The 114,287-nt window shown below is 64.8% G+C and carries 105 protein-coding genes and 1 tRNA gene (1 of these 106 running past the window's edge); 58 read left to right on the forward strand and 48 right to left on the reverse strand.

Annotated elements, in window-relative coordinates; all coding sequences use genetic code 11:
• On the reverse strand, positions 1–184 hold a 184-nt coding region (locus J7E80_RS04925), incomplete at its 3' end, for a phage holin family protein (RefSeq protein WP_215049747.1).
• Positions 181–1,092 carry a hypothetical protein gene (locus tag J7E80_RS04930; protein ID WP_215050373.1) on the reverse strand — a complete coding sequence of 304 codons (912 nt, stop codon included), beginning with the start codon at positions 1,090–1,092 and terminating at the stop codon, positions 181–183. The genes J7E80_RS04930 and J7E80_RS04925, both read right to left, overlap by 4 nt.
• Before the next feature lie 421 nt (positions 1,093–1,513).
• On the opposite strand from J7E80_RS04930, the gene J7E80_RS04935 reads away from it, so the two are divergent.
• Both J7E80_RS04935 and J7E80_RS04940 read left to right on the forward strand, forming a co-directional pair.
• Positions 1,514–2,380, forward strand: coding sequence for a PRC and DUF2382 domain-containing protein (locus J7E80_RS04935; protein ID WP_215050374.1), 867 nt, complete (start codon positions 1,514–1,516; stop codon positions 2,378–2,380).
• Between the two features lie 96 nt (positions 2,381–2,476).
• Positions 2,477–3,208 (forward strand): MarR family winged helix-turn-helix transcriptional regulator, encoded by a 732-nt coding sequence (locus J7E80_RS04940; protein ID WP_215050375.1) that lies wholly within the window; start codon positions 2,477–2,479, stop codon positions 3,206–3,208.
• A gap of 91 nt (positions 3,209–3,299) precedes the next feature.
• Here the strand turns inward: J7E80_RS04940 and J7E80_RS04945 are convergent, their stop codons facing one another.
• Both J7E80_RS04945 and J7E80_RS04950 read right to left on the reverse strand, forming a co-directional pair.
• A complete protein-coding gene (locus J7E80_RS04945; RefSeq protein WP_215050376.1) occupies positions 3,300–3,458 on the reverse strand; it encodes a hypothetical protein in 159 nt (52 codons plus the stop codon).
• 88 nt (positions 3,459–3,546) lie between these two features.
• A complete protein-coding gene (locus tag J7E80_RS04950) occupies positions 3,547–4,245 on the reverse strand; it encodes a hypothetical protein (protein WP_215050377.1) in 699 nt (232 codons plus the stop codon).
• A 471-nt stretch (positions 4,246–4,716) separates the two neighbouring features.
• Here J7E80_RS04950 and J7E80_RS04955 point away from each other — a divergent pair, with 471 nt between their 5' ends.
• Positions 4,717–4,896, forward strand: coding sequence for a hypothetical protein (locus tag J7E80_RS04955; protein WP_215050378.1), 180 nt, complete (start codon positions 4,717–4,719; stop codon positions 4,894–4,896).
• 276 nt (positions 4,897–5,172) lie between these two features.
• Here the strand turns inward: J7E80_RS04955 and J7E80_RS04960 are convergent, their stop codons facing one another.
• Positions 5,173–5,568, reverse strand: coding sequence for a DUF4383 domain-containing protein (locus tag J7E80_RS04960; protein WP_251036477.1), 396 nt, complete (start codon positions 5,566–5,568; stop codon positions 5,173–5,175).
• Between the two features lie 241 nt (positions 5,569–5,809).
• On the opposite strand from J7E80_RS04960, the gene J7E80_RS04965 reads away from it, so the two are divergent.
• Positions 5,810–7,129: a DUF6350 family protein gene (locus tag J7E80_RS04965; RefSeq protein ID WP_215050700.1), complete on the forward strand. Its 1,320-nt coding sequence runs from the start codon at positions 5,810–5,812 to the stop codon at positions 7,127–7,129.
• 21 nt (positions 7,130–7,150) lie between these two features.
• Here J7E80_RS04965 and J7E80_RS04970 read toward each other — a convergent pair whose 3' ends face one another.
• Positions 7,151–7,588, reverse strand: coding sequence for a hypothetical protein (locus J7E80_RS04970; RefSeq protein WP_215050380.1), 438 nt, complete (start codon positions 7,586–7,588; stop codon positions 7,151–7,153).
• Between the two features lie 39 nt (positions 7,589–7,627).
• On the opposite strand from J7E80_RS04970, the gene purN reads away from it, so the two are divergent.
• On the forward strand, positions 7,628–8,203 hold the full coding sequence (gene purN, locus J7E80_RS04975; protein ID WP_215050381.1) for a phosphoribosylglycinamide formyltransferase: 576 nt from the start codon (positions 7,628–7,630) through the stop codon (positions 8,201–8,203).
• A gap of 217 nt (positions 8,204–8,420) precedes the next feature.
• Here the strand turns inward: purN and J7E80_RS04980 are convergent, their stop codons facing one another.
• Positions 8,421–9,773, reverse strand: coding sequence for an MFS transporter (locus J7E80_RS04980; RefSeq protein WP_215050382.1), 1,353 nt, complete (start codon positions 9,771–9,773; stop codon positions 8,421–8,423).
• A gap of 154 nt (positions 9,774–9,927) precedes the next feature.
• Between J7E80_RS04980 and purH the strand changes: the two genes are divergently transcribed.
• Positions 9,928–11,598: a bifunctional phosphoribosylaminoimidazolecarboxamide formyltransferase/IMP cyclohydrolase gene (purH, locus tag J7E80_RS04985; protein ID WP_215050383.1), complete on the forward strand. Its 1,671-nt coding sequence runs from the start codon at positions 9,928–9,930 to the stop codon at positions 11,596–11,598.
• A 107-nt stretch (positions 11,599–11,705) separates the two neighbouring features.
• Here purH and J7E80_RS04990 read toward each other — a convergent pair whose 3' ends face one another.
• On the reverse strand, positions 11,706–11,879 hold the full coding sequence (locus J7E80_RS04990) for a hypothetical protein (RefSeq protein WP_311380764.1): 174 nt from the start codon (positions 11,877–11,879) through the stop codon (positions 11,706–11,708).
• Between the two features lie 10 nt (positions 11,880–11,889).
• A complete protein-coding gene (locus J7E80_RS04995; RefSeq protein WP_215050385.1) occupies positions 11,890–12,888 on the reverse strand; it encodes a serine protease in 999 nt (332 codons plus the stop codon).
• Between the two features lie 372 nt (positions 12,889–13,260).
• Between J7E80_RS04995 and J7E80_RS05000 the strand changes: the two genes are divergently transcribed.
• Positions 13,261–15,480, forward strand: a complete 2,220-nt coding sequence (locus J7E80_RS05000) for an NADP-dependent isocitrate dehydrogenase (RefSeq protein WP_215050386.1) — start codon at positions 13,261–13,263, stop codon at positions 15,478–15,480.
• A gap of 119 nt (positions 15,481–15,599) precedes the next feature.
• Here J7E80_RS05000 and J7E80_RS05005 read toward each other — a convergent pair whose 3' ends face one another.
• The 9 genes from J7E80_RS05005 to J7E80_RS05045 form a co-directional block, all read right to left on the reverse strand.
• Complete coding sequence (locus tag J7E80_RS05005) at positions 15,600–16,463, reverse strand: SRPBCC family protein (protein ID WP_215050387.1); 864 nt, start codon at positions 16,461–16,463, stop codon at positions 15,600–15,602.
• A 215-nt stretch (positions 16,464–16,678) separates the two neighbouring features.
• Complete coding sequence (locus tag J7E80_RS05010) at positions 16,679–17,173, reverse strand: mucin-associated surface protein (RefSeq protein ID WP_251036478.1); 495 nt, start codon at positions 17,171–17,173, stop codon at positions 16,679–16,681.
• A gap of 14 nt (positions 17,174–17,187) precedes the next feature.
• Positions 17,188–18,417, reverse strand: a complete 1,230-nt coding sequence (locus tag J7E80_RS05015; protein WP_215050388.1) for a serine/threonine-protein kinase — start codon at positions 18,415–18,417, stop codon at positions 17,188–17,190.
• Positions 18,418–18,626: 209 nt separating this feature from the next.
• Positions 18,627–20,579 (reverse strand): hypothetical protein, encoded by a 1,953-nt coding sequence (locus J7E80_RS05020; protein WP_215050389.1) that lies wholly within the window; start codon positions 20,577–20,579, stop codon positions 18,627–18,629.
• A 1,323-nt stretch (positions 20,580–21,902) separates the two neighbouring features.
• Complete coding sequence (locus tag J7E80_RS05025) at positions 21,903–22,973, reverse strand: Gfo/Idh/MocA family protein (RefSeq protein ID WP_215050390.1); 1,071 nt, start codon at positions 22,971–22,973, stop codon at positions 21,903–21,905.
• Positions 22,974–23,150: 177 nt separating this feature from the next.
• Entirely contained in the window at positions 23,151–24,251 is a 1,101-nt protein-coding gene (locus tag J7E80_RS05030; protein ID WP_215050391.1) for a sugar-binding protein, read from the reverse strand.
• Between the two features lie 54 nt (positions 24,252–24,305).
• On the reverse strand, positions 24,306–25,583 hold the full coding sequence (mmsB, locus tag J7E80_RS05035) for a multiple monosaccharide ABC transporter permease (protein ID WP_215050392.1): 1,278 nt from the start codon (positions 25,581–25,583) through the stop codon (positions 24,306–24,308).
• Between the two features lie 44 nt (positions 25,584–25,627).
• Entirely contained in the window at positions 25,628–27,187 is a 1,560-nt protein-coding gene (gene mmsA, locus J7E80_RS05040; RefSeq protein ID WP_215050393.1) for a multiple monosaccharide ABC transporter ATP-binding protein, read from the reverse strand.
• Between the two features lie 129 nt (positions 27,188–27,316).
• On the reverse strand, positions 27,317–28,507 hold the full coding sequence (locus J7E80_RS05045) for an ROK family transcriptional regulator (RefSeq protein WP_215050394.1): 1,191 nt from the start codon (positions 28,505–28,507) through the stop codon (positions 27,317–27,319).
• A gap of 207 nt (positions 28,508–28,714) precedes the next feature.
• Between J7E80_RS05045 and J7E80_RS05050 the strand changes: the two genes are divergently transcribed.
• Positions 28,715–29,527 carry a nitrilase-related carbon-nitrogen hydrolase gene (locus J7E80_RS05050; RefSeq protein ID WP_215050702.1) on the forward strand — a complete coding sequence of 271 codons (813 nt, stop codon included), beginning with the start codon at positions 28,715–28,717 and terminating at the stop codon, positions 29,525–29,527.
• A 20-nt stretch (positions 29,528–29,547) separates the two neighbouring features.
• Here J7E80_RS05050 and J7E80_RS05055 read toward each other — a convergent pair whose 3' ends face one another.
• Both J7E80_RS05055 and alr read right to left on the reverse strand, forming a co-directional pair.
• Positions 29,548–31,188, reverse strand: coding sequence for a PucR family transcriptional regulator (locus tag J7E80_RS05055; protein ID WP_215050395.1), 1,641 nt, complete (start codon positions 31,186–31,188; stop codon positions 29,548–29,550).
• The gene (alr, locus tag J7E80_RS05060; RefSeq protein ID WP_215050396.1) at positions 31,178–32,410 is read right to left on the reverse strand and encodes an alanine racemase; all 1,233 of its coding nucleotides are present in this window, start codon (positions 32,408–32,410) and stop codon (positions 31,178–31,180) included. Before alr ends, J7E80_RS05055 begins: the two co-directional genes overlap by 11 nt.
• Before the next feature lie 101 nt (positions 32,411–32,511).
• On the opposite strand from alr, the gene J7E80_RS05065 reads away from it, so the two are divergent.
• Positions 32,512–34,071, forward strand: a complete 1,560-nt coding sequence (locus tag J7E80_RS05065) for an amino acid permease (RefSeq protein ID WP_215050703.1) — start codon at positions 32,512–32,514, stop codon at positions 34,069–34,071.
• Positions 34,068–35,810: an NAD(P)/FAD-dependent oxidoreductase gene (locus J7E80_RS05070; protein WP_215050397.1), complete on the forward strand. Its 1,743-nt coding sequence runs from the start codon at positions 34,068–34,070 to the stop codon at positions 35,808–35,810. The genes J7E80_RS05065 and J7E80_RS05070 overlap by 4 nt, the downstream gene beginning before the upstream one ends.
• Before the next feature lie 3 nt (positions 35,811–35,813).
• Here J7E80_RS05070 and J7E80_RS05075 read toward each other — a convergent pair whose 3' ends face one another.
• The 3 genes from J7E80_RS05075 to purU form a co-directional block, all read right to left on the reverse strand.
• A complete protein-coding gene (locus J7E80_RS05075) occupies positions 35,814–36,341 on the reverse strand; it encodes a gamma carbonic anhydrase family protein (protein ID WP_215050398.1) in 528 nt (175 codons plus the stop codon).
• A gap of 58 nt (positions 36,342–36,399) precedes the next feature.
• A complete protein-coding gene (locus J7E80_RS05080; protein ID WP_215050399.1) occupies positions 36,400–36,759 on the reverse strand; it encodes a class I SAM-dependent methyltransferase in 360 nt (119 codons plus the stop codon).
• 122 nt (positions 36,760–36,881) lie between these two features.
• Complete coding sequence (gene purU, locus J7E80_RS05085; RefSeq protein WP_215050400.1) at positions 36,882–37,742, reverse strand: formyltetrahydrofolate deformylase; 861 nt, start codon at positions 37,740–37,742, stop codon at positions 36,882–36,884.
• Positions 37,743–38,065: 323 nt separating this feature from the next.
• Between purU and glyA the strand changes: the two genes are divergently transcribed.
• The 13 genes from glyA to J7E80_RS05150 all read left to right on the forward strand — a co-directional run bounded on the left by glyA (position 38,066) and on the right by J7E80_RS05150 (position 49,886).
• Positions 38,066–39,373 carry a serine hydroxymethyltransferase gene (glyA, locus tag J7E80_RS05090; protein ID WP_215050401.1) on the forward strand — a complete coding sequence of 436 codons (1,308 nt, stop codon included), beginning with the start codon at positions 38,066–38,068 and terminating at the stop codon, positions 39,371–39,373.
• A gap of 3 nt (positions 39,374–39,376) precedes the next feature.
• Positions 39,377–40,279, forward strand: coding sequence for a bifunctional methylenetetrahydrofolate dehydrogenase/methenyltetrahydrofolate cyclohydrolase (locus J7E80_RS05095; protein WP_215050402.1), 903 nt, complete (start codon positions 39,377–39,379; stop codon positions 40,277–40,279).
• A 117-nt stretch (positions 40,280–40,396) separates the two neighbouring features.
• On the forward strand, positions 40,397–41,578 hold the full coding sequence (locus J7E80_RS05100) for a sensor histidine kinase (protein WP_215050403.1): 1,182 nt from the start codon (positions 40,397–40,399) through the stop codon (positions 41,576–41,578).
• The gene (locus J7E80_RS05105; RefSeq protein WP_215050404.1) at positions 41,575–42,240 is read left to right on the forward strand and encodes a response regulator transcription factor; all 666 of its coding nucleotides are present in this window, start codon (positions 41,575–41,577) and stop codon (positions 42,238–42,240) included. The genes J7E80_RS05100 and J7E80_RS05105 overlap by 4 nt, the downstream gene beginning before the upstream one ends.
• A 139-nt stretch (positions 42,241–42,379) precedes the next feature.
• A complete protein-coding gene (locus J7E80_RS05110) occupies positions 42,380–42,691 on the forward strand; it encodes an SHOCT domain-containing protein (RefSeq protein WP_215050405.1) in 312 nt (103 codons plus the stop codon).
• 228 nt (positions 42,692–42,919) lie between these two features.
• A complete protein-coding gene (locus J7E80_RS05115) occupies positions 42,920–43,855 on the forward strand; it encodes an ABC transporter ATP-binding protein (RefSeq protein ID WP_215050704.1) in 936 nt (311 codons plus the stop codon).
• Entirely contained in the window at positions 43,848–44,723 is an 876-nt protein-coding gene (locus tag J7E80_RS05120) for an ABC transporter permease (RefSeq protein WP_215050406.1), read from the forward strand. Before J7E80_RS05115 ends, J7E80_RS05120 begins: the two co-directional genes overlap by 8 nt.
• The gene (locus tag J7E80_RS05125) at positions 44,720–45,553 is read left to right on the forward strand and encodes an ABC transporter permease (protein ID WP_215050407.1); all 834 of its coding nucleotides are present in this window, start codon (positions 44,720–44,722) and stop codon (positions 45,551–45,553) included. The genes J7E80_RS05120 and J7E80_RS05125 overlap by 4 nt, the downstream gene beginning before the upstream one ends.
• Before the next feature lie 94 nt (positions 45,554–45,647).
• Positions 45,648–46,211: a hypothetical protein gene (locus tag J7E80_RS05130; protein ID WP_215050408.1), complete on the forward strand. Its 564-nt coding sequence runs from the start codon at positions 45,648–45,650 to the stop codon at positions 46,209–46,211.
• Between the two features lie 10 nt (positions 46,212–46,221).
• Positions 46,222–47,055 carry an exodeoxyribonuclease III gene (locus tag J7E80_RS05135; RefSeq protein ID WP_215050409.1) on the forward strand — a complete coding sequence of 278 codons (834 nt, stop codon included), beginning with the start codon at positions 46,222–46,224 and terminating at the stop codon, positions 47,053–47,055.
• A gap of 18 nt (positions 47,056–47,073) precedes the next feature.
• A complete protein-coding gene (trpS, locus tag J7E80_RS05140; protein WP_215050410.1) occupies positions 47,074–48,183 on the forward strand; it encodes a tryptophan--tRNA ligase in 1,110 nt (369 codons plus the stop codon).
• Positions 48,167–48,784, forward strand: coding sequence for a 2'-5' RNA ligase family protein (locus J7E80_RS05145; RefSeq protein ID WP_251036479.1), 618 nt, complete (start codon positions 48,167–48,169; stop codon positions 48,782–48,784). The genes trpS and J7E80_RS05145 overlap by 17 nt, the downstream gene beginning before the upstream one ends.
• Positions 48,785–48,821: 37 nt before the next feature.
• On the forward strand, positions 48,822–49,886 hold the full coding sequence (locus J7E80_RS05150; protein WP_311380769.1) for a YihY/virulence factor BrkB family protein: 1,065 nt from the start codon (positions 48,822–48,824) through the stop codon (positions 49,884–49,886).
• Here the strand turns inward: J7E80_RS05150 and J7E80_RS05155 are convergent.
• The 5 genes from J7E80_RS05155 to sdhC all read right to left on the reverse strand — a co-directional run bounded on the left by J7E80_RS05155 (position 49,843) and on the right by sdhC (position 54,269).
• Positions 49,843–50,613 carry a S9 family peptidase gene (locus tag J7E80_RS05155; protein WP_215050413.1) on the reverse strand — a complete coding sequence of 257 codons (771 nt, stop codon included), beginning with the start codon at positions 50,611–50,613 and terminating at the stop codon, positions 49,843–49,845. The genes J7E80_RS05150 and J7E80_RS05155 overlap by 44 nt on opposite strands.
• A 109-nt stretch (positions 50,614–50,722) precedes the next feature.
• Positions 50,723–51,505, reverse strand: coding sequence for a succinate dehydrogenase iron-sulfur subunit (locus J7E80_RS05160; protein ID WP_215050414.1), 783 nt, complete (start codon positions 51,503–51,505; stop codon positions 50,723–50,725).
• Between the two features lies 1 nt (position 51,506).
• Entirely contained in the window at positions 51,507–53,306 is a 1,800-nt protein-coding gene (gene sdhA / locus J7E80_RS05165; RefSeq protein WP_215050415.1) for a succinate dehydrogenase flavoprotein subunit, read from the reverse strand.
• Between the two features lie 102 nt (positions 53,307–53,408).
• Positions 53,409–53,885, reverse strand: coding sequence for a succinate dehydrogenase hydrophobic membrane anchor subunit (locus J7E80_RS05170; RefSeq protein ID WP_215050416.1), 477 nt, complete (start codon positions 53,883–53,885; stop codon positions 53,409–53,411).
• 3 nt (positions 53,886–53,888) lie between these two features.
• Positions 53,889–54,269 (reverse strand): succinate dehydrogenase, cytochrome b556 subunit, encoded by a 381-nt coding sequence (sdhC, locus tag J7E80_RS05175; protein WP_215050417.1) that lies wholly within the window; start codon positions 54,267–54,269, stop codon positions 53,889–53,891.
• A 259-nt stretch (positions 54,270–54,528) separates the two neighbouring features.
• Between sdhC and J7E80_RS05180 the strand changes: the two genes are divergently transcribed.
• The 20 genes from J7E80_RS05180 (at position 54,529) to J7E80_RS05275 (ending at position 76,214) form a co-directional block, all read left to right on the forward strand.
• Positions 54,529–55,662, forward strand: coding sequence for a mannose-1-phosphate guanylyltransferase (locus tag J7E80_RS05180; protein ID WP_215050418.1), 1,134 nt, complete (start codon positions 54,529–54,531; stop codon positions 55,660–55,662).
• Between the two features lie 60 nt (positions 55,663–55,722).
• Complete coding sequence (locus J7E80_RS05185; protein ID WP_215050419.1) at positions 55,723–56,928, forward strand: amidohydrolase; 1,206 nt, start codon at positions 55,723–55,725, stop codon at positions 56,926–56,928.
• Between the two features lie 480 nt (positions 56,929–57,408).
• Positions 57,409–58,515, forward strand: coding sequence for a BMP family protein (locus tag J7E80_RS05190; RefSeq protein ID WP_251036481.1), 1,107 nt, complete (start codon positions 57,409–57,411; stop codon positions 58,513–58,515).
• A 164-nt stretch (positions 58,516–58,679) separates the two neighbouring features.
• Positions 58,680–60,260 carry an ABC transporter ATP-binding protein gene (locus J7E80_RS05195; protein WP_215050421.1) on the forward strand — a complete coding sequence of 527 codons (1,581 nt, stop codon included), beginning with the start codon at positions 58,680–58,682 and terminating at the stop codon, positions 60,258–60,260.
• The gene (locus tag J7E80_RS05200; RefSeq protein WP_251036482.1) at positions 60,253–61,683 is read left to right on the forward strand and encodes an ABC transporter permease; all 1,431 of its coding nucleotides are present in this window, start codon (positions 60,253–60,255) and stop codon (positions 61,681–61,683) included. Before J7E80_RS05195 ends, J7E80_RS05200 begins: the two co-directional genes overlap by 8 nt.
• Positions 61,680–63,008: an ABC transporter permease gene (locus J7E80_RS05205; protein ID WP_215050422.1), complete on the forward strand. Its 1,329-nt coding sequence runs from the start codon at positions 61,680–61,682 to the stop codon at positions 63,006–63,008. Before J7E80_RS05200 ends, J7E80_RS05205 begins: the two co-directional genes overlap by 4 nt.
• On the forward strand, positions 63,008–63,448 hold the full coding sequence (locus J7E80_RS05210) for a cytidine deaminase (RefSeq protein WP_215050423.1): 441 nt from the start codon (positions 63,008–63,010) through the stop codon (positions 63,446–63,448). The genes J7E80_RS05205 and J7E80_RS05210 overlap by 1 nt, the downstream gene beginning before the upstream one ends.
• Complete coding sequence (locus tag J7E80_RS05215; protein WP_215050424.1) at positions 63,445–64,758, forward strand: thymidine phosphorylase; 1,314 nt, start codon at positions 63,445–63,447, stop codon at positions 64,756–64,758. The genes J7E80_RS05210 and J7E80_RS05215 overlap by 4 nt, the downstream gene beginning before the upstream one ends.
• A 4-nt stretch (positions 64,759–64,762) precedes the next feature.
• The gene (locus J7E80_RS05220; protein ID WP_215050425.1) at positions 64,763–65,380 is read left to right on the forward strand and encodes a DedA family protein; all 618 of its coding nucleotides are present in this window, start codon (positions 64,763–64,765) and stop codon (positions 65,378–65,380) included.
• Between the two features lie 102 nt (positions 65,381–65,482).
• Positions 65,483–66,208, forward strand: a complete 726-nt coding sequence (locus J7E80_RS05225) for a DedA family protein (RefSeq protein ID WP_311380765.1) — start codon at positions 65,483–65,485, stop codon at positions 66,206–66,208.
• 98 nt (positions 66,209–66,306) lie between these two features.
• Positions 66,307–67,455, forward strand: coding sequence for an adenosine deaminase (locus J7E80_RS05230; protein ID WP_215050426.1), 1,149 nt, complete (start codon positions 66,307–66,309; stop codon positions 67,453–67,455).
• A 67-nt stretch (positions 67,456–67,522) separates the two neighbouring features.
• Positions 67,523–68,146 carry a MazG nucleotide pyrophosphohydrolase domain-containing protein gene (locus tag J7E80_RS05235; RefSeq protein WP_251036484.1) on the forward strand — a complete coding sequence of 208 codons (624 nt, stop codon included), beginning with the start codon at positions 67,523–67,525 and terminating at the stop codon, positions 68,144–68,146.
• 122 nt (positions 68,147–68,268) lie between these two features.
• Complete coding sequence (eno, locus tag J7E80_RS05240; RefSeq protein ID WP_215050428.1) at positions 68,269–69,549, forward strand: phosphopyruvate hydratase; 1,281 nt, start codon at positions 68,269–68,271, stop codon at positions 69,547–69,549.
• A 143-nt stretch (positions 69,550–69,692) separates the two neighbouring features.
• Positions 69,693–70,385 (forward strand): septum formation initiator family protein, encoded by a 693-nt coding sequence (locus J7E80_RS05245; protein WP_215050429.1) that lies wholly within the window; start codon positions 69,693–69,695, stop codon positions 70,383–70,385.
• Between the two features lie 70 nt (positions 70,386–70,455).
• A complete protein-coding gene (locus tag J7E80_RS05250) occupies positions 70,456–71,121 on the forward strand; it encodes a DUF501 domain-containing protein (protein WP_215050430.1) in 666 nt (221 codons plus the stop codon).
• The gene (locus tag J7E80_RS05255; protein WP_215050431.1) at positions 71,118–72,065 is read left to right on the forward strand and encodes a Ppx/GppA phosphatase family protein; all 948 of its coding nucleotides are present in this window, start codon (positions 71,118–71,120) and stop codon (positions 72,063–72,065) included. The genes J7E80_RS05250 and J7E80_RS05255 overlap by 4 nt, the downstream gene beginning before the upstream one ends.
• A gap of 33 nt (positions 72,066–72,098) precedes the next feature.
• Positions 72,099–73,493 (forward strand): S8 family serine peptidase, encoded by a 1,395-nt coding sequence (locus J7E80_RS05260; RefSeq protein ID WP_215050432.1) that lies wholly within the window; start codon positions 72,099–72,101, stop codon positions 73,491–73,493.
• Between the two features lie 34 nt (positions 73,494–73,527).
• On the forward strand, positions 73,528–75,021 hold the full coding sequence (locus tag J7E80_RS05265) for an NAD(P)/FAD-dependent oxidoreductase (protein WP_215050433.1): 1,494 nt from the start codon (positions 73,528–73,530) through the stop codon (positions 75,019–75,021).
• A gap of 129 nt (positions 75,022–75,150) precedes the next feature.
• Entirely contained in the window at positions 75,151–76,128 is a 978-nt protein-coding gene (locus J7E80_RS05270) for an N-acetyltransferase (RefSeq protein WP_215050434.1), read from the forward strand.
• A 12-nt stretch (positions 76,129–76,140) separates the two neighbouring features.
• Positions 76,141–76,214: transfer RNA gene (locus J7E80_RS05275), tRNA-Leu, on the forward strand.
• 23 nt (positions 76,215–76,237) lie between these two features.
• On the opposite strand, the gene J7E80_RS05280 is transcribed toward J7E80_RS05275, so the two are convergent.
• A complete protein-coding gene (locus tag J7E80_RS05280) occupies positions 76,238–76,765 on the reverse strand; it encodes an SDR family NAD(P)-dependent oxidoreductase (RefSeq protein WP_215050435.1) in 528 nt (175 codons plus the stop codon).
• A gap of 319 nt (positions 76,766–77,084) precedes the next feature.
• Between J7E80_RS05280 and J7E80_RS05285 the strand changes: the two genes are divergently transcribed.
• Positions 77,085–78,431, forward strand: a complete 1,347-nt coding sequence (locus tag J7E80_RS05285) for an ABC transporter substrate-binding protein (protein ID WP_215050436.1) — start codon at positions 77,085–77,087, stop codon at positions 78,429–78,431.
• Between the two features lie 148 nt (positions 78,432–78,579).
• Here J7E80_RS05285 and J7E80_RS05290 read toward each other — a convergent pair whose 3' ends face one another.
• The 4 genes from J7E80_RS05290 to J7E80_RS05305 all read right to left on the reverse strand — a co-directional run bounded on the left by J7E80_RS05290 (position 78,580) and on the right by J7E80_RS05305 (position 82,774).
• Complete coding sequence (locus J7E80_RS05290; RefSeq protein WP_215050437.1) at positions 78,580–79,350, reverse strand: ABC transporter ATP-binding protein; 771 nt, start codon at positions 79,348–79,350, stop codon at positions 78,580–78,582.
• Entirely contained in the window at positions 79,347–80,411 is a 1,065-nt protein-coding gene (locus J7E80_RS05295) for an ABC transporter ATP-binding protein (RefSeq protein WP_251036520.1), read from the reverse strand. Before J7E80_RS05295 ends, J7E80_RS05290 begins: the two co-directional genes overlap by 4 nt.
• A 101-nt stretch (positions 80,412–80,512) precedes the next feature.
• The gene (locus tag J7E80_RS05300) at positions 80,513–81,481 is read right to left on the reverse strand and encodes a branched-chain amino acid ABC transporter permease (protein WP_215050438.1); all 969 of its coding nucleotides are present in this window, start codon (positions 81,479–81,481) and stop codon (positions 80,513–80,515) included.
• A 9-nt stretch (positions 81,482–81,490) separates the two neighbouring features.
• Positions 81,491–82,774, reverse strand: coding sequence for a branched-chain amino acid ABC transporter permease (locus tag J7E80_RS05305; RefSeq protein ID WP_215050706.1), 1,284 nt, complete (start codon positions 82,772–82,774; stop codon positions 81,491–81,493).
• Positions 82,775–83,280: 506 nt separating this feature from the next.
• Here J7E80_RS05305 and J7E80_RS05310 point away from each other — a divergent pair.
• Complete coding sequence (locus J7E80_RS05310; protein WP_215050439.1) at positions 83,281–84,186, forward strand: Bax inhibitor-1/YccA family protein; 906 nt, start codon at positions 83,281–83,283, stop codon at positions 84,184–84,186.
• Positions 84,187–84,455: 269 nt separating this feature from the next.
• Here the strand turns inward: J7E80_RS05310 and J7E80_RS05315 are convergent, their stop codons facing one another.
• The 5 genes from J7E80_RS05315 to J7E80_RS05335 form a co-directional block, all read right to left on the reverse strand.
• Positions 84,456–86,441, reverse strand: a complete 1,986-nt coding sequence (locus tag J7E80_RS05315; RefSeq protein ID WP_215050440.1) for an HNH endonuclease signature motif containing protein — start codon at positions 86,439–86,441, stop codon at positions 84,456–84,458.
• Between the two features lie 153 nt (positions 86,442–86,594).
• Entirely contained in the window at positions 86,595–87,833 is a 1,239-nt protein-coding gene (locus J7E80_RS05320; RefSeq protein WP_215050441.1) for an acetyl-CoA C-acetyltransferase, read from the reverse strand.
• A gap of 21 nt (positions 87,834–87,854) precedes the next feature.
• A complete protein-coding gene (gene galK, locus J7E80_RS05325; RefSeq protein ID WP_215050442.1) occupies positions 87,855–89,015 on the reverse strand; it encodes a galactokinase in 1,161 nt (386 codons plus the stop codon).
• On the reverse strand, positions 89,012–90,175 hold the full coding sequence (gene galT, locus J7E80_RS05330; protein WP_215050443.1) for a galactose-1-phosphate uridylyltransferase: 1,164 nt from the start codon (positions 90,173–90,175) through the stop codon (positions 89,012–89,014). Before galT ends, galK begins: the two co-directional genes overlap by 4 nt.
• Positions 90,172–91,113 carry a DeoR/GlpR family DNA-binding transcription regulator gene (locus J7E80_RS05335; protein WP_215050444.1) on the reverse strand — a complete coding sequence of 314 codons (942 nt, stop codon included), beginning with the start codon at positions 91,111–91,113 and terminating at the stop codon, positions 90,172–90,174. The genes galT and J7E80_RS05335 overlap by 4 nt, the downstream gene beginning before the upstream one ends.
• Positions 91,114–91,292: 179 nt before the next feature.
• Here J7E80_RS05335 and J7E80_RS05340 point away from each other — a divergent pair, with 179 nt between their 5' ends.
• The 4 genes from J7E80_RS05340 to J7E80_RS05355 all read left to right on the forward strand — a co-directional run bounded on the left by J7E80_RS05340 (position 91,293) and on the right by J7E80_RS05355 (position 95,557).
• Positions 91,293–92,270 carry an aldose 1-epimerase family protein gene (locus J7E80_RS05340; RefSeq protein ID WP_215050445.1) on the forward strand — a complete coding sequence of 326 codons (978 nt, stop codon included), beginning with the start codon at positions 91,293–91,295 and terminating at the stop codon, positions 92,268–92,270.
• A 102-nt stretch (positions 92,271–92,372) separates the two neighbouring features.
• Positions 92,373–93,701, forward strand: a complete 1,329-nt coding sequence (locus J7E80_RS05345; protein WP_215050446.1) for an AI-2E family transporter — start codon at positions 92,373–92,375, stop codon at positions 93,699–93,701.
• The gene (gene ilvA / locus J7E80_RS05350; protein ID WP_215050447.1) at positions 93,698–94,936 is read left to right on the forward strand and encodes a threonine ammonia-lyase; all 1,239 of its coding nucleotides are present in this window, start codon (positions 93,698–93,700) and stop codon (positions 94,934–94,936) included. Before J7E80_RS05345 ends, ilvA begins: the two co-directional genes overlap by 4 nt.
• Positions 94,937–94,945: 9 nt before the next feature.
• Positions 94,946–95,557: a rhomboid family intramembrane serine protease gene (locus J7E80_RS05355; RefSeq protein WP_215050448.1), complete on the forward strand. Its 612-nt coding sequence runs from the start codon at positions 94,946–94,948 to the stop codon at positions 95,555–95,557.
• 138 nt (positions 95,558–95,695) lie between these two features.
• Here the strand turns inward: J7E80_RS05355 and greA are convergent, their stop codons facing one another.
• Together greA and J7E80_RS05365 are read right to left on the reverse strand one after the other, a co-directional pair.
• Positions 95,696–96,190, reverse strand: a complete 495-nt coding sequence (greA, locus tag J7E80_RS05360) for a transcription elongation factor GreA (protein ID WP_215050449.1) — start codon at positions 96,188–96,190, stop codon at positions 95,696–95,698.
• A 164-nt stretch (positions 96,191–96,354) separates the two neighbouring features.
• A complete protein-coding gene (locus J7E80_RS05365; protein ID WP_215050450.1) occupies positions 96,355–96,825 on the reverse strand; it encodes a DUF4307 domain-containing protein in 471 nt (156 codons plus the stop codon).
• A gap of 83 nt (positions 96,826–96,908) precedes the next feature.
• Here J7E80_RS05365 and mca point away from each other — a divergent pair, with 83 nt between their 5' ends.
• From mca to J7E80_RS05380, 3 genes are all read left to right on the forward strand, one after another.
• Positions 96,909–97,814, forward strand: a complete 906-nt coding sequence (gene mca, locus J7E80_RS05370) for a mycothiol conjugate amidase Mca (protein WP_215050451.1) — start codon at positions 96,909–96,911, stop codon at positions 97,812–97,814.
• 145 nt (positions 97,815–97,959) lie between these two features.
• Positions 97,960–98,238, forward strand: coding sequence for a hypothetical protein (locus J7E80_RS05375; protein WP_215050452.1), 279 nt, complete (start codon positions 97,960–97,962; stop codon positions 98,236–98,238).
• Complete coding sequence (locus J7E80_RS05380) at positions 98,216–100,429, forward strand: thioredoxin domain-containing protein (RefSeq protein ID WP_215050707.1); 2,214 nt, start codon at positions 98,216–98,218, stop codon at positions 100,427–100,429. Before J7E80_RS05375 ends, J7E80_RS05380 begins: the two co-directional genes overlap by 23 nt.
• Positions 100,430–100,500: 71 nt before the next feature.
• On the opposite strand, the gene J7E80_RS05385 is transcribed toward J7E80_RS05380, so the two are convergent.
• Positions 100,501–101,163 (reverse strand): hemolysin III family protein, encoded by a 663-nt coding sequence (locus J7E80_RS05385; protein ID WP_215050708.1) that lies wholly within the window; start codon positions 101,161–101,163, stop codon positions 100,501–100,503.
• Between the two features lie 232 nt (positions 101,164–101,395).
• Between J7E80_RS05385 and J7E80_RS05390 the strand changes: the two genes are divergently transcribed.
• Both J7E80_RS05390 and J7E80_RS05395 read left to right on the forward strand, forming a co-directional pair.
• A complete protein-coding gene (locus J7E80_RS05390; RefSeq protein WP_215050453.1) occupies positions 101,396–102,157 on the forward strand; it encodes an isoprenyl transferase in 762 nt (253 codons plus the stop codon).
• Positions 102,158–102,401: 244 nt separating this feature from the next.
• A complete protein-coding gene (locus tag J7E80_RS05395; RefSeq protein WP_215050454.1) occupies positions 102,402–103,844 on the forward strand; it encodes a PhoH family protein in 1,443 nt (480 codons plus the stop codon).
• 80 nt (positions 103,845–103,924) lie between these two features.
• Here the strand turns inward: J7E80_RS05395 and J7E80_RS05400 are convergent, their stop codons facing one another.
• Together J7E80_RS05400 and J7E80_RS05405 are read right to left on the reverse strand one after the other, a co-directional pair.
• Complete coding sequence (locus J7E80_RS05400; RefSeq protein WP_215050455.1) at positions 103,925–104,575, reverse strand: GNAT family N-acetyltransferase; 651 nt, start codon at positions 104,573–104,575, stop codon at positions 103,925–103,927.
• Positions 104,576–104,635: 60 nt separating this feature from the next.
• Positions 104,636–105,427 carry a hypothetical protein gene (locus tag J7E80_RS05405; RefSeq protein ID WP_215050456.1) on the reverse strand — a complete coding sequence of 264 codons (792 nt, stop codon included), beginning with the start codon at positions 105,425–105,427 and terminating at the stop codon, positions 104,636–104,638.
• A 58-nt stretch (positions 105,428–105,485) separates the two neighbouring features.
• Here J7E80_RS05405 and J7E80_RS05410 point away from each other — a divergent pair, with 58 nt between their 5' ends.
• Both J7E80_RS05410 and J7E80_RS05415 read left to right on the forward strand, forming a co-directional pair.
• The gene (locus J7E80_RS05410) at positions 105,486–106,043 is read left to right on the forward strand and encodes an A24 family peptidase (protein WP_215050457.1); all 558 of its coding nucleotides are present in this window, start codon (positions 105,486–105,488) and stop codon (positions 106,041–106,043) included.
• A 126-nt stretch (positions 106,044–106,169) separates the two neighbouring features.
• Entirely contained in the window at positions 106,170–106,853 is a 684-nt protein-coding gene (locus tag J7E80_RS05415) for a vWA domain-containing protein (RefSeq protein ID WP_215050458.1), read from the forward strand.
• 82 nt (positions 106,854–106,935) lie between these two features.
• On the opposite strand, the gene J7E80_RS05420 is transcribed toward J7E80_RS05415, so the two are convergent.
• The 3 genes from J7E80_RS05420 to J7E80_RS05430 form a co-directional block, all read right to left on the reverse strand.
• On the reverse strand, positions 106,936–108,357 hold the full coding sequence (locus J7E80_RS05420; RefSeq protein ID WP_215050459.1) for a class II fumarate hydratase: 1,422 nt from the start codon (positions 108,355–108,357) through the stop codon (positions 106,936–106,938).
• A gap of 87 nt (positions 108,358–108,444) precedes the next feature.
• On the reverse strand, positions 108,445–109,059 hold the full coding sequence (locus J7E80_RS05425) for a carbonic anhydrase (RefSeq protein ID WP_215050460.1): 615 nt from the start codon (positions 109,057–109,059) through the stop codon (positions 108,445–108,447).
• Positions 109,060–109,069: 10 nt separating this feature from the next.
• Complete coding sequence (locus tag J7E80_RS05430; RefSeq protein WP_215050461.1) at positions 109,070–109,765, reverse strand: DUF4245 domain-containing protein; 696 nt, start codon at positions 109,763–109,765, stop codon at positions 109,070–109,072.
• A gap of 192 nt (positions 109,766–109,957) precedes the next feature.
• Here J7E80_RS05430 and glpX point away from each other — a divergent pair, with 192 nt between their 5' ends.
• Both glpX and J7E80_RS05440 read left to right on the forward strand, forming a co-directional pair.
• Positions 109,958–110,980 (forward strand): class II fructose-bisphosphatase, encoded by a 1,023-nt coding sequence (glpX, locus tag J7E80_RS05435; RefSeq protein ID WP_215050709.1) that lies wholly within the window; start codon positions 109,958–109,960, stop codon positions 110,978–110,980.
• A 486-nt stretch (positions 110,981–111,466) separates the two neighbouring features.
• Positions 111,467–112,084 (forward strand): hypothetical protein, encoded by a 618-nt coding sequence (locus tag J7E80_RS05440; protein WP_215050462.1) that lies wholly within the window; start codon positions 111,467–111,469, stop codon positions 112,082–112,084.
• A gap of 44 nt (positions 112,085–112,128) precedes the next feature.
• Here the strand turns inward: J7E80_RS05440 and J7E80_RS05445 are convergent, their stop codons facing one another.
• Complete coding sequence (locus J7E80_RS05445) at positions 112,129–113,094, reverse strand: lipid II:glycine glycyltransferase FemX (RefSeq protein WP_215050710.1); 966 nt, start codon at positions 113,092–113,094, stop codon at positions 112,129–112,131.
• Positions 113,095–113,099: 5 nt separating this feature from the next.
• Positions 113,100–114,287, reverse strand: partial view of a mannose-6-phosphate isomerase, class I gene (gene manA, locus J7E80_RS05450; RefSeq protein ID WP_215050463.1) — the 3' portion only. 63 nt of this gene lie beyond the right edge of the window; only the last 1,188 of its 1,251 coding nucleotides appear in the window; its start codon lies off the right edge, out of view; the stop codon is at positions 113,100–113,102.

The raw sequence follows: 114,287 nt of genomic DNA on the forward strand, positions 1-114,287 counted from the left end.
GCATCCCGCCGCCCTTGCCGGCCTTCGTTGCGGACTGCTTCGCTTCGGCCTTGGCGAGTTCCATTTCCTGGCGCATCAGGGTGGAAAGATCCCGGGTGACGTCACCCAGGAGCTCCCCGAGGGAATTGGTGTCCGCCTTGGCGTGCGCGGCTGTCGGAGGAGTCTCCGGTATCTGACTGCTCACAGCTGACGACCTTCACCCTCCGCAAAGGGGTCATCAACGTCGCGCAGCGGAACCGCTCCCGCCGAACCTCCCGGAAGAACCTGTGACGAGGCCGGGGCCGTGGCTGACCGTGTGGGCTCAGCGTAGCCGGGCTGGGTGTGGCCAGGTTCGCCGAAGCGGGGCTCGCTGGCGGTCGGTTCACCGTAAGCGGGAGTGCCGTAGGTGGGCTGCGCGTAGGACGGCTGCCCCTGTGTGGTTTCGTCGTAGAGCGGCTCGCCTACGCCCGCTCCGATGGCGCTAGCCGTTACGGGAGGCTGGACGGGCTGCGGCGGAACAGAGGTGCCGGTTGCCGAGGTGGCGGCGGGGGCGCCGGCCTGCAGGCTCCTGCCCAGCCGGCCTGCCAGGACGCCGGCGCTGGCAGCGAGTAGGAGGAAGGTGCCGGGGCGCTGGCGGGCGAAGGTCTTGACCTCGTCAAGCAGCGAGCCCGGGTCCCTGTTCTCCAGCCAGGATGCGACGGATTCCGATCGTTGTGCCGCCTGGCGCACGAGGTCCGCGGCGACGCCCTGCTGCTCCGGTGCGTCCGCCATCGTGCGCAGCTGTGAGGAGATGGTGCGGATCCCTTCGGCTGCCTTCTGCTGCTGGACGCCTGCCTGGTCGGCCAGATCCGACTTCGCCTGGAAGAGGAGATCTTTGGCGTTCGTCTTTGCTTCGGAAGCCACGTTCGCGGCTTCGGCCTTAGCCGCGCCCGCCACGTTCTGGGCTGCACCGGCAGCCTGGCCAGCCACGGTGGCGGCTTCTTCCTTCGCGGTGTCGGTCTTCGAGGCTGCCGCCGGGCTCCCGGAGGATACGCCCGAGCCGTAAGCCTTGGAGTTCTGCGGAGCCGGGGGAACCGTGAGGCTCCCGTCCTGCGGCCATTGGTTCTCTGTCATCTTCGCTCTCTCTTTCCGAAAGGGTCAGCTGCTGTTCAGAACCAGCGTTGCTGGCAAGCAATAGTAAGCATGTTTACTAATAAATAGTAAGTACCCTTTCCATTTTTCTTGGCTTTCGGCCGCTTTCCGGATGATGCCGCCGCCCTGCGAGGAGGTGGCGGTTGTCGCATCACGGGTCCGACGCCCCCTCGCGGACCGGTCTGCCGAAATAAAAAAAGCTAAGCAAGCTTGCCAATCTGATAGTAAGCATGCTTAGGGTATAGGTGCGAGGTTGACCGGCAGAGACCTCAACCAGCGGGCATCGGCGGTAGCTTCATCCAGAGGTTTCCCGCCACGGATCCACGCCGGTCAAACGCCAGCACGGCGCAGCCCGCCCTAGCCAGTCAAGTGCATCAATAGTCAAGATCCAAGGAGACAAAGAATGCTCGCCAAGGAACATATCGACGACCTGCTCAACCGCGACGGCAACGTCCTTTCCACTGACGGAGACAAGATTGGTTCAATCGGCCAGATCTACGCCGATGACGACAACGGCCAGCCCACCTGGGTAACGGCACGCACGGGACTGTTCGGCACGTCCGAGTCCTTTGTCCCGCTGGAAGGCGCCCGCATAGAGGGAAGTGACATCGTCGTCCCTTATAGCAAGGACCAGGTCAAGGATGCCCCGAGGGTTGATACGGACGGTCATCTGGATCCATCCGAGGAAGACCGCCTCTACGAGCACTACCAGCTCAATGGCGCCGTGACCTACAGCGATGCAACAGCCGGACAGAATACCGGCGCAGCCTACGGTGAAACCGGCTATCCGGCCACCGAACGCGACGCCGGCTTTGCGGCGACCGGACGTGACGGCACGTACAACACGGCGGACGCCTCTGACACGGTGGGCCGCGACACGTCCGGCCCAACGACGGACGACGCCATGACACGCTCCGAGGAGCGGCTCAGCGTTGGTACAGAGAAGCAGGCCACCGGCCGGGCGCGGCTGCGCAAGTACGTTACTAAGGAAAACGTGACCCAGACCGTCCCGGTGCAGCGAGAAGAACTCCGGGTGGAACGTGAGCCCATCACGGACGGAAACGTCGGCGCCGCGATGAGCGGCCCGGATCTCAGCGAGGAGGAACACGAGGTCATCCTCCACGAAGAACGGCCGGTCGTGGACAAGGAAACCGTTCCGGTAGAGCGGGTCCGTCTGGACACCGAAACCGTCACCGATGAAGTCACTGTCGATGAGGAGGTCCGAAAGGAGCGCATCGAGACGGACGGCGTCGACGACAGTCGTCGCTGACACGCAGACCATTGGGGGCCGGAACTATCCCGGCCCCTTGTGGCCGTGATACCCGGGGTATTGACCACTCAGGCTTGAGAAGGAAGGACGGATCTGATGGTCCCGAATGCTGACGCTGAGCCATGGGGTCCCCATCAATTGCTGTCCATGGCCGCCCGGCTCATCCAGCGCCGTCAGGACCAGGCGCTCGCTGACCTCGGTCTCACCCATGCCGCCGTTATTGCCCTCCAGGGGCTCACGGCCGGGCCGCTGAACCAAGAACGTCTGGCTGCGGACATCAAGGTACGTAGCCAGTCCTTGGGCAGGGTTTTGACGCGCCTCGAGGAGGCGGGGCTTGTGTCCCGCACTTTGAGCTCACACGACCGGCGGAGCAACGAGGTCGCCATCACTGAGTCGGGGTTGCAGGCCCTTGCGGCGGCCCGCCGCGTGGAGAAGGACGTGCTGCCGCCGGATGTGGTGGAGGGTGCTGTGCTGAGCCGAGAGCTGGCGCGGGTGATCAGCTATTTTCCCGGCTCGCCGAGGCTGGGCGCGAAGCAGGTAACGGAGCCGGCGGCGGAAGCCCTCACGTCGGTTCCTGAAGCGGATAAGTCGATTTCTGAAGCAGATAGGTCGGATGCCACTGCGGAGAAGAGGCCGCCGGAGCCAGTGTGGGAGGGCGGCGCCCTGGCCGCGGCTGAAGTGGCGGAGGGGGCCGGTACTGCCCCGGAAGCGGCTGACACTGCGGCGGCCACCGGCGTTGAGGAGGCCGATCCCGGTGCGACTGCCCAGGCCCACCCTGATCAGGTCCGGACGGATATAGCACGCCCGGATGGCAACCGGGAAAACTGAATCCGGCAACGGTCACGTTGTTCCCGCGCCCCCCATGCCGGCGCGGGAACAACGTCTTTTTGCTTCTGCTGCGACTTCTCCTGAGCCTGGTTCAACGTCCCGCAGTGCGGCTTCCCCTGGCCATGGGGTCGGGCCAGGTCCCGATGAAACCCGCCATCGGGTCCGGCCAGTTGCCGATGCGCCCCAGCACCGGATCCGGCCAGTTGCCGGTGCGTCGAGAGGCAGCAGGCAATGAGGCGTGAGTAGACATGACATTTTCTCCTGACTGAACTTTCAAATCCGTGCGCCGGTGGCGCAGGCGGCCGTCTTCTGCCGTGATGAAGGCAGAGTTGACCTGTTCAGTCGGGGGAAGACCCCGGTTCGAATGGCGGGCTGGATGGAAGGACCAAGGCGGTGTCGTGTTCACGCTCGCCGGGATTCTGGGACAACCCCTTCCAGAATGCGGCGATATCCGCGCCCTGAGCACCTGGGCCGTCGGAGCCCGCGGAGCTGGACTTGCCGTGCGTGGCGGCAACGTTGAGGTGCTGCAGGGCAAACGCGTGGTTCAGCAGCCCAAACGGCAACGGCTGGACTGCGACTGCCGCCACGGGGCGGGCGGAGGTCGTCATGTGAAGCTGCGCCAGCGTCGGACCACGTGGGACCGACTTCTGAACGGACACCACGGCGCGTGCTGGAGCGGCTGTCTCTAGGGCATGCGCGGTGTGGGCAGCGGAAAATACTGCAGCCGCTGGAACTGGAGCGGCCGGCCGAGCAGTGGCCGGCGCGGCAGGGAGCGTTGTGGAAATGGCGCGAGGCCGCACGTGCTGCGCCGGGACTTCAGAAACCGTAACTACAGGCACAGGCACAGGCACAGCCACAGGCACCGGCAGAGCGAGCCGGGGGATACGGGGTAGCCGTGGATCCAGAGAGGCGACGGCATTGTCCGCTGCTGCAACGGCTTTGTCGGCCAGGGACACCACCACGGGGGCGGCCGTCTTCACGACTGGCGAGGACAGGCCGGTGGTCCCGCCGACTGCCACATCGGTTGTGGATGCCACGGCCGAGATTGTGCTGGCGACCGGGCGCGTGAGGTCAGGCGCCGCAGGTGGCGCTATGGCTGGCGCATCTTCGTCGGCGGTTGGGCTGAGGGTGCCAGTCACAGCCTCGGTCAGGTCACCGGACGGACCAGAGCTAAGCAATCCGGAACCCAAAGAGTTGGTGTTCAGCTGCACGGTCTCGGCGGAGTCCACGGATGATGCCTGCGCTGTGCCTGCCCCCCAAATGAGCCATGCCAACGCCAGAAGCGCGGGTAGAAGGAGCGCGCGCAAAAAAGCAGCGCAACGAAGGCTCAGGATGCTACCCATTCCGATTCACCCCCCCGAGTGCATGGGAGATCAGCATATGCCCGGGTGCCTGCCCCGTCTAGAGCGAAATTGTTCGTTTGCTTATTATCTGCCGGCTGAGGAAAGAAGGTGCCTGATGGCTGTGCCCATTCGGCCGTAAAATTGATGGTAGAGGTGCTGGAGCAAATGTCCGGGTCGATCGTCGTTGTCCTGATAATCCTGGCAATAATTGCCACGGTGGCCATCGTCGCCACGGTGGTAGTTGTCGTGCGTGACGGCCGCGGCCATGTCCCGACCGAACCATCTCAGCGGCCCTGGACGGCGGGAAACCTGCCAAGCCAGCCATACTCCCTGATTCGCTTCTAGACGCAACCTTCTCGCCGCAAGGCGGGCGCCGGCGTCGGGGAGTAATGTTCTGCCCGCAAGCCGGAGACGGGCGTTGCCGTCGAAAGCGGTTTCGACAGGCTGAAGAAGCGAGGAGTTCTGCCGGGAGCCGCCGTGACCGGGCAACGTGCCGGGGCAAAAAGCTGGTGCAGTTGCCCACGAACTTGCATGTGGCACCTGCACCAACCGGTAGTACGAATATTCAGATTAGATATCTACTCATTCGCGGCTCCTATTTCCCGGCGTTCGCGGTCCGGGCTATTTCCTGTCCTCGGCCAGATGCCGCGAGAACATCCAGCCGGCGGCAACCATCAGCACACCCGCCACCATCAGGGTCCAGTTATCCGTCATGTTCAGCGACAAGAAGTTGGCCGCCGATCCGACTCCGACACTGAGCCCGTAGATGCTGAGGATGATGTACAGCGCCCCGGCGCCCATGAGGAACCTGCGCGCACCCATCTCACTGCGGGACATCGCCCAGCCGGTGCCGCCGATGACCAGCTGCACAATATTAAGCAGAATGGACACCTGGAACAGGCCAAACAACATTGCGTGCGAATCAGGCCCAAGGAACATCAGTTCGCCATACTGTGTGGTGATACCCGGGATGAACCCCAGAACACCAACCACCAACGCGACAATACCAACACCCATGCCGGCATTCTGGACGTCTGTCCGACCAAAATGTACGCCGTGTGCATGTGGGGATGCGGTAGTCATTTTCTGCCTCCAACCACTGATTGCGGACAAGCTAATTTTACGTCGGTAATTCCAAAAAAGCGCCGGGGGGTGTCCGATAACGGTGCCCTTCGGGATAACCCCCGGGCCTGTCTTCTTGGGGGATAGCGCCTGTCGTACCAGGTGGGAGAGACCGTACATGGCACGATGGACCACGATGAAACTGCGCGCTGATCAGACCGGGGACCGTGGCCTTCCGATGCCTTTATGGCTGCAGGGCGGGCTGGAGTCAGCCCAAGCGGCCATTATTTCCGCGCTCGCGGTGGTCGCCCCCATCGCCGCGGTATGGGCGACGTCCGGCTTCCGGGACTCGCAGTTCGACGTTTTGGCGCGTCTGGCCGGCCAGGCGTGGCTGGTGGTTCACGGCGTGCCTCTGTATCTGGCCGCTGTGGCCGGGGGTGCTGCGGCGAAGCCGGAAACGGGCACGCTGTCGCTCATTCCGCTGGGTCTGACGCTCATACCGTTCCTCCTTGCCTGGCGTGCTGGCCGGCGCCTTGCCCGCGCCTCCTATACAGATCAGCTGTGGCAAGCGCTACTGGGATCCTGGCTTGTTTATGCGGCCTTCGGAATGGCCACCGGCTTCGTCTGCCGGACGGACGACGTCGAGGTCTATCTCTGGTGGGCAGCGCTTTTTCCCTTGGCTCCGTTTGCCCTGGGCATGGTGATTGGAGCGCGGCGCGAGGCGGGCTCATGGAGCCGGCTGATCGGCGTTGACGCCGTTGATTGGATTGCGCGCACCAGCCAGCACTCCCGTTGGGCCGGCTCGTACCTCGCCTCCGCTGCGAAGGCCGGATTTGTCGCTCTCATGGCGGCGTTGGCGTTGTCCTCGGCCCTGCTCGCGGTGGATCTCTTCATCCACTGGAACCTCGTGGTGGCGGTTTATGAGGGGCTCGACGCCGGGGCCATGGGAGGCGCCGTACTCACCATTGCGCAGCTCGGCTTCATTCCCAACCTCGCCGTCTTCGCGCTCGCCTGGGTCTCCGGCTCGGGCTTCGCCCTCGGCGTTGGCTCGCAGGTTGGCCCGCTAGGCACCGCTGTGGGGCCGCTTCCGTCCATCCCGGTGCTTGCCGCCATTCCCGCCGGCCCCTTGGATTACGGCTCGGTGGCTCTTGTGGTGCCGGTGCTCGCCGGCGTCCTGGGAGGATGGTGGTTCCTGCGCGAAGGCGAGAACCACTTCGATGAGTGGCTCTCCATCAAGGTCCGCTTCCGCTGGTTCACGGCCGCCGCCTCCACGGTCGTCCTCGGCATCATTACCGGAACGTCCGCCGGGGTACTGGCCGGCGTTCTGGCGTGGATCGCCCATGGTTCGGCCGGACTTGGGCGCCTCACCGACATCGGACCCAACCCGCTGTGGACGGCAGCCTGGGTGGCAGCGGATACGGGGCTCGGCGTCATCATCGGTTATGCAGCGGGGCCGTGGCTGGAACGCCGGCAGCAGTTGCGGGAAGCCGATCTCGGAACCGCCCTCGGCAAGTAGGCGGATCGGGCAGGCGGCGGTTTACGACTGGCGGAACTGGCCGGGCATGGAGTTCTCCAGCTGGACGCGGCAGTCGTTGCTGGCTTGGCTGGTCAGGGCGTGCCGGGCACACTCCTGGTAGTCACGGACCTGGTTGAAGAATAATGCGGAGACCATCACCAGCATCACCATCACGGCGGACACCACCAGGCCGGAGATGGTGCCGAACAACACGAGCCTGGACTCCTTCAGCCTGACGGCACGGATGAGCACCATAATCCCCAGGATGATCCCGGCCAACGTCAGGATGGCGGTCAGCCACAGGTAGCTGACGTCCAGCTGGAACACGAAGAACGAACCCAGCACCGCCACGATGAACATGCGAAAGAGGGTGTGCGTCTTCAGCAGCGAGGCCTTGGCGGCGTCGCTGAGCGGATGGCTGGTCCGCTGTGACCCGTTCGGGCCCGGAGTGGGATTCATGTTTTCCAGCCTACGCGAGCAGCCACATAAGCTGGAGCAATGCGCATCGTAGTCCTCGTCTCCGGAACCGGCTCCAACCTCCAGGCCGTCATCGACGCCGTGCAAGCGGGAGAGCTGGACGTTGAGATCGCCGCAGTAGGGGCGGACCGGCCGGGAACATACGGGGTGGAGCGTTCGGCCGCTGCCGGGATCGACACCTTCGTGGTGGACTTCAAGGCCTATTCGGACCGCGCCGCCTGGAACGCGGCGCTGACCGAAGCGGTGGCCGCCTACCAGCCGGACGTCGTGGTGTCCTCCGGTTTCATGCGGATTGTGAGCCCGGAGTTCATCGACGCGTTCGACGGAAAATACCTCAATACCCACCCGGCCCTTCTCCCGTCCTTTCCCGGCGCCCACGGTGTCCGGGATGCCATGGCCTATGGCGTCAAGGTGACAGGCTGCACCGTGCACTGGGCGGACGCCGGGGTGGACACCGGCCCCATCATCGCGCAGGAAGCCGTGGCCATCGAGGACGGCGACAACGAGGAGACCCTGCACGAACGCATCAAGGTGGTGGAACGCCGTCTCTTGGTGTCCACCCTCGCGTCCCTGGCCGCGAAGGATTCCAGCAAGTAGCCGCCTGTGACAGCGGCCCCTTCTCTTGGCTTAGAGCTTGTAGCTGGGGAAGTAGTAAACGTAGAGGCTTCGCGCCCCTGCTCCCTCGACGATCGTATCGTCGGTTAGATCCAGCTCTTCCGTCTCCCCGTCGACGACGGAAGAGCCGTCCTCCTCAACAGTTACATGGGGCGGCGTGATCCCGGTGGATTCCAGGGTGCCAGTTCCCGGGTGCGCGCTACTCGAGTCGGCGCTGCCTGGTTTCGGGGGAGAAGAACATCATCCAGAGCACGGCCAGCAGCACCAGGGCGCCGGCAAGGGCAAACGACGTCGCGAGCCCCAGTTCGGGCCAGAAGTAGTTCGCGAAGATCAGCGGGCCGAAGCCTGCGCCCAGCCGCGAGAACGTCGACGCCCAGCCGAAGCCTGCGCCGCGCAGCTCGGTGGGGTATAGCTCGGACACGTAGGCATAGAGGACCGGGATGGCCACTTGCACCACGAAGCCGAACACCAGCAGCCAGAACACTGCCGCCGTCGGAATGTCCACCACAAAAGCCACGATCACAAGCGTCAGGGCTGAGAGCGGACCGGTGATGGCCAGCAGCCATTTGCGGCCGGTCCGTTCCACCAGGAGAGCTGCTGCCACCACACCAAGAAGCCCGACGGCGGCCATCCCCGCCGTCGTCAGGAACGCCTTGTACTCGACGAACCCTGCCCCGATCAGGATCCGGGGCATCCAGGTCAGCGACAGGTAATAGACGAGAAGGATGCTGAAGAACAGGCCCCAGGCGGCGGCGGTAATTTTCCAGTTGAACGTCCACACACCTCGCAGCTGCTGCCACGCGCTGCCTGCCGAAAGGCGCGGAACGGACTGTGGATCGGGCAGGCTGTAGGCGCGCGGCTCGGCGCCGGTGGCAAGGACCAGCTCGTCGATCACCTTGGCGGCTTCCTCGCGGCGGCCCTTCCGGATGAGGAACAGCGGTGATTCGGGCACGCTGCGTCGCACCCAGAACACGAGCAGCGCCGGCAGCACCATCACCATCATGGTCAGGCGCCAGTCCGCGAACGCCGCCACGAGCCCCGCCGAGACGAAGCCGCACAGTGCGGCGCCCACAGGCCACCACCCGTCCATGGCGGTGAGGACGCGGCCGCGCTGCCTGCGCGGCGTGAACTCACCCACCAGCGCGTAGTCCACTGGAATACAGCCGCCCAGGCCGAAGCCGGCCATGAAGCGGAAGAGACAGAACCAGACGAAGTCGGGGGAGAACGCCCCGAGAACGGTGAAGATCGAGAAGATGAGCAGTGTGGCCGTGAAGGCCTTCTTCCGCCCAATGGTGTCTGCAATGGTCCCCCAGACGAATGCGCCGAGGGCCATGCCGATCAGGTTGGCCGTACCGATCCAGCCGGCCTCGGCGGGAGTGAGCTGCCAGTGGCTGGACAGCAGCGGAATTAAGATGCCGTTCAGCGTCACATCCCACGCATCAAACATGAATCCCAGGCCGCCGATTACGAATATGCGGCCTTGTACCTTCCATCGCCACGGCAGTTCCTGGACCACTCGTTCGCCGCTGGGCACAGTGGTGTAAATGTTCATCTCGGCCTCCTGCTAAAACCTTACGTTGCGGGATGCGACAGGAGCGCCTCCTTCACACTGGGGCGGGCAGGAAGACGACCTCCGGCAACGCGATAAACTGGGCCCTATCCCCACCAACCGCGGTATATCACCGCGAGATACGACGGAGACTTTTGTGACCCTGACGCAGCTTGACCGTGTTCCCATCCGCCGAGCCCTGATCTCGGTCTACGACAAGACCGGTCTGGAGGAGCTCGCCAAGGGCCTGCATGCTGCAGGCGTCAAGATCGTGTCCACCGGTTCCACGGCCAAGAAAATCGCCGAAGCCGGCATCCCGGTCCAGGAAGTCGAGGAAGTTACCGGTTCCCCGGAAATGCTGGACGGGCGGGTCAAGACCCTCCACCCGCGCGTTCACGGCGGCATCCTGGCGGACCGCCGAGTTCCGGCCCACATGGAAACCCTCGCCGGCATGGAGATCGAAACCTTCGACCTCGTCGTGGTGAACCTGTACCCGTTCGTGGAAACCGTGAAATCCGGCGCCGCCCCGGATGATGTCGTGGAGCAGATCGATATTGGAGGCCCGGCCATGGTGCGCTCCGCCGCGAAGAACCACGCCGCCGTCGCAATTGTCGTTGACCCCAAGTTCTACGGCGACGTTGTCCGGGCCGCGGCTGAAGGCGGCTTCGACCTCAAAACCCGCCGCCGACTCGCCGCCCGCGCCTTCGCGCACACCGCCACTTACGACAACGCCGTGGCCACTTGGACGGCCAGCCAGTTCCTGGACGAAGACGGCGACGGCGTCATTGACTGGCCTGCCTACGCCGGCCTTGCGCTGGAGCGTTCGGAGGTTCTGCGTTACGGCGAAAACCCGCACCAGCAGGCCGCACTTTACGTGGACAGGGCAGCTCCGGCCGGCATCGCCCAGGCCGACCAGCTGCACGGCAAGGCCATGAGCTACAACAACTTCGTGGACGCCGACGCCGCCCTGCGCGCGGCCTACGATTTCTCTGAACCGGCCGTCGCCATCATCAAGCACGCCAACCCCTGCGGCGTTGCCGTTGGCTCCGCCTCGGCAGCGGACCCGATCGCTGATGCGCACGCCAAGGCCCACGCCTGCGACCCCGTCTCCGCATTCGGCGGCGTTATCGCCGCCAACCGCACGGTGACCGCCGGAATGGCGCAGACAGTGGCTGGCATCTTCACGGAAGTGGTCATTGCCCCGGGCTTCGAACCGGAGGCCGTGGAAATTCTGTCCAAGAAAAAGAACATCCGCCTGCTGGCGCTGCCTGAGGGGTATGGTCGCTACCCGGCCGAAATCCGCCAGGTGTCCGGCGGCGTGCTGGTCCAGGTCACGGACAAGGTGGACGCCGAGGGCGACAACCCCGCCAACTGGACCCTCGCCGCCGGTGAAGCTGCGGACGAGGCAACCCTGGCCGATCTTGCCTTCGCCTGGACTGCCTGCCGCGCAGCCAAGTCCAACGCCATCCTGCTCGCCGCTGACGGTGCTGCCGTGGGCATCGGTATGGGCCAGGTCAACCGGCTTGATTCCTGCAAGCTTGCCGTTGAGCGGGCCAATACGCTGGGCGTTACGGTGAAGTCCGACGTCGATGCAGCCGGCGGCGCATCCGGCGCCGACGCGAGTGGGGCACCTGAGCGTGCCCGCGGCGCCGTGGCTGCCTCCGACGCGTTCTTCCCGTTCGCCGACGGCCTGCAGATCCTGATCGACGCCGGCGTCCGCGCCGTCGTCCAGCCCGGCGGTTCTGTCCGGGACGAGGAAGTCATCGCCGCAGCAAACGCCGCCGGCGTCACGATGTACTTCACCGGAGCACGTCACTTCTTTCACTAAGGCGAACCGCTGGTTGAGCTTGTCGAAATCCGGTGAGCGAAACCCGGGCGAAACCGCGACGGCGGCTGTCCCCTCAAGGGGACAGCCGCCGTCGGGCTTAACTGGATTCAGTTGTCCTCAGGTTGCTGAGCTGCGTCGTCCTGTGCAGGATCATCCTGAGCTGCGGGGAGCCGGATCTCACGCGGTTGCGCTTCCGCCATGCGCTCCGGCGTCCAGTACGCCAGGATTTCCTCCGGGGTCTGGCTAGCGTCGGCGTGGCTCACCGGATCCTTCCCGGACACCGGAGCGTCCTTACTTGGCTGCTTCGGCGCGGGCGTAGACCTGTGCAATAACCTCGCCCCAGTATGGGCCGTACATCGTGGTGGCGCGGGTGCCGTAGCCGTAGCTGTTGACGGAGTTCTGGTAGCCGAGGCCGTCCGCGGGGTCGCCTGGAACCAACCAGGGTCCGCCCGAGGATCCGCCGGTCATGTCGCAAGGGATGCCTTGGGTCTCAAACTGCGGGTTGAGGGCGTCGTTCCCTGCCTTACCGGAACAGCTGACCAGCGTCTGGCCGGTGAACGGCTTCGCAGCCGGGTAGCCGTACGCCTTGTACGTCAGCCCGCGGGGCTGGTTGAAGGCGACTCCCACGGCGCCCACCACATCAGCGAGATTCCTGCTGTTGAGCTGGGAAACGACCGCGAAGCCGGTGTCATACTGTATGTTTCCGTCGGCGCTCCACTGGGTTGGCGCGTACAGTGCCTTGGCCGCCCACTTGCCGTAGGGTGCCACACCATCCCGGTAGGCCGGGACGAAGACGAAGTTGCTGGCGAAGGCGCCTGGGCCCGAGTTGAGGCAGTGTCCGGCGGTGGAAACGGTGCTCTTATTGGCCGAGGTCACCGAGTTCCCCGAGCAGACATAGTTGCCGCCGTTCAACGTGAAGAAAACCTTGCCGATGTGGCTCACAGGCTGTTCGTTCATGTGCAGGGAGGTAGTTTTGCCCCTTGCGGATGTGCCGGGAATCTTGGTGCTGGAGCCCTTTTCCAGGATGCCGCCCAAGTTGTTGCTCTTGGAATTGTGCCGGGCCACGGCCTTCTCCGCCAGGACATCGCCCGGAATGGCGGCACGCATGCGCTCGGATGTCCAGTAAGCTGCCGCGGTTGAACTGGGGATTGCGGTACTGGCGATTTGTGGCTGCACGGAATCCTGCGACGTTGCAGGGGAAGCCGTTGCGCCGCCGGCTGCGGAGAGCGTCAGCAGCAATCCCGCGGAAAGGCTCATGAGGCTAGTGGCCAGAGACTTCTTGCTCGTCATTGTGGTCCTACCTATCGGGTCGGGCGGAGTGGTGGTGCCCGCCTGTGAAGGATTGAGGCTACCCGGACATGACAAGCGTTGTAAAAGACATTTCGAGTTATGCATTCCAGGTAGGGGTCGTGCTGTTCCGCCCCTGCCGCAAGGGGGTACCAGTTTCGTTCAGCCCTCTCAGCGGTTTTCTGTCATGAGCTAAAGATAGGGGTATGCGGCGCTGGGGACAATGGATTCCCCCGCCCAGTAACGGCTGACGGAGGTCACGGAGGTGATCCGGACCACCTTCGTAGAGTCCTGCAGGGTGTCCTCAGGTAAGTTAAGGGGTGGTGAAATAGACCGGATTCCACATACAGCCGACCTCTAGGGAGACGCCCGAGCATGGCCAAAATTATCTATACCCACACCGACGAAGCGCCGATGTTGGCTACATATTCGTTCCTGCCGATCGTGGAAGCTTTCGCTTCGACCGCAGGTGTGGAGGTGGAGACCCGCGACATTTCGTTGGCCGGCCGTATCATCGCCGTATTCGGTGACTACCTCACCGAAGAGCAGCGGATCGGCGATGCACTTGCTGAGCTCGGTGAACTGGCGAAGAAGCCGGAAGCCAACATCATCAAGCTTCCCAACATCAGCGCCTCCGTCCCGCAGCTGAAGGCAGCGATCGCAGAACTGCAGGCCCAAGGCTACAAGCTGCCGGACTACCCGGACAACCCGTCCTCCGACGAAGAGACCATCATCCGCTCGCGCTACGACAAGATCAAAGGTTCCGCCGTGAACCCGGTCCTGCGCGAAGGCAACTCCGACCGCCGCGCCCCGCTGTCCGTGAAGAACTACGCCCGCCAGAACTCCCACTCCATGGGTGCATGGACCTCGGACTCGAAAACCAACGTGGCCCACATGGAAGCCGGCGACTTCCGTTCCAACGAAAAGTCCGTCGTGATTCCGTCCGACGGTACCATCGAGATCCGCCAGGTCCGTGAAGACGGCACCGTCAAGGTCCTCAAGAAGGCGTTCCCGGTCCTCGCCGGCGAAGTCATCGACGGCACAGTGATGCGCGCCGCAGCACTGGACGAGTTCCTGGCCGCCCAGGTTGCCCGGGCCAAGGAAGAGGGCGTGCTCTTCTCGGCGCATCTGAAGGCCACCATGATGAAGGTCTCGGACCCCATCATCTTCGGCCACGTGGTCAAGGCCTACTTCTCCGAACTGTTCGACACCTACGGCAAGCAGCTCGCCGCCGCTGGCATCAGCCCCAACAACGGCCTTGCCGCGATCCTCAACGGACTCGACGAGCTCCCCGAGGATGTCCGTGAAGGCGTCCAGGCAGCCATTAAGAAGGGATTGGACGAAGGCCCCGCACTGGCGATGGTTGATTCCGACAAGGGCATCACCAGCCTGCACGTCCCGAGCGACATCATTGTGGACGCCTCCATGCCTGCCATGATCCGCAGCTCCGGCCACATGTGGGGCCCGGACGGCAAGGAAGCCGATACCCTGGCAGTTCTTCCGGACAGCTCCTACGCCAGCATCTACCAGGTGGTCATAGACGATTGCCGTGCCAACGGCGCCTTCGATCCCACCACCATGGGCACCGTGCCGAACGTCGGCCTGATGGCCCAGGCCGCGGAAGAATACGGCAGCCACGACAAGACCTTCGAAATCCAGACCCCCGGAACGGTCCAGATCGTCGACGGCTCCGGAACAGTCCTGATCGAACACGAGGTTTCCCCGGGTGACATCTGGCGTGCCTGCCAGACCAAGGACCTGCCGATCCGCGACTGGGTCAAGCTCGCCGTGACCCGCGCCCGCGCCTCCCAGACCCCGGCTGTGTTCTGGCTGGACGAAACCCGCGCGCACGACGCCAAGCTGATCGAAAAGGTCCGCGAATACCTCAAGGAGCACGACACCGAGGGGCTGCAGATCGAGATCATGTCTCCGGAGAAGGCCACGGCATTTACGCTGGAGCGCCTCCGCAAGGGCGAGGACACCATCTCCGTCTCCGGCAACGTGCTGCGTGACTACCTGACGGACCTGTTCCCGATCCTCGAACTGGGCACCAGTGCCAAGATGCTCTCCGTGGTGCCGCTGATCAACGGCGGCGGCCTCTTTGAGACCGGCGCCGGCGGATCTGCCCCGAAGCACGTCCAGCAGCTGCTGAAGGAAAACCACCTTCGCTGGGACAGCCTCGGCGAATTCCTGGCCCTGGCCGTAAGCTTCGAGCACCTGGCCACGTCCACCGGAAACGCTAGCGCACAGGTTCTCGCCGACACGCTGGACCGCGCCACCGGGACGTTCCTGCTCCAGGACAAGTCCCCGAAGCGCAAGGTCGGCGAACTCGACAACCGCGGCAGCCACTTCTACCTGGCTCTGTACTGGGCCCAGGAGCTGGCCCAGCAGACCGAGGACGCTGAACTGGCCACATCCTTCTCCGCCATCGCCGAGGCTTTGGCCTCCAACGAGGAGGCTATTGTTTCTGAACTGCTGAACGTCCAGGGTTCACCCGTGGACATTGGGGGCTACTACCGCCCCGACGCCGAGAAGGTCGCAGCCGTCATGCGGCCGTCGGCGACGCTCAACAAGGTGGTTGCCAGCCTGAGCTAACGCTCGAGGCCCCAACAGAAGTGCCCGCCACTCGAGCAAGTGGTGGGCACTTCTGTTTTTCGCGGCTACGGTTCAGTTCGCAGGCTCACCGACCGGCAGGCCAGCCAGCAAAAGGGGTGCTAGCGGTCCGGGGTTTCGTCTCGCCTGGTGTCACCCAGCCTGGTATCCATCCGGGGCTCACCCGCTTCCGTGTCGCCGTAGGGGGCGTCGACGGCGAGGTCCGGATCCGCATCCACCGGCCTTTCGGTGGCTGCAGCGTCGTAGGCGTCACCGGATTCGTAGGTGCGGCCCGGGGTTGCGTCCATTCCGGGTCCGGCAGCGTAGCCCGTGGCGTCATCCGCTGCACCGTATTCGGTGCCCATACTGCCGGGACCCGTACCGATGGTTTCATTGCCGGCGTCGGTGGTGCCCGACGTCCCTGCTCCGTAGCCACCGGTCCCAGCGGCCCCGAGCCCTGCGCCTGCCCCGGCAGCCCCAGCCATGCCGGTTGTCCCGGGCATTCCGGTCGCCCTGGCCGTGTCCTCGACTTCGCCGTCCCGGACGCTTTCGCGCCAGGCTCCGGTCTCGGAGCCTCGGCTCTCGATAAATTCCTTGAACTTCCTCAGGTCCGAGGCAACCTGGCGGGAATCCAGGCCGACGGCGGCTCCGACTTTCTCCACCGCGGACTCCGGCTCCCAGGTGAGTTCGACGTTCACCTTGGTCTGTTCCGGACCCAGGGGCTCGAACCACACCGTTCCCGCATTACGGGGTTCGTTCAGGCTCTCCCACGTGACGCGTTGGTCTGGCTCCTGGACGGTGATCTGGGCGTCGTATTCGCGCTTGACGCCCGCAATGCTTGTTTCGAAATGGACCGTGGTGTCATCGAGCTGGCGCACCGCGTCGACGCCACTCATGAAATTCGGGAAGTCCTCGAACTGGGTCCATTGGTTGTAGGCCTTGCTCACGGGGACATCAACATCGATGGATTCCTGAACAGTTGCCATTCGTAGTTCACTCCTTCAGCGAGCGGGCGGTTAGCCCGCGGTTCGATGGCTGCTTCTTAGGTGGAACAACTCCAAGGTAGTCCGCGGGGCGAGGCAAATGAAGAGATAAAAGCAGGTGCTGATGAGGAAGTTTGGCCGCTGGAAAACGGACAGCGGGATCCCGCCCGAGGGCAGGATCCCGCTGGAAATAAGACGGTCTGGATCAGGATGCGGGACTAGTCCTTCTCTTTGAGAGATCGGTGGTCATTGTCGGTGTCCTCGTCCCAGTGGCCCTTCTCTGGGTTTCCGCGGACGCCGGAGGCGGGGGCGGGCGCGGGAGCCGGCACCACGATGGCCGGAGCCCGTTCATCGGCAGCTCTTGCCTTCGCTGCCGCCTCGGCGGCCGCCTTCCCTGCTGCCTGCGCCGCTGCGAGATCGGCCTTTACCGAGTCAATCGCCACCGTGATGCTCCGGTGGCGCTTGAATGACACATGACCGGCGGCAGCGGCGGCGTCGAGGTCCGATGACAGCTGGCTGAGCGACTTGAGCGCGGTGGCCGGATTGTTCGCGGCCGCTGCCTTCGTGACGGCGAGCACCCGCTGCTGAAGCTGCGCTGCGGCGTCCGACTCCAACTCGGACGCGGTGCCACCGCAGCCCGTGGCGCCAAGGGCGAGCATGCCGGCGGCCAGGACAGCTGACGCGCGGAGCCGCCGGGCTGGCCGGGGGGGCAACCGTTCGTGCCTGATCAGGGTTCCACGCTCTTCTGCAGCTCCACGAGATGGTCTCCCAAGGTGCCAGTCACAGTGGGGTAGATGATGACATCGGGCGTTTTCGCGGAACTGACGGCTAAGGTGACCGCCGTTGCGCTGGCCAGCAGCGCGGCCGCTGCGACGGCGGAAGCCAGCCAAACGCGGCGGCCGCGCGGCTTTCCCTCCTGGCCCGGGCGGCTGTTCTGCTGTGGAGCGTCCTCTGACAGGGTGGTGCTTTCCAAGGGTGCCCGGGCGGCGCCATGGGCGAACTGGTCTGCGGTTGCGTAGCCATCCGAAAGAACTGACGACGGCGGACGTGGCGGCAGGGCCGGGAGGACCCGGGTATGTTCGTCGGCCACGTCGCCGGGCACTGACTCCGGTGACACCAGCGCCTGGCGCAGAGCGATCTCCAGGTCGGCGGCACTTGGCCTCTCCAGTGGATCGATGGCCGTCATTGAGGCCAGGAGGTGCTTCCACTCCTCGGGGAGATCCTCGGGAAGCACGGGGGCGCGGTGCAGCCTCGCCACTGCCGATTCCACGGCAGTGCCGGGATACTCGACTGTTCCCTTCATGCATTCCAGCAGCACGAGACCCAAGGAATAGATGTCCGTTGCCGGCGAGAGCGGCGAGCCCATGGCCTGCTCCGGGCTGAGGTACGCGGCAGTCCCCACCATGGTTCCGGTCGCCGTAAGCCGAGTGCTGTCGACGATTCTGGCGATGCCGAAATCTGTCAGTTTGGGCCGCACCGGCTCTCCAGGGCGGACCTGGACGAGAAGGATATTTGCCGGCTTGATATCCCGGTGGATGATTCCCAGCCCGTGCACATACGCCAGAGCATCAGCGATTCCGGCGCCGATCACAGCAAGCTCCTCGAGCGGAACCCGGCTGTGGCGCAGCCGGCCGCGAAGGTCTTGGCCCTCCACCAGTTCCATGGTGAGGAACGGCCGCGGCTGGTCAGGCACTCGGGTGTCCACGCCGGCGTCGAACAGTGTTACGAGACTCGGGTGGTTGAGGGTGGCGAGGAGCTTGATTTCGGCTTCCTGCCGTTTGAGCTCATCCGCGTCCGCAGCTTGGGGGGCGAAGAGCTTCAGCGCCACATCCCTGCCGAGGTTTTCGTCCCGGGCGGTGTAGACCGATGACATGCCGCCGCGGCCGATTACTTCTGCGAGCCTGTAGCGCCCATCCAGTACATCAGCCGTCACCCTGCTGGGGGATTCTTCCAACACTTTGCCGTCCTTATCCGCAGTGGGTCCCGTTAAGGGTAATACGCGCACGGAACTGCGGACGCCGCATAGGGATCCTCGAAAAGGCAGATACCCGGACACGACCATATCGGCCGTCCGGCTTCAGGCCGTTACAAAGCCTTTGAAGCCGGACACCGATATGGATCCGTTGTTTCAGCCCGGACCGTCAGACGGGCCGATGATCTTTACTGCTATGCCTTCTTCCTCCGGGTGAGCATCAGCATTCCGATGGCGAGGAGTGCCACGGCGAGTGGCATCAGGCCGCCGTCCGCCCCGGTGTTGGCGAGGGACTGCTGGGCGCCGGCTGCCTGACCTGAGCTGCTGGCCGCGATGGACGCGTCCGTTGTCGTGGAACCTGCAGCCACGACGGCGATTCCGGAGCCAGCGGCGGCCGTGCCCGCAGCGGAGCCACCCGTTGCAGAGCCTCCAGCCGCGGAGCCGCTGGTTCCGGCATCTCCGGAGTCTGTCGTTCCGCTTCCGCCGGTGGTGCCGGTGTCCGTGCCGGTTCCTGAGCCATCGGTACCGCCACCATCAGTGCCGGTGCCACCGGTGCCGTCGGTGCCGGTGCCCTGTCCGTCAGTGGGATCAGATCCCGTGCCGGAACCGTCGGTGGGAGGTGTGGCGCCCGTGTCTGCACCCAGGCTGACGCCCAGGCCAACACCCAGATCAAGGGAAGAAGGCGTCACCGTGCCGAGGCTGACATCGGCTCCGCCGGCTGCGTCCGCGCCTTCAGTGCCCAGGAGACCTGTTTCGCCGAGGTTGACGTCGACGAGGGCGTCGGCGGTGGTGCCGGTGCCTGTGGCGTTGCCGAGGTTAACGCCAACGACAGCATCCGCGGTCGGGACTGTTGTGGTGCCGGTTCCGGTGTCGCCGAGGTTGACGTCTACGAGGGCGTCGGCAGTGGTGCCGGTGCCTGTGGCGTTGCCGAGGTTGACGTCAACGAGAGCATCCGCGGTCGTGCTACCCGCCCCCGTGGCGTTGCCGAGGTTGACGTCAACGAGAGCATCCGCGGTCGGGACTGTTGTGGTTCCGGTTCCGGTGTTGCCGAGGTTGATGTCGACGAGAGCATCCGCGGTCGGGACTGATGTGGTTCCGGTTCCGGTGTTGCCGAGGTTGATGTCGACGAGAGCATCCGCGGTCGTGCTACCCGCTCCCGTGGCGTTGCCGAGGTTGACGTCAACGAGAGCATCCGCGGTCGTGCTACCCGCTCCCGTGGCGTTGCCGAGGTTGATGTCGACGAGGGCGTCGGCGGTGGTGCCGGTGCCGGTGCCTGTGGCGTTGCCGAGGTTGACGTCAACGACAGCATCCGCAGTCGGGACTGTTGTGGTGCCGGTGCCGGTGTTGCCGAGGTTGACGTCGACGAAGGCGTCGGCGGTGGTGCCTGTGCCTGTGGCGTTGCCGAGGTTAACGTCAACGACAGCATCCGCGGTCGTGCTACCGGCTCCCGTGGCGTTGCCGAGGTTAACGTCAACGACAGCATCCGCGGTCGTGCTACCGGCTCCCGTGGCGTTGCCGAGGTTAACGTCAACGACAGCATCCGCGCTCGGGACTGTCGTGGTGCCGGTGCCTATGGCGTTTCCAAGGTTGACGTCAACGAGAGCATCCGCGGTCGTGCTACCCGCTCCCGTGGCGTTAACGTCAACGACAGCATCCGCGGTCGGGACTGTTGTGGTTCCGGTTCCGGTGTTGCCGAGGTTGACGTCGACGAGGGCGTCGGCGGTGGTGCCGGTGCCGGTGCCTGTGGCGTTGCCGAGGTTGACGTCAACGACAGCATCCGCGGTCGTGCTACCCGCTCCTGTGGCGTTGCCGAGGTTGACGTCAACGACAGCATCCGCGGTCGGGACTGTTGTGGTTCCGGTGTTGCCCAGGTTGACGTCGACGACAGCGTCGGCGGTGGTGCCGGTGCCTGTGGCGTTTCCAAGGTTTACGTCGGCAGCCGCCGCGACCTCGGAAGTATCCGACGCCGTTGGGTCACCCAGCAGGCCCAACGACGCCGAAGCAGTGAGGTCCGCAGATGCGGATTCGGACGCCGCGGTAACGCCCGCGGTGGCCGTTGTATCCGCGTTAGCCGCGGTAGCGCCGAGGGCCAAAAGCCCGCCGGCAAAGAGGGTGCCTACAAGGCCCCTGCGCATGTTCTGGTGCATTTTAATCTCTCCTGAAGAGTTGTTGTCGGGCGCTGAAGACAGCCCGATATTGGCCGTGTCTCTGCACGATGACCGGCAGAGAGGGCCCAATTAGTCAGGAGAAGAGCCGGGGTCGAAAGCTACCGGCGAGGGGGCGTGCTGCAGTTGTCCGGTGACAGGGAGAGCGCCAGCGGGCGGGACGTATTCTAATGGGCTGGAGAGCCATGCCGCGGACTGCGAGGGCCCGCCGACAGACTGGCCACCCCCTGAACCCAAACCAGAAGGCGGGGCGGGAAGTGGAGCATCCGGCGAGTGGGCGCCGCCGTCGAAAGGTCCTCGGGGGCCGCCGAGGATAGTGGCGGGCAGGACCCAGCCCCCAAGGCGAGAGGACGCACCGGCAATGGCGGACAGAACCGCCGGCATCCCGCCAGCGCTTGCTGCCATCACTGCCACGGACGGTGCGGCAGTGTCCACGGAATCAGTCGCCCGAGCGGAGGGGACAGCCGGGACGGCTGTTGTCACCGGCGCCGGGCCGAGATCATTCAAGATCTCGGCAGCCGGTGTGAGTGCGGGGGTCGTGAAAAACGGTGTGGCGGCCAAAACGTCGGAAACGGCTTCGAGGGGCTGGTCCAATGCTGGTGCCGTCTCCGTACCAGGCTGCACCACGGTTGTTGCAAGGCCTCCCGCAACGCGGCCCACCGCGGCGTCCGCCGGTTCAACCACTGGAGACGCCACACGTGTCAGGGTGTCAGGTGGAATCACTTCGGCAGAGGGCAGAGCACCCGCGGCTGCCTCCACCGGAGCAGCGATTCCGCCAACAATAGGGGACAAGACGGCGGGTGCCGCTGCAGGAGCAGGAGATGGGCCTGCCGCTGTGGATCTGGCGGGCGGTGCAGGCGCGGAGCCCCGAGCTGGAGTCGTGACCGCCGACGGGATTTCGGCGGGTACAGCGGCCAGTGAGTCAACGGTCTTCAGGATCCTGGGAGAGCTGCCCGCGCTCTTGGCTTCGCTGCTAGCCACAGATGAAACCGTCGACGAGACCCCGCTAAGAAGAGTGTCCGTTCCTTGCTGGGTGCTTGCATCGGCGGCGGGAGCGGAAAAGGAGAGCCAGGCCACGGCGGCCGCTCCGGCAATAAGCACTGGGCGAAGCGGGCGCAACAAAGACCGTGACAGTACAGTGCTGACCATGCTCGACACCCCCCGGCTTGCGAACAATTCGACGACCTTTTACAGCGTAGGCCTCATTCAAAGTGAGAGTCCAGACCCCGGGGGGAATAATTCTTGCGATTCGACAAAGCCGTTGGAGAACACCTGAGGGATGCCTTCCGGAGCGGCTACACCCCATCAGTGGGTGTCATTTGGGTAGCTGACGCCAAGCTGCGCCCGGACGCCGTCGAAAAGCCGCATGGTGTTCAGAGAATCCTCCAGCGGCATGACCGGGCTCTCCGTCAGGCCTTGCTGGACGCATCGCGTCACCTCACGAAGCTCATAGGTGTAGCCGAGGCCCGCAGGTTCGAAATGCTCAGTCCGCAGAGGTTCGCGTCCGATTCCGATGACAAGCTGCCGGGGGTTGTTGATCGATCCGAGCGCCTGAAGATAGCCCAGGCTACCAGCGACAGTGGCAGCCCTCGGACCGTAAGCCAGCAGTGAGGAGGTCAGCTGTGCCTGTGCTCCGTGGTGATAACCCAACGTCAGTGCGTTCTGGGCATCGACGCCATCGTCATTGAGGGTGCCCATGGCGCTGACTGACTGCGGGAATCCCAGGGTTCCCAAGGCCCAGAGCAACGGATAAACGGTCAGATCGAGCAGCGCCCCGCCGCCGTCCTTGACGGACCACAACCGTGCAGTGGGGGAGTACGGGGCCGGGAAACCAAGATCCGCGGTGACCCACTGCACGGTGCCGAGTTCGCCTGACGCTGCTACCTCAAAGGCCCGCTGCATGCTGGGGAGGAAGCGGCTCCAGACGGCTTCCATCAGGAACAGGTCCTTCTCACGGGCCACGTCGATCAGCTCGGCGGCCTCGCGGGCATTGATGGTGAAAGCCTTTTCGCACAATACGTGTTTGCCGGCATTGAGGGCAGCCAGCACCATCTGGTGGTGCTGGGCGTGAGGGGTGGCCACGTACACAACGTCGACGGAATCATCCGCGAGAAGGCGCTGGTAGCCGCGCTGCCCGCCGTCGTCACCGTACGCCGCTGTGAAGCCGAATTCGAAGGCGAAGGCGTCTGCCGCTTCCTGACGGCGTGAACTGACCGCATACAGCTCGGCGTCTTCGAGCAGGGCAAGATCCCGGGAGACCAGCTCGGCGATGCGCCCGGTGGCGATAACTCCCCACCGCAGCAGAGTGCCCGTTGCGGCGCGGGGATCCTGGTTGGACTGGCTGAAGAGCCACGGCTTGGCAATAGGTGACGTCATGACGCCATCCTCTCACTGGTCTGCGGGAGCGTTGGTGGATTTCGCGCAGGACGTGCGAAAGGTGAGGGAGGGGCGGGTCAGGAGGTGCGAAAGGTGAGGGAGGGTCGGGTCAGACAGAAGAGCCCCGGCTTCCCCTTGCGGGGGAGTCGGGGCTCTTCTATTGATGCGTCGGTGACGTTACTTGGTGATCGGTCCGAGTACCGGATCGTCTACGTAGGCCGTCTTGACGTTTTCCTTGGTCACGATGACTGGCTCCAGCAGGTAGGCGGGGACGGTCTTGACCTTGTTGTTGTAGGACTTGTCGTCGTTGATCTCAGGCTTCTTGCCGGCCTGGATGTCCTTGACCATGGTGATCGCGTGCTCCACGAGTTTGCGCGTGTCCTTGTTGATGGTGGAGTACTGCTCGCCGGCCATGATGGACTTGACGGACTCAACCTCGGAGTCCTGGCCGGTGATGACTGGCGTGGGCTTGCCGGCGGCCTTGACGGAGGTCAGGATGGCGCGGGCCAGGAGATCGTTCGGGGAGAGAACGCCATCCAGTGCGGCGCTGCCGTAGGAGCCGCTCAGCAGGGTGTCAGCGCGGCGCTGGGCGTTTTCAGACTTCCAAGCCTGGGTGACGGCCTGTTCGAAGGAGGTCTGGCCGGAGAGCACCTTGAGCGTGCCGTCGTCGATCTTCGGCTTCAGGACGCTCATGGCGCCGTCGAAGAAGACCTTCGCGTTGGCGTCGTCAGGGGAACCTGCGAAGAGCTCGATGTTGTACGGGCCCTGCGGCTTCTTCTTCTGCATGCCCTCAAGGAGTGCCTTGCCCTGGAGCTCACCAACCTTGAAGTTGTCGTAGGCCACGTAGTAGTCGACGTCGTTGGTGTTCAGCAGCAGACGGTCATAGGCGATGATCGTCACGCCGTTGTCCTTGGCCTGCTTCAGCTGGGTGCCGAGCTGGGCGCCGTCGATGGCGCCGACGATGAGGACCTTCGCGCCCTTGGTGATCATGGCACTGATCTGGTTCTGCTGCTCCGAAACGCCGGCGTTGGCGAACTGCACGTCCGGCTTGAAGCCGGCTTCCTTGAGCCCGTCATTGAACAGTTTCTCCGCCAGGACCCAGTTTTCGCTGGTCTTCTGCGGGAGCGCGACGCCGATCGAGGAGTCCTTGGGGAACGCCTCGCCGCCTGCTGTGCCACCGCCCGTCGTGCCGGTTTCAGAACGGCCGCAGGCTGTCAGCGCCAGTGCCGCAATGGCAGCGATTGCTGCCGCCTTTCCTGCTTTACCAATCATTCGCATTGCTTGGTTCACTTTCTATAGGGGTGGGAAATGCATCCGGGGAGCGGTCAGCGCTCAGGCTTCCCGGGCGATGGTTTCTTTGGTGGAAGTCACTTCGTCAGGCTGGAGCGGCGTGCCTCCGCTGGGGCGGTTGAAGTTCTGGGTCAGCATGCCGATGATGGACCTCTTGCCCTGGCTCTTGTTGTAGACATCGAACGCCACGGCGATCAGCAGGACCAGGCCCTTGATGATTTGGGTGAGGTCGGCGCCGACGCCGAGGAGCTGCAGGCCGTTGTTCAGCACGGCCATCACGAGGCCGCCGACGATGGAGCCGATCACGGTGCCCACGCCGCCGGTCACCGCGGCGCCGCCGATGAACACCGCCGCGATTGCGTCCAGTTCCCAGCCCACGCCGTCGAACGGGCCGGAGGCCGTGGAGCGGCCGACGAAGATCATGCCGGCGAGGCCGGCCAGGACGGACATGTTCATCATGACCAGGAAGTTGACCTTCTTGGACTGGACGCCGGAGAGCTCTGCTGCGTGCCGGTTGCCGCCCACTGCGTAGACGTGGCGGCCGACGACCGTCTTGGAGGAGATGAAGCCGTAGACCAGGACCAGGACGGCCAGGATGAGGCCGGGGATCGGGAAGGAAGTTCCCGGACGGCCCGTGGCGAACAGGTACGTCGCGTACAGGATGGCACCGCAGATCAGCACGAGTTTGGTAACGGCCACCCACGCCTCGGGGACCTCTGCGCCGAGCGCCTTGGCGGTGCGCCGGGCTCGGAGCTCGCTGAAGACCACAAACGCGACGCCCAGCAGGCCTAGCAGCAGGGTCAGGTTGTTGAAGCCGGTGTTCGGACCAACCTCCGGAAGATAGCCGGAGCCGATGTACTGGAAGTCGCCGGGGACGGGGATGGTGTTGGATTTGCCGACGAACTGGTTGAAACCGCGGAACAGGAGCATGCCGGCAAGCGTCACGATGAACGCGGGTATCCCCACGTAGGCCGTCCAGAACCCTTGCCAGGCGCCGATCAGGACTCCCAGGCCAAGGCCGAGCAGAATGCCCGCGTACCAGGGTATTCCCCAGTCCCGGATGGCCAGGGCAACGGTGACGCCGACGAAGGCCGCCACGGAGCCGACCGACAGGTCGATGTGGCCGGCGATGATGACCAGCACCATGCCGATGGCCAGGATGAGGATGTAGGAGTTGCCGTTGAAGAGGTTGATGACGTTGCCCGGAGTGAGCGTGCGGCCGTCCGTAGCGAATTGGAAGAAGATGATCAGTGCAACGAGGGCGAAGATCATGCCGAATTGACGGGTGTTGCCGCCAAAGAGCTTCTTGAGCGCGTTCATTGTGTCAGTCCTTGTTCTGGAAGGTTCTGGAGGATTCCAGAGGGTCAGGCGGCGGCTTTGCGGGCAGAGGTCATCAGTTTCATCAGGCTTTCCTGACTGGCCTCGTCTTTATTCAGGACACCTGTGATGGCGCCTTCGAAGATGGTGTAGATACGGTCGGAGAGGCCCAGCAGTTCAGGCAGTTCGGAGGAGATGACGATGACCCCCCTGCCCTGGTTGGCCAGTTGCTGGATGATGCCGTAGATCTCGTACTTGGCCCCGACGTCGATGCCGCGGGTGGGCTCGTCCAGGATCAGCAGGTCGGGGTCCGTGAACATCCACTTGGCCAGGACGACCTTCTGCTGATTGCCGCCGGAGAGCTTGGCCACGCCTTCCTCCACGGACGGCGTCTTGGTGCGCAGGGACTTGCGGTACTGCTCAGCCACCGTGAATTCCTTGTTGGAATCCACGACGAAATGCCTGCTGATCTTGTTCAGCGCCGCCGAGACAGTGGTGGTCTTGATGTCATCCAGGAGGTTCAGGCCCAGGGACTTCCGGTCCTCCGTGACGTAGCCGAGGCCGGCGTCGATTGCCTGTTTGACGTTCTTGAGGTGGAGTTCCTTGCCGTCCTTGTAGATGCTGCCGGTGATGTACCGGCCGTAGGAGCGGCCGAACACAGAGCGGGCCAATTCGGTGCGGCCAGCTCCCATTAGCCCGGCGAAGCCCACGATTTCGCCGCGGCGGACGAAGAAGCTGGAGCCCTTGCAGACCAGCCGGTCCTGGACCTGGGGGTGCCCGACGGTCCAGTTCTTGACCTCGAAAAGAACATCGCCGATTTTGGGTTCGTGGTGCGGGAAGCGCGACTCGAGCGTACGGCCCACCATGCCCTTAATGATCCGGTCCTCGTCAACGCCGTCGGCCTTCACGTCGAGCGTCTCGATGGATTTGCCGTCACGGATGATGGTGATGGAGTCCGCGATCTGCTCGATCTCGTTGAGCTTGTGGGAAATGATGATGGACGTGATGCCGCGGCCCTTCAGGCCGAGTATCAGGTCCAGGAGGTGCTGGGAGTCGGATTCGTTCAGCGCCGCGGTGGGCTCGTCCAGGATGAGGAGCTTCACCGACTTGTTCAGCGCCTTGGCGATCTCCACGAGCTGCTGCTTGCCGACACCGATTTCCTTGATGGGGGTGTCCGGGTCTTCGCGCAGCCCCACCCTGGCGAGCAGTTCGCGGGTCCGGGTACGGGCCTCGGCCCAGTCGATGACGCCGCGCTTGACCGGCTCGTTGCCCAGGAAGATGTTCTCCGTGATGGAGAGCTCCGGGATCAGGGCGAGCTCCTGGTGGATGATCACAATTCCTGCGTGCTCGCTGGCCCGGATGTCCTTGAATTGCTGGACCTGGGACTGGTAGACGACGTCGCCGGTGTACGTGCCATACGGGTACACACCCGAGAGGACCTTCATCAGCGTCGACTTGCCGGCGCCGTTCTCCCCGCAGATCGCGTGGATCTCCCCGGCCTTCACCCTCAGATTCACATCGGCCAATGCTTTAACGCCAGGGAATTCCTTGGTGATGGAGCGCATTTCGAGGATTACGGGTTCGCTTTGCGTGTTGATGGACGTCATTTGCCCTTACGCCTCCAATGCTGACTTCGTTGTCTGCCCTGCAAACCGCAGGGCCGTCTGATGAAAAAGTAAACTGGATCACAGCCATTGTCGTCAAGTCTTTAACGCAACGGGCGGGTAACGAAAACATTAGGAACGCCGGATTCCGGAGTGTTGGAAGACCAGGGCTGCAGCCCCCAGAGCCTCCGCGCGGTCGCCCAGGGAGGACATTGTCAGGGTGGTGGTTTCCCCGATGACGGGGACGGCGTGCCGCACCAGGCCCCTCCGGATGGGGTCGAGCAGGAGCGGGCCAAGGCCGGCCAGTGGGCCGCCGATCACGATGACTTCCGGGTTGATCAGGTTGGCGACGTTGCCCAGGGCGCGCCCCACCGCCAGGCCTGCGTCATCCACCACGCGAAGGGTCGCGGAGTCCCTTGCCTGCGCCTTCCGGACAATGTCCTCCGGCGTCAGTGGCATGTCCTCGCCCCGGCTCAGCAGCTCGATCATGGTGGTGGTGGATGCGATTGTCTCGAGGCAGCCCCTGTTGCCGCACCTGCAGATCAGTCCGTGTTCGTGGATGGTGGCGTGGCCGATTTCGCCAGTGATGCCCACGCTGCCGTAGTAGGGGGCGCCGTTGAGAATGAGGCCGGCGCCGATGCCGGAACCGATCTTCATGAACATGAGGTTGCTGACCCCGCTGTGCGGACCCCAGGTAACCTCTGACAGTGCGCCGAGATTCGCGTCATTGTCAATAAAAACAGGGAACTGCAGTGTGCTTTCGAGATGCTGCAGGATGTTGATGCCAACCCACTCGGGCAAGATGGCGCCCTGCGCCACTGTGCCGGTTCGCCGGTCGATGGGACCTGGGATTCCGACGCCGGCGCCCACTATCGCGCTGCGCTCCACACCGCTGTCCTCCAGCAGCTTGGCAAGCAGTGCGACGGCTTCCTGGATGCCCTGCTCCGCGTGGTGCCCCAGCGGGAGCAGGACTGATTCCTCCGCAATGATGTGGTAGCTCAGCGACGCCAGCACCACGCGCAGATGCCGACGGCCAAAGTCGATGCCCACGGCCACGGCGCCGTTGCTGTTCAGCCGGACGTTGAGGGCCCGCCGTCCGGAACTGGTAATCGGCTCGGTCGATGCCAGCCCCGAATCCTGCATGATCTTGACGATGTTGGACACCGTGGCGGTGGACAGACCCGTTTGCCGGGCGAGCTCCGCCTGGGTGGATGGGCCGTTGAGCAGGCATTCGATGATCCGCTGCTGGTTCAGGTGCCGGAGAGCGGACTGCGACCCCGGGTTTTTGGTTCGGCTCCTCGTCGAGCGCGATGTTGAGGGCATGCTTAGAAGCGTGCACCATCGGCGCCTTGTAGTCAATAAGTTAACGCAAGGACGGGCTTTCCAATAAATCTTTTGCAGTGGACAATACGTCCTGCGAATGGGCTGTACCGGTGCAAATGGCACCGTATAGAGGCCGGAACCGGGGCTACGCTGAGGAGGAAGACGCTCCGATTCTGACGGACGTTCACAAAGATTCTTGAGGTGATCATGGTGTTGCTGGCGCTGATGCAGGCAAACTCCACTGTTTTGGATGTTGACCGCAACTGCCATGCGGTTGATGAGGCGGCACGCGATGCCGCGGCAGGGGGCGCGGGCGTGTTGCTGACTCCCGAGCTGTTTCCCGTGGGCTATGCGCCGCTGCGGGTCCGCACCGAACTCGACCCTGCCCGTCTTCCTGCGGTCCACCGGAGGATGGCTGAAATCGCACGCCGGCACAACATTGCCGTCGTCTACAGCCTGCCCGCCGTTACGGCCAATGGGCAATGGCAGATATCGGCCGTTCTCGTCAGTAGCCGGGGGGAGGAACTGCTCAGCTACTCCAAGGTCCACCTCTTCGGGCCGGAGGAGCGCAAGGCGTTCAGCCCCGCCGAAGCAGCCCCCGCGGTCGTGAATCTGGATGGAATCAGGACGTCACTGGCTATCTGCTATGACGTGGAATTCCCCGAGACGGCACGGGCCGCCGCCGCCCGCGGCGCCGAGCTGCTCCTGGTTCCCACGGCTCTCGCGCACGGGTTCGAGGAGGTGCCCCAGATCCTGCTGCGTGCACGGGCGCTGGAAAGCCAACTGACTGTCGCCTACGCCAACCACTCTGGTTCGGAGGACGGCTGCGAGTTCCTTGGCGGCAGCGTCATTGCCGCTCCGGACGGTTCGCTGCTGGCCGCCGCGGGGACGGGTGCGGAACTGCTGTTCGCCGAAGTGAGCGCGGAGGCGGCCAGGGACGCGAGGGACGCCGTGCCGTACCTTGCCGAGCGCCGTCCCGCTGTCTACCGTGCCTGGGAAGACAGCCTGCGCCGGGATTAGCCGCTCCAGGAGGACAGGCATCAGCCCGCAGCGCCGCCGGCCGATAGCAGCTCGTCCACGTACTGCAGGGCGATCCACAGCTCCGCCCGCACTTGCGCCTGGTTGAGATCGGTGTCCAGCAGCTCCGCCACGGCATTGATCTGACGCCGGACGCTGTTGCGGTGCAGCCCCAGTACCTTGGCAGTGGCGTCCCAGCTCCCGTTTTCGCCCAGCCACGAGCGCAGGACAGCCAGCTGCGCGTCCCGGCGCTCCGGTTCCTGGTTCAGCAGCGGCTCCAGCAGCCGGCCCGCCAGCATGGTGCCGGCCTCGCGGCCGAGGAGACCGGCCACGGTCCATGACACTTCGTCCACCCTCGCACTCTTGCCGGTGTTCCGGACCCGCGACCGCAGGGACGTCACCCGCTGGTATGCTCCGGCCAGGCCCGCCAGTTCAGTGGCCTCCCCGATGACGAGGCGCCAGCCGAGCTTCTCGACTTCGCTGACGAGTGCATCATCAACCTTCAGCCGGGTGACTGCAGCGAAGCCGTAGTCCGTGATCTCCACGAGTTTGGTGTCGAACAGCCGCCGCCACTGCAGCAACTCCCTGACGGGGCTGTCGCCCGCGGGCCACGTGCCCTGCTCCGCCTTAATTCCCTGCACCACCCGCAGCGGTGCTGAACGGGTGGAGGAGGTGCTTTGGGCCAGCAGGTCCCTGAGCCCATTGACGTGCCGGGTTCCGCCGCTGACCAGGCTGTCCGGATGCAGCAGCAGTGCCGTGGCCAGCTGGCTCGGCGCGAGGGATCCGCTGGTCCGCTGCCGGACCAGCAGTTCCAGCAGCCCGACGGCGGACGAGACCACGCTGTTCTGCGATGGGGTCAGCGGCTGGTCCGTTCCGAGAATCAGGGCGCCGAGGTTGGCGTCGCGCGTGCTGCGCAGCGGATGACCGAACACCAGGGTAGAGCCGGGAACGTCGAAGGAATCCATTTCCACGCGGGGACCGCTGCCGCCGAGCAGCCGCTCGAGGATCTGCTGCAGGGCGGAAAGCTCGACGCCGGTGCCCGCCCGGGCGCGGACCCTGCCGTCCGCGCCGACCAGCACTGCCCACACCGGGACGCGCTGGACCAGGGCGGCCAGAAGCTCATGCTCGGGGCGCGCGGAAAGGACTGCGCGCATCAGCTGCCGGTTGGTGTCCGCCAGCTGCCGGAAGACTTTGGCGTTATCCGATTCGAGCAGCTGCGAAAACTCCAGCCCGATGGCAGCGAACGGCACAGTGCCTGGCACCTCTACCAGTGTCAGGTTATGCCGGACGCAGGCCTTGACCAGTGCTTCCGGCACCGCATCGAAGTAGGGTTCCAGCCCGAAGCCCAGGGCTCCCACGCCGGCTCCCACCAGGCGCCGCACATAGGCGTCAACCCGGGCCTCATTGCCTGCCTCACCCACGAACGGGAGCCCCGCCGTGAGGAGGAACTCGCCGTCGAGCAGGTACGGCGTGGGGTCCTCCAGCTCGCTGGGCTCCACCCAGCGCAGCAGGCCGGAACCGTTGCCGCCGTCGTGAAGGACGGTCAACTCCGGCGGGAGCTTGTGCAGGAACTCCTCCAAGGTGACGACGCTCAGGGGCTCCGCGCCTGTCCCCGTTCCCGTTGCAGTTCTGGTTATCCCTCCGGCGGCAGCCTCAGGCGACATGCGGCGCACCGTCCTCGGGATCCTGGTAGTCGGGGCACTCGTAGGACGTTGGCAGGTCATAGGTCCTGGGCAGGCGGGGCGCGATCCGGTTGATGATTTCGTCGCCGTGGCTGCCGATGGCCGAGCCCCATTCGTCCGCGCTCGCCGCCCCGGTGTCCGGATCACCGAACAGCACGGCGGTGTCGCCGACGGAAACTCCGCGGGCTTCCGGGCCGAGGTCCACCATGAACTGGTCCATGCACACCTTGCCGATCACGGGCACCCGCCTGCCGCCCAGCTGGACAATGCTGCGTCCCGAAATGCCTTTTGGGATACCGTCCGCATAGCCGAGGGGGATCAGCCCCAGATACCTTGCCTCGTGGGTGATGGCCTGGTGTTCGTAGCTCACGCCGGTGCCAGCCGGAACCTTCTTCACCAGCACCAGGGGAGCCGTGACGGTCAGGGCCGGACGCAGCCCGAACTCTGCGGGGTCAAGATGGTCGGCGGGCGCCAGGCCATAGATGGCCAGCCCGGCCCGCACCATGTCGAAGGCAAACTCAGGGCGGTCCAGAATGTTGGCAGAGCTGGACACATGCCTCAGCTCCGGTTCCAGGCCGCCTTCCCTGGCCTGCCGCACCGCTTCCCCGAAGGCCTCGACTGCTGCGGCGTTCCCGGGATGGGCCGGCACGTCGGCCCAGGCCAGGTGGGTCCAGATGCCCCGGACAGTGAGCGTCCCCTCGAGCTCGGCCGTGCGTGCGGCCGCCACGAGGCCAGGCCAGTCTTCCGCGCGGGCGCCGCCGCGGCTCAGCCCGCTGTCCAGCTCAAGGTGGACCGCGGCCGGCCGTCCGAGCGTGCGGGCAATGCCGGCCACAACGTCCAGTTGGGCGCGGCTGCCCAAGGACATGTCGACGTCGTTTTCCAGGGCTTCGCGAATGATCTCGCTGGACGCTGTGGCGAGGTACAGCCAGGACAGAACCGGCGCCGTGATGCCCGCGCGGCGCAGCGCAAGAGCCTCGGTGAGCTGTGCCGTCCCGAGCCAGTCGGCACCGGCAGCGAGGGCGGCCTGTGCCACCTCGACAAGCCCGTGGCCGTACGCATTGCCTTTCACGACCGCCATGAAATGCGGTGCCGGAGTGAGTGCCCGGAGGGCGCGGACATTGTCGGAAATCGCGGCCAGATCAACGCTGACCCGGCCGGAAAGCACCGCCGAAGGCGTGCTGGTCTCGTGTGCATTACGTCTCATGCCAGAACACTATAGGTCATTTTGCACAATCGTGAGAGGTGGCTCACAGACCTAAGCTGGGGCGAGGGGAAATGACAACTACTCACGAATGGACGTCAATGATGACTGTGCCCACCTACACAGAGCCGCGGCCAGCACCGCCGACTGGCCGGCCCGGCTTGGCCGCGCAGCTGCTGCGCCGCAAACCGATCGGACAGATGGTCAATGAAGCCGAAACCGGCCACGGCGGAACCCGCCTGATCCGCAGTTTCGGTGTTTTCCAGCTGACCATGATCAGCGTCGGCGCGACCCTGGGAACCGGCATCCTGGTGATCCTGGGGGAATCGGTTCCGGTGGCCGGGCCGGCCATCTGGATCTCCTTCGCCATCGCCGGACTCGCCGCACTGCTGTCCGCAGTGTCCTACGCCGAAATGGCCGGGCTGGTTCCCGTGGCCGGCTCCAGCTATTCCTACAGCTACGCCACTTTGGGCGAGGGCGTGGCCTGGATCTGTGGCTGGTGCCTGGTGCTCGAATACGCCGTCTCGGTCGCGGCCGTGGCAGTTGGGGCCGGCCAGTACGTGAACGAGTCCCTGGCGGTCTTTGGCCAGATCCTGCCCGATGCAATTTCCCAGCCGCCCGGAGATGGCGGCGTCGTGAACATCCCGGCGATGATCATCGTGCTGTTCGCCATGATCCTGCTGGTACGCGGCGCCAAGGAAAGCGCCTGGATTAACACCGCCATCGTGGTGGTCAAGGTGGGGATCCTGGTCTTCTTCTGCGCAGTGGCCTTCACCGCCTTCAGCGCCGGCAACTTCGAGCCGCTCCTGCCCATGGGCGCAGCCGGTGTCTCAGCCGCCGCTTCCAGCGTCTTCTTCTCCTACATCGGCTTCGATGCGGCATCTACAGCCGGTGAGGAAGCGCGCAACCCCAAACGGGACCTGCCGCGGGCCATCATGCTCTCCATGCTGATCGTCACCACCATCTACGTCCTGGTTGCCGTGGCCGCCGTCGGCGCCCGTCCCTGGGGCTGGTTCGACGGCAACGAGGCCGCACTGGTCAAGATCCTTGAGGAAACCACCGGGCAGCCGTGGATCGCCCTGGTCTTCGCCGTCGGCGCAGTCCTTGCCATCGCCAGCATCGTGCTGACTGTCCTATACGGACAGACCCGCATTCTTCTCTCCATGGCCCGCGACGGGCTCATTCCCAGGATCTTCGGCCGGGTCTCCGCGAAGACCGGCACTCCGGTTGCCGGCACCCTGATCGTGGGCATCCTCGTGGCAGTCACCGCCGGCCTGGTTCCGCTCGGCGCCCTGGCTGACGCCACGAGCATCGGCACCCTTTTCGCCTTCGCGCTGGTGAACGTTGCCGTCATCTACCTCCGCCGCGTGCGGCCCGAACTCAAGCGGACCTTCACGGTCCCGCTGTTTCCGCTCACCCCCATCCTCGGAGCGCTCATGTGTGCGTACCTGATGGCGAACCTCGGGGCGGACACCTGGATGACCTTCGGCATCTGGATGTTGGTGGGCCTCGCGGCATACTTCGGCTATGGCCGCCGGAATTCAAGGGTGGCTTCCCTGACTCACGAGGAATACCGTGAATTGTCCAGCCGCGAAGAATTGTCCAGCCGCGAACTTTCGAGCACCCCGTCAAACCCTGAAACCATGAAGGCAGAGCTTCCATGACAACCGCTACCGAGTTGCCGGCGTCCGATCCGTCCAGCACGGCCACCTTCGCCCCGTCGGGCGCCGCGACGGCCGTCGCCGACAGGCCGGCCCAGGCACCCATCACCATGCTGAATCCGGACTTCCCGTTCAGCTACGACCATTACCTTGCCCACCCGGACGGGCTGGGGGCGGTACCGCCAGAGCTCTACGGCACTGAAGTTGCTGTGGTCGGCGCCGGCCTCTCCGGACTGGTCACCGCCTACGAACTCATGAAGCTGGGGCTGCGCCCGGTGGTCTACGAGGCCGACCAGATCGGTGGCCGCCTGCGCACTGCCGGCTTCCCCTCCGCCCCCGGCGTTGTGGCGGACCTCGGCGGCATGCGCTTCCCCGTCTCCGGCAAGGCGTTCTATCACTACGTGGACCTGCTGGGCCTCGAAACCCAGGACTTCCCCAACCCACTGGCACCCGTCACGTCCAGCACCGTGATCGAACTTGCCGGGCAGAAGCACTACGCAAGCACCGCGGCCGACCTGCCGCCGTTCTTCCGGGAGGTGGCCGAGGCATGGAAGGCTGCTGTCAACGACGGCGCCAAATTCAGCGAGATGCAGGAGGCCATCCGGGCACGCGACACGGCCCGGATCAAGGAACTCTGGAACGAGCTCCTGCCGCTGCTGGATGAGCAGACCTTCTACGGCTTCATTGCCGCGAGTGAGTCGTTCCGGGAGGCTGGCTTCGCCCACCGCGAGGCTTTCGGCCAGGTGGGCTTCGGCACAGGCGGCTGGGACACGGACTTCCCCAACTCCATCCTGGAAATCCTGCGCGTCGTCTATACCGACGCCGACGACCAGCACCGTCTCATTGCCGGGGGAGCGCAACGCCTCCCCGAGGCACTGTGGCACCACACGCCGTCGGGCATGGCCCACTGGCCGGAAGGGACGTCCCTGGCGTCACTCCACTCCGGCTCCCCGCGGGGAGCCGTGGACCGGATCGGCCGCGACGCGAACGGCGACCTCCGCATCCGCGAACGGTGGGGGCGCGAATCGGCCTACCCCGCCGTAGTGACCACGTGCCAGTCGTGGCTGCTGTCCACCCGCATCCACACCGAAGAGGCGCTGTTCCCCGCTGAACTGTGGACGGCGATCGAGCGCTCGCACTACATGCAGTCCTCCAAGACGTTCGTGATGGTGGACCGGCCGTTCTGGAAGGACATCGATCCCGCCACCGGCCGCGAGGCCATGTCCATGACGCTGACGGACCGCCTGAACCGCGCCACCTATCTGCTGGACAACGGCCCGGACAAGCCCGCCGTGATCCTGCTGTCCTACACCTGGAACGACGACGCGCTGAAATGGCTCGCCCTCGACGCGGACCAGCGGGTTGAGCTGATGCTGCACTCGCTGGAACAGATCTACCCGACCGTCGACATTGCCAGCCACATCGTGGGACAGCCCATCACCGTTTCGTGGGAAGCGGACCCCAACTTCATGGGCGCGTTCAAGGCGAACCTGCCTGGGCACTACCGCTACCAGCAGCGGCTTTTCACCCACTTTAAGCAGGACAAGCTGCCGGCGGCGCAGCGTGGAATCTTCCTGGCCGGCGACGACATCTCGTTCACCGCGGGCTGGGCCGAGGGTGCCGTGACGACCGGGCTCAATGCGGTCTGGGGCGTGGTGAACCACCTCGGCGGTTCATCGTCCGCCGCGAATCCGGGCCCGGGTGACGTCCTTGACGCACTCGGGCCGATCAGCCTCGATTAGCAGTCAGCGGTCGCCCGCGTGAACCTCGCGGTGCGCCTGCGCGAGGTCGCGGTAGTGCGCCGCGTTGCGCTTCACGCCGTCGAACTCGTCATCCGTGAGTTCCCGGCGGACCTTGGCCGGGACCCCGGCCACGAGGGAGCGCGGCGGGATCACGGTGCCTTCCAGCACGACGGCGCCGGCCGCCACGAGCGAGCCGGCGCCGATCACCGCGCCGTTGAGGATGGTGGCGCTCATGCCGATGAGGCAATCATCCTCCACGGTGCAGCCGTGCACCACTGCGCTGTGCCCGACGCTGACCCGTGCCCCAACACTGCAGGGGAAGCCCGGATCGGCGTGCAGGACTACGTTGTCCTGCAGATTGCTGCCGGAGCCGACGCTAATCGCGGCCGTGTCCGCCCGCACGGAGACGCCGTAAAAGGCGCTGGCGTCCTCGGCGAGCGTCGCCTTGCCGATGACGGACGCCGTCGGCGCGATGAAAGCTGAAGGGTGGATGTCCGGAGTATCGCCGGCGAAGGAATAGATGGGTGCCATGCCCCCAGCCTAAGACACCGTGCCGATGAGACACGGTGCGTATTACATCGACTGCGGGTCAGGGGAGGACGACGGCGATCGGCGCGCCTGGCGTCGCCACCCGCTCGAGTTCACGCACGACGTCGTCCGCCTCGGCCGCCGTGAGCCCCGCCAGGGCCTGGACTGCCCACACCGCGGGGAACGTATGGTCGGCGAACGGCAGGCGGGCGGGGTCCGCCACCGAGACGCTCAGCCGGCGGGCCACGGCGTAGCGCACGTTCCCGTCGTACGGATCCACGCCGGTGTAGTGGATGCCCGCCTTGACGAACATGATGCCGTCCTCGCCAGGGCCGCAGCACACCTCCAGCACGGAATGGCGCCCCTGCGCCTTGAGGAGGGCAATGAAGGGTTCCAGCGAGGTTTCCGTCAGCAGAGTCATCGTGTTAACCAGTCTCAGTTAAAACCCGCGTCGTTGGAACAGCTCAGGCAAGGACCGTCCAGCAAAGACCCGCTCAGCAAGAAACCGGGTCAGCGAAAAAACCGGTTCAGTTAAACACCCGCTCAGTTAAAGACGACCGTCCGGTTGCCGTCGAGGAGCACCCGGTGCTCGGCGTGCCACTGCACAGCCTGGGCAAGGGTGCGGCCTTCCACGTCCCGGCCCATCTGCACAAACTGCTCCGGCGTGCGGGCATGGTCCACGCGGATCACTTCCTGCTCGATGATGGGGCCCTCGTCCAGCGCTGCCGTGACGTAATGTGCCGTGGCGCCGATCAGCTTCACGCCGCGGGCATGGGCCTGGTGGTAGGGCTTGGCGCCCTTGAAGGATGGCAGGAACGAGTGGTGGATGTTGATGGCCTTGCCCGTCAGCTCGGTGCACAGCTCGTCGGAAATGATCTGCATGTAGCGGGCCAGGACGGTCAGTTCCACATTGTTCTCGGCAATGATGGCGCGCAGCTGGTCCTCGGCCTGCGCCTTGGTATCCGGCGTGACCGGAATGTGGTGGAACGGGATGCCGTAGAACTCGGCCAGTCCGGCCAGATCGCTGTGGTTGGAGACGATGGCCGGGACCTCGATCGGCAGCGTGCCCGACCTCTGCAGGAACAGGAGGTCATTCAGGCAGTGGGCCGATTTGCTGGCCATCAGCAGCGTGCGGACCTTCTGGCCGACCGGGTGGAGGCTCCACTGCATCCCGAAGGCCTCGGCCACGGGCTCCAGTGCCGCGGCGACCTCGGCCCCGGAGGCTGCCGTGGTCGCTTCAACCCGCATGAAGAAGGTGCCGGTAGCCTGGCTGCCGTACTGCTGGGAATCCGTAATATTGCAGCCCGCCACGAGCAGGGCGCCGGCCACTGCGTGGACGATCCCCGGGCGGTCGGGGCAGGAGAGGGTTACTACATATGCTTTGGCGGGCTGGTCTTCAATCACGAAGAACAGCCTACCCGCGCTGTGGCCCGCCTTTTGGTACTCTGGTGGGGTCGCAACTGGCGTTGGGTGGCTAACCACCAGGGAGCGGCATTCACGAAGACCACGGATCGTACGCCTGGGCCGAGGGTCATGTTTCGCCGGTAGAACGCAGTGCTTCCTGAAAGTGTGCGGTCATCCGGCGGGTTGTGCCGCCCCGCGAAGGGACGGCGCGCCTTTCGGACCAGCGTCCGGGCCGGTCCCGGATTGTGGTCATCAAGGGGCGGAGCAACGCGCCAGCCGGTAGCCTGACCTTAGCAGTGCCCATCCCTAGCCAGGAGCTTTTCGTGACTACTTCACCGACTTCCGTCAGCACTTCCTCCTCCGTCAGCAACCAGCCGCTGGTCGAACTCGATCCCGAGATCGCCGCAGTCCTGGACCAGGAGCTCGGCCGCCAGCGCGGCACCCTGGAGATGATCGCCTCCGAAAACTTCGCGCCGCGCGCCGTGATGGAAGCCCAGGGCTCCGTCCTGACCAACAAGTACGCCGAGGGCTACCCGGGGCGCCGCTACTACGGCGGCTGCGAGTACGTCGACATTGCCGAGCAGCTGGCGATCGACCGCGTAAAGGCCCTGTTCGGCGCCGAATACGCCAACGTCCAGCCGCACTCCGGCGCCCAGGCCAACGCCGCGGCACTCTCCGCCATGATCACCCCGGGCGACAAGATCCTTGGCCTCTCTCTGGCGCACGGCGGCCACCTGACCCACGGCATGAAGCTTAACTTCTCCGGCAAGCTCTACAACGTGGCGGCCTACCAGGTGGAGCAGGACACCTTCCGCATCGACATGGACAAGCTGCGCGAGCAGGCCATCGCTGAAAAGCCGCAGGTCATCATCGCCGGCTGGTCCGCCTACCCGCGCCACCTCGACTTTGCCGCCTTCCGCTCGATCGCGGATGAAGTGGGCGCCCTCCTCTGGACGGACATGGCACACTTCGCCGGCCTCGTGGCAGCGGGACTGCACCCGAGCCCGGTGCCGCACTCCGACGTCGTCACCTCCACCGTGCACAAGACCCTGGCCGGTCCCCGCTCGGGTGTGATCCTGGCCAAGCAGGAGTGGGCCAAGAAGCTCAACTCCAACGTCTTCCCGGGCCAGCAGGGCGGGCCGCTCATGCATGTCATCGCAGCGAAGGCCGTGGCCTTCAAGATCGCCGGCACCGCGGAGTTCAAGGAGCGCCAGGAGCGCGTCCTCGAGGGCGCCAGGATCATCGCGGACCGCCTCAACCAGTCCGACGTCGCCGAGGCCGGCGTCTCGGTCCTGACCGGCGGCACCGATGTGCACCTGGTCCTGGTGGACCTCCGCAACTCGCAGCTGGACGGCCAGCAGGCCGAGGACCTCCTGCACTCCGTGGGCATCACCGTCAACCGCAACGCCGTGCCGTTCGACCCCCGCCCGCCGATGGTTACCTCCGGCCTGCGCATCGGCACCCCGGCGCTGGCGACCCGCGGTTTCGGCGCCCGGGAATTCACCGAAGTTGCCGAGATCATCGCCACCGCGCTAAAAGCCGGCTCGGGCACCGATGTAGAGGCGCTGCAGGCGCGCGTGGACAAGCTCGCTGCCGACTTCCCGCTTTACCCGCAGCACGAGCAGTGGTAACCAATGACCGCTGACACCACGAAGACCGCACAGGTCCTCGACGGCAGGGCCACCGCCGCTGCCATCAAGGCCGAGCTGACCGAACGCGTGGCCGCACTCAAGGCCAAGGGCGTCACACCGGGACTGGGCACCATCCTCGTCGGCTCCGATCCAGGCAGTGTCTGGTACGTGGGCGGCAAGCACAAGGACTGCGCCGAGGTGGGCATCAACTCCATCCGCCGCGACCTGCCCGAGGAAACCACCCAGGACGAGCTCCTGGCCGTGGTCCGCGAGCTGAACGAGAACCCGGACTGCACCGGCTACATCGTCCAGCTGCCGCTGCCCAAGCACATAGACCAGGACGTCATCCTGGAGGCCATGGATCCCGACAAGGACGCTGACGGCCTGCACCCGATGAACCTGGGCCGGCTGGTGGCCAACATCAGCGGACCCATGAAGTCGCCGCTGCCCTGCACCCCGAAGGGCTGCGTGGAGCTGCTGACCCGCCACGGCATCGACCTCAAGGGCAAGCGCGTCCTCGTGGTGGGCCGCGGAGTCACGATCGGCCGTCCCGTGGGCCTCCTGCTCACCCGCAAGGATGTCAACGCCACTGTGGTCCTGGCCCACACCGGTACCGTTGACCTGCCCGCTGAACTCCGGCAGGCCGACGTCGTGATCGCCGCTGCGGGGCAGCCGCACATGATCAGGGCGGAGAACCTGAAGCCGGGCGCCATTGTGCTCGACGTCGGCGTCAGCCGCGTGGACGACGGCACCGGTAAGGCGGTGGTCACCGGAGACGTGCATCCCGACGCCGCCGACGTCGCCGCCTGGCTGTCCCCGAACCCCGGCGGCGTGGGTCCGATGACCCGTGCCATGCTGCTGGCCAACGTGGTGGAGAGCGCCGAACGGCAGGCGGGCGTCGCCTAGTCACACCCGCCCCTGAGGCTCAATCCGTGAAGCGTCGGGCGCCTACTCCTCTGGGAGTAGGCGCCCTACGCCGTTAAGCCGACGACCGGGCGGGGCCTTCGCGGCTAGGCTCGGAGTATGCAGCGCCGTTTCCGGGGACCGCCCACCGCAGCAATTGTGATTGCCGTGGCCGTCTTCGAGGTGGTGGGCACGGTCTTCGCTTCCGCCCGGCAGCCGGACCACCGGCCACTGGATGTGCTCGCGTTTGTCCTGCTGCTGGCCGGGCCCGCTTCATTGTCGCTGCGCCGGCGCGCTCCGCTGGTGATGCTTCCGGCCGCGGCCGCCTCCGTCACGGCGTATCTGGCGCTCGGGTACCCATGGGGTCCCGTGTTTCTGTCCCTGGCCCTGGCGATAGTGTTCGCCGCAGCGGCAGGCAGGCGCTGGCAGACGTGGGCCGTCGCCGCAGCGTGCGCCGCCCTGTTGGTGGCCGGGGCGGCGGGCAGCGGCGATGAGTTCGCTCTGGTCCGGGCGTTCGCGGGCACATCGTGGCTCGCCATCCTTGTGCTGCTGGGGGAGGGGGTTCGGCTGCGCAGCGAACGGGTGGCGGAACGGCGCCGCCAGCAGGAGGCCCGCGAACAGGCAGCCCGCGACGAGTACCGGCTGGCACTCGCCCGGGACATCCACGACGTTGTTGCGCATTCCCTATCCCTGATCAACGTCCGTGCCTCGGTGGCTCTGCACCTGGGCGAGAAGGATCCGGGCCAGTTCCGCCCGGCGCTCGAAGCGATCAAGGCGGCGAGCAGGGATTCGCTGGCCGAGGTCCGCCAGCTCCTGGGCGTGCTCCGCGACGATGCCCCGCTGAGCCCCGCTCCGCCGCCGCGGCTGGACCGGATTCCGGCACTCGTCGATGACGCCCGCCGTGCCGGGCTCGAGGTGACCCTGACCCAGCCGGACTCAGCCGTTGTCCACCAGCTTCCGGATGCGGTCCAGGAAGCGTCGTACCGCATCGTCCAAGAGGCATTGACCAACGTGGTCCGGCATTCCGGAGCCCAAAAGGCGGTCGTCGTCCTGGCCCTGGCGGCAGGTGGCACGCCGGGTGAGCCGCAGACGTTAACTGTGACCGTTGACGACGACGGCTCCGGGGCCGCCGGAGCGCCGGAAGGTAACGGAGTGAAAGGGATGCGGGAAAGGGCGGCCGCCGTTGGCGGTACGCTGCACCTGACGCCCCTGAACCTGTCGCCGCAACAGCACGGCTGGCGGGTCCGGGCGGTGATGCCGGTGGCGGGACCGATGCCGGGTCCGGGACAGGAGGCACGGTGATTCGCATCCTGCTGGCCGACGACCAGACCCTCATCCGTGCCGGCTTCCGCGCCCTCTTGAGCGCCGAACCGGACATGGAGGTAGTGGCCGAGTGCGGAACAGGCCCCGACGCCGTTCGCCTGGCGGCCCGGGAGCATCCCGACGTGGTGCTCATGGACATCCGCATGCCCGACATGGACGGACTGGAGGCCACCCGGAAAATCATGGCGGACCAGGGCCTCGCGGGCACGCGCATCATCATCCTCACCACCTTCGAACTGGACGAATACATCGCGGAGGCAGTGCGTGCCGGCGCCGCAGGGTTCCTCGTCAAGGACACCGAACCGGAGGAGCTGCTCCGGGCGGTGCGCGTGGTCCATGACGGCGATGCCCTGCTGTCGCCGTCAGTCACGCGCCGCATCATGGCCCAGCTGGCGCTGCAGTCCCGGGCAACGGCGGCGCCGGTGTCGCTGGAGCACATCACCGAACGTGAGCGCGAAGTCCTGCGGCTGGTGGGCGAGGGCCTGAACAACGCGGAGATCGCGGAACGGCTGGTGATCACCCCGCTCACGGCCAAGACCCATGTCTCCCGCATCATGACCAAGCTCCTAGTGCGGGACCGGGCGCAGCTGGTGGTGCTTGCCTACGAATCGGGGCTCGTGCGGCCGGGCTGGGCCGGCTGAGGCAGCACGGGCGGGCTTCCCGCCGGAGTACGCGGGGAGCCGAAGGTGACTCCCGCCGTCGGACGACCTGCCGACGTCGGAGGGCGAGACTCGAAGCAGAGCCGAAATACGGCCCTCATCGAGAGTTTGGGAGCATGACATGCCTACTGCCCTAGCCACCACTTTCGCGGTCCAGTCCGCGCAGCTGCTGGCCGACCCCGCCGCCCATGGCCCCTGGGGCACCGGCCCGTGGGGCGCAGGATTCTCGCCATGGTTTCTGCTGTTCCCGCTGTTCTGGATCCTGGTGATCGGACTGTTCATTTTCTTCGCCCGGCGCATGTGGCGCCGGAACCACGAGTGGGCCACCGCCCGCGGCGGCGAGAGCGTTCTGCGCGAGCGGTATGCCCGCGGCGAAATTGACGAAACCGAGTACCGCCAGCGGCTGGAGGTCCTCCGGGGAGACCGAAAGTAACGCCGAACGCCAACGCGGGGTCACTACGCGCCCAATTCACCCTAGCTGTTGGACGCAAAGTGACCCCGCGTTGCCTTTCTTTTTTGAGATTTAGCTATTCCTTTGGCTAACCTGGCGTACTAGCGTAATGGGGTGCCCGAACTCCATTCCGCCGAAGGAACGTCCAAGAAGCCTGCACCCGCCAAAGACGCACGGCCCACGAAAGATGCCGGGCCGTCTACAAATGCCGTGCCCGCCCCGCCGCAGTATGTGATTACAGCCAAAAACCTGACCAAAACCTATGGCGACGTCACCGCCGTCGACGGCATTTCCTTCAGCGTCCCTGTGGGCGAAGCTTTCGGGCTGCTCGGGCCCAACGGCGCCGGTAAATCCACCACCATGAAGATGATCGGCGGGGTGGCCCAGCGTACCTCGGGGAGCCTGACCATCATGGGCCTGGACCCGGAAGAGCACGGCCCGGAGGTCCGCGCGCATCTGGGCGTGGTGCCGCAGCAGGACAACCTCGACGAGGAACTCAGGGTCCGCGACAACCTGCTGGTCTACGGCCGCTACTTCGGGCTGCCCATGAGCTACCTGAAGCCCAAGGCCGATGAACTCCTGGAATTCGCACAGCTGACGGACAAGGCCAAGTCCAAGGTGGATGCGCTGTCCGGCGGAATGAAGCGGCGCCTGACCATCGCCCGCTCGCTCATTAACGAGCCCCGGATCCTGCTCCTTGACGAGCCCACCACGGGGCTTGACCCGCAGGCGCGGCACATTCTCTGGGACCGGCTGTTCCGGCTTAAGGAACAGGGGGTCACACTGATCCTCACCACGCACTACATGGACGAAGCGGAGCAGCTCTGCGACCGCCTTATCGTCGTGGACAAGGGCCGGATCATGGCCGAAGGGTCGCCGGCCAGCCTGATCCGGAACTACTCCACCCGCGAGGTCTTGGAGCTGCGCTTCGGCTCCGAGCGGAACACCAGCGTCGGCGCGGAACTTGAAGGGATCGGCGAGCGGCTGGAGACACTCCCGGACCGTGTCCTCATCTACACGCAGGACGGGGAGGCGGCCCTCGAGGAAGTCTCCGCCCGCGGCCTGCGCCCGCTTACCTCGCTGGTGCGCCGGTCCTCGCTGGAGGACGTATTCCTCCGGCTCACGGGCAGGAGCCTCATTGACTGAGCCGCCCCTCGCAAAGACCAGCAAAACGCGGACGACGTCGGAGCCACCTCTGCGTGCCCACCCACCGGAGGTTTCTGCCGCCAAGGCGCGGCGCTGGGGCGCGTTTTATTTCGCCGAGCAGGTCCTGCGGGTCATGAAGGGCTACGGCTGGTCCATTTTCCTGTACAGCGTAGGGCAGCCGGCCGCCTATTTATTCGCCATGGGCGTCGGCCTGGCCACCTTGGTGGATACGAACAGCGCCACGGCCTTCGGCGGCGTCAGCTACCTCGCCTACATCGCACCGGCACTGCTCATCTCGGCTGCCGTCATGACGGCGGCCACGGAGTTCACGTTTCCGGTGATGGATGGCTTCAAGTGGCGGCGGGTCTACTACGGGCCGCATGCCTCACCGCTGACCCCGGAGCAGATAGCGGCTGGTCAGATCATCGCCGTCACCCTGCGCTTCTTGCTGCAGTCGGTCATCTACTTCGTCATTGTGGCCATGTTTGGCGCCTCACCCAGCGGCTGGGGCTGGGGCTCGGTGCTGGTGGCTACCCTGGCCGGGCTCTCCTTCGGACTCCCGCTGATGGCCTACGCGGCATCCGTCAAGGAGGACAAGGGCCAGTTCGCCATGGTCATGCGGTTCATCGTGATGCCGCTGTTCCTGTTTTCGGGCACATTTTTCCCGCTGGATACGCTGCCTGTCCTGGTGCGGTGGATCGGCTGGATCTCGCCCATCTGGCACGGGACAGAACTCGGCCGGGTCCTGAGCTACGGCCATGAGGAACCGCCGGTGCTCACCATCATCCACATCGTTTTCCTGGCGGGGCTTGCCTGGTTTGGCTGGGTGCTCACCAAGCGCCAATTCGTCAGGAGGATGGGACAGTGACCGTCCTGACCCAGGGCCACAGCGTTACTGAGGAAGCGCGCAACAGGCGCTTTGGCCCGCTGTATTCCCGCAACGCCAGGGCAGTGATAGGGCGGGGACTGATGGCGACCAAGAGCAGCAACTGGCTGGTCATGCTGTCCGGGTTCTTTGAGCCCGTGCTGTTCCTGATTTCCATGGGCGTCGGCATGGGTGCCATGGTGGGCACCGTCCAGGGCCCGGGAGGCCAGGAGATCAGTTATGCGGCGTACATCGCGCCCGCACTCCTCGCCGTTTCGGCCATGAACGGCGCCATCTACGACTCAACCTGGAACGTCTTTTTCAAGATGAACTTCGCGAAGCTCTACCAGGGGATGCTTTACACCTCGTTGGGTCCCCTGGACGTGGCGATGGGCGAGATCTTCCTGGCGCTGCTGCGCGGGCTGCTGTACGCCACAGGCTTCACCGCCGTCATGGGCCTCATGGGACTCATCACCACGCCGTGGGCACTCCTGATGATCCCCGCCTCGGTCCTCATCGCCTTCGGCTTTGCCAGCTTCGGCATGGGCATCACGAGCTTTATGAAGACCTTCCAACAGATGGACTGGATCAACTTCATCATGCTTCCGATGTTCCTGTTCAGCGCCACGTTCTATCCGCTCAGCGTGTACCCGCAGTACATCCAGTGGCTGATTCAGGCGATGCCGCTCTGGCACGGCGTAGAACTGCTGCGGCAGATCAGTGCAGGAGCCTTCACCCCGGCGACGGCCATTCATGTCGGCTATTACCTGGTGATGATCGTCCTCGGTCTCATGCTGACCACCGGCAGGCTCCGCAGCCTCTTCCTCAAGTAGTAGTTGATCCGTGCAGGTTGCCTGCTTGCCGCCCGCTGTTCGCCGCGGGTGGAAGCGTTCATGCCCTGGCCCGTGGGTTTGAGACAATAGCTGCATGCGATCTCTGGGCACCTCCAAATCTTCGTCCCATCCGGCCAAGGGCGGATTCTCCATGTTCCGCATCAGCGGTCCCGGTCTGTTGGTCCTGATGACGGCTTTTCTGGTCGCCGTCATCTTTGCAGCCAACCAGAACGACGTCGTCGGCTGGGTGGTCGCTGTCATCGCACTGTTCTGGCTCCTGCTGGCCTCCTTCGTGGTTTTCAGCATCCAGAAAGCCGCCAAGAAGGCCGGAGCGAAGCTGAACGAAGCCCAGAACGCGTTTAATGCGGCAGCCGGCCGTGCCCCGTCGCAGGCATCCGCGGACCACGGCGGAACCCGCCTTGTGGGCGAACGCGGCGAAGCGGAGGAAATCCGCGACATGAAGCTGGACCACTCGTTCAAGATCGTCCAGGTGCAGGTCCGCGTGGTGGAGCAGGAGCGCGCCAAGGGCGCCGCGGCGGACCAGGACACCATCCGCCGCGCCCTGGAAACCATCGAGATCACGGCCACCAATGCCCGGGACATGATCAAGTCCTCCGGCGGCTCCGGCGATCCGGTCGCTGGAACCATCATCGACTAGAGTGGAACGAGTGAGCCCGGCATTGAAGAAGGACCACCTTCGCATCGCAACAGTCAACGTTAACGGCCTTCGTGCTGCCTACAAGAAGGGAATGGCGGAGTGGCTGGAAGCCCGCGAGGTGGACATCCTCACCCTGCAGGAAGTCCGTGCCCCGGACGCTATCGTCCACAAGCTGCTGGGCGAAGGGTGGCACATCCTGCACGCCGAAGCAGAGGCCAAGGGCCGCGCCGGCGTCGCCATCGCCTCCCGGGAGGAGCCACTCGAAACGCGGGCCCATATCGGAGACGACTACTTCGCCACTGCCGGCCGCTGGGTGGAGGCGGATTTCCGCGTCCGGGACGCCGCGGGCAATCCCTCCCAGCTGACCGTGGTGAGCGCCTACGTGCACTCGGGCGACGTCGGGACGCCCAAGCAGGTCGACAAGTACCGCTTCCTGGACGTCATGACCACCCGCCTGCCCGAACTGTCCAAGCACAGCGACCACGCACTGGTCACGGGTGACCTGAACGTAGGCCACACCGAGCTGGACATCAAGAACTGGAAGGGCAACGTCAAGCGTGCCGGCTTCCTGCCCGAGGAGCGTGCCTACTTTGACCGCTTCTTCGGCGAGGAAATCGGCTGGAAGGATGTCCACAGGGGCCTGGCGGGCAACGTCAACGGCCCCTACACCTGGTGGTCCCAACGTGGCCAGGCCTTCGACAATGATTCTGGCTGGCGCATCGATTACCATATGGCCACCCCCGCCCTCGCTGCCGCAGCTGTTTCGGCGGTCGTGGACCGCGCACCCTCGTGGGACACCCGTTTCTCTGACCATGCACCGCTGGTAGTGGACTACCGGCTCTAGTCTTAAGGCCTCCGACGAATGACCTCCACCCCCATCGCGACCGACGCCGCAGCTTCCGGGCAGCCCGATCCCGCCGCCAGCCTCCAGCAGGAGACCAGGACCGGGAAGGACACAGGGATCCGCCACCGCATCCTGTCGGGGATGCAGCCCTCAGCGGACTCGCTGCACCTCGGCAACTACCTGGGCGCGCTCGTCAACTGGGTCCGGATGCAGGAAGAGTACGACGCCATCTTCTTCATCCCGGACCTGCACGCCATCACCGTGCCGCAAGACCCGGCTGAACTCGCGCACCGCACCCGTGTCACGGCCGCGCAGTACATCGCCGGCGGGGTGGACGTGGACAAGTGCACCCTGTTTGTCCAGTCCCAGGTGCCCGAGCACGCGCAGCTGGCATGGGTCCTGAACTGCATCACCGGCTTCGGCGAAGCCTCCCGCATGACGCAGTTCAAGGACAAGGCACTGAGACAGGGTTCGGACGCCGCGAGCGTGGGCCTGTTCACCTATCCCGTTCTGCAGGCCGCGGATATCCTCCTGTACCAGCCGCACGGAGTCCCCGTCGGCGAGGACCAGCGCCAGCACGTGGAGCTCAGCCGCGATCTCGCAACCAGGTTCAACACCCGGTTCGGCCAGACGTTCACGGTGCCCAAGCCCTTCATCCAGAAGGAATCGGCCAAGATCTACGATCTGCAGCAGCCCACCGTCAAGATGTCCAAGTCCGCCGAATCGCCGGCCGGCCTGATCAACCTGCTCGACGATCCCAAGGTCACCGCCAAGCGGATCAAGTCAGCCGTGACGGATGCCGAAACCGAGATCCGTTTCGACCGCGACACCAAGCCGGGCGTATCCAACCTGCTGACCATCTACTCGGTCATCACCGGCCAGACCGTGGAGCAGCTGGTCACGGCCTACGAAGGAAAGATGTACGGCCACCTCAAAGTGGACCTGGCTGAAATCGTGGCAGAGCGCCTGACCCCGATCCGCAGCCGCGCCAACGAGCTGCTCGCCGATCCGGCCGAGCTGGACCGGCTCCTGGCCCACGGAGCGGACAAGGCCCGTGAAATTGCCTCGGCAACGCTCCAGGACGTCTATGCCAAAGTCGGCTTCCTTCCGTATGCCGGAGCCCGCTAAGCCCATGCCCGCCAACAGGAGAGCCAGCGACGGAATGAGCCTCGGGGTCATTCTGGGCTTCCCGCCTGAAATTGCGGAGGAACTGCAGCGATGGCGGGCGTCCTTCGGGGACCCCATGGCCACCGTCATTCCGGCGCACATCACGCTCGTCACCACCACGCCAACCCAGGACTGGGAGGCCGCCCGGGAACATGTCCGCGAGGTGGCCCGCACCCAGACGCCATTCATGGTCACGATCGCTGGCACCGGCTCCTTCCGGCCGGTTTCCCCGGTGGTCTTCATCAACGTGGAAGAAGGGTTCGGGGAGTGCGTCGAGCTGCACGAAAAACTGCAGACCGGTCCCTTGGAACGCGAGCTGCCTTTCGCCTACCACCCGCATGTGACCATCGCCCATGACGTGGCCCCGGAAAGCCTGGATGAAGCGGAAACGGTACTGAAGGACTACAGGGCGACCTTCCCCGTGGTTAGCATGGGACTTTACGAGCACGATGCCGATGGCATTTGGCAGCTACGGGAAGAGCTTGACTTTGGTACCGAACCTGACGACGAACGGGAGCAGCTCCGAACAGCCGAAGCTGGCGGGGCAACCACTTCCCACTGAACGCGCCCGCCTGAAGCTGGAGGTCATCCACAAGAAGGTGGAATGGAGCAAGGCGCGCAGGTCGGGTAAAGGACCCGTGCCGCAGCTCCTAGCCCTGGTCCAATGGCTGCTCGCCCGGCTGAACGCCTTCCGGCCCGTGCGCGCCTGGCAGCACTACAACCTTCAGCGCGGACCGCTGCTCAGCGCCGGCATTGGCTTCAACATGTTCTTTTCGATCACCGGTCTGCTCACTACCGGTTTCTCCGTTGCCGGATTGTTGCTCCGCGGGCAGCCAGCGCTTCTGGACCGAATCGTCAGCAGCGTGTCGGCAACTGCGCCGGGACTGTTGAAAACCGAAGGCCGGGAAGGACTAGTCGCCCCGGAAGAACTTCTGAACCCGGACGGCCTCGGCTGGACGGCGGTCATCGCCGCTGCAGTGACTGTGGTGACGTCTCTCCGCTGGATAGAGGGGATGCGCGGTGGCCTCCGCATCGTGCATCAGCTGCCTCCAGTGAAGCTGAACCCCGTGGTCCTCAAGCTCAAGGACGCGGGAATCCTCCTGCTGCTCGGAATCGCCCTTGTGCTCAGCGCAGGGGCGTCGCTGGTCTTCGGTACTGCAGCCGGCTGGGTGACTGAACAACTCCGGCTCGATCCGCTGCTCTCCTGGCCCCTGACCACGTCCATCAAGATCGGTGTGCCGCTGCTGCTGGGCTGGGTTACGGCGCTCATCATGTTCCGGTTTGCCGGAGGACTCAAGCTGTCCCGCCGGGCGCTGCTGGAAGGGACCATCCTCGCGGCACTGGGGACCGCCGTCCTTCAGATCTTCAGCACGGAATTGTTGGCAAGCGCCGGTCGGAATCCGATCCTGGCTCCGTTCGCCATCATCATCGGGCTGCTGATCTGGTTCAACCTGGTCAGCCAGGTCTACCTTGTGGCCGCCGCTTGGTCGGCCATCCGTGAGGAGGACCTGAAGTCGGCTCCCGCTGCAAAAACCACCGGCTGGGGTCCCCGGCAGGTCCAGCCCGGTAAAACGCCGGTGGAACGGCACCACACCGCGGAGCATCCGCGGCCGGTGGGGGTCAGCGCCCGGCGTCGAGGTACTGATCGGCCCACGCCGCGATGATCTTCGCTGCCCGGGCGGCCTGGCCCTTGCCCGTCAGCAGGTGATCGCTGCCTTCGAGGGACACGAAGTTCCGCGGGTGGCGCGCCGTCTGGAAGATCGTGCTGGCGTTCTCAATCCCCACGGTGTTGTCTGTGGGGGAGTGCAGGACCATCAGGGGCTTGTGCAGCCGCTTGATGCAGTCGGTGAGGTCGGCCTTTTCCAGGTCCTCGACGAAGTGCCGGCGGATCTCCACGCGTTTGCCGCCGAGGTCTACCTCTGCGCTGCCTTCGCTAAGGATCTTGTCCAGGGCAGCGTCAAAGACGTGGGCCACATGCTTCGGCGAGAACGGGGCAGCCACGGTGGCTACGGCGTCGAGCCCGGGGATCTCCGAGGCGGCGGCGAGGACGGCGGCCCCGCCGAACGAGTGGCCTACCAGCAGGGAGATAGCCCTGCCCTCGGCCCGCATGAATTCCGCAGCGCGGACGGTGTCCGCCACCTTGTGGCTGAAGGATCCTTCGGACCACATGCCGGCTGAATCGCCGAGGCCCAGGTTGTCGAAGCGGAGCATGCCGATCCCGCTGTCCGCCAGGGACTTGCACATGCGCGATGCCGCGGGGCTGTCCTTGCCCAGCGTGAAGCCATGCGAGAACACACCCCAGCCCTTCACGGGGCCTTCCGGCACATCGAGAATGCCGGAGAGCAGTTCCCCGGTGGAACCTTCGAACGAGACTTTTTCGGAGCGGGACACGGCGTCCTCTTTCGTTAGTGCCGGTGGCTTATTGGAAATACGACGACGGCGCCGCTCACCGTACGTTTACCGTACGTGGTGAGCGACGCCGTCGTCCGCGTGAACTTAATTAGATCTTGCGGGAGAGAATTGCCTGCTTGACTTCGGCAATCGCCTGGGTGACCTGGATGCCGCGCGGGCATGCTTCGGAGCAGTTAAAGGTGGTGCGGCAGCGCCACACACCTTCCTTGTCGTTCAGGATTTCCAGGCGCATGTCGCCGGCATCATCCCGGGAATCGAAGATGAAACGGTGCGCGTTGACGATCGCGGCCGGGCCGAAGTACTGGCCGTCGGTCCAGAATACAGGGCAGGACGAGGTGCACGCGGCGCACAGGATGCACTTGGTGGTGTCGTCGAAGCGCTCACGGTCCTCGGCGGACTGCAGGCGTTCCTTGGTGGGCTCGTGGCCCTTGTTGATCAGGAACGGCATTACTTCGCGGAACGACTGGAAGAACGGCTCCATGTCCACGATCAGGTCCTTCTCCACCGGCAGGCCCTTGATGGGTTCAACCGTGATGGGCTTGGACGTGTCCAGGTCCTTCAGCAGGGTCTTGCAGGCAAGACGGTTGCGCCCGTTGATGCGCATGGCGTCGGAACCGCAGACGCCGTGGGCGCAGGAGCGGCGGAAGGAGACGCTGCCGTCTACTTCCCACTTGATCTTGTGCAAGGCGTCCAGCACGCGGTCCGTGCCGTACATCGTCAGCTTGAAGTCATCCCAGCGGGCTTCCTCGGAAACCTCGGGGTTGTAGCGGCGGACCCGCAGCGTGATGTCGAAGGTGGGAATTTCTCCGCCGCCTCCGACATGGGCAGGCAGCTCGACCTTTGAGGCTGGCTCAGCAAGTTCAGCGGACATATTAGTACTTCCTCACCATCGGCTCGTAGCGCGTAAATACAACCGGCTTGGTGGCAAGCCGAATCCCGGCGATGCTCTCCGCGGAACCGTCCGCGGGAGCGTGCTCGTCCTTGTACGCCATGGAGTGCTTCATGAATTTTTCGTCGTCGCGGTCCGGGAAGTCCTCGCGGAAGTGGCCGCCGCGGGATTCCTCGCGGTGCAGGGCAGCAACCGTCATGACCTTCGCCAGTTCCAGCAGGAAGCCCAGTTCAACGGCCTCAAGGAGGTCCAGGTTGAAGCGCTTGCCCTTGTCCTGGACGTTGATGCGCTTGTAGCGCTCCTCGAAGGATGCGATGTCCTTCAGAACCTGGTTGAGGGTCTCTGCCGTACGGAACACCTGCATGTTGGCGTCCATGGTGTCCTGGAGTTCCTTGCGGATCACGGCCACCTTTTCGTCGCCGGTGCCCTTGCGGGCGATGTCCAGCAGTTCCAGGGTGTAGGCCTCGGGATCCTCCGGGAGTTCCACGAAACCGGCCGTCTTGGCGTACTCAGCGGCGGCGATGCCGGCGCGCTTGCCGAACACGTTGATGTCCAGCAGTGAGTTGGTGCCGAGTCGGTTGGAGCCGTGGACAGAAACGCAGGCCACCTCGCCGGCAGCGTACAGGCCCGGAACCACGGTGTCGTTGTCTTGGAGGACCTCGGTGTTGATGTTCGTGGGGATGCCGCCCATGGCGTAGTGGGCCGTCGGGAAGACGGGGACCGGCTCCGTGTAGGGTTCCACGCCGAGGTAGGTGCGGGCGAACTCGGTGATGTCAGGGAGCTTGGCGTCGATGTGGGCGGGCTCAAGGTGCGTCAGGTCAAGGAGCACGTAGTCCTTGTTCGGTCCGCAGCCGCGGCCCTCGCGGACTTCGTTGGCCATGGAGCGGGCCACGATGTCGCGGGGTGCGAGGTCCTTGATGGTGGGGGCGTAGCGCTCCATGAAGCGCTCACCTTCGGAGTTTCGCAGGATGGCGCCCTCGCCACGTGCGGCCTCGGAAAGCAGGATGCCCAGCCCGGCTAGGCCGGTCGGGTGGAACTGGAAGAACTCCATGTCCTCCAGCGGAATGCCGCGGCGGAAGGCAATGCCCATGCCGTCACCGGTGAGGGTGTGGGCGTTCGATGTGGTTTTGAAGACCTTGCCGGCGCCGCCGGAAGCGAAAACCACCGACTTGGCTTGGAAAACGTGCAGCTCACCGGAGGCCAGGTCGTAGGACACGACCCCGGCGACGCGCTTCTGCTTGTACGGCGTGCCGTCCTCGCGCACTGCGTCTTCCTCGACGGTGAGGAGGTCCAGGACGTAGTACTCGTTGTAGAACTCAACGTTATGCTTGACGCAGTTTTGGTACAGCGTCTGCAGGATCATGTGGCCCGTGCGGTCCGCTGCGTAGCAGGCGCGGCGGACAGGAGCCTTGCCGTGGTCGCGGGTGTGGCCACCGAAGCGGCGCTGATCGATCCGGCCTTCGGGCGTGCGGTTGAACGGCAGGCCCATCTTCTCGAGGTCGAGCACAGCGTCGATGGCTTCCTTGGCCATGACTTCGGCGGCGTCCTGGTCAACCAGGTAGTCGCCGCCCTTGATGGTGTCGAACGTGTGCCATTCCCAGTTGTCTTCTTCGACGTTGGCCAATGCCGCACACATGCCGCCCTGAGCCGCGCCCGTGTGGGAGCGGGTGGGGTAGAGCTTGGTCAGTACTGCTGTTCGCGCGCGCTGACCGGATTCGATCGCGGCGCGCATGCCAGCGCCACCGGCACCGACGATGACGACGTCGTACTTATGGACCTGCATACCAGACGCTCTTTCTCTCAAAATTCGCAATAAAACAACGGGCGGGCTGAGGCCTGCGCCGCAAAGTGATGCCCGCCGGTAGGGGCGGGCAGCCGCAGCTCGCTACGCGGGGCAGAAGCCACCGGGGAGCTGGACGCCGTCCACTACCGGGCACGGGTTGAAGGTGAAGATCACCAGGGTGCCGAGGATGATGATGACGGCGGTGGCGGCATAGAGGACCATCTTGAGCCAGAAGCGGGTGGAATCCTTCTCGGCGTAGTCGTTGATGATGGTGCGAACGCCGTTGGTGCCGTGCAGCATGGCGAGCCACAGCATGGCGAGGTCCCAGAACTGCCAGAACGGGTCAGCCCACTTACCCGCGACAAAGCCGAAGTCGATGGCGTGGATGCCTTCGCCCACGAGGAGGTTAACGAAGAGGTGGCCGAAGATCAGAACAACCAGCACCACGCCGGAGAGGCGCATGAACAGCCAGGCCAGCATTTCGAAGTTGCCACGGGAACTGCCGGTCCGGCGGTACTCCGGGGCAATCTTGCCGCTGGTGTCTTTGCTGCGCGGGGACGGAATCTGCGTTGCGGTCATGGCTTAGTGACCTCCGAGTGCGAGGGAGAGGTGGCGGATGGAGAAGGCCACCATGGTGACGATCCAGAGTCCGAGCACGGCCCAGAGCATCTGGCGCTGGTACTTGGCACCCTTCTTCCAGAAGTCGACGGCAATGATCCGCAGGCCGTTAAAGGCGTGGAACACAATCGCTGCGACAAGGCCCGTTTCACCCAGGGCCATCAGCGGGTTCTTGTAGGCACCGATCACCGCGGTGTAGGCCTCCGGCGACACCCTCACGAGGGAGGTGTCCAGCACATGGACTAATAAGAAGAAAAAGATCACAACACCGGTGATGCGGTGTCCTACCCAGGACCACATGCCTTCACGGCCGCGGTACAAGGTGCCAGCTGGTTTCGTCGGCACTGAATAAACCTCCCTGCAACACAGCGGCGCTGGCACGGGATCCATGCGGGGGGAACGCCTGCTGTGAGAGCACTCGTAGCTCAGGCCTAAATCTAGGCTTCGCTCACAGCTTATTCAATTCAGGAGTTCCTTGCTGGGCGCCTCCTGCAAGGTTTTTTCGGTTTTTTTGAGACAAATGCCACATTATCTTCCCTCTGTGTCCGCCCCGCCTGTCCAGCCGACGGGGCACCTTGAGGGTCGTCGGCTAAAGTATGCCGTGATGAGTAAAGACAAAGTGATAAGCCAGGATTCACCTCTCAGCCGTTTTATTGCTGTGATTCCGGCAGGCGGTGTGGGGACCCGCCTTTGGCCTCTGTCGCGTGCAGCAGCTCCCAAGTTCCTTCATGACCTCACCGGCTCGGGCAGCACGCTCCTGCGCGCAACGTATGACCGGCTGGAGCCCCTTGCAGGCAATCAGGTCCTCGTGGTTACCGGAAACGCGCACCGTGCAGCCGTGTGCCACCAGCTGCCCGAGGTCCAGGACGGCGACCTCGTGCTCGAAAGTGAGCCCAAAGACTCCGGCGCCGCCATTGGCCTGGCTGCCGCCATCCTGCACCAGCGCGATCCGGACACCATCATGGGATCCTTCGCGGCCGACCACGTCATCAGCCCGGACGATCTCTTCCAGGCGGCGGTCCGGGAAGCCATCCACACGGCCGCAGCCGGCAAGATCGTCACCATCGGCATCAAGCCCACACACCCCTCCACGGGTTTTGGTTACATCCGGTCCGGCGCCTCCCTGCGCATCCCTGGCGCGCCCAGCGCTCAGGCTGTGGTGGAGTTCGTGGAAAAGCCTGACGAGGAAGTCGCCCAGCAGTACGTGGACAGCGGCGAGTATGTCTGGAACGCCGGCATGTTCGTGGCGCCCGTTTCCCTCATGCTCAAGCACCTCGAGGCCAACCAGCCGGAGCTGTACACCGGCCTGCAGGACATCGCCCAGGCGTGGGACACGCCTCGCCGGGACGAAGTCACGGCCCGGATTTGGCCCACCCTGCCCAAGATCGCCATCGACTATGCGGTAGCCGAGCCTGCGGCGGCAGCCGGGGACGTCGCCGTCGTGCCCGGGACTTTCCGCTGGGACGACGTCGGTGACTTTGCCTCCGTGGGCCGGCTCAACAGCGCCAAGGAAGTGGACGAGGTCACCGTTCTCGGCGAGGGCGCACGCGTCTTCACCGAGAACGCCAGCGGCGTGGTGGTCTCAGACACGAAGCGCGTTATTGCGCTGATCGGAATCAAGGACGTGGTCATTGTGGACACCCCTGATGCGCTGCTTGTCACCACCAAGCAGCACTCCCAGAGGGTGAAGCAGGCCGTGGACGCACTCAAGGCCAAAGGCGACACTGACGTTCTCTAGCAATCCGTAACGCGGCGAAGGCGATGCCGTTAATTTTTCGGGCATCGCTAGAGTTGTGGTGTGCGCAATTACACTACTGAAGCTGAGCCCACCGAGCTGGTGGGGCCGTGGCTGGAGCCGCTGCTGCCGGAACTGATCGAATTCCGACGGGATCTGCATGCGCACCCAGAGCTGTCATTCAAGGAGTTCCGGACCACGGACAAGCTCGTGGAGCGCCTGGAGGAGGCGGGTCTCGAGCCGCGCCGCCTCGACGGCACCGGCCTCACCGTGGACGTCGGCGAGGGCCCCATCGCCACCGCGCTGCGCGGCGACATCGACGCCCTGCCGATCATCGAGGAAACGGGATTGCCGTTTGCCTCGAAGAACCACGGTGTAACCCACGCCTGCGGGCACGACGTCCACACCGCCACCATGCTGGGCATCGCCCTGGTGCTGCACCGCATGCACCGGGAATCCCCGCTCGGCGGGACTGTCCGGATCATCTTCCAGCCAGCCGAGGAAACCATGCCGGGCGGTGCCCACTCGTGCATCGAGCAGGGAGTGCTGGAGGGCGTGCCCCGCATCCTGGCGCTGCACTGTGATCCGCGGATCAACGTGGGAAAAATCGGTACGCGCATCGGTGCCATTACGTCGGCATCGGACACCATCAAGATCGAACTCAGCGGACGAGGCGGCCACACGTCCCGCCCGCACCTCACGGAGGACCTGGTTTTCGCCCTCGCCCAGATCGCGGTGACCGTCCCGGCCGTGCTTTCCCGCCGGGTGGACGTCCGCAGCGGCGTGTCCGTCGTCTGGGGCCAGATCAACGCCGGTTCGGCGCCGAACGCCATCCCGGGCACAGGGTACATGTCCGGCACCATGCGCTGCCTGGACCGGGATGCCTGGCACAGTGCGGGGGAACTCCTGGATGAAGTGGTCCATCAGGTGGCCGAGAACTATGGCGTGGATGTCCGGCTGGAACATACCCGCGGCGTGCCCCCGGTAGTGAACTCGGAGCACGAGACGGCCCTCATTGAGGCCGCAGCCCGGGCCGAAATCGGCGAAGGCGCTGTGGTCCTCACCCCGCAGTCCATGGGCGGCGAAGACTTTGCCTGGTTCCTCGCCGAGCTGCCGGGCGCCATGATGCGGCTCGGCACGAAAACCCCCGGCGGCGAAGAGTACGACCTCCACCGGGGAGACTACATCCTCGACGAGCGGGCCCTCGGCTACGGCATCCAGGTCCTCACCGCCGCAGCCCTCCGCACCATCCGCGACCTCGAGGCCTAGCCGGACCAGCGCGAAGAGCCGCGAACTGGCAGCTAATGCCCGCAAATCTGAAATTTGCGGTCATTAGCTGCCAGTTCGCGCTCTTCTTTGCGCACACTGCCGCCCTTCACGACGCGCACTGACACGCATGTACTGACACCCGGCGCACTGACACGCATGCGCACTAAAACCCATGCACTGACCCCATGGATCTGCTCGACGGCGGGAACACCGGGAAGATACTCGTCCACCTCTAAGAGTGCGCCAGGAGGAAAAAGCAGGCGGGCCTACTCGTAGGTAACAAGTTCTCAACAATCTTCAGTTTCCGCTTCGGATGTGTTATCCCGGCGTGGCGCAGGACACTACAGTGGCTTTCATAAGTGCGCCTCGGCGCAGTGCTGCGAAACCGTCAGTGAAAACAGAATTTCAATGTGGAGCATTAGAAACGGACACTCATTGAATCTCCGTCGTGGCGCCTATCTCTTTCTTCCTGGAGGAAATTTGAAGAACTCACTGCGTGCAAACGTCAAGCGCGGTTCCCTCGCCGGCGTGGCTTCCGTTGGTGCGGCTGCCCTGTTGCTGACCGGCTGCGGCCCTGCACCAGAAGCGGGCAGTCCGACCGCCACGGCCAGCGACTACACAGGCTGCATCGTCTCCGACTCCGGCGGATTCGATGATCAGTCGTTCAACCAGTCGTCCTACGAAGGCCTCAAGAAGGCTGAGAAGGAGCTCGGCATCAAGGTCCAGCAGGTCGAGTCCAAGACCAACAACGACTTCGAGCCGAACCTGCGGGCCATGGTCTCCGCCGGGTGCGACCTCACAGTGACTGTCGGCTTCCTCCTCGGCGACGCCACCAAGAAGCAGGCCGAGGCCAACCCGGACAGCCACTTCGCCATCATCGACTTCGGCTATCCAAAGCCGATCGCCAACGTCAAGCCGATCATCTACGACACGGCGCAGGCTGCGTTCATGGCCGGCTACCTGGCCGCGGCCACCTCGAAGACCGGAACGGTTGCCACCTTCGGCGGCGTCAAGATCCCCACCGTCACCATCTTCATGGATGGCTTCGCCGACGGCGTGAAGTACTACAACGAGAAGAAGGGCAAGGACGTCAAGCTCCTCGGCTGGGACAAGGCCAAGCAGGACGGCAGCTTCACCGGCGACTTCGAAAAGCAGGACAAGGGCAAGCAGCTGACCCAGAACTTCCTGGACCAGGGTGCGGACATCGTCATGCCCGTTGCCGGCCCGGTGGGCAAGGGGGCCGGTGCGGCGCTGAAGGAAGCCAAGGCCGCAGGCAAGGACGTCAAGCTCATTTGGGTTGACTCCGACGGCTTCCTCACCGCACCGGATTACAAGGCCATCATGCTCACGTCTGTCATGAAGCAGATGGGCTCTGCCGTGGAGACTGTCGTCAAGGAAGACAAGGAGGGCAAATTCAATAATGAGCCCTACGTCGGCACGCTCGCCAATGAGGGTGTCCAGTTGGCCCCGTTCCACGACCTTGATTCGGCTGTTCCCGCTGACGTGAAATCCGAGCTGGACCAGATCAAAAAGGACATCGTCGACGGCAAGCTGAAGATTGAGTCCGCAGCCAGCCCCAAGGCGTAACTTCCTCCGCCAAGCGCCACCGCCCGGATGGTCATCGACTGCACGGGAGGTGGCGCTTTTCGTTGGGCGCATCCGTCTCAGCCAGGACTGCAGGCACTAGGCTGGTGCTGCAGCCACATATCCCGTCCGGACTGTTCCCGGACGCAACGAGATTGGTCAGAGTTTTGAAACTTGAACTCAAGGGGATCACCAAGCGCTTCGGCTCACTCCTCGCCAATGATCACATAGACGTGGTTGTTGAACCCGGACAGATCCACTGTCTGCTGGGTGAAAACGGAGCCGGCAAGTCCACCCTGATGAATGTCCTGTACGGGCTGCACGAGCCCACCGACGGCGAAATCCTCATCGATGACAAACCCGTGAACTTCCGCGGACCCGGAGATGCCATGGCTGCCGGGATCGGGATGGTGCACCAGCACTTCATGCTGGTGCCGGTATTCACGGTCGCCGAAAACGTGGCGCTCGGCGCGGAGTCCACCAAGACCGGCGGCTTCCTGAATCTGGAGGACACCCGCCGCAAGATCCAAGAGATCTCGGATCGGTACGGGTTCGACGTCGACCCCGACGTCCTCGTGGAGGACCTCCCGGTGGGGGTCCAGCAGCGTGTCGAAATCATCAAGGCGCTCGTGCGGGACGCCAAGGTGCTGATCCTGGATGAGCCGACGGCGGTGCTGACGCCCCAGGAGACCGACGAATTGCTGGACATCATGCGCCAGCTCAAGAGCAGCGGCACGTCCATCGTCTTCATTTCCCACAAGCTGCGGGAGGTGAAAGCCGTGTCCGACATCATCACGGTCATCCGCCGCGGCAAGGTGGTGGGGAGTGCTGATCCCGGCACCTCGACCACGGAACTGGCCTCGATGATGGTGGGCCGCGCGGTGAGCCTCACGCTGGACAAGGCGCCGGCCCAGCCGCAGGAAACCACGTTCGAGGTTAAGGACCTCACCGTCATCGCCCCCAACGGCCACCACATTGTGGACGGCATCAGCTTCAGCATCGCCCGGGGGGAGATCCTCGCCGTTGCCGGAGTCCAGGGCAACGGCCAGACCGAGCTCACCGAGGCGATCCTCGGTTTGCAGGAGCGCGTCAGCGGCTCCATCCTGCTCGATGGAAAGGAACTCCGGGGCCGCAGCGTCAAGGAAGTCCTGCACGCCGGCGTCGGCTTCGTGCCCGAAGACCGCAAGGTGGACGGCTTGGTGGGCACGTTCTCCGTGGCCGAAAACCTGGTCCTCGACCTCTATGACAAACCCCCCTTCGCCAAGGGCATCAGCATGAGCCCAGCGAAGATTGTGGAGAACGCCAAGTCCCGGATCGGCGAATTCGATGTCCGCACCCCGTCGGCCGCTGCCGCCGCTGGAACACTCTCGGGCGGCAACCAGCAGAAAGTGGTGATGGCCCGGGAGCTCTCGCGGCCGCTGCGGCTGTTCATCGCCTCCCAGCCGACCCGCGGCGTCGACGTCGGCTCCATCGAATTCCTGCACCGCCGCATTGTGGCGGAACGGGACAACGGCACGCCGGTCATGATCATCTCCACCGAGCTGGATGAAGTCATGGAGCTCGCGGACAGGATCGCCGTGCTGTACAAGGGAAAGCTCGTGGGGATTGTGCCCGCTGGAACAGGGCGCGATGTCCTGGGCCTCATGATGGCTGGGCTTTCGCCTGATGAGGCGGCGCATACGGACCAGCTCCACCACAGCCCTGAACCGACGTCCACCTCCCGCGCCGAAGGAGGCGACCATGACTGACCAGCACGAGCCAGACCAGCCTGACGGCAAGCCCGCAGGCTCCCAGACTGACAGGCACGACCCTGACAGGAACGACACAGACAAGCCCCACCCTGACAGGCACCATGTGCCGAAACCCGCCGACGAGGAGACCGCCGCCGTCGTGTCACTGGACACCGCCGGCGGAGCCATGGAACCTTCAGCGGTTCCAGCCACGGCCCAGAGCGGCAAGATCCCGGGCGGACCGGAAACGCTCGTCCGCAGGATTTTCACCGGCAGCGGCATGGTCTCAGTCCTGGCTGTATTGCTCGCCCTGGTCCTCGGCGGGCTGCTGATCGCCCTCACCGACAAACAGGTCGGAGTCACGTCAACGTATCTGCTGGCCCGCCCCACCGATTTCCTCGCAGCCGTGGGGAATGCCGCCACCCGTTCCTACGTGGCTCTGTTCCAGGGCTCGGTGTTCAATCCGCGCAGCTCCGGCAGCGGTGGGCAGTTCGCCCCGCTCCTGGAAACCCTGACCATCGCCACGCCGCTGATCACCGCCGGTCTGGGCGTCGCCCTTGCCTTCCGCGCCGGTCTGTTCAACATCGGTGCGCAGGGCCAGATCATCATGGCCGGTATTCTGGCGGCGTGGGCAGGGTTCGCACTGCACCTCCCCGCCGGCCTGCATCTGCTGCTGGTCCTCGTCGCCGGTATCATCGGCGGCGCGGTCTGGGGTGGAGTGGTGGGGTATCTCAAGGCCCGCACCGGAGCGCACGAGGTCATCCTCACCATCATGTTCAACTACATTGCGCTGTACCTGCTGAGGTATCTGCTCAATACCCCGGCATTCCAACGGCCGGGGGAGTCCAACCCGATCTCCCCGATCCTGGACGCCACCGCCGTCTACCCGCAGATCTTCGGCAGCCAGTACCGGCTCCACCTGGGTTTCCTCCTGGCCGTCGCCACCACGGTCTTCGTGTGGTGGCTTCTCAACCGCTCCACCGTCGGCTTTGAATTCCGGGCCGTCGGCGCCAACCCCAAGGCAGCGCTGACAGCAGGCATCAACGTTTCCCGGTCCACGATTCTGGTCATGGCCATCGCCGGGGGCCTCGCCGGGCTGTCCGGCGTGGCCCAGGTCGCCGGCACCGAGAAGGTCCTCACTGACGGGGTCGCCGCCACGTACGGCTTCGATGCCATTACCGTGGCTCTGCTGGGACGTTCGACGCCGTGGGGGACTTTCGCGGCCGGCCTGCTGTTCGGCGCCTTCCGCGCCGGAGCCGTCCAGATGCAGATCCAGACCGGAACCCCGATCGACATCGTACTGGTGGTCCAGTCGCTGATCGTCCTCTTCATCGCGGCTCCGCCGCTGGTGCGGGCAGTCTTCGGGCTGAACCCCCGGCGCAGGAAGCAGGCAACCGTCGGCAAGCCCAAAACGGCAGCAACCACCGGAGGCGCAGCGTGAGCACAACAGCAACATCGCCGCAGCCGGGAAAGCCGCAGGCGCGCACCCCGCGGCCGGCTGAGGAGGGCCGGCAGGCAACATCGGCGAAGCCCGTCACTTGGAAAACACCGGTCCTTCTGGCGGCACTGGGAGTCGTGGCCTTCATCTTCTTTGGCCTCATGGGCCCCAATCAGACGGCGCGCTTCGGCCTGTCCTCCAGCGGCGACTTTTTCCAGCTGCCGGCGCTGGCGGTCCCGGGGTTCCTGGGCGGCATCGTCCTGTCGGTTCTCATGCTGGGCCTGGCCGGCTATGCCGTGTACCTCAAGCTGAAGGACCAGGCGGCGCCCCGCTGGCTGCCTGTCACATTCATCGTCCTCTTCGTGGCAGCCTTCCTCATCTGGGTGGTGGGCGGCGCCCGAACCCCCAGCATTTCGCTGGCCGGCCTCATCGCCGGTTCGGTGACACTGGCCGTGCCACTCGTGTTCGGTTCGCTCTCCGGCGTGCTGTGCGAGCGCGTGGGCGTGGTGAACATCGCCATTGAAGGCCAGCTGCTGGGCGGAGCGTTCACCGCGGCCATGGTGGCCAGCATGACGAGGAACCCCTTCATCGGGCTGTTGGCAGCGGCGGTGGCGGGCGCCGTCGTCTCCATGGTTTTGGCACTGTTCAGCATCAAGTACCTCGTCAACCAGATCATCGTAGGCGTGGTCCTGAACGTGCTCGTCTCCGGTCTGACAGGCTTTCTTTTCAGCACCGTGATGCAGGCGGACAAGGCGACGTTCAACTCCCCGGGCAGGCTCCCCATCATCGACATCCCCGTGCTGTCCAGCATTCCGGTGATCGGGCCCATCCTGTTCAAGCAGTCCGTGGTCGGCTACCTGATGTATATTGCGGTGATCGTGGTGTGGATCGGGCTGTTCAAGACCAAATGGGGCCTGCGGGTCCGCGCGGTCGGCGAGCATCCCCAGGCCGCGGACACCATGGGCATCAAGGTGAACGCCACGCGCTTCTGGAACGTCACGCTCGGCGGCGCCATTGCGGGAATCGGCGGTTCCTTCTTCACCCTGGTGGCGATCGACAGCTTCACCAAGGAAATCTCCGGCGGGCGCGGCTTCATCGCCCTCGCCGCGCTGATCTTCGGGCGCTGGAACCCCATCGGCGCGTTCTTCGCCGCCCTGCTGTTCGGTTTCGCCGACAACCTGCAGAGCATCGTGACGATCATCGGCACACCGGTTCCCAGCCAGTTCATGGCCATGCTTCCTTACCTCGTGACCGTTCTGGCGGTGGCCGGGCTTGTCGGCAGGTCCCGGCCACCGGCCGCCAGCGGCATTCCGTACGTCAAGGGCTGATGGCTGTGGAACAAGAGCGGGATTCCGCCTCCGGAAGCGACACGTCCGACGTCGACTGGCCAGCCCTGGAGGCAGCCGCCGTCAGTGCTATGAACAACGCTTATGCCCCCTATTCGAAGTTCCCGGTGGGGGCGGCGGCCGTCACGTCGGATGGGCGGATCGTGAGTGGCTGCAACGTGGAGAATGCCAGCTACGGCCTGACGCTGTGCGCCGAATGCACACTGGTGGGACACCTCCAGATGACCGGCGGCGGGCTCCTCCGTGCATTTTATTGCGTCGACGGCGGCGGCAACGTGCTGATGCCCTGCGGCCGCTGCCGCCAGTTGCTGTATGAATTTCGGGCTCCGGGAATGGAACTCATGACCACTCAGGGAATCAAGACCATGGACCAATTGCTCCCCGACGCATTTGGTCCTCAGCACCTGGAGGAGACACGGTGAACCAGAAGACCGAGGCGTTCGACGCCGTCGACATCATCCGTACCAAACGTGACAAGGGCGTCCTGAGCCCCGAACAGATCGACTGGACCATCGATGCCTACACCCGCGGCGTCATCGCCGATGAGCAGATGGCAGCGCTGAACATGGCCATCCTGCTGAACGGCATGGACAGGTCGGAGATTTCCCGCTGGACCGCCGCCATGATTGCCTCCGGTGAACGCATGGACTTCTCCGGCCTCCGGCGTCCCGACGGCGGCGTGAAGGCCACGTGCGACAAACACTCCACTGGCGGGGTGGGGGACAAGATCACCCTTCCGCTCGCACCGCTTGTTGCTGTCTTCGGCGTGGCTGTACCCCAGCTGTCCGGTCGCGGGTTGGGCCACACGGGTGGCACCCTGGACAAGCTGGAGTCCATTCCAGGCTGGCGCGCCGCACTGAGCAACGAGGAAATCCTGGCCCAGCTCCAGGACGTCGGGGCCGTGATCTGCGCGGCCGGTGCGGGCCTGGCGCCCGCTGATAAGAAGCTGTACTCACTCCGGGACGTCACCGGGACCGTGGAGGCGATCCCGTTGATAGCCTCCTCCATCATGAGCAAGAAAATCGCGGAGGGCACGGGCTCCCTGGTGCTGGACGTCAAGGTGGGCAGCGGCGCCTTCATGAAGGACGAGGCCAGCGCCCGGGAGCTGGCAGAGACCATGGTGGCCCTCGGCCACGACGCCGGCGTGAACACCGTTGCCCTCCTGACCAACATGTACACGCCCCTGGGCCTGACGGCGGGGAACGCCATCGAAGTGGAGGAATCCGTCGAGGTGCTGGCCGGCGGGGGTCCGGAGGACGTCGTCGAACTGACGGTCCGGCTGGCCGAGGAGATGCTGGCCTGCGCAGGCATCCATGATGCCGATCCTGCCGCCGCACTGAAAGACGGCCGGGCGATGGACGTCTGGAACCGAATGATTGAGGCGCAGGGCGGCGACCCGATGGCGAAGCTGCCCGTGGCGAAGGAGTCGGAGACCATTTATGCCCCGGCTGACGGTGTCCTCGTGGAACTGGATGCGCTGGCAGTCGGAGTGGCAGCATGGCGGCTCGGTGCCGGCCGCGGCCGCAAGGAGGATGCGGTGCAGGCGGGTGCCGGCGTGCGCATGCATGCCAAGCCCGGCGCTTTCCTGCGCGCGGGGGAGCCGCTCATGACGCTGCTCACGGACACGCCGGAGAGGTTCGCCCGCGCCAAGGAGGCCCTGGACAACGCGGTCACCCTTGCCCCGGAGGGATCCCGCCCGGCACAGCGGCTCATCATCGACCGCATCGCGTAGTACCGTGCAGGCCATCAACGACTTCATTCTGGCCGCCGCAGGGCAACCCTGGGTCCTGTTCATTGTCCTGGCCTGCTGCTTCATTGACGGATTCTTTCCGCCCATCCCCAGTGAATCGGTGGTGGTCGGCCTGGCCGCGGTCGCCTCAACGGCGGACGTCCCAAACCCGTGGCTCCTCACGGGCATCGCGGCGCTCGGGGCGTTCACAGGTGACAACACCGCCTATCTGATCGGCCGCGGCGTCGGCACGAAGCGCTGGCGCTGGATGCGCGGGCCACGCATGCAGCGGGCGTTCCGCTGGGCCGGCCGGGAACTCAGGAAGCGTCCGGCGTCGTTGATCCTCGTGGCGCGGTTTGTTCCGATTGGCCGGGTGGCGGTCAACCTGACCGCAGGGGCCACACATTACTCCCACACACGGTTCGTCGGGCTGACTGTGCTGTCCGCGACCCTGTGGGCAGGCTACTCGGTGGCCATTGGATTGTTTTTCGGCCAGTGGTTCGAGGAAAACCACCTGCTCGGGGCTGCCATCGCGATCCTCTGCGCAATTGCGCTGGGCATCATGGTGGACATTGTGATCAGCCGGCTGCGTGCTCGCATTCCCGATCCATTCACGGAGGTGTGATTTTCCCTAACGGGGCGTAGCGGACTATGCTCCGGCCATGCGACACTGAAGAGCGATTTACGTCACTTATTGTTTTTGTCATTGCCAAGGAGCAACAGCCGCGTGGAGTTTATTAATGAGGCCGTGCTCCATGCAGCGGGTCAATGGTGGATTTACCCGATTTTGCTGGTGTTCTTTTTCGTGGACGGCTTTGCCATGGTCGTACCCAGCGAAACCCTTATCGTTGCATTGGCGGCGTTTTCCCGGCACAGTGGCGAGCCGAATCTTTGGATTCTGGGGTTCACGGCACTCGTCGGTGCAATGGCCGGTGACAACATGGCTTACCTCCTTGGCCGGAAGATCGGTCTGAACCGCTGGAAGTGGATGCGCAGGCCGAAAGTCCAAAAGGCCTTCAACTGGGCGCGTTATGAGCTGGAGAAGCGCGGCGCCGTCCTGATCTTCACGGCACGCTATATCCCCTGGGGACGCGTGGCTGTCAACTATGTTGCCGGCACCACCGGATTTCCGCGCCGCCGGTTCTTCGTGCTGGATGCGGTGGCGTGCGTAACCTGGGTCGGGTATTCAGTCGGTATCGGAATCCTCGCCAGTTCCTTCCCCTGGCTGCACCACAACCCGCTCCTGGGCGCGGGCATCGCCGTCGTGTTCGCCGTCATCCTCGGCATCATCATCGACCACCTGCTGCGCTGGTGGCACAAGCGGCTCGGCCGCAACGACGCCTTGCGGGCAGGTACGGCGGAACCTGTAGGCGGCCATGGGGTGTCCGACGCGGGGCGGTGCTCTGCCGCGCTGCCGGTTGCGGCAACCGCTGACGCGGAATCAGGCAGCTAGGCGGCATCCGCCACACCAGGCGCACCACCTCACACCCGCAAAATCCGGCCCTAGTAGCGCCGTTGGCATTGCGCGCGGTCCAACCCTAGAGTTGGTACGTGACTGAGCCAATCGTTGACGCCGCCCCTGCCCTTGATTTCGACCTGAAGAGCCTTCCCAAGGTATCCCTTCACGACCACTTGGACGGGGGTCTCCGCCCGGCAACCATCATCGAACTGGCGGATGCCGTTGGCCACACCCTCCCGTCAACCGACCCCGCTGCGCTGGGGGAGTGGTTCCGAGAGTCCGCAAACTCCGGCTCCCTGGTCCGCTACCTCGAGACCTTCGACCACACCATTGCCGTGATGCAGACCAAGGAAGGCCTGTTCCGGGTCGCCAAGGAATTCGTGGAGGACCTCGCGGATGATGGCGTGATCTACGGTGAAGTTCGCTGGGCACCGGAGCAACACCTCCAGAAGGGCCTCACGCTCGACGAAGTCGTGGAGGCCGTCCAGGAGGGCCTCGAGGCAGGCGTGGACGCGGTGGCCGAAAGCGGCCGCGAAATCCAGGTGGGCCAGCTGATCACCGCAATGCGGCACGCCGACCGCGGCCAGGAGATCGCCGAGCTCGCCGTCCGCCACCGCGACAAGGGTGCTGTCGGCTTCGACATTGCAGGCGCTGAAGACGGCTTCCTGCCCTCGCGTTTCCGCGGCGCATTCACCTACCTGGCAGAAAACAACTTCCCCACGACAATCCATGCGGGCGAGGCCGCCGGCCTGGCCAGCATCCAGTCTGCCCTGGTGGATGGCCGGGCGCTGCGCCTTGGCCACGGCGTGCGCATCGCCGAGGACATCCTGGTGGAGTTCGAAGATGCCGAAGGCTCAGGGGACGACGACGATGACAACGTAGGCATCGTAACCCTCGGCAACCTGTCCAGCTGGGTCCGCGACCGCGGCATCCCGCTGGAAATCTGCCCGTCCTCGAATCTGCAGACCGGAGCTGTTGCCAGCTTCGGTGACGGCATCGAGAACCACCCGCTGGACATGCTCTACCAGCTCGGCTTCAACGTGACCATCAACACCGACAACCGTCTCATGAGCGGCGTGACGCTGACCGACGAGTTCGAGCTGCTGGTCGAGACCTTCGACTATGACCTCGACGACCTGCTCGAACTTACGCTCAACGCCGCCGAGGCCTCCTTCCTCCCGCTCGAGGAAAGGGAAGCCCTGGTGGAGTACATCAACGACGCCTACGCCAACCTTGGCTGACAATCCCGGGAAAGACGTAGGGGAGCTGGTTGGGGTTATTGCTGCCCTTCGCGATCATTGCCCGTGGATGGGCGCCCTCACTCATGAGTCGCTGGTGGAGTACCTCCTCGAGGAGGCCTACGAAGTTGCCGAGACGATCGAGACAGGCGCGGACGAAGCAGAGCTGCAAGGAGAGCTGGGTGATGTGCTGCTCCAGGTGGTGCTGCACGCCCGGCTCGCCGAAGAGCGCGGTACCTTCGATTTCGGCGATGTCGCCCGCGGCATCACCGCCAAGATGATCCGGCGCAACCCCCACGTCTTCCGTCCGGACGGCTCCCTGCAGGACACCTTCCCCGCCACTGTGGAGGAGATTGTGCTCAAATGGGACGCCGTCAAGAAGGCTGAAAGGCCGGAGCGGGCAAACCACTACGAGGGCATCCCCGAAGCGCTGCCGGCCCTGGCCCGGGCACAGAAAACCCTGGACCGGGCCGCCCGCGCAGGGCTGCCGCCGCTGGTTGAGCCCGCCGAATCCCAGGAACCCCCGCAGGACCAACCGCTGGTTGAGCTTGTCGAAACCTTCGACGCCGAGGACCAGCTCGGCGAGCTCCTGCTCGCCGTCGTCGGCGCTGCCCGCAGCAAGGGGTTCGATGCAGAACGTGCCCTCCGGGCCGCCGTCCGGCGTTACCAGAACCGAGTCCCGCCGGGATCATGACGTCCGGGTTCTGGATAGGTTTCCGTAACGTCTGCCACTCTCGACTAGGCTAGTCCCTGACTAGGACGTCGAGATTTTCCGCTAGTTTCCCAGTAAATCGCTTCACCATAAGGAGCATATTCATGGCGCTTATCGATGCCATCCACGCCCGCGAGATCCTCGATTCCCGTGGCAACCCCACAGTAGAAGTAGAAGTTCTGCTCTCCGACGGCCAGATCGGCCGCGCAGCGGTTCCTTCTGGCGCCTCCACCGGCGAGCACGAGGCTGTTGAGCTCCGCGACGGAGACAAGGGCCGCTACCTCGGCAAGGGTGTCCAGAAGGCCGTTGACGCGGTCATCGACCAGATCGCCCCGGCCCTTATTGGCTTCGACGCCACCGACCAGCGCAGCATCGACCAGGCCATGATTGATCTGGACGGCACCGCCAACAAGAGCAAGCTCGGCGCCAACGCCATCCTGGGCGTGTCCCTGGCCGTTGCCAACGCTGCTGCGGCCTCTGCCGACCTGCCGCTCTACAAGTACCTGGGCGGACCCAACGCCCACGTCCTGCCCGTGCCGCTGATGAACATCCTCAACGGTGGCTCCCACGCCGATTCCGACGTCGACATCCAGGAATTCATGGTTGTTCCGCTGGGTGCCGGGACGTTCTCCGAGGGCCTGCGCTGGGGCGTTGAGGTCTACCACGCCCTCAAGGCAGTCCTGCAGGAAAAGGGCCTGGCCACCGGCCTGGGCGACGAAGGCGGCTTCGCGCCGAACCTTCCGTCGAACCGCGCTGCCCTGGACCTGATCCAGGAAGCCATCAAGAACGCCGGCTACACCCCGGGCACGGACATTGCACTGGCCCTCGACGTTGCTTCCTCGGAATTCTTCAAGGACGGTGCCTACCAGTTCGAAGGCAAGTCCCTGAGCTCCGCCGAGATGAGCGCCTACTACGCCGAACTGGTTGCCGACTACCCGCTGGTTTCCATCGAGGACCCGCTGGACGAGAACGACTGGGACGGCTGGAAGACCCTCACCGACACCATCGGTGACAAGGTCCAGCTGGTGGGTGACGACCTCTTCGTCACCAACCCGGTCCGCCTGCAGCAGGGACTGGACAGCCAGACTGCCAACTCCCTCCTGGTCAAGGTCAACCAGATCGGTTCGCTGACGGAGACGCTCGACGCCGTGTCCCTCGCCCAGCGCGCCGGTTACACCACCATCACCTCACACCGTTCCGGTGAGACCGAGGACACCACCATCGCCGACATCTCGGTCGCAACCAACGCCGGCCAGATCAAGACCGGTGCCCCCGCCCGCTCGGAGCGTGTTGCCAAGTACAACCAGCTGCTGCGCATCGAAGAGGAACTCGACGACGCCGCACGCTACGCCGGACGCAGCGCCTTCCCGCGTTTCAAGGCCTAATAGCCGGATTAACAACTGACCGGTGGCTATGGTGGAAAGACCATAGCCACCGGTTTTGTTTTAAGGACGTTGCCGGTGAGGCAGCTGCTCGTCAGCGGCCAAGCAAGCGTCACAGTCCAGCGTCCCGCGTTTACAGGAGTGTCATGGCTACCCGCCGTCCCAAAGTTCCACGGGTGACCCCAGCAGCCCGACACACCGACCCCGGCGCAGCCGGGGGAGACGTCATCCAGGCGGACTTTGGCAGCCGCAGACCGGCTGAGGCAGGCACTGGGACCGGCGGCGAGTCCGGCGCTGGGACCGGCACTAAGTCCGGCGCTAAGTCCGGAGTGAGGGGGGCCGGCGGTGCAGAGTCCGCCAGGGAAAAATCCCCTGCTGAGGACGCGCCGAAGAATAACCGTGGCCCGTCCGGGTCCTCAACGGTCCCGGGCGCCGGTGAGACCCTCGACCCCATCCCTGCCAAGGCCTTCTCCGGGCGCATGCTGGCGCTGGCCGTCGTCATGATTGCCATCACCATCATGCTGGCACCCACGGTGAAGATCTTCATTGATAAGCGGGCGGAAATTGCGGCCCTCGAAGCCGATATCGCCGCCAGTAAATCGGCCCAGGACGACCTCAAGCGGCAGGTCTCGCGCTGGCAGGATCCGAACTACGTCAAGCAGCAGGCCCGCGACCGCATTAACATGGTTATGCCGGGAGAGACCGGCTACTGGGTGTTCGGCAGCGACCTGCCGGCCGGCGCGTCAGGCGGCCAGCCCGGTGCAGCAGCACAAGACCCCGCCAACCTGCCGTGGGTGGATTCCCTGTGGGAGTCCATCAGGCGTTCGGCAACAGACTAGGAGCGGCGCCCGCCGCCGGACTGCCCCGTGTGGGGACAGCCACATCCGGGCAGGAAGGACGGCCGCGCCAGTGGAAGAGAACACGGCAACTGCGCGGGAGGAATCCCGCCAGCCATCAGCACACGATCTTGAGGTGCTGAGCCGCCAGTTGGGCCGGCCGGTCCGCGACGTCGTGGAGATCCCGGCGCGGTGCGTTTGCGGCAACCCCCTCGTGGCCGCCACGGCCCCGCGGCTCAGCAACGGTACGCCATTTCCCACGACGTTCTACCTCACCCACCCGGTGATCACGTCCGCCGTGTCCCGGCTCGAGGCGGCCGGGCTCATGAATGAAATGAATGATCGCCTCGCCGCTGATGAATCACTGGCAGCCGCCTACAGTTCTGCGCACGAAGCCTACCTTGCCGCCCGTGCTGAAATCGGGGCACGCTCAGGCATCGGCAGAGTGCCGGAAATCGACGGCGTCTCGGCTGGCGGGATGCCCACCCGGGTTAAGTGCCTGCATGTGCTCGTGGGGCACTCCCTCGCCGCAGGTCCCGGAGTGAATCCCCTCGGTGACGAAGCCATAACGGCCATCAGCGAGTGGTGGACCGCAGACCGCTGCTACTGCGAAGGCGCCTGGGACACTGACGGGGAAACCCCGTCCCGGGACCTCAGCCGGCATGGGCCCCAGGGCCTGCCGGAAATCGTGGGACGGCCCGCACCTGTTCGGAAGTCCAAGAAGGAGGCCAGCGAATGACCCGTGTTGCCGCGATCGACTGCGGTACCAACTCCATCCGTCTGCTGATCGCCGACATCGACCACGGCGATGGCAGCACTAAACTCATCGACATCGTGCGGGAGATGCGCGTGGTGCGGCTCGGCCAGGGCGTTGACGCCAGCGGCGAGCTGGCCCCCGAAGCCCTGGAGCGCACCTTCGCAGCCACCGCGGACTACGCCGAGATGATCCGCGAGTACCGCGCGGAGAAGGTCCGCTTCGTGGCAACCTCGGCGACCCGGGATGCCCGCAACCGGCAGGTTTTCGTGGACGGCATCCGCGCCCTCCTCGGCGTGGAACCGGAAGTGATCTCAGGGGATGAGGAAGCAGCGCTCTCCTTCGCCGGGGCCAGCAGCGTGCTGCCGATGTCCGGCGATGACCGGGTGCTGGTCGTTGACCTGGGCGGCGGCAGCACCGAATTCGTGCTGGGAGACGAGCGGGGCGTCATCGCTGCAAAGTCCGTCGACATTGGCTGTGTGAGGCTGACCGAGCGCCACCTCAAGAGCGATCCCCCCACGGCCGAACAGATCGCCGCGGCGGAGGCCGACGTCGACGCCGCCGTCACTGAAGCGGGACTGGACGTTCCGCTGGAACGCAGCACCGCCGTCGTCGGGGTCGCCGGTTCCATCACCACCATCACGGCGCATGCCCTGAAACTGCCGGAGTACCTGCCGGCGGCCATCCACGGTGCTGAGCTGTCCATTGGAATCATCCAGCATGCGGCCAGCGACCTACTGGCGATGACCCGGGCGCAGCGGGCGGAGCTGCCGTACATGCATCCCGGCCGAGTCGATGTGATCGGCGCCGGTGCACTGGTGTGGCGAAGGATCCTCACCAGGATGGGCGAGCTCACCGGCGGGGTGGTCATTACGGCCACCGCGAGCGAGCACGATATTCTTGACGGAATTGCCCTGAGTGTCAGCTAACGAGGCACCAGCCCACAAAGTATTGGATCTTGAATGACCAGAGCAACAGCCCGGCTCCGCCGGACGGTATCGGCTCTATTGTCCGCGGCGCTTGTCGGCGGAGTCGCGGCGACAGCCATCGCAACAGCCCCGGCAGCTCAGGCAGACACCTGGCGTGACAGGGAATACTGGCTCAAGGAAGCCGGCATCACCAAAGCCTGGGCGGTGTCCAAGGGCGCCAACGTGAAGGTCGCTGTGATCGACAGCGGCGTGGACGGCGACCACCCGGACCTCAAGGGCGCGATCGCAGGCGGGCACGACGTCTCGGGCGCCGGAACAGCGGACGGACAGAAAAGCATCGGCGCCAAGCCCGAGCACGGAACCCTCGTGGCCACCATGCTTGCCGGCCGCGGACACGAACCGCCGCCGAAGAAGTCCACGACCAGCGCCAAATCGTCGCCGAGCCCTTCGCCGTCGGATAGCATGCCGGACGGCATCATGGGAGTCGCCCCGGAAGCCCAGATCCTCGCCGTCTCCACGTGGCTTGGCTCGGAGAACCCCGGCGGCAAGAGCGATCAGGACCAGATTCCAGAGGCCGTCCGCTGGGCCGTGGACAACGGCGCCAAGGTCATCAATATTTCGCTGGGCAGCACTTCTCCGGAATGGCCGCAAAGCTGGGACGCGGCCTTCCTCTATGCGGAGCAAAAGGACGTCGTCATCGTGGCGGCGGCCGGCAACCGGGTCGCCGGGAACGTCCAGGTGGGGGCGCCCGCCACCATTCCCGGGGTCCTGACAGTGGCTGGTCTGGACCGCAATGGCCAGGCCAGCACAGACTCCTCGTCCCAGGGCATCAGCATTGGTGTGGCAGCCCCCGCGGAAAAGCTCGCCGGCGGACTTCCCGGCGGAAGCTATGCGGAATGGGCAGGAACCTCCGGCGCGACCCCCATCGTTTCCGGCGTGGCCGCGCTGATCCGCTCCGAATGGCCGGAGATGAGCGCCGAACAGGTCATTAACAGGATCGTCTCGACGGCCACGGACGCCGGCGCGCCGGGCAAGGATCCCCTGTACGGTTTCGGCGTTCTCGATGCCGAGGCCGCGCTGAAGGACGACGTCGCGGAGACGAAGGTCAATCCGCTGGGGTCCATTTCGGACTGGATCCGGGTTCACCGTCGCGGAAACCTGGCCACACCCGCCCCGGTGCCGCCTGCCGAATCCCATGCAGCGCAGCCCACGCTGCCAAGGGCCACAGTGCCGGTGGCACAGCCGCCGTCGCAGATGGACAGCGCCCTTCCTGCCGCCGTCGTCATTGGTTTCGGGGGCCTGTTCGTAACCATCATCATTGCCGGCGCAGTGCAGCTGCGCCGGGCTTACCGGGCATCCGGCGGTAACCCTGAGGACGCCGATACTGGCGTGCTGAACAAGGTAGATTCCGGCGACCAGCCTAGTTAGTGAAGATTTTCACAAACTCATGTATTCTGGACTCATGGCAACCACCCCACAGCTCCAGGACCGTCCCCGGGTGCTCGTCGTCGGCGGCGGGTACGTCGGCCTGTACGTAGCACTCAAACTGCAGAAGAAGATCGCGAACGCCGGTGGCATCGTCACCGTCGTGGATCCACTGCCTTACATGACTTACCAGCCCTTCCTGCCCGAAGTTGCCGGCGGCAACATCGAAGCGCGCCACGCCGTGGTCTCCCACCGCCAGCACCTCAAGCAGACCGAACTTATCCAGGGCCGCGTCACCTCGATCGACCACGCGAACCGCACCGCCGTTGTTGCACCGTCCGACGGCGGCGAAAACTTCGAAGTTCCGTACTTCGACGTGGTGGTAGCCGCAGGAGCCATTACCCGCACGTTCCCGATCAAGGGCCTGGCGGACGCGGGCATCGGGCTGAAGACCATTGAGGAAGCGGTTGCTCTGCGCAACAAGGTTCTCGAGCGTATCGAAGCCGGCTCCACCCTGACCGACCCTGCTGCACGTGCCAAGGCGCTGACCTTCGTGGTGGTTGGTGGCGGTTTCGCCGGCATCGAGTGCATTACCGAGATGGAAGACCTCGCCCGCGCGGCCGTCAAGAACAACCCGCGCGTCAAGCAGGAGGAAGTGCGCTTCGTCCTCGTCGAAGCCATGGGACGCATCATGCCCGAGGTTACCCAGAATCAGGCGGAATGGGTTGTTGAACACCTCCGCAGCCGTGGGATCGAGGTCCTCCTCAACACCTCCCTGGACAGCGCCGAGGGCTCGCTCAAGCTCATCAACCTGCCGGACAAATCCCTGGCCCAGGAATTCGAAGCCGACACCCTCGTGTGGACGGCCGGCGTGCAGGCCAACCCCATGGTCCGCTCCACCGATTTCCCGCTCGAACCGCGCGGTCGCGTCCGTGTTCTTCCTGACCTGCGTATCGCCGGCGATGAAGGCATCATCGAGAATGCCTGGGCTGCCGGTGACGTTGCCGCGGTCCCGGACCTCACGGGCAGTGGCCTTCCGGACGGCACCTGCGTCCCCAATGCCCAGCACGCGCTTCGCCAGGCCAAGCGTCTTGCCAAGAACCTGTGGGCTTCCCGCTGGGACAAGCCGCTGAAGGACTACAAGCACAAGAACCTCGGTGCAGTAGCCGGCTTCGGCGAGTGGAAGGGCGTTGCCAACATCAACCTGGTCGGCAGCATCGGGCTCAAGGGCGGCCTCGCCTGGCTGGCGCACCGTGGCTACCACGGCCTGGCCATGCCGACCTTCGAGCGCAAGTTCCGGGTTATCTTCAACTGGATCCTGAGCTTCTTCATGGGCCGCGACACGACCCAGCTGATCGACCTGGACAACCCCCGCGGCGCCTTCGTCGCGGCTGCCACGCCGGCACCCAAGCCGGCAGTTGCCCCGCCTGCTCCTGCTGCCGGGAAACCTGCTGATGAGCCAGAGCAGAACGGTTCCAAGAATGGCGCCAAGAACGGTTCCAAGAACCCTGTCTCGGCGAAAGCCAAGTAGGCAGCGGTAACTGACGACGGCGGCCATTCCCTTGCGGGGGAACGGCCGCTTCGTCGTCTGGCGGGGTTCTCTCCTCCGGTTCCGTAACACGTCCCGGAAAGCGGCAGGCGGGAAGTTTAGACTGTCTGCATGATGGGCGAAAAGAACCTCCAGACCCTCCTGGCCACCATGCATCCCGTGCAGCGCACCGGCGAGTACGTTTATGTGCTCTGGCCGCACGGAAAGCCGCTGGTGCCCGGCATAGAGGCGGCTGTCCGCGAAGCTGAGGGGCTGACCGTGGTGCTGCCGCGGGCTGAGGCGGATGAGTTGGGACTGAAGTACGATTTCGTGGCCGCCTGGATCACCCTGGAGATCCATTCGGAACTGGAAGCCGTGGGCCTGACCGCAGCGGTCAGCAGGGCACTGACGGACGCCAAGATCAGCTGCAATGTGCTGGCGGGCTTCCACCACGACCACCTTCTGGTATCGGTAGGAGACTCGGCCCGGGCGCTCGAGGTGCTGGCAGAGCTCTCAGCCGCTCATGCAGCCGATCCCGAACCCGCGCGCGAGGTGAAACTGCGGAGCGAGACACCTGATGACCGCGCCGCAATACTGGCCTTGACGGCCGAGGCGTTCGCCGTGTCGCCCGTAACGGGCCTTCCGGTGGAGGGCGAACCTGAGGAGGTGGATCTCCTGCGGCGTCTTTTCGAATGCGATGAGTACCGGCCGGATTTCAGTGTCGTGGCGGAGGTCGACGGCGAAATCGTGGGGCATGTGATCAGCACCCGCGCCTGGGCGGACGGCCTTGAACTGCTGGGCCTCGGACCCATCGGCGTCACCCCCAGGCTGCAGCGCCATGGCATAGGCACGGCGCTGATGCGAGAAACGGTCATCCGGGCCAACGCGGCGGGGGAGAGGGGCATCGGTCTGCTGGGCAGCACAGAGTACTACCAGCGCTTCGGCTTTGTGCCCGCTTCATCGATGGGCATCGAAGCCCCGGACACGCATTGGGGCGACAACTTCCAGTTCCTGCCCCTCGCTCTCTGGCCCGGCGGCGTTCATGGAACCTTCCGCTACGCGGGACCTTTCGTGGCAACGGAAAGCAATCCCACCTCCGGAAAGCGGTAGCATTGACCGGGCGCCCCAGTAGCCCAATTGGCAGAGGCAGCGGACTTAAAATCCGCGTGTTGTGGGTTCGAGTCCCACCTGGGGTACAAATTGGGCTAAGTCTGTCTCCTCAGGCTGCCGCTCCATCAACAGTGTGAAGCTCCAAGGGCTCAGCCAAGGCACCATTTTCCTTCTTCATGAAGTAATCCACACCGGTGTAGCCCCCATCAGCGACAATAGACGCCCCCGTGACGAATGATGCGTCGGTGCTGAGGAGAAATGCGACCACCTTGGCCATGTCATCAGGGCTCCCGTTGCGACCTAATGGAGTGAGACTGGCCGCTTCGTAAGGCTCGGTCAATATGCCGGAGTTAAATTCCTCAAAAGATTGTTTTTCGAGGATCCCGGCATTGTTGACCAGTGCCTCGAAGGAATATTCATCACGGATATGGCGGGCGAAGTCCAGCGATCTGGATCTGTCGGTCAGATCGAGCTGGCGTATTTCCACGCCGTGCGTGTGCTTCAGCTCCGTCGCTTCATTAAGCCCGGTGTTGTAGGTCGCGACTACCTTCCAGCCATTCCCCGCGAGATATTCGGCAATGGACCGGCCGATTCCCCGAGCGCCTCCGGTAACCAGCGCGATAGGTTCGCTTGTCATTATGCTGCCTCCGCTCTTTTTGAGGGACCTGCACAGTCATACAGTGAGCTCTGCCATCGCCGAACGCCAGAGCACAATTGAAGACCTGACAAGCTGCCATGGCTGGGCGGCGGTGACGCCCTACGCGGCCTGTGGAAGACACTGCCGAGGGGTGGCAGAGGCAGCGCGGCGCAGGTGTCCGATATGCAACGAGTGTTATAAGGATGTGACCTTACTCACTTATGCTCGGGCATAAATTGCACTAGCTTGAAAATAACTCAGGAACACCTGACCAATCGCATCAAAGGCCGTTCGCACCTTTCGATCGAGGAGACTCTCAATGATTTCACTCCCCCAGGCGGCGCCCCGAGTCGCTAAGCTCACAGCGCTTAGCATCGGCGTCGCCCTTCTGGCTACGGCTTGTGGTGGCGGCCCCACCCCAGGTTCGACGGAAACCACAGCCGCGGCGGGAGGCATTGCCTGCCCCGCGCCAAGCGCCACGGCCGGTGCCACCAGTACCGCACAAGAGACAGGTTCCGTGCCCCCTTCCACGACCACCACCCCCACTCCGCTGAAAATTGGATCGCTTCTGCCGACGACGGGGTCGCTGGCGTTCCTCGGCCCGCCCGAGATCGCTGGTGTTAACCTGGGCATCAAGGAAGTCAACGACGCCGGCGGCGTTCTCGGCAAGCCGGTGCAGGTCATCCACCGCGACTCCGGCGACACCAAGACCGACATCGCTACGCAGTCCACCACGGCGCTCCTTGGCCAGGGCGTCAGCGCCATCATCGGTGCAGCTTCCTCCGGCGTCTCCAAGACCGTGATCAACCAGATCACCGGTGCCGGCGTGGTGCAGTTCTCGCCTGCGAACACCTCGCCGGACTTCACCACGTGGGAAGACAAGAACCTCTACTGGCGCACGGCTCCGTCCGATGTCCTCCAGGGCAAGGTGCTGGGTAACTACATGGCGACCTGTGGCGCTCAAACCGTTGGCATGATCGTCCTGAACGACGCCTACGGCACCGGCCTGCAGAAGAACGTCAAGGAAGCCTTTGAAGCAGCCGGCGGCCAGGTTGTGGCCGAGGAACTCTTCAACGAGGGCGACTCTCAGTTCAGCAGCCAGGTGGACAAGGTCATCGCCGCCAAGCCTGACGCCATTGCCCTGATCACCTTCGACCAGGCCAAGAGCATCGTGCCGCTGCTGACCGGCAAGGGTATCAAGCCCACGCAGCTGTTCATGGTGGACGGCAACACGTCGGACTACAGCAAGGACTTCAAGGCCGGAACGCTCAAGGGCGCCCAGGGAACCATCCCGGGCACGTTCGCCAAGGAGGACTTCAAGAAGAAGCTCCTGGCTATCGACCCCGCGCTGAAGGACTACAGCTACGCCGGTGAATCCTACGACGCCGTCAACCTGATTGCACTGGCATCAGAGGCCGCCAAGAGCACCAAGGGCACCGAGATCGCCAAGCAGCTCAAGGCCGTCTCGGAAGTCGGCGAGAAGTGCAACAACTTCCCGTCCTGCGTGACGCTGCTCCGAAACGGCAAGGACATTGACTATGACGGTCAGTCCGGTCCGGTGACGTTCTCCGATAAGGGCGACCCCACCGAGGCCTACATCGGAATCTACGAGTACCAGGACGACAACAAGTACGCGCCGTCCAAGGAAGAATTCGGCAAGCTGTAAGCCGCATTCTCCAGTAGCACAGAAGGCCCCCGTTCAGGGTTTGAACGGGGGCCTTCCGCATGCTGGCCGCTGTCGCCGGGACCGCGGGGACATGCAGAAGGGCCGCTACCGGATCGGTGACGGCCCTTCTGCGGGGCGCTGCTGTGTGTCAGGCTTCGTCGGCGAGCGTTCCCAAGTACAGCTGGATGACCTTAGGGTCCTTCATCAGTTCCCTGCCGGTTCCCGTGTACGCGTCCTTGCCCTGGTCCAGGACGTAACCGCGGTCACAGATCTGCAGGCAGCGGCGCGCATTCTGCTCAACCATGATCACGGAGACGCCTGCACGGTTGATCTCATGCACGCGCAGGAAGGTTTCGTCCTGCTTTACGGGGGACAGGCCTGCAGACGGTTCGTCAAGGAGCAGTACGGCAGGTTCCATCATCAGCGCCCGGCCCATGGCGACCATCTGGCGCTCGCCGCCAGACAGCGAACCGGCGCGCTGGGCGCGGCGCTTGCCGAGCTCGGGGAACAGGCTTGTGACGAAGTCGAACCGTTGGGCGAAGTCCTTGGGCCGCTGGAACATGCCCATCTGCATGTTCTCCTCAATAGTCAGGGTGGAGAACACGTTATTGTTCTGCGGCACGAAGCCCACGCCCTGGGTGACCAGCTTGTTGGCTTTGAGCCCCGTAATGTCGTTTCCGCGCACAATCACCGAGCCCGAATGGACTTTCACCAGGCCGAACATGGCCTTCAGCAACGTGGACTTGCCGGCACCGTTAGGTCCAATGATGCCGATCAACTCGCCCTTCCGGGCTTCGATGCTGCAGCCATTAAGGATGTTCACGCCCGGGAGGTAGCCCGCCACCAGATTGGTGACCTTAACGACGGCGCCATCCGCCGATGCTTCCTGGGCCGACAGGGCTGGGCTCGTGGCACTCATTCTTTATCCTTGTCTGTGCGGCCAGGTTCTGCCAAGCCGGACTGGGGGGAGTTGGGCTCATCGTCACCTGGCTCCTGGAGGGCTTCCGGACTAAGGTCTGGTTGCTTAAGGTCGGCTCCCTTGAGATCCGGGACTACGGATTCAACCGCGATGATGCCGGCGTTTTCGGTACCCACAACGGATTCCTCGTCGGCTTCAAGTACTGCTTCCAGTTCCTTGATCCCTTCGGTGTCACCAAGGTCGACATCGTGGTGGGCGCCAAGGTAGGCGTCAATTACGGCTGGGTCCTTCATGACGTCTCTGGGCGGTCCCTCTGCCACGATCTTGCCTTCGGCCATGACAACAACCCAGTCGGCAATGTGCCGGACCATGTTCATGTCGTGCTCGACGAACAGCACGGTCATGCCTTCAGCCTTGAGGTTCTTGATGTGGTCCAGCAGGGACTGGGTCAGAGCCGGGTTGACGCCTGCCATTGGCTCGTCCAGCATCACCAGCTTGGGGCGGACCATCAGGGAGCGTGCCATCTCCAGAAGCTTGCGCTGACCGCCGGACAGGGAGGCAGCGTAATCGTCCTTTTTGACGTCGAGCTTGAACTTCTCGAGCAGGACGTCAGCCTGCGCAGTGATTTCCTTCTCCCGACCGCCCCAGATCCCCTTGAACAGCGCCTTGGAGAGCCGTTCGCCGGGCTGGTTGGCGGCGCCAAGGCGCATGTTCTCCATGACCGTGAGCTTGCCCATGACCTTCGTGAGCTGGAAGGTGCGCACCATGCCCATGCGGGCCAGCTTGAAGGAGGAGACACCCTCGATGTTCTTTCCTTCAAACTGCCATTTTCCCGAGTTGGGAGTATCGAAACCGGTCAGAAGGTTGAAGAGAGTCGTCTTACCGGCTCCATTGGGGCCAATGAGCGCGGTGATCTTGTGGCGCGGGATCTCAAGGTAGTCGACGTCGACGGCGTTTATGCCACCGAAGCTCCGCCTGACGTTCTCGGCCACCACAATGGGATCCCTCTTCTTACAGCCCGGAGCAATCTCGCCGACGACGATCGGGCTGCTGTCCGTCATGTAGTTGATGCCGGCGTCTTTGTCGTTGCCGTTCGTGTTGGCGGTTTTTACGGTACTTGCGGTGTTGCGGTCCGCGTTGTTCATTGAATGTGCGCTGTGGCTCATGCGAACGCCAGCTCCTTTTTATTGCCGAAGACGCCTTGCGGCCTGAAGATCATCAGCAGCATCAGCGCCACACCTACCAGGATGTAGCGCAGCTGGCCTGCCTGCACAGTGGTCAGCCAAGTCACCGCGCCGGACTCAATGAGTCCATAAAGTACGCTCTGGGTGAGCGAAAGGACCACCCAGAAAATCATTGCACCAATGACCGGTCCGAGAACGGTAGCCATGCCACCAAGGAGGAGGCACGTCCAGAGGAAGAACGTCAGTTCGGTACCGTAGTTGGCCGGCTGCACTGCGCCGCGGGGAAGGGTGAACACCATTCCGGCGAGGGCGCCGAGCACACCGCCGATAATGAGTGCCTGCATCTTGTAGGCGTACACGTTCTTCCCGAGGGAACGCACAGCGTTCTCATCCTCGCGGATTCCCTTCAGGACCCGGCCCCAGGGGCTGCGCATCAGCAGCCAGACGATGACGCAGCACACCACAACCAATCCCCAGCCGATAACGCGGATGAAGAAGTCACGATTGTTCATCCCCATGTAGGAGCCTTCGGGGAACGGGTTCATGGCGTAGAACCCGCCCTCGAACGCAGCAAGCCCGTTGGCTGATCCGGTGACTTTCGTCAGCTGGTTGGTGGTGACGATGTAGCGGACGATTTCCGCCGCCGCGATGGTAACGATGGCGAGGTAATCGGCCCGCAGCCGAAGCGTCGGGATGCCGAGCAGCAGGGCGAAAAGGCTCGAACACAGGATGGAGATCAGCAGCGCAACGAAGAACGGCACGCCAAAGGAGAGTGTTGAGATGGCAAAACCGTAGGCTCCCACGGCCATGAAGCCCGCCTGACCGAAGTTCAACAGTCCGGAGTAGCCGAAGTGAACGGCAAGGCCGAGGGCGGCAAGGGCGTAAGCGGCCGTTGTCGGGCTGAACAGCTCGCCGGCAGCACTGGAAAAAACGAATCCGTAGTCCATGGCTGTCTCCTAACCCACACGCTCGCGCCGGCCGAGGATACCCTGCGGACGGAACAAAAGGACGATGATCATGATGAAAAGGGCTCCAACGTATTTGAGGTCGGCGGCCAGTCCGAAGACAGTGGTGAGCTCAACGAAGATTCCCACGATGATGGATCCGACGAGGGCGCCGAACACGGTGCCCAGGCCGCCCAGCGTGACACCGGCGAAGATCAGCAGCAGTATTTGTGAGCCCATGTCGAACGTGACCCCGGGCCGATAGTACGCCCACAGAATGCCGCCGAGGGACGCCAGCATTCCGCCTGAAATCCATACGATGCGGATCACCGAGTCGACGTCGATGCCTGAGGCGGCAGCCAAGGCAGGGTTGTCAGCGACTGCTCGGGTTGCTTTTCCGAGCCGTGTCTTGAGAAGCACAAGGCCGAGCAGACCAATGACGATCGCGCTGATGATAAGGGACCAGAGGTTGTTGGGGGAGATCGATACCGGGCCCACCTGGATCTCGGGGGACTGAGCGAAGGGCAACTGCTGGGTGGCGCCGCCGAAGTTGAACTGGATGACATAGCGGACAGCCAGGGCGAGGCCGATGCTGACGATCATCATGGGGACAAGACCTGTCCCGCGGCCTCGGAGCGGCTTCCAGAGGCCAGCGTCCTGGACGTAGCCGAACAGACCGCCGATGAGGAGGGCCAGGAGTCCGGCGAGCCAGAAGGGCAGATTCATGGCACTCAGGCCAAACATCGCCACGGCGCCCAGCGTGACCATTTCACCATGGGCGAAGTTAGTGAGGCCGGTAGTGCCGAAGATCAGTGAGAGGCCTACGGAAGCCAGTGCCAGCAGGAGGCCGAAGCTCAGGCCAGCCACCAGGCGATTAAGCAGGTTCTGCGCGAAGTTCTGCTCCTGAACGACAATGCCTTTGCCAAAGGCAAAAATCACAGAAAGATTCGATGTCTGGCTGAAGGTTACATTGCGCGGGTTGGCTTGGCCTTCGGCGAGCTTGATGCCTTCCGGCAGCGTGGACTCATCGAGTTCGACTTCATAAGTTCCCTGGGTCGGAACCCCTATTCGCCAGGACCCGTTGGCACCCGAGGTTGCTGTTCCGGTGAAGTCACCGCTCTTGGCCGTGATCTTCACGCCTTCGATGGGGGCGCGCGCATCGTCACGTAGGAAGCCGCTGATGCTGTTCTGGAACTGCTGGTTCGACGGGGGTGGTGTCGGAGAGGGCGTGGCGGCCTGCGATGCCGGTGCAGCGACAAGCAGGAGAGCCAGGATACTGGCGGCAATTGCCCCCATGACCCTCAGCAGTCCGGCTGGCCGTCTGCGCGGCAGGCCTCTCGGTGTGCGTCTCAAAATTGAAATCCTCCACATGGGGGTGGTCGTGGCTGCTTCCTTGCAGCCACTGCGAACGGAGAAGGTGACAGCTGGTGGTGCGATGCGATGCTCGTAGTACCCGTAATGCTGTTGACTCATTGTGATATGTGTCACCCTACTTCGCTCATGTTACAGGGGCAGTACAAACTTCGCCGTCATGGGTGGTCCCTGCATAGCGATCAGATAACAACTGTGAAGCCGGCGGAAGCCTGCAGTTCAGTCAAGCTAATGAAAACTTTTGTTGTATCCCAGTATTCCTAAACAGTCCTGCTCGTTGCCTCCACGATGGCTCGCCATCGGCTTGGAGTTGGTCACGATTCCGTGTCGGCAGGCGGGCCCGCGGAACTATCCCTGCCGTTTGCGCGTGGAAATTGGTAGCTTGAACTCGAGAAAAGATCCACCCACCCTTTATTTGGAGGACACCCGCAATGGCACTTGGCGGAAACCCGATCTTCAACGGAAAGAACTTCCGTGGAGCCACCCAGGCACCGCCTGTCCCTCAGGCATACGGCCAGAACCCGTACGGCCAGGGCGGCTACGGCCAGGCACCCGTCATGAACGCGCCCGGAGGTTGGGCGGGCCAGCAGAACATGACGGACGACCAGCTGCAGCAGATGTACAACCGGCCGGCTGCCGGACCGGCCGAGACTGGCCGGATGACGTACGACGACGTCATCATCAAGACCGCAGCCTGCCTCGGCGTCCTGATGGCCGGAGCTGCCGTCACGTTGTTCGTCAGCCTGTCACTGGCCACCATGCTGATGATCGTCGGCGCGCTGGGCGGATTCGTCCTGGCCCTCGTCAACACGTTCAAGAAGCAGCCTTCGCCCGCACTCATCCTGGCCTACGCCGGTCTTGAGGGCCTGTTCCTCGGCGGGCTGACCCGGATCCTTGATGGCATGTTCCCGGGTGTTGGACTGCAGGCGGTCATCGGAACGCTTTCCGTCTTCGCTGTCACCCTGGTGCTCTTCAAGAGTGGCAAGGTCAGGGCGACGCCCAAGGCCATGCGCTTCTTTATGATCGCTGTGATCGGGTACGCAGTGTTTGCGCTGGTCAACATGGTCATGATGTGGACCGGCGCCGTTGATTCGCCGTTCGGGCTGCGCACCAGCGTGGAGATCTTCGGGATTCCGCTGGGCGTGTTCATTGGCCTGCTTGCCATTGGCCTTGCCGCCTTCTCGCTGATCATGGATTTCACCAGCATTGAAGCCGGCGTCCGGGCCGGCGCACCCGAACGCTTCTCCTGGACGGCCGCCTTTGGCCTCACCGTGACCTTGGTCTGGCTGTACGTGGAGATCATCCGCCTGCTGGCCATCCTCCGCGGCGAGGAGTAGAACCAGGGCCGGCTAACGCCGTCGCGCTTGACGCAAGAGGGTCCCGCTTACTGCGGGGCTCTCTTTTTCTTTGTAGGCGTGACTGGCCCCGCGTAGCCGTGCGGGTCGCTGTAAGTGGTGTGGTACGACTGCCTGGACTGCAGTTTCGTCAGACGAGTTGGAGCGGCTGAGTTCTTCCGGCTGCGTTGAAACAGCAAATGTGCGACAGCTCCTTGGGTGCTGGACCGAGAACTTAGCCGTTAGGTCGGCCAGCGGGTCGCCCCGAAGACCTATGTTCTGTGGTGGTGGTTGCGGCGGGGTTTTTGGTGGGGGTCGATGTGGGGTGGGGGGATGAACCAGGGGATGCCGGTTTTGATGTGGATTTGCCATTGTTCTTGGTGGATCAGGTGGTGGTGGTGGGTGCAGAGGAGGGTGCCGTTGTCGGTGCTGGTGGGTCCGCCGTGTGACCAGTAGGTGGTGTGGTGGGCTTCGCACCAGGGGGCGGGGATGGTGCAGTTGGGGAAGGCGCAGCCTTGGTCGCGGGCGGTGAGGGCTTTGCGGATGTGGGGCGGGAAGATGCGGGTGGTGCGGCCGATGTCCAGGATGCGGCCTTCGGTGCCGAGGAGGATGGGGATGATGTCGGCGTCGCAGGCGATTTTGCGGACGGTGGCCGGGGTGATGGGGCCGGTGAAGGTGAATGTTCCGGTTCCGGTCGCGGTGCCGGCGCCGGTGTCGGGGAGCGGGGGCTGGGCTGGTTCGTGTTTGTCTGTGCCGGCCGCGGTGCCGGAGGACTCCGCGGTGTCGGGGAGTGGGGGCTGGTCTGGTTCTGCCGTCCCGGTGCCCGGTGCGGTGCCGGGGAACTTGCCCGTGTGCGGGAGTGGGGGCTGTGCTGTGGTTGTTCGTTTGTAGCGGGGGCCATTGGTGGCGGTGGTTTCGAGTTGGTTCAGGAGGTCCTGGTGGCTGATGGTGACCATGACTTGGGGGCGGAGGCCGCCGGTGGCGGGCAGGGTGGCGGTGGCGAGGGCGGTTTTGCAGGCGCCGACCAGGCCGTCGAGGAGCTGTTGGGGGCGGGTGCGGCGTTCGAGGTGGCAATCGGCGGCGGCCTTCTCGGCTGCGGCACCGAACCCCGGTCCCGGATGACCGGCGTCTTCCGTGCTGTCTGCTGCGCCGTGATCATGAGTGTCCTCTCCAGTGTGTTGGGCTGTTCCAGTGTGTTGGGCTGTGCTGGTGTCGGGGCCGGGTTGGGTGCGGGGGTTGGTGGCGGTGTTCATGACGGTGAGGAGGTGTTCGTATTGGTCGGTGGTGGCGAAGATTTCGAGGTGGTGGAGGCCGCGGCGGGGGCGGCGGATGAAGGCGCCTTGGCGGTGGCGGAGTTCTTCTTCGGTGGGTTCGCTGCCGTCCTGGTCGATGGCGTCGGTCCAGCGGTGGGCGATGCGTTGGAGGAAGTCGTGGTCGTTCTCGATCGCGGTGCGGATGAGGTTGGCTTCCATTTTGTGGAGCATGGCGGGGTGGGCGATGGGGCGGGCTTTGTCCAGGGCGGTGGTGATGATGGTTCCGGCGCGGGAGGCGATGGTTCCGGCGGCCAGGACCGCGGCGGTGTGTTCGCAGGCCGGGGGTGTGGGCTGGCCGGTGATGCCGGTGCGGGGGAGTACGGCGGTGGCCAGGGCGAGGCGGCGGCGGGCTTCGGCGGCGCTGATCCGCAGCCTGACGCGCAGGAACTCGGCGGTGTTCCGGCACCCGTCAGCCACCGGCCCTGGGGCGGGCACCGCCACTGGTGCGGCGGTTTCGGCTCCGGCGGTTTCGGTGCCCCAGCCGGTGGTCCAGCCGGCTGCTTTGAGGGCTGGTCCGGCGGCGTTGATCGCCGCAGTGCGTGTCCTGTCCACTACGGCCGCGGCGAGCAGCTGGAGGTGGTCGACCTGGCGGGAGAGCCCCTCAACGAGGTCGGCGAAATCCGCTGCGTCACCGAATCCGGCCAGCGCCAACTCCTCAGGCACGCTCGCAACCGCGGCCTCCGCCAACGCCAGACACCGGCGCAGGTCCTCCAACGCCCCGCGCTTGAGGGCAGTGTGCCCGCCACTGAAGGGCGTGGCAGCTAACTGGCCGCGGGTGACAGAAAAGCCGGCGGCAGCCCCGCCGTCGAACGCCGGATGATCCGCAGGAGTCGAAACGGCAACGCTACGGAGGCCACGGCTCTGCAGCATGGCAGGCACGCTGAGGCCAGGCGTGACTGCCCGGCCTGCGGGGTCATCCGCTGCGTGTTCCCCAATGGCTTCCATAGGGAAACTTTGTCAGAGGGGTCCGACATTAAAGGCGTCAGCGGGCACCTTGATTAAAGGCATCAGCGCGCAGATTAAAGGCGTCAGCGCGCACACTTTTCGGGTCAAATGTACGGCTCCTGCAGAAAACTGGGGAACCCGGAGGGCGCCTCTTCAGCTGAGGCGCTCCAGCACCAGCGCCATGCCCTGTCCGCCGCCCACGCAGAGGGTTGCAAGGCCCAGGGTTCCGTCCGTCTCGCGCAGACCGTTGAGTAGCGTGGTGGTCATCCTGGCACCGGTCATGCCAAACGGGTGCCCCAGTGCAATGGCACCGCCGTGGACATTGAGCTTCGCGGAATCGATCCCCAGCTCGCGGGCGCTTGCGACCACCTGGACAGCGAAGGCTTCGTTGAGCTCCACAAGATCGATGTCGCCGATGCCCAGCCCGGCGGACGTCAGGGCCCGCCGGGTGGATTCCACCGGGCCCATTCCCATCAGCTCGGGCGACAGGGCACTCACGCCCGTCGCCACAATGCGTGCCAACGGCTCCAGTCCAAGTTCCCGTGCCCTGGAATCGCTCATGATAACCATGGCGGCCGCGCCGTCGTTGAGGGGACAGGCATTGCCGGCGGTGACGGTTCCCTCCCGGCGGAACACGGGCTGCAGAGCGCTGACAGCATCCAAGGTGACGCCGGCACGAGGGGAGTCGTCCCGGTCCACTACGGTGCCGTCGCGCCGCTGATAGGGCGTGATGTCCAAGGCATAAAATCCGGAGGCGATGGCTGCCTCCGCCCGGTTCTGGCTCAGCACTGCCCAGGCGTCCTGCTCCTCGCGTTTGATGCCATAGGACGTGGCCACGTTTTCAGCCGTCTGCCCCATGGCGATGTAGATGTCCGGCATCCGCCCTCCCAGCCGCGGGTCCGTCCACGGTGTGTTGGATTCGGCCCTCGCCGCTGTGCGCTGGCGCGCCGGTTCGAACAGCGGATTGTGGTTGCCGGCATCGGTTTCCCCGGCACCGGCCCAGTTCTGGTACCGCGATACGGCCTCGACACCGCCGGCAACGAATGCGTGACCCTCTCCGGCCCGGATCGCGTGGAAGGCCATCCGGATGGTCTGCAGGCTGGACGCGCAAAAGCGGTTGATGGTGGCGCCGGGTACATTGTCCAGTCCCGTGAGGATGGTGACCACGCGCGCCATGTTCGAACCTGCCTCCCCGCTGGGTTCGGCGCAGCCCAGATAGACGTCATCGAGCCCCGGTCCGCTGTTCCCGGTGGGGTCGAAGGACGGGAGTTTCGAAAGGGCAGCATTCACCATGGCGGCTGCCATGTCATCCGGACGCTCGTCCTTCAAAGATCCTTTGAAGGCGCGGCCGATCGGGCTCCTGGCAGTAGAAACAATGACAGCTTCCCGCATGCGCCCAGCCTACGCCCGCTGCTAGGCCAGCCGCATCGCCCCGGCTGCCGGAGTGACGCTGAAAATGTCCGGCGCGGTGTATCCCGCCCGGGCAAAGGCCTGTTCGACGGCGGCCCGCACCCGTTGCTCTTCCGTCGCTGGAGTCAGTGCGATGGCCGCGCCGCCGAACCCACCGCCCGTCATCCTGGCTCCGATGGCGCCGTTCGCCCGGGCGGTGTCCACGGCAAGATCCAGTTCGGCGCAGGAGATTTCGAAATCATCGCGCATGGAGACATGGCTGGCGTCCAGGAGTTCGCCGATCGACGAAGGCCCTTGCCGGCCCAGGAGTTCGACGGCCTGCAGGACCCGGTCATTTTCGGTGACAATGTGGCGGACCCGGCGGAACGTGACCTCGTCCAGGAGCCCGCTGGCCTCCTCCAGGTCGCCAGGTCCAACATCGCGGAGCGCCCTGACGCCCAGCACCTCTGCGCCCAGCTCGCAGGAAGCGCGGCGGGAGGCGTAACCGCCGTCGGCGTGGGAGTGGGAAACCTTGGTATCGATCACAAGCATGACGAGGCCCTCAGCCTCTGCCTCGAACGGCACCAGCTCGACACTCTGGTCACGGCAGTCGAGGAACACGGCATGGCCTGCCGAACCACGCAGGGATGCCGACTGATCCATGATGCCCGTGGGGGCGCCCACGAAGTCGTTTTCGGCGCGCTGCGTGGCCAGCACCATGTCCCCGGGGCTGAGCCCTGCGTTTGTTAGGTCATTCAGCGCGGAGATGACGGCGCATTCGATGGCATGGGACGAGGAGAGTCCGGCGCCGAGGGGGACGTTGGAATCCAGGAGCAGGTCCAGGCCGGGCACATCGATGCCGCGCTGCTGCAGCGACCAGATGACACCGAGGGGGTACTTGGTCCAGCCCTTGGCCGAGCGGCTGTCCAGGGCGGCGTTGTCCGCCGTCGTCATGCCCTGGTCCCCGTAGGTGGACAGCATGCGGACGGTTGAATCGGTACGGACGCCGACGGCGATGCGCGCCGTTTTGTCGATCGCGAACGGAAGCACGAAGCCCTCGTTGTAGTCGGTGTGCTCGCCAATCAGATTGACCCGCCCCGGGGCCTGCCAGACGCCGTCCGGTGCGCGGCCGAAGGCGCTGCGGAACTGTTCGGCCAGTTGTGTGGTGCTGTCGGCGCCGGTCATGCGTGGGCTCCTTCGGTAAGTCCCGGGGCGGTCGGGGCCAGTGTTTCCGCCGGCGAGGCGGGAACGGCGACCGCGCGGAGCCGCTCCGCCACCAGTTCGGGCGTGGTGTCGTTGATGAAGGCACCCATGGCGGCCTCCGATCCTGCCAGGAACTTTAGCTTGTCGGCGGCACGGCGCGGGGAGGTGAGCTGCAGGTGCAGGTAGCTCGCCGGGCGGAGCAGGGTGTCCACCGGTGCCTGGTGCCAGGCCGAGATATAGGGGGTTGGTGTCGGGTACAGGGCGTCGAGGCGCTTGAGCAGGTCGAGGTAGACGTGGGCCAGTTCGTCCTTCTCCTCTCCGCTCAGGGCCGCCAGGTCAGGGACGTGGCGGTGGGGCACCAAGTGGATCTCAAGCGGCCATCGGGCGGCGAACGGAACGTAGGCGCTGAAGCTGTCGCTTTCCATGACCATCCGGCTGCCGTCCTCCCGTTCTGCCCGCAGGAGTGAGCCGGTCAACGTTTGCCGTCCGCCGGCGTCGTCATAGAACTTCCGGGCGGCCGCCCCCATAACAGCGGCGCGCGGCGTGACGTAGGGGTAGGCGTAGATCTGGCCGTGCGGGTGGTGCAGCGTGACCCCGATATCCGCCCCGCGGTTCTCGAACGGAAACACCTGCTTAATTCCGGGCAAGGCGCTGAGGGCTGCCGTGCGGTGCGCCCAGGCTTCCACTACGGTGCGCGAGCGGGTTTCAGTCAGGCCGCTGAAGGAGCCGGTATGCTCCGGCGTGAACGTCACGACTTCGCACCTGCCGAAGGCCGGTCCTGTGGTTCCCCAGGAGGGGTTGTCCGGCACCGGCCCCACGGCGGGTCCGAGGGAGGGGAAGCGGTTTTCAAACACGGCGACGTCGTAGTCCGGCGCCGGGATCTCCGAGGGATTGGCGTCGGTCGTGGGGCAGATCGGGCACTGGTCCGCCGGCGGGAGATGCGTGCGGGTCTGCCGGTGCGCCGCCACGGCCACCCATTCTCCGGTCAGCGCATCGAACCGGACTTCGCCGGGTTCGCCGCGGGCGGGCAGATCCCGGCGGTCCTGCGTGGTTTCCACGGACCGGGGGCGCGCTGTGCCGGCGTCGTCGAAATAAAGCAGTTCCCGGCCGTCGGCGAGATGAGTGCTGGTGATGTGGGTCATCCGTTGTGTCCTTTGAACGCGGTCGCCAGACGGTTGCGTCCGGCCGGGAGGTGGGGGTGTAGGTTTGTTGCGGCAGGCCCAGGAGTTCCGCGTGGCGGGTGTTCCGAGGAAGAAGGCACGGGCACAATCCGCACATCGCGGACCGCCTCCTGGAGCAGGCTCAAGGCAGCGCTCCCATCCTCGCCCATGCCGATCCTGGCGTCCGTGATCAGTATGCCGATGGCCGAGAGTGGTGCGATTCCCGCCAGGCCGAGCAGCCCGTATTTTGTGGCATCGGCAACTACAACCAGCTCGTCCGAAGCCGCAATCATGGCGGCGTTGACCTCCGCTTCGAGGAGGTTCGGTGACGTGACGCCGGCTCGCGCATCAATGCCGTGGACCCCCATGAAACAGAGGTCCGCGGAAAGGTTTTCCATGGCGTGGATCGTGACCGGGCCGACGAGCGCTTCGGACGGCGTCCGCTGGCCGCCCAGGATCACGGTGCGGATGGCCGCGCCCGTCTGCGCCGCGCCCGTCTGCGCCGGGCCTGCCTGCGCCGGGCCTGCAAGGGCGTTGGCCACCATGATGGAATTCGTGACCACCGTGAGGCCGAGGTTTCGGGGGAGCAGGCGGGCCAGCTCATACGTTGTGGTGCCGCCGGAAATCAGCAGTGTCATGTCCGGCCGAAGCAGACGGAGCGCTTCCGCCGCGATGGCGCGCTTCGCCTCCGTTTCGTGGGCCGACTTGCTGAGGAACTCCGGTTCGATGGCGCCGAAGGCGCCGGTCCTGGTGGCGCCGCCATGAACCCGAAGCAGCAGGCCTTCGGCGTCGAGGGCGTCAATGTCTCTCCTGACCGTCATCTCCGAGACGCCAAGCATGCCGGAGAGCGAGGTGACGCGCACCGTGCCGTGGGCTTCGAGTTCCTGGAGGATCCGGTGCTGGCGCTGGGCTGCGAGCAAGGGGCTCCTCCTATCCGCCCCTCGCGGGGCTGTGGTCCGGAGCGTTGTTCACCGCCCCCGCGCCTCCTATGAGGCACATCACCATTGTGGCACAAAACGATCAGAAACAAATACTTTCTAACAAAAGACAACAAAACTGTCGGCTCTGCAGGGTGGCTGCACGTTATACGGTAAGTTCCATGACTTCCGGCGCCCTTCCCGAGCCCAGTGATGACCAGCCCGGACGCAGGCGTTGCGCCTCCGGCCGCCAGTACGAGCTGAGGAGGGGTGATGCGCTCGCCGTGGTCACCGAACTTGCCGCGGGACTGCGCTGGTACAGCCGCGGCGACGTCCAGCTAACAGAGTCCTACGGCGACGCCGATATCCCGCCCGGCGGCGCCGGCATTACCCTGGCGCCCTGGGCAAACCGGGTGGAGGACGGGGTCTGGTACCTGAACGGCAACAAGCAGCAGCTGGACATCACGGAGGTGCCCCGGAACAACGCCAGCCACGGCCTCCTGCGCAACGCCTCGTACGCCCTCGTCGCGGAGTCGGAGTTTTCGGTCACCCTTGAGGCCCCGGTCTTCCCCCAGCATGGCTATCCGTTCCTCGTGCGGCACCGCGTGGAGTACTCCCTGGGCGAGGACTTTGGGCTGGTGGTGCGGCAAACCCTGGTCAACGACTCCCCGGCGGACGCGCCCTTCGTCCTGGGGGCGCACCCATACTTGCGGCTGGGCGAAATCCCCAGCGAGGACCTCACCCTGACCGTTCACGCCGCAACCCGCCTCGTCGCAGACGAAAAGCTCATTCCCCGCAGTTCCGAACACGTCAGCGGAGAGACTGATCTCCGGCAGGGCAGGACAGTGGGGGACCTCGACATCGACGTTGCCCTGACGGACCTGGCGTTCGACGGCGGGATCGCCCGCCACACGCTGTCGGCAGCGGACGGCCGCAGTGTAAGCCTGTGGCAGGACGACACCTGCCCGTTCGTCCATGTTTTTGTGAGCCGCAAGTATCCGGGCCGGCCCAAGGCAGTGGCCATCGAACCGATGACGGGACCGGCGAACGCCTTCAACTCCGGCCACGGCCTCGGATGGCTGGCGCCGGATGCGTCCTTCACCATGACGTGGGGGATCAGCGGTTCCGTGGGCAGCAGCACTGCGATTGAGGGCTCCTAGGAAGTGCTGACCCGCACGCTTCCAGCTGCTTGTTGGGAGTCCGGTTCCCGCTCTGCTCCGTGAGCGTTTCCCATAGCCGCGCAGCTAGGGAATTATGGGGCTATGACGCCAGCTAAGGACGCCACGCCGGAAGAACCAGTCAGGCCAACCATCGTTCCGCCCCCGCGGCCCCGTACGGAGCGGGACCTTGAGCAGGACATCCCCTATGGTGTGCGCATCGCGGCGGCCTGGGCATGGCGGCTGGGACTGATCCTGCTGATGATCGGCGCCCTCGTGTGGCTGCTCGGCAAAATCAGCTTCCTCATCATCCCGGTCATGGTGGCGGCACTCCTGACGGGGTTGCTCAGCCCCGTGGTTCGGTGGCTGCGCTCGCAGCGACTTCCCAACGGGGCGGCCGTGGCGATCACTGTCCTGGCGTTCATCGGACTCATCGCCGGCTCGCTGGCACTCGTGGGGCGCCAGCTGGCCCTGGGCTTCCAGGAGCTGTGGAGCGAAGCCCTGACGGGTGTCCAGCAGGTCCAGGACTGGCTGGCGCAGGGACCGCTGCACCTGACTGCCGCCCAGATTGACCAGTACATTCAGGAGGCCACTGCTGCACTGCAAACTAACAGCAGCAGCATCCTCAGCGGTGCGCTTTCCTTCGGCAGCACGGCAGGACATTTTGCCGCCGGGATGGTCCTGGCGCTGTTCATCCTGATCTTCTTCCTGCTGGAGGGGGAGCGGATCTGGGCTTTCATGGTCCGGCTGCTGCCACGGCGGGCACGCATTGCCGCCGACGGTGCCGGACGCCGGGGCTGGACATCAATGGTCAGCTACGCGCGGATCCAAATGTTCGTCGCCTTTGTGGATGCGGTGGGCATCGGAGTCGGAGCGGCCATCATCGGCGTCCCGCTCGCACTGCCCCTGGGCGTGCTGGTGTTTATCGGTTCTTTCATCCCGGTGGTTGGTGCATTGGTGACAGGTGCCATCGCCGTGCTGCTGGCACTTGTCGCCAACGGCCCCGTCAACGCCCTTATCATGCTCGGCATTGTGCTGTTGGTCCAGCAACTGGAGAGCCACATCCTCCAGCCACTCGTCATGGGCAAGGCCGTGGCGCTGCACCCAGTTGCCGTGATCCTGTCCGTCGCCGCCGGCTCCTACCTCGCCGGCATCCCCGGCGCGCTCTTCTCCGTCCCCATCCTCGCCGTAGCAAACTCGGCGATTCGGTATATTGCCGGCAGAACGTGGGAACATGATCAAGTGCTGGCTGTCGGTCGCGGCAGTGTCGTGGCAGGTTCGGCTGGCACAGACCAGGACAACACGATCAAGGAAGTCCGGTTGCCGGGTGGAATTCCCGGCCTCGGCAAGGACGCCGATCGTGAAACAGGTGCCCCCGGCAGCCATGCTGCCCAGGGCTCCAACGCTGAATTTCCAAAGGAGAATAGTTCGTGAATACCCCCGAAGGCCTTCCCGTCACGCTGGACGATGTCCTTGAGGCGCAGAAGCTGCTTGACGGGATTATCACCCGGACACCCGTGGAATCCTCCCGGGCGCTGGGCGGCATGGTTGGCGGCAGCGTCTTCTTCAAGTGCGAAAATCTCCAGCGCGCCGGATCCTTCAAGGTTCGTGGTGCGTACGTCAGGATGGCCCGCCTCTCCGAGCAGGACAAGAAGCGCGGGGTGGTGGCCGCCTCCGCCGGCAACCACGCCCAGGGCGTGGCGGTCGCGGCAAAGAGCCTTGGGATCAAAGCGCGGATCTACATGCCGATCGGCGTGGCACTGCCAAAACTGGCCGCCACCCGCAGCCACGGCGCCGAGGTGATACTGCACGGGCACAACGTCGACGAGGCGCTCGCCGAGGCGCAGCGGTATGCGGACGACACGGGTGCCGTCTTCGTCCACCCCTTCGACAACGTGGACGTCGTGGCCGGCCAGGGCACAGTGGGGCTGGAAATCCTGGAACAGGTGCCCGACGTCGACACCATCCTCATGGGCGTCGGCGGCGGCGGCCTGCTCGCCGGTGTCGCCGTGGCCGTGAAAGCCCGGGCCAAGGAACTTGGCCGGGAAATCCGCATCATCGGAGTGCAGGCCGAAAATGCCGCCGCCTACCCACCGTCGCTGGCGGCGGATGCCCTGGTGCCGCTGAAGAGGGTCTCCACCATGGCGGACGGCATCGCCGTGGGCCGCCCTGGCCAACTGCCCTTCAGCATCATCCGTGAACTCGTGGATGACGTGGTGACGGTGAGCGAGGATTCGCTGGCGCGGGCCCTGATTTTCCTGCTTGAACGCGCGAAGATGGTCGTGGAGCCAGCGGGGGCAGTGGGCGTGGCGGCGCTCATGGACGGCAAGATTGAGAACCCCGGAACCACGGCCGTCATCCTGTCCGGCGGCAACATCGACCCCATGCTGATGCTGAAGGTTATTCAGCGCGGTCTTTCCGCCGCCGGCCGTTACATGACCGTCCGCATGATGCTTGATGACCGCCCCGGTTCCCTCGCCACCATCGCACGGATCATTGCGGAGAACGATGCCAACGTGACCGGCCTGGACCATACCCGGGTGGGCGGCTCCATCAGCATGGGCGATGTCTCCATCACGGTCAATTTGGAAACCAAGGGCCACGAGCACTGCGAACAGGTCCTAGGTGCGCTGCGCGCCGAGGGTTTCCAGCCGATCGTGGTGCACTAGGAGCCTGGTATGCTCGACACTCCAGGCGAGGTGCCGGTCACGCGGGACACCCCGGCGTCGCGGGCCAGGGGCGGGCTGCTGGTGGTTGGCTCCTTCGTGGTGCTGCTCTTCGCCATCGAGCTGGTGAACACATTCATGCTGCACGGGCTGAACCGGGTCTTTGGCCTCCGGCCCCGCAGCGCGGACGGAATCCTGGACATCTTCACCTTCCCGCTGCTGCACGCGAACCTGAACCACGTCATGTCCAACGCGCTTCCGCTGATCATCTTTGGCTTCCTGGTCTTCATGTCCGGCGTGCGGGTCTTCCTCACCGCTGTCGCCTGCAGCTGGCTTGGCTCCGGGGTGGCAGTCTGGCTGATCGGCGCCGGCGGGATCACCGTGGGCGCCTCCGGCATTGTCTTCGGGCTGTTCGCCTTCCTCCTCGTGCGGGGCTTTTTCAACCGCAACTGGTGGCAAATCCTGCTGTCTGTGGTCCTCTTTCTTGCCTACGGCAGTATGCTTTTCGGGCTCATTCCCAGCTTCATGGGTTTCGTTTCCTGGCAGGCCCACCTGGGCGGCGCTGTGGGCGGCGTCGTGTCAGCCGTGGTCCTGCGGGTGCGAAGCGCCGCCCGCCGCGGCTGAGTCATCAGCCGCGGCGGGCGAAAAGGCCCCTTGCTGTCGGCTAAAGCGGTTTAAAGCGCGACGCCGGCCCTCCCCCCAATAGGGGAGGGCCGGCGTCGTGCATTCCAGCAGAACATGCTGAAGCGGAAAGCGCGCTGCTTAGCCTGCGTACGGCTTAGCGGACAGGATCTCCACGGCGATTTGCTTGCCGTTGGGGGCGGTGTAGCTGAGCGTGTCGCCCTCCTTGTGGCCCATGATCGCGGCACCAAGCGGGGACTTCTCGCTGAAGACGTCGAGATCGGAGTCCCCGGCAATTTCACGTGACCCAAGCAGGAACTTCTCTTCGTCCCCGGCGATGCGGGCAACAACGAGCATGCCGGGTTCAACGATTCCGTCATCGGCGGGCGCCTCTCCGACGTGGGCGTCGCGGAGCAGTGCGGTGAGCTGGCGGATGCGGGCTTCAATCTTGCCCTGCTCTTCCTTGGCAGCGTGGTAGCCGCCGTTTTCCTTAAGGTCTCCCTCTTGGCGCGCAGCTTCGATCTTCTGGACGATTTCCGCCCGGCCGGCGCTGGAAAGGTGGTCCAGCTCTGCCTTCAGGCGGTCAAAAGCTTCCTGGGTAAGCCAAGCTGCAGGCGCGCTGTTGGTGGTAGACACGGACTTCTCCTCTAGTGGTTAAACAAGCAGGTGATACAAGCAAAGACCCCGCCACGGTGGCCACTTGTGGAACTAAGTAACCAACTCAGCGGGGTAAAGGTATTGATCCATTGTAGTCAATCCTGTGGACAAAACCCAACGACGGAGCGGCGTGGGTCACATGCCTACTTGGATTTGCCTGGGATCCAGCAGCTGTCCACCACGGCCGAGACGGACTGCGACTCTGTCCGAAGCACTTCCCTTCGGGCGATGGTGCGGCCGCCGTCAGCCCCCTGGCTCTGCTGCGAATCAGGGTTGGCCGGCGGAATATCCACGACTTTCCAGCCCACCACGGCGAACTTGGAATCGAGGGCCTTGACTGCGCACTTCACGGCGGTTCCCGGCTCGCGGGTGACCTGGAAGTCCAGTTCGGTCTGGGTGGCGTCAATGGTGCTGTAACCGATGTCCTTGAACGTGACGGAGGACATGGCCGAGGACGTGGAAACCCAGGCCAGGAATCCTATCCCGACGGCCAGAGCGGCAATCCCTGCGCCCCGTTTGGCGTTTCGGGACAGCCCGCGCTTTGGACCGCCATAGCGATTGGCTAGGCTAATGTCAGCAGGCTGGGGGGTGCCCGACTTGTCCTCGGTAGTCACCACTCCAGTTTAGTGGGGATCTGCAGGGGATATAGCCGCACCGTCACTGCACCCGGTAACCGTAGAAAGAGGAGCAGTCCCAGATGACAGCGTCCACGAGCCAGTCGCCTTCGCTTCGCCTTCTGGCGGTCCACGCGCACCCCGACGACGAGTCGAGCAAGGGCGCGGCGACCATGGCCATGTACGCCGCTTCCGGAGTGGACGTCATGGTAGCCACGTGCACAGACGGCTCCCGCGGGGACATCCAGAATCCGGCCATGGCGGGTGAGCCGCACCCGAAGCGGGACATGGCCGGGGCCCGCCGGCTGGAAATGAATGAGGCCGCGCGGATCCTGGGCGTCAGGCAGCGGTGGCTGGGCTTTGTGGATTCCGGGCTGCCGGAGGGTGACCCGATCCCGCCGCTTCCCCCCGGATCGTTCGCGTTGCAGCCGCTTCAGCGTGCGGCCGCGCCTCTTGTGCGCCTCGTCCGGGACTTCAAGCCGCAGGTGATCGTCAGCTATGACAAAAAAGGCGGTTATCCGCACCCGGACCACATCATGGCGCACCGTGTGGCCGTGGAAGCGTTCGAGGCCGCGGGGGACCCGGCGAGGTATCCGGGCATCGGCGAGCCCTGGGAGCCGAGCAAGCTCTATTACGACCGTGCGTTCAGCCCGGAACGCTTCCGTGCCCTGCACTTTGCGCTGGAAGAGGCCGGGCTGCAGTCGCCGTATGCCGAGCGCCTGGCCGCGTGGCTGGAAGCTGACGCCGAAGGGCACACTCCGCCGCCGCCTGCCCATAAGACCACCACCCAGGTGGACTGCGGCGATTACTTCGAAACCCGGGATGATGCCCTCCGCGCCCACCGTACGCAGGTTGATCCGCTGGGGTTCTTTTTCGCGGTGTCTCCCGACATGCAGCGACGGGCCTGGCCTTGGGAGGACTACACGCTGATCCATTCCCGGGTGCCTGTCAAGATCCCGGAGAAGGACCTGTTCGCGGGGCTAAGATAGAAACAAGAGACCGTTTCTATCATCCGTAGAAAAATACCGGTAGAAAAATTACTGGTAGAAAAACCCGTAGAAAATAGCGGGCAGAAATAGCGGCCCAGAGACGGCCCGGCGTACTCCGCCCCAGCCCACCGAGAAGGTTCCAACCGTGCACCACTTGCTCATCGCCCTGGCATCGTCTCCGGCACCCTCGCCGTCGTTGCGCCCGGGCCTCTCCGAGGACCAGGTGACCCCCGGCCTCCTCGGATTCCTCCTCACGGCGTTCATCGTCGTGCTCACAGCGCTGCTGATTGTGGACATGGTGCGCCGCATCCGCCGCGTGCGGTACCGCGCCCAGGTGGAGGAAGAGCGCCTGGCTGCGGCCCAGGCAGCGGACATCACCCATGACGAAGCCGCTGACGGCGATGCAGGCAGAACAGACGCCTGACTCCGGTCCCTATGTGCCGGCCGCTCAGCCAGGGGCGTTTAACGCCCTGGGCGAGGAGCCGTCAGCATACCTGCGGCAGCACGCCGGCAACCCGGTGCACTGGCAGCCCTTCGGGGATCAGGCGTTTGCAGATGCGGTGGCCCGGGATGTTCCGGTGTTCCTGTCGATCGGTTACGCCGCATGCCACTGGTGCCACGTCATGGCGCATGAATCCTTCGAGGACCAGGCCACCGCGGACTACCTGAATGCACACTTTGTCGCGGTCAAGGTGGACCGCGAAGAGCGGCCGGATGTCGATGCCGTCTACATGGCCGCCACCCAGGCGATCAGCGGCGAGGGCGGCTGGCCCATGTCGGTCTTCCTGACCCCGGACGGGCTCGCATTCCACGCCGGCACCTACTTTCCGCCCCGGCCCATGCCCGGCCGGCCGTCGTTCCTGCAGGTGCTGGAGGCCGTGCACGATGCATGGGAGGAACGGCGCGACGCCGTGGAGCAGAATGCGCGATCCCTCGCGCAGAACATGGGCCGCTCCCAGCTTTCTGCCGCCGTGGACCTCTCCGCGCCGCCCGAACTGCTCGACGCCGGGCTCCTTCCCGCCGCGGTCCAGTCGCTGGCCAGTTCGGAAGACCCCGACGCCGGCGGGTTCGGCACCGCCCCCAAGTTCCCGCCGTCGGCGGTTCTTGAGTTCCTGATCCGGCATGCTGCCGTTCCCGCCGAGACTGCCGGGATCGCCCGGGACATGGCCGGGCGCACCCTGGCGGCCATGGCGCGTTCAGCGCTGTTCGACCAGCTCGACGGCGGGTTCGCACGGTATTCGGTGACCCGTGACTGGTCGGTTCCGCACTTCGAAAAAATGCTGTACGACAACGCCCAGCTGCTCCGGGTCTACGTGCATTGGATCCGTCTGGGCGGCACGGCCGGTTTTCCTGCTGAGGAAGCGGCCGACGTCGCCGAGCGCACGGCTGAATGGATGCTGGCCTCCCTCGGACTCCCACAGGGGGTCGATAAGGCCACGGCGCTGGCATCCTCACTCGATGCCGACTCGGTGGTCAATGGAGAACATCATGAGGGTGCCACCTACCTCTGGACGGCCGGCGACCTCGAGCAGCTGCTGGGCCCCGATGACGCCGCCACGGTGGTCCGGATCATGAACGTGGGCGCTGTGGGCACCGTGTCCGAATTCGGTTCGCCGCTGCACCCGGCACGGGCGCTGGACAGCGAAGAGGCGGCCCTCTGGGACAAGGTGCGGACTCCGCTCCGGAAGGCCAGGGCCGACCGGCCGCAGCCGGCCCGCGACGACAAGGTGGTGGCTGGATGGAACGGGCTGGCCGTGGCCGCACTTGCCGAGGCCGGCGCGGTGCTGGACCGGCCCGCACTGGTGGGGGCAGCCGTGCGGATCGCAGGGTATCTGGAGCAGGTCCACTGGCGCGCTGACGAGGGGGAGCTGGTGCGGGTTTCGCACGCCGGCACTGCTCGGGGCATCGGGGGCCTCCTGGAGGACTACGCATTCTGTGCGGAGGGATTCCTGGCGCTGCTCTCTGTCACCGGCGACGCCCACTGGTACGGGCTTGCGGAGTCACTGATTTCGGCGGCCTGTGAAAAATTCATCGTGGACGGAGAACTGGCGGATTCCGCCGGGGAATCCGACCAGGTGTTCAACGCCCAAGGCCGCCGGCCGGGGCTCGACCCCTTTGATAACGCCACGCCCAGCGGTGCGGCGGCGTTCGCTGGTGTTCTGCTCAGCTATTCCGCCCTGTCCGGCTCGGTCGAACACCGGATCATGGCCGGCAATATCCTCTCGCTGTTGCCGCCGATTGCCGTGCAGGCTCCGCGGGTGGCGGGCTGGCTGCTGGCGACGGCGCAGGCGGCGTTGGCAGGCCCGGTGGAGGCGGCCGTTGTCGGACCCTCCGGCCCCGCAAGGGACGCACTCCACGGGGCGCTGTTGCGGTCGCCCAGTCCCGGGCTTGTCGTTGCCGTTGGTGATGGCGCTGCGCTGGGTGGTGACGCTGCGCTGGCTGGTGACGTGGGCGCAGGTGCAGGGGACAGCGCTGAGGCGGTGCCGCTGCTGCGCGGCCGGGCAGCCGGTCCCGACGGCGCGCCGCTCGTGTATCTTTGCCGCGACATGGTCTGTGAGCGCCCGGTGGCCTCCGTGCCGGAGGTTCTGGAACGCCTCGGCTCCGGAGCGCGGTAAACAAGACCGTGGTTGTCCAGGGCAAGCCAGCCCAGAGCAAGCCAGCCCAGCCCGCGATGGCCCCGAACGCGCTAGCTCAGCACAGCGATGAGGATTGCCGCGAAGTGCGCGGCGAAGGCGAGCACGGTGAACGCATGGAACAGTTCGTGGAAGCCGAAGTGCTCGTAGCTGAAGTTCGGCTTCTTGAGCGCGTAGAAGACAGCGCCGGCAATGTACAGGATGCCGCCGAAGCAGATGAGCAAGGCGGCTGGCACGCTTGCCATGAAGAAGTCGGGAAGGTAGAACAGCGAACCGCAGCCCAAGGCAATGTAGATCGGCACGTAAAGCCAGCGGGGCGCGTGGGTCCACAGCAGCCGGAACAGCACGCCCAGGATGGCGCCTGACCAGATCAGCCACAGCAGCAGCACGGCGGTGGGCCGCTCCAGCAGACTCCAGGCCAGAGGTGTGTAGCTGCCGGCGATGACCAGCATGATGTTGGTGTGGTCCAGGCGCTTAAGGACGATCTTCACGCCGGGCGACCAGTTGCCGCGGTGGTACACAGCGCTGATGCCGAACAGCAGGACACCGGTCAAGGCATAGATGGCGGAAGTGATCTTGCGGTCCGGCGTGGGGGCCAGGATTATCAGGAGGATCCCTGCGGCGAGGGCAAGAGGGGCCGTGACCGTATGGATCCAGCCGCGCCATTTGGGCTTGATCATCAGCAGTTCGGCAATGCGGACGGCGGCGTCGTCCATGGCGCTCGGCCGGCGTTCCGGGGTGTCGGGACTTCCTTCCGGGGTCTTGCTTGTCATGCCCCCAGAATAAACTACGCATCAGTAAGTTACTTTCAAGTAACAGTGGGGCCGGTGGGTAGCGGTTCGTCAACTACGGCTCTTGGCGGCCGGCGGGCGCGCGCCGGGGTCCTCCGGACGGTAGCCTAGGATTTGCACAGAAGTCAGACAGCCAGGAAGTCAGGTGAAGCTCCGGATGGAATTGCCCGGATTCCTCTATGGCTTCTACGAGCGCAAGCTGCTCCGCTCCTTGGAACCGGATCGCATTCCCAAACACATCGGGGTCATGGTGGACGGCAACCGGCGGTGGGCGCGGCAGTTCAACGCCCCCACGAGCCAGGGGCACCAGGCCGGGGCGGACAAAATCCACGAGTTCCTTGGCTGGTGCCAGGAACTGGGGATCAGGGTAGTCACCCTCTACATGCTCTCCACCGACAACATGAGCCGCTCCGGCGAGGAACTGGACCTGCTCATGGGCATCATTGCGAACACCCTGGACCGCCTCGATGAGGATGCCGACATATCGGTGCATGCGATGGGGGCGCCCGAGCTGTTGCCGGACTACCTCGCGGAGCGGCTGACCAAGCTGACAACCCGGACCCCGGTGCGTGAAAAGCTCCACGTCAACGTAGCTGTCGGTTATGGCGGCCGGAGGGAAATCGTGGACGCCGTCCGTGAACTGCTGCACGATGCCGTGGCGCGTAAAGCGGACATCAGCGAGCTCGCCGAAACCCTGTCTGTGGACGACATCTCGCGCTTTCTCTATACCCGTGGCCAGCCCGATCCGGACCTGCTGATCAGGACCTCCGGCGAGCAGAGGCTGTCGGGCTTCCTAATGTGGCAGAGCGCCTACAGCGAGTTCTACTTCTGTGAAGCGCTGTGGCCCGCGTTCCGGAAGGTGGATTTTCTCCGGGCGCTTCGTGACTACGCCGGCCGGCAGCGCCGGTTTGGCTCCTAAGAACCTGTCCGCCGTTCATCTCAAGTTCACAAGACGGCAACAGGAATCGCCGGTCAAAGACGTTGGAAATTAGTCGGGGGAGATTTACGTTAAAAACATCAGCAGGCAAACCGCCGGCTGATCGGGGAGGCCAGTACATGGAGCGAATTTTCGCACCGGTTGTATGGGAGGCCGAGCCCGGCCTCCAGGCCGAGCCGCCTCACCAATAACAATTCCGGGCGTGGTGCCCGGGGCTGGAGTCGATGTGGCTATTTCTGAACAACTGCCCGAAGTCATCACGGATCAGGGTGAGAAGGCTACCTCTCGCGCCAAGCGAGTCATTTCAAAGACCGGTGCGGCCACGAAAGACGCCGCAGCCGGTCTTGCTGTTTCCGGCCCAAGGTCAGAATCCCAGCCCGCCGTCTCGACGTTCGTCATCGACACCTCAGTGTTGCTGTCAGATCCCCGTGCCCTGCTGCGTTTCGCTGAGCACGAGGTTATCGTGCCCATCGTGGTGATCACCGAGCTCGAGGGGAAGCGGCACGACCCCGAACTGGGCTACTTTGCCCGGACGGCCCTTCGGCTCCTTGACGACCTTCGGATCCAGCATGGCGGACTCGACCGGCCCATTCCCCTGGGTGATTCCGGCGGCATGCTCCTGGTGGAGATGAACCACATCTCCTCCGAAGTGCTGCCGGCCGGCTTCCGCGGCGGTGACAACGACAGCCGCATTCTCGCAGTTGCCAAGAATCTCTCCAACGAGGGCCGCAATGTGACGGTGGTGTCCAAGGACCTGCCCATGCGGGTCAAGGCCTCGGCCATGGGACTGCTCGCCGATGAGTACCGCAACGAGCTGGTCAAGGACTCGGGCTGGACCGGCGTCGCGGAAATTGATGCCAGCGAGGATGAAATCTCCACGCTGTACGGCCACGAGCCGGTCTTCATTCCCGCCGCCGCCGAGATGCCGGTCAACACAGGTCTCGTGCTGCTCTCTAACCGGGGATCGGCCTTGGGCCGGGTCGGTGCCGACAAGCAGGTCCGCCTTGTGAAGGGGGACCGGGACGTCTTCGGCCTCCACGGACGTTCCGCGGAACAGCGGCTCGCCATCGACATGCTGATGGACCCGGCAGTAGGCATTGTGTCCATCGGTGGCCGGGCAGGCACCGGCAAGTCAGCGCTCGCCCTGTGCGCGGGGCTGGAAGCCGTGCTGGAGCGCCGCGAGCACCGCAAGGTGATCGTCTTCCGTCCGCTCTTCGCGGTGGGCGGCCAAGAGCTCGGGTACCTGCCCGGTTCGGAAGCGGAAAAGATGAACCCGTGGGCGCAGGCCGTCTTCGATACCCTTGGCGCACTGGTCAGCCAGGAAGTCGTGGAGGAAGTCATGGACCGCGGCATGCTGGAGGTCATGCCGCTGACCCACATCCGCGGCCGTTCCCTGCATGACGCCTTCGTGATCGTGGACGAGGCACAGTCCCTTGAGAAGAACGTGCTGCTCACCGTCATGAGCCGCATCGGGCAGAATTCGAAGATCGTGCTCACCCACGACATCGCCCAGCGTGACAACCTGCGCGTCGGCCGTCACGACGGTGTGGCAGCCGTCGTCGAGATCCTCAAGGGCCACCCTCTCTTCGGCCACATCACCCTCACGCGCTCCGAGCGCTCGCCCATCGCGGCGCTGGTGACTGAGCTGCTTGAGGGGACTGAGATCTAGCATCACCCGGATGGACTCGAAGGGCCGTGGCCGGTTCGCCGGCCACGGCCCTTCGCCGGTTGAGCCTGCCGAAACCCCGCTCAGCCCTCGATGCCCAGGAACTTTGCTGTCGGCTCGTGGCCCGCCACTTTCAGTTGCCAGTCGGGGCGTTTGAAGGTTTCCGGGGTGAGGCGTACCCGCTGGACGGTTTCCGCTTTGCCGTCCCAGGACATGCGCGTGATGCCGTTGAGCTCGTAGCCCAGCGAACGGGAGACTCCGAGGGACGGAGCATTCCACACTGCCGCTTCGGATTCAGCTGCCTCCGCCCCGAGCCAGTCAAAGGCATAAAGCGCGACGGCGGCACGCATCTCTTTGCCGAACCCCCGGCCGTGCGCGCTCTTCCTCAGCCAGGATCCCGTGGTGACCGTCCTGATGACGGCAAAATCCTTGGCTCCGACGTCCTGGCACCCCACGAAGGTCCCGCCGTGCCAGATGCCCAGAATCAGAGCCCAGGATTCCGGTGTGGTGCCCGCCCGGCACTGCCAGTACCAGCGGGCCATATTCGGTCCCAGCTGGTCGGCCGGTGCTTCGGCCCACGGGGTTCCGAAAGGGTTCCTGCCCGGGTCATGAACGCCGCTTGTCGCCGCCTCCACCGCGGCTGGGATGTCGTCGTCCTGCAGAGGGCGCAGCACGAGCCTTGGGGTGGTCAGCGTCAGGGCGAAGGGCGGAAAAACGGACGAAAGCTCGGTCATGACCGAAGCCTACCGTTCACGCCCGCCGTTCCTCCCTGCACCGCGGCCCGTCGGGGCTTTTCAGGCGGGGTTGGGACGAAGCGGCCACTTGATGTGCTCGCGAACATCCGTCAGGTTCACCGGCTCGGCCACGAAGAGGTCGTCAAGCATGTATTCGTCCACGGCCAGGATGCGGATCCAGTGGCCGGGAAGTTGAGGTCCGCCGTCAAGCGGCTCAGCGGCGACGCAGACACCGGTTGCTGCGTCTATCCGAATCCGTGTCCGCCCCGGGCCGCACAGGGGGTTCTCCGGATCCAGCGGACGATAGCTGAGGTTCGGCGTCACAACCGTCTCGCGCGCCGGCCGACCCTCGTGGTCCACATCGCGCACGGGCTCAAGCAGTTCCACGGCATTCGCTCGCGGGAACTCGAGCGGAACAGGCGCATTGCCCGCGAGCTCCACCGGATCAAGGGCCGCGGCAAAGCGGCTGTTCCCGAACGACGGTTCGCCGTAGGCGGCCTCCGGGCGGCGCCTGACCAGCCCGCCGTCGTCGTACACCGGGGTGACCAGATGCGCCGGAAGCAGCCATGACTGACGGGTGGCGCTGATGTAGAGGCCGTCGCGCGAGTCGTTGATGCCGGTGGTGCTGTGTACCAGGGTTCCGTCGGTGGTCTCGAGGCGAAGGGCACCGGGACGGCGCAGCCAGGCGCGCACGGGGGCAGTCCTGCCCTCGGGCGTCTCACGGTATTCGAACCGGAGGGACTGCCATTTCCAGGGGGATGAACGGCAGAGGTTCCGGAAGGACGCGGCGGAATCGGAGGGCGTCGAGGCCCCGCCGTGTTCCTGCCGGTGCTTGGCGTCCCAGGTCCCCATATCCACAGTTTACGCGCGGGTCCAGCGGCGGACCGGGCAAATCCAGTAGCATCCGAGAGTGATCCGACGACTTGGCGAACTCTGGGAAGCAGCGCCGCCCGCCTTTTGGCTGGTGCTGGCGGCCTGCGCTTATTTTGCGGTGATGGCCGTGCGGCTCACGGTGATCGATGTACGCCACCACCTGCTGCCGAACCGAATCGTCTTCCCGTCGTACGCGGTGGCGGGAGCACTGCTGCTCGGGGCGGTCATCAGCCTGGTCTTGTCGGTGCCCGGCAGCGGGACTGTGCCCGACGCCGCCGCGCAGCTGTTCGGCGTGCCCGCACTCCGGATCGTGGCGGGGGGAGCGGTCCTGTGGCTGTTCTACTTTGTCCTGCGGCTGGTGTACCCGCCCGGGATGGGGTTCGGCGACGTGAAGCTGGCCGGAGTGCTCGGCATGTATCTGGGGTACCTGGGCTGGTCGCACGTTTTTGCCGGCACGTTCGCGGCGTTCCTGCTCGGCGGCCTGTGGAGCATCGCGCTGCTGGCGTCGCGGCGCGGCACGCTGAAGTCAGCCATTCCCTTCGGGCCCTTCATGCTTGCGGGGGCGGCCGCCGCGATGGCAGTGCTGCCCGCCTGAGGAAGAACGCCCGGATCTGGTTCAACCTTCGCTATTTTGTCGGTGACCGTCCGTAACCTGTTCCTGTCCAGCCAATCCGCTGGCATCAGATGGCGCTGGCGCAGCCGGGGCCGGAAATGGGGAAGCATGACAGATGCAGGACTTACACATGTTTACGTGCTCCTGGACCGTTCAGGGTCCATGAGCGCCATCGCTGATGACACCGTGGGCGGATTCGCGGCGTTCATCAAAGAACAGCAGTCGGTGGCAGGCCGGTGCCGGCTGTCCCTGGCCCAGTTCGACGACACCTACGAGCGAGTCTACGAGCCCCGGGACATCCAGGACGTGCCGCCCCTTGTGCTGCAGCCCCGGGGCTCCACCGCCCTGCACGATGCCATGGTCCGGCTGATTGGGGAAGTGGGCGCAGAACTGGCGGCGCTGCCGGAGCCAGAACGGCCGGGAACGGTGCTCGTGGCCGTCCTGACCGACGGCCATGAGAACGCCTCACGGGAAACGAACGGGGCCATGGTTAAGGCTCTTGTGGAACGCCAGCAAACGCAGCGGGGCTGGCAGTTCACGTACCTCGGCGCCAACCAGGATGCCGTCCTGACTGCGGGGCACCTGGGGATCAAAGCCGAGGACGCACTGACCTACGCCGCTGGCAATGTGGATGCGGCCTTCACCGTGCAGTCCGCCAAGACGCGCCGGCTGCGGGAGGCCCGGATGTCCGGCGCCAGCATGGAACAGGCCTCGGCTATGGCCGCCTACACGCCTGAAGAGCGCAAGGCCGCTGGCGGAGCGGAGGAGGGCGGGGAACGCCCCGCCGGGTAAGTGGGACCGGGGAACGGCGGCGGCCGGCACCTTCCACGGGAAGGTACCGGCCGGCGTCGGACATGCCGTGTTCGTGCGGGGGTTACGCCTTGTGCGGCGGACGGGTCATGGACATGACGTCCAGGGCGGTGTCGAGCTGCTGTTCGGTGAGCTCGCCGCGCTCCAGGAAGCCCATGGCCACCACGGTTTCGCGGATGGTCAGGCCTTCTGCCACGGCCTTCTTGGCGATCTTGGCTGCGTTCTCGTAGCCGATGTACTTGTTCAGCGGCGTGACGATCGACGGCGATGCCTCTGCGAGGAAGCGGGCGCGGTCGACGTTGGCGGTGATGCCGTCGATCATCTTGTCGGCCATGACGCGGCTGGTGTTGGCCAGCAGGCGCACGGACTCGAGCAGGTTCGCGGCCATGACCGGGATCCCCACGTTGAGTTCGAAGGCACCGTTGGTGCCGGACCAGGCGATGGCGGTGTCGTTGCCGATTACCTGGGCGCACACCATGATGGAGGCTTCGCAGATGACTGGGTTGACCTTGCCGGGCATGATCGAGGAGCCCGGCTGCAGGTCCGGGATGGCGATTTCGCCGAGGCCGGTGTTGGGGCCTGAGCCCATCCAGCGCAGATCATTGTTGATCTTCATGAAGGAGATGGCAATGTTCCGCAACTGGCTGGAGGCCTCGATGAGGCCGTCGCGGTTGGCCTGCGCCTCGAAGTGGTCGCGTGCCTCGGTCAGGGGCAGGCCGGTGTCAGTGGCGAGCAGTTCGATGACGCGCTCCGGGAAGCCGGCCGGGGTGTTGATGCCGGTGCCCACGGCGGTGCCGCCGAGCGGGACCTCGGCGACCCGGGGGAGGGAGGCGTTGATGCGCTCGATGCCGTAGCGGACCTGTGCGGCGTAACCGCCGAACTCCTGGCCGAGCGTGACGGGGGTGGCGTCCATGAGGTGCGTTCGGCCGGATTTCACCACATCCTTGAACTCGACGGCCTTGCGCTCCAGCGACTCGGCGAGGTAGCCGAGGGCGGGGATGAGGTCGTTGATCAGGGCCGACGTGGCTGCCACGTGCACCGAGGTGGGGAACACGTCATTGGAGGACTGCGAGGCGTTGACGTGGTCGTTCGGGTGCACCACCTTGTCGCTGCCGGCGGCCTTGAGGGACCGGGAGGCCAGTTCGGCGATGACCTCGTTGGTGTTCATGTTCGAGGACGTGCCGGAGCCGGTCTGGAAAACGTCGATGGGGAAGTCGCCGTCATACTTGCCCGTAGCCACCTCGTCGGCAGCTTCCGCGATCGCCTTGGCCAGCTCGCCGTCGAGCACACCCAGTTCAGCGTTGGCCTGGGCAGCGGCCTTCTTTACCCGCGCCAGGGCCTCAATGTGGGCACGTTCAAGGGTTTTTCCGGAGATCGGGAAGTTCTCGACTGCACGTTGCGTCTGCGCGCGGTACAGGGCGTTCACGGGGACGCGGACTTCGCCCATCGTGTCATGTTCAATGCGGAACTCTTCAGTGGAAGTCATGGGGCTAGCTTAGGGCGATCTGCGGCCGCATCGAAAACCGTGAACTGCTTGCTACGGCGGTCCCGAAAGGGCGTGCCGTCGGACGCCCTAGAGCTCTCCGATTCCGGAAACCAGGTCCGCGCGTCCCTCCGCGAGACGGTAGGAAAGGCCGATCACTGCTGCCCGCCCGGTGTCAATTGCGTCGGAAATCACACGGGAACTGTCCACGAGCCGCTGCGAAGTCTGTTTGACGTGCTCCACCACCATGTCGTTGACCTCGGTTTCGTCATTGCGGAGGGAGGTCAGAACGGACGGCGTGATCCGCTCCACGAGGTCCCGGATGAAGCCCGTTGGCATCTGGCCGGTTTCCACGGCGGACTTTGTGGCGCTGACAGCTCCGCAGCTGTCGTGGCCAAGCACAACAATCAACGGGACGCCCAGCACGCCGATGCTGTATTCGAGGGACCCGAGCACGGCGTCGTCAATCACCTGGCCCGCGGTGCGGACCACGAAGGCGTCGCCGAGGCCGAGGTCGAAGATGATTTCTGCCGCGAGCCGGGAGTCGGAGCAGCCGAATATCACGGCGAAGGGGTGCTGGTTTTCCACGAGGGACGACCGTCGTGAAGCGTCCTGATTGGGATGCGAAGATTCGCCGTTGACGAAGCGTTCGTTGCCTTCGCGCAGACGGCGCCAGGCCAGTGCGGGGGTCAGGTAGGTTGCCACGGCCCCTACCTTACGGGCTGGGGCTGTCCGAGGGTGAAATCGTTACCGCCGGGTTACCGTCCATGGACTTTACGACGGCGGTGGCCAACGTCGCGAACTCGTCGAGGTCCGCATCCCCGATCAGGATAACGGTGGTTCCGCGGTGGTTCAGCACCATGCTCCGCTCGCCCTTGCCGGTGTCCCGCAGCTCCCATTCCTGCCCACCAGCCTCCCGGGTTCCGGTCACCGGAGCGTTCTTGGACTGCTGCAGGAGCCAGGTTGGGTTGGCCTTCCGCGTCTGGACCAGGCCGATGAATGCTTCCTTGGGAGTGAGGTATCCGACTTCCCAAGTGGGCACCCCTGAGGCAGAGCCGGCTTCCCAACGGGCGTAATTCGGCCTGAATGTGTCGCCGGTTGCAGGGGTCACAGGTGTGAATCCCGCCACATCGGCGGCGTTCCCGGCGACGGCACTGACGTCGATATTGGGACGGAAGCCCTCGGACTTAGGCGACGGGTTCATCAGGACGATAGGCAGGAACGCGGCTATGCTGACCGCCAGGGCAATGATCATTCCGAGGACGGAGGCATTGGCCCGTTTAGCGGCAGCGGCCGGGATTACCGGCTTCACTGGCTCTCCGGACGGGGCCGCGGCCGGGCCGTTGCCGGCTGCCGGGCTGGTAGGGGTGGACTTGTCCTGCGTTTCACTCACCCCTCTATAGTCGCGCATGCGGGCACCGAACTCACATTCGGGCGGGAGGCCGGTGAGGGTATGGCGTGTTTCACTTGTTGGTCATCCCATGACCTCGGAGGTTCACCCCGACTATGATCAGTAGCAGAGGAATCACCGCACATGCCTCCGATGGCCTTGCGGGTCCAATGATCGCCACTCGAAGAAGAGGTTCACGTGTCACCAGCGTCCATGACCCAGAAGTATTCAACGCTTTCCCCGTCGCTCGCCGTCGGAACCGACGAGCCGGACCGCAACCTCGCCCTTGAGCTTGTCCGCGTCACCGAAGCCGCCGCGATCGCCGGCGGCCACTGGGTTGGATTCGGCGACAAGAACAAAGCAGACGGCGCCGCCGTTGACGCGATGCGCTCCTTCCTTCACACGGTCCACTTCAATGGCGTCGTGGTCATCGGTGAAGGTGAAAAAGACGAAGCCCCCATGCTGTTCAACGGCGAGCAGGTCGGTGACGGCACCGGTCCCGAGTGTGACGTCGCCGTCGACCCCATCGACGGAACGCGCCTGACCGCGCTGGGCATCAACAACGCCCTGGCCGTCCTGGCCGTGGCAGAACGCGGTTCCATGTTCGATCCCTCCGCAGTGTTCTACATGGAGAAGCTCGTCACCGGTCCCGAGGCCGCTGACATGGTGGACCTGCGTTTACCCGTCAAGCAGAACCTGCACCTGATCGCCAAGGCCAAGGGCGTCAAGGTCAACCAGCTCAACGTCATGATCCTTGACCGCGACCGTCACCGCCCGCTGGTGGAGGAAATCCGTGAAGCCGGTGCGCGCACCAAGTTCATCATGGACGGCGACGTCGCCGGCGCTATCGCCGCAGCACGCTCGAGCACCGGCGTGGACGCGCTGATGGGCATCGGCGGAACGCCGGAAGGCATTGTCGCCGCGTGCGCCATCAAGTCCCTCGGCGGTGTCATCCAGGGCCGGCTGTGGCCGACCAGCGACGACGAGAAGCAGAAGGCCATCGACGCCGGCCACGACCTCGAGCGGGTCCTGTCCACCAACGACCTCGTCACGAGCGACAACTGCTACTTCGCAGCCACGGGCATCACCGACGGCGACCTCCTCAAGGGCGTGCGCTACGACAAGGACAAGGTCCTGACGCAGTCGATCGTCATGCGGTCCAAGTCAGGCACCATCCGCTTCGTGGACGGCGAGCACCAGGCCAGCAAGTGGGAAGGCTACGCCCGCAAGAGCTAGCCCGCCGGCGCCTACGGGCCCACCCGCACGAACTGGCAGCTAATGACCCCAAATCTCAAATTTGCGGGCAGTAGCTGCCAGTTCGCGCTTAACGGTTCAGCCGATCCTGTGGATAACGGCTCCGGCATGCTGGACAGGGATCACAATGAAGCATGTCGCGCACGCCAATGCCTCCCCAGATTCCGCATGGATCGTTCCTTGTTGAAGACGCAGAACGGCTGGGCCTGAGCCCTAAGCAGCTCAGCCGGGACGGCATCTTCACACCGTCGCGAGGCATAAGGCTTCCGCTGCACAGTACAGGAAGCATGGCCGACAACGTGCGCGCTTACTCTCGGCTTGATCCCGCTTGCGTGCTCACCCATTCGACCAGCGCCCGGATCTGCTGCATTTGCCTGCCGGGCTGGCTGGACCAGGACTGGCGCATCCACATCGCCCGCCAGGCGGACGGTTGCAAGCCCCGCCGCCGGAAATGTTGTGGGTCACCAGTTGTCTTTCAAGCCCGGCGAAGTGGTGATGTTCGACGGCGTGCGGCTCACGTCCCCGGCAAGGACCTGGCTCGACTTGGCCTCATTGTTGAGCATCGATGAGCTCGTGGTTGCCGGCGACTCTATCGTCGTCGAACATGGCGAGGATTTCCCCATCCCGCGGCAGCCGCTGGCAACGATTGGGGATCTGAAGCGAATCGTTGGCCGGCACCCGGGTATGCGTGGAGTGAGGAAGGCAAGGCTCGCGCTGGATCTGATTCGCGTGGGAGCCGATTCGGCGCCCGAAACGATGATGAGATTGGCACTGTTGCAGGCCGGACTCCCTGAACCAGTCCTGAACGTTGTACTGCGCAACAGGCTCGGCCATCCGGTGGTCTGGCCGGATGCCGCCTACCCGGACCAGCGTATTGCCCTTCAGTATGACGGCGCGCATCACGGTGACTCGGACCAGTACCGCCGCGACATCAAACGCCAGAGCCTTACGGAGCGTCTTGGTTGGCGCGAGGTTCGAGTGCAAAAAAGCGACCTGGAGGGCGACCGCCCGTTCATTGTCGAAAAGGTCAAGGCCGCTCTGTTCGGCCCTTCCGCCGCCGCCATCCACGAACGAACCGGCAGCTAATGCCCCAAATCTCAAATTTGAGGTCATCAGCTGCCAGTTCGCGCTCAGGAGGAGGGCTTGATGCGCTCCAGGGCGGCGCGGAGTTTATCGCGGAGCTTGCGGGCCGCCTGGTAGGCCGCGTACCGGGGCTTGTTGACCGGCAGGTCCCACGTTCCCGGGTAGGCGATTTCCCGGCCGCCGAAGGACTTCTTGAACGCCGTGAAGCCGGCCCACTTATGATCGGGCTGGTCGGCCGGAGCCACACCCCAGAGATCGACGTGCTTGAGCCCCTTTTCCTTGGCGTCGGCCATCATGGTGACCAGCAGGGGGATGCCGGCACTGAGCTTCCGGTGGGTGTCGTCGATAGCGGCGTGCGCATAGGTACGGGTATCCGCGGAGTCGTAGGCTAGCGCCGCAGCGATCGGTTCGCCGTGGAGTTCGGCCACGAACAGGGTGGCGGCACCGGCGGGCATCATGGACACTGCCACCTGGGTCAGGTACTCGTCGCTCTGAGGTTTAAACCCATTGCGCCGTGCCGTCATGTGCAGGAAGTCCAGGAGAATGCGGATTTCTTCCGGATCCTGCGTGGAGCGGAACGTGACACCCTTTTTATGGATGTTCCGGTACAGGTTCCGGTTGACCGGCTTCATGTCGGCCAGGACATCCTTGAAGTCCCTGTCCAGGTCCACGATCCAGCTCAACTCGGGCTGCTGGTTCACGGGTGCGGGCTGAAGACCCCGGCTCTTCAGCTCCGCCGCGGCCGTGTCCTGGTCCAGACCTGCCGTCACCGGTTCGATGCGGACAAAGACGGCACCGCAGGATTTCGCAAGGTCCACCAGCTCGGCCAGCGCGGCGTCAAAGGCGGGAACGGACTCGGCGACGGGACCGTAGGGCGCATAGAGGACCTTGCCGGCCGGATTCTTTTCTTCGATCGCCAGGAAGCTCCAGCCGTGGCCGGACCGCCGGTGAACCGGACGCCCGAGCGACTGCTGGACGTCGGCCCACGCTTGGCTCTGCAGGAAGTATTCCACGGCGTTCATGCCTTGATGGAGGTGGTCACGGCGAATGCCACGGCGGTGTCGGCGGCGCCTGAAATCGGGTGCACATTGACGGGTGCGTCAGCTGCCGGGAGGAAGGCGCTTCGCCCCCGGCTCAGCAGAAGGTCGCCTTTCGGCGAATCCAGGTATACGGATCCCGCCGTTACGATGATCACCGCCGCCCCGGACTGCGCGAGCGGCACCGGGCTGCCGTCGGGAAGCAGCTCAATCCGCTGGAGCTGGAATTCCCTGAAAGGAGGCTGGTACAGCTCCTGGCCGAGTTCGGAAACCTCCGCGCGGAGTATCGGCACGCCCACTGACTCGAAGGCGATGGTCTTCAGCAGCTCAGGCACGTCCACGAACTTCGGTGTGAGGCCACCGCGCAGCACGTTGTCTGAGGAGGCCATGACCTCCACGCCCAGGCCGTGAAGGTAGGCGTGCACGTTGCCGGCGGGGAGATACATCACTTCGCCCGGCTCCAGCGTAAGCCGGTTCAGCAGCAGGGAAATCAGGACGCCGGGATCGCCAGGATACTCGCTGTTCAGACTCAGTACCGTGGAAAGTTCCGGCTGGTACGGCGCCATCGGGGCTCCCGCGGCCAGTGCTTCCACCACCCTCGACGTCGCTTCCGAGACACCTTCTCCGCCCGCGATCAGCCGTTCGAAGGCCGACCGGAGGGCAGCAGCCTCCTCGGCCTGGGACAAGTCATCGATCACGTCGGTCAGGAGCGCCGGAACACCCGATCCCGACATTTCCAGACAACCGGCCACATGAAGGAAAACGTCACGGGACTTCGCCGGCGCCCGGAAGCCGCAGAGGGCGTCGAACGGAGTCAGTGCGAAAATCATTTCGGGCTTGTGGTTGTCATCCCGGTAGTTGCGGCTGGCGGCATGGGCGGGGACACCGTCAGCGTTCTCTCGGGCAAAACCGGCCATGGCCTGCTCAAGGCTGGGGTGCACCTGCAATGAAAGCGGCTTGGCGGCGGCCAGGACCTTGGTGAGGAAGGGAAGGCGCGGCCCGAACTCGGCCACCGACGCTTCGCCCAGGAAATGGTCCGGGTCCTCTGCGATGAGCGCGTTCAGGGGCACGGCCGTGCCGTCGGGGCGGGTGGCCACAGAAGGGGAATCCGGGTGCGCACCTATCCACAGCTCCGCTTCCGGGCCGCCCGACTCCGGCCGGCCCAGCAG

It is taken from the genome of Arthrobacter sp. ISL-28, from assembly GCF_018613875.1.
In the GTDB taxonomy this organism is placed as follows: domain Bacteria; phylum Actinomycetota; class Actinomycetes; order Actinomycetales; family Micrococcaceae; genus Arthrobacter.

Excerpts from the sequence above, each read along its gene's own strand:
- J7E80_RS04965 (WP_215050700.1), top strand. The coding sequence starts at position 5,810 with ATGAAACTGCGCGCTGATCAGACCGGGGACCGTGGCCTTCCGATGCCT.
- J7E80_RS04995 (WP_215050385.1), bottom strand. The coding sequence starts at position 12,888 with ATGACGAGCAAGAAGTCTCTGGCCACTAGCCTCATGAGCCTTTCCGCG.
- J7E80_RS05070 (WP_215050397.1), top strand. The coding sequence starts at position 34,068 with ATGACAACCGCTACCGAGTTGCCGGCGTCCGATCCGTCCAGCACGGCC.
- J7E80_RS05355 (WP_215050448.1), top strand. The coding sequence starts at position 94,946 with ATGCTCGACACTCCAGGCGAGGTGCCGGTCACGCGGGACACCCCGGCG.
- J7E80_RS04955 (WP_215050378.1), top strand. The coding sequence starts at position 4,717 with ATGTCCGGGTCGATCGTCGTTGTCCTGATAATCCTGGCAATAATTGCC.
- J7E80_RS04980 (WP_215050382.1), bottom strand. The coding sequence starts at position 9,773 with ATGAACATTTACACCACTGTGCCCAGCGGCGAACGAGTGGTCCAGGAA.
- J7E80_RS05170 (WP_215050416.1), bottom strand. The coding sequence starts at position 53,885 with ATGACCGCAACGCAGATTCCGTCCCCGCGCAGCAAAGACACCAGCGGC.
- mmsA (WP_215050393.1), bottom strand. The coding sequence starts at position 27,187 with ATGACGTCCATCAACACGCAAAGCGAACCCGTAATCCTCGAAATGCGC.
- J7E80_RS04970 (WP_215050380.1), bottom strand. The coding sequence starts at position 7,588 with ATGAATCCCACTCCGGGCCCGAACGGGTCACAGCGGACCAGCCATCCG.
- J7E80_RS05065 (WP_215050703.1), top strand. The coding sequence starts at position 32,512 with ATGACTGTGCCCACCTACACAGAGCCGCGGCCAGCACCGCCGACTGGC.
- J7E80_RS05045 (WP_215050394.1), bottom strand. The coding sequence starts at position 28,507 with ATGCCCTCAACATCGCGCTCGACGAGGAGCCGAACCAAAAACCCGGGG.
- J7E80_RS05255 (WP_215050431.1), top strand. The coding sequence starts at position 71,118 with ATGACCCGTGTTGCCGCGATCGACTGCGGTACCAACTCCATCCGTCTG.
- J7E80_RS05430 (WP_215050461.1), bottom strand. The coding sequence starts at position 109,765 with ATGCGCGACTATAGAGGGGTGAGTGAAACGCAGGACAAGTCCACCCCT.
- galT (WP_215050443.1), bottom strand. The coding sequence starts at position 90,175 with ATGACCCACATCACCAGCACTCATCTCGCCGACGGCCGGGAACTGCTT.
- J7E80_RS04930 (WP_215050373.1), bottom strand. The coding sequence starts at position 1,092 with ATGACAGAGAACCAATGGCCGCAGGACGGGAGCCTCACGGTTCCCCCG.
- J7E80_RS05245 (WP_215050429.1), top strand. The coding sequence starts at position 69,693 with ATGGCTACCCGCCGTCCCAAAGTTCCACGGGTGACCCCAGCAGCCCGA.
- galK (WP_215050442.1), bottom strand. The coding sequence starts at position 89,015 with ATGACCGGCGCCGACAGCACCACACAACTGGCCGAACAGTTCCGCAGC.
- J7E80_RS05290 (WP_215050437.1), bottom strand. The coding sequence starts at position 79,350 with ATGAGTGCCACGAGCCCAGCCCTGTCGGCCCAGGAAGCATCGGCGGAT.
- J7E80_RS04940 (WP_215050375.1), top strand. The coding sequence starts at position 2,477 with ATGGTCCCGAATGCTGACGCTGAGCCATGGGGTCCCCATCAATTGCTG.
- J7E80_RS05260 (WP_215050432.1), top strand. The coding sequence starts at position 72,099 with ATGACCAGAGCAACAGCCCGGCTCCGCCGGACGGTATCGGCTCTATTG.
- J7E80_RS05295 (WP_251036520.1), bottom strand. The coding sequence starts at position 80,411 with ATGACGGACAGCAGCCCGATCGTCGTCGGCGAGATTGCTCCGGGCTGT.
- J7E80_RS05310 (WP_215050439.1), top strand. The coding sequence starts at position 83,281 with ATGGCACTTGGCGGAAACCCGATCTTCAACGGAAAGAACTTCCGTGGA.
- alr (WP_215050396.1), bottom strand. The coding sequence starts at position 32,410 with ATGAGACGTAATGCACACGAGACCAGCACGCCTTCGGCGGTGCTTTCC.
- J7E80_RS05380 (WP_215050707.1), top strand. The coding sequence starts at position 98,216 with ATGCAGGCAGAACAGACGCCTGACTCCGGTCCCTATGTGCCGGCCGCT.
- J7E80_RS05315 (WP_215050440.1), bottom strand. The coding sequence starts at position 86,441 with ATGGAAGCCATTGGGGAACACGCAGCGGATGACCCCGCAGGCCGGGCA.
- J7E80_RS05210 (WP_215050423.1), top strand. The coding sequence starts at position 63,008 with ATGGCTGTGGAACAAGAGCGGGATTCCGCCTCCGGAAGCGACACGTCC.
- purN (WP_215050381.1), top strand. The coding sequence starts at position 7,628 with ATGCGCATCGTAGTCCTCGTCTCCGGAACCGGCTCCAACCTCCAGGCC.
- J7E80_RS05075 (WP_215050398.1), bottom strand. The coding sequence starts at position 36,341 with ATGGCACCCATCTATTCCTTCGCCGGCGATACTCCGGACATCCACCCT.
- J7E80_RS05320 (WP_215050441.1), bottom strand. The coding sequence starts at position 87,833 with ATGCGGGAAGCTGTCATTGTTTCTACTGCCAGGAGCCCGATCGGCCGC.
- J7E80_RS05020 (WP_215050389.1), bottom strand. The coding sequence starts at position 20,579 with ATGCACCAGAACATGCGCAGGGGCCTTGTAGGCACCCTCTTTGCCGGC.
- J7E80_RS05200 (WP_251036482.1), top strand. The coding sequence starts at position 60,253 with ATGACTGACCAGCACGAGCCAGACCAGCCTGACGGCAAGCCCGCAGGC.
- J7E80_RS05385 (WP_215050708.1), bottom strand. The coding sequence starts at position 101,163 with ATGGACGACGCCGCCGTCCGCATTGCCGAACTGCTGATGATCAAGCCC.
- J7E80_RS05270 (WP_215050434.1), top strand. The coding sequence starts at position 75,151 with ATGATGGGCGAAAAGAACCTCCAGACCCTCCTGGCCACCATGCATCCC.
- J7E80_RS05160 (WP_215050414.1), bottom strand. The coding sequence starts at position 51,505 with ATGTCCGCTGAACTTGCTGAGCCAGCCTCAAAGGTCGAGCTGCCTGCC.
- J7E80_RS05420 (WP_215050459.1), bottom strand. The coding sequence starts at position 108,357 with ATGACTTCCACTGAAGAGTTCCGCATTGAACATGACACGATGGGCGAA.
- J7E80_RS04935 (WP_215050374.1), top strand. The coding sequence starts at position 1,514 with ATGCTCGCCAAGGAACATATCGACGACCTGCTCAACCGCGACGGCAAC.
- J7E80_RS05130 (WP_215050408.1), top strand. The coding sequence starts at position 45,648 with ATGCGATCTCTGGGCACCTCCAAATCTTCGTCCCATCCGGCCAAGGGC.
- J7E80_RS05345 (WP_215050446.1), top strand. The coding sequence starts at position 92,373 with ATGACGCCAGCTAAGGACGCCACGCCGGAAGAACCAGTCAGGCCAACC.
- sdhA (WP_215050415.1), bottom strand. The coding sequence starts at position 53,306 with ATGCAGGTCCATAAGTACGACGTCGTCATCGTCGGTGCCGGTGGCGCT.
- J7E80_RS05180 (WP_215050418.1), top strand. The coding sequence starts at position 54,529 with ATGAGTAAAGACAAAGTGATAAGCCAGGATTCACCTCTCAGCCGTTTT.
- mca (WP_215050451.1), top strand. The coding sequence starts at position 96,909 with ATGACAGCGTCCACGAGCCAGTCGCCTTCGCTTCGCCTTCTGGCGGTC.
- J7E80_RS05340 (WP_215050445.1), top strand. The coding sequence starts at position 91,293 with ATGACTTCCGGCGCCCTTCCCGAGCCCAGTGATGACCAGCCCGGACGC.
- J7E80_RS05235 (WP_251036484.1), top strand. The coding sequence starts at position 67,523 with ATGGGCGCCCTCACTCATGAGTCGCTGGTGGAGTACCTCCTCGAGGAG.
- J7E80_RS05145 (WP_251036479.1), top strand. The coding sequence starts at position 48,167 with ATGCCGGAGCCCGCTAAGCCCATGCCCGCCAACAGGAGAGCCAGCGAC.
- J7E80_RS05095 (WP_215050402.1), top strand. The coding sequence starts at position 39,377 with ATGACCGCTGACACCACGAAGACCGCACAGGTCCTCGACGGCAGGGCC.
- mmsB (WP_215050392.1), bottom strand. The coding sequence starts at position 25,583 with ATGAACGCGCTCAAGAAGCTCTTTGGCGGCAACACCCGTCAATTCGGC.
- J7E80_RS05100 (WP_215050403.1), top strand. The coding sequence starts at position 40,397 with ATGCAGCGCCGTTTCCGGGGACCGCCCACCGCAGCAATTGTGATTGCC.
- glpX (WP_215050709.1), top strand. The coding sequence starts at position 109,958 with ATGACCCAGAAGTATTCAACGCTTTCCCCGTCGCTCGCCGTCGGAACC.
- J7E80_RS05110 (WP_215050405.1), top strand. The coding sequence starts at position 42,380 with ATGCCTACTGCCCTAGCCACCACTTTCGCGGTCCAGTCCGCGCAGCTG.
- J7E80_RS05415 (WP_215050458.1), top strand. The coding sequence starts at position 106,170 with ATGACAGATGCAGGACTTACACATGTTTACGTGCTCCTGGACCGTTCA.
- J7E80_RS05080 (WP_215050399.1), bottom strand. The coding sequence starts at position 36,759 with ATGACTCTGCTGACGGAAACCTCGCTGGAACCCTTCATTGCCCTCCTC.
- J7E80_RS05390 (WP_215050453.1), top strand. The coding sequence starts at position 101,396 with ATGGAATTGCCCGGATTCCTCTATGGCTTCTACGAGCGCAAGCTGCTC.
- J7E80_RS05000 (WP_215050386.1), top strand. The coding sequence starts at position 13,261 with ATGGCCAAAATTATCTATACCCACACCGACGAAGCGCCGATGTTGGCT.
- J7E80_RS05055 (WP_215050395.1), bottom strand. The coding sequence starts at position 31,188 with ATGTCGCCTGAGGCTGCCGCCGGAGGGATAACCAGAACTGCAACGGGA.
- eno (WP_215050428.1), top strand. The coding sequence starts at position 68,269 with ATGGCGCTTATCGATGCCATCCACGCCCGCGAGATCCTCGATTCCCGT.
- J7E80_RS05285 (WP_215050436.1), top strand. The coding sequence starts at position 77,085 with ATGATTTCACTCCCCCAGGCGGCGCCCCGAGTCGCTAAGCTCACAGCG.
- trpS (WP_215050410.1), top strand. The coding sequence starts at position 47,074 with ATGACCTCCACCCCCATCGCGACCGACGCCGCAGCTTCCGGGCAGCCC.
- J7E80_RS05300 (WP_215050438.1), bottom strand. The coding sequence starts at position 81,481 with ATGGACTACGGATTCGTTTTTTCCAGTGCTGCCGGCGAGCTGTTCAGC.
- J7E80_RS05280 (WP_215050435.1), bottom strand. The coding sequence starts at position 76,765 with ATGACAAGCGAACCTATCGCGCTGGTTACCGGAGGCGCTCGGGGAATC.
- J7E80_RS05025 (WP_215050390.1), bottom strand. The coding sequence starts at position 22,973 with ATGACGTCACCTATTGCCAAGCCGTGGCTCTTCAGCCAGTCCAACCAG.
- J7E80_RS05030 (WP_215050391.1), bottom strand. The coding sequence starts at position 24,251 with ATGCGAATGATTGGTAAAGCAGGAAAGGCGGCAGCAATCGCTGCCATT.
- J7E80_RS05050 (WP_215050702.1), top strand. The coding sequence starts at position 28,715 with ATGGTGTTGCTGGCGCTGATGCAGGCAAACTCCACTGTTTTGGATGTT.
- J7E80_RS05400 (WP_215050455.1), bottom strand. The coding sequence starts at position 104,575 with ATGACCGAGCTTTCGTCCGTTTTTCCGCCCTTCGCCCTGACGCTGACC.
- J7E80_RS05265 (WP_215050433.1), top strand. The coding sequence starts at position 73,528 with ATGGCAACCACCCCACAGCTCCAGGACCGTCCCCGGGTGCTCGTCGTC.
- J7E80_RS05005 (WP_215050387.1), bottom strand. The coding sequence starts at position 16,463 with ATGGCAACTGTTCAGGAATCCATCGATGTTGATGTCCCCGTGAGCAAG.
- J7E80_RS05305 (WP_215050706.1), bottom strand. The coding sequence starts at position 82,774 with ATGGGGGCAATTGCCGCCAGTATCCTGGCTCTCCTGCTTGTCGCTGCA.
- J7E80_RS04960 (WP_251036477.1), bottom strand. The coding sequence starts at position 5,568 with ATGGGTGTTGGTATTGTCGCGTTGGTGGTTGGTGTTCTGGGGTTCATC.
- J7E80_RS05405 (WP_215050456.1), bottom strand. The coding sequence starts at position 105,427 with ATGGGGACCTGGGACGCCAAGCACCGGCAGGAACACGGCGGGGCCTCG.
- J7E80_RS04945 (WP_215050376.1), bottom strand. The coding sequence starts at position 3,458 with ATGTCTACTCACGCCTCATTGCCTGCTGCCTCTCGACGCACCGGCAAC.